Annotated in this window: 114 protein-coding genes, 2 tRNA genes and 1 other RNA gene (2 of these 117 running past the window's edge); 57 read left to right on the forward strand and 60 right to left on the reverse strand. The window is 55.3% G+C overall.

Translation table 11 applies throughout. The features are described 5' to 3' along the window. The 4 genes from IM314_RS11500 to gltB form a co-directional block, all read right to left on the reverse strand. Positions 1-49, reverse strand: partial view of a cytosine deaminase gene (locus IM314_RS11500; RefSeq protein WP_045630740.1) — the beginning only. 1232 nt of this gene lie to the left of the window's left edge; 49 of the gene's 1281 nt are visible here — the first part of the coding sequence; it begins with the start codon at positions 47-49; the stop codon falls past the left edge of the window. Next, positions 39-1289, reverse strand: a complete 1251-nt coding sequence (gene codB / locus IM314_RS11505; RefSeq protein ID WP_060572033.1) for a cytosine permease — start codon at positions 1287-1289, stop codon at positions 39-41. Before codB ends, IM314_RS11500 begins: the two co-directional genes overlap by 11 nt. Before the next feature lie 188 nt (positions 1290-1477). Next, positions 1478-2896, reverse strand: coding sequence for a glutamate synthase subunit GltD (gene gltD, locus IM314_RS11510; RefSeq protein ID WP_041907852.1), 1419 nt, complete (start codon positions 2894-2896; stop codon positions 1478-1480). Positions 2897-2905: 9 nt separating this feature from the next. Beyond that, positions 2906-7366, reverse strand: a complete 4461-nt coding sequence (gltB, locus tag IM314_RS11515) for a glutamate synthase large subunit (RefSeq protein WP_059354182.1) — start codon at positions 7364-7366, stop codon at positions 2906-2908. 687 nt (positions 7367-8053) lie between these two features. On the opposite strand from gltB, the gene IM314_RS11520 reads away from it, so the two are divergent. Further along, the gene (locus IM314_RS11520) at positions 8054-8995 is read left to right on the forward strand and encodes a TIGR01212 family radical SAM protein (protein WP_127336335.1); all 942 of its coding nucleotides are present in this window, start codon (positions 8054-8056) and stop codon (positions 8993-8995) included. Here IM314_RS11520 and IM314_RS11525 read toward each other — a convergent pair. Next, complete coding sequence (locus IM314_RS11525; protein ID WP_041907858.1) at positions 8975-10477, reverse strand: helicase HerA-like C-terminal domain-containing protein; 1503 nt, start codon at positions 10475-10477, stop codon at positions 8975-8977. The two genes, IM314_RS11520 and IM314_RS11525, sit on opposite strands and share 21 nt — an antisense overlap. Positions 10478-10614: 137 nt before the next feature. Between IM314_RS11525 and IM314_RS11530 the strand changes: the two genes are divergently transcribed. Continuing rightward, positions 10615-12252, forward strand: coding sequence for a dihydroxyacetone kinase subunit DhaK (locus IM314_RS11530; RefSeq protein ID WP_048999213.1), 1638 nt, complete (start codon positions 10615-10617; stop codon positions 12250-12252). A gap of 46 nt (positions 12253-12298) precedes the next feature. Here IM314_RS11530 and IM314_RS11535 read toward each other — a convergent pair whose 3' ends face one another. From IM314_RS11535 to pepA, 5 genes are all read right to left on the reverse strand, one after another. After that, a complete protein-coding gene (locus IM314_RS11535; RefSeq protein WP_028014580.1) occupies positions 12299-13318 on the reverse strand; it encodes an NAD(P)-dependent alcohol dehydrogenase in 1020 nt (339 codons plus the stop codon). An 83-nt stretch (positions 13319-13401) separates the two neighbouring features. Next, complete coding sequence (locus IM314_RS11540; RefSeq protein WP_059354185.1) at positions 13402-13905, reverse strand: GNAT family N-acetyltransferase; 504 nt, start codon at positions 13903-13905, stop codon at positions 13402-13404. A 123-nt stretch (positions 13906-14028) separates the two neighbouring features. After that, a complete protein-coding gene (locus IM314_RS11545) occupies positions 14029-16884 on the reverse strand; it encodes a valine--tRNA ligase (RefSeq protein ID WP_045630735.1) in 2856 nt (951 codons plus the stop codon). Beyond that, entirely contained in the window at positions 16884-17327 is a 444-nt protein-coding gene (gene holC / locus IM314_RS11550) for a DNA polymerase III subunit chi (RefSeq protein ID WP_045630734.1), read from the reverse strand. The genes IM314_RS11545 and holC overlap by 1 nt, the downstream gene beginning before the upstream one ends. A gap of 117 nt (positions 17328-17444) precedes the next feature. Further along, positions 17445-18956 (reverse strand): leucyl aminopeptidase, encoded by a 1512-nt coding sequence (gene pepA / locus IM314_RS11555; protein WP_028014577.1) that lies wholly within the window; start codon positions 18954-18956, stop codon positions 17445-17447. Between the two features lie 143 nt (positions 18957-19099). On the opposite strand from pepA, the gene IM314_RS22125 reads away from it, so the two are divergent. From IM314_RS22125 to mtgA, 6 genes are all read left to right on the forward strand, one after another. Next, on the forward strand, positions 19100-19159 hold the full coding sequence (locus IM314_RS22125; RefSeq protein ID WP_213743486.1) for a hypothetical protein: 60 nt from the start codon (positions 19100-19102) through the stop codon (positions 19157-19159). 63 nt (positions 19160-19222) lie between these two features. Next, on the forward strand, positions 19223-20323 hold the full coding sequence (gene lptF / locus IM314_RS11560; RefSeq protein WP_028014576.1) for an LPS export ABC transporter permease LptF: 1101 nt from the start codon (positions 19223-19225) through the stop codon (positions 20321-20323). Further along, the gene (gene lptG / locus IM314_RS11565; RefSeq protein ID WP_028014575.1) at positions 20323-21405 is read left to right on the forward strand and encodes an LPS export ABC transporter permease LptG; all 1083 of its coding nucleotides are present in this window, start codon (positions 20323-20325) and stop codon (positions 21403-21405) included. Before lptF ends, lptG begins: the two co-directional genes overlap by 1 nt. A 135-nt stretch (positions 21406-21540) precedes the next feature. After that, positions 21541-23874, forward strand: a complete 2334-nt coding sequence (arcB, locus tag IM314_RS11570) for an aerobic respiration two-component sensor histidine kinase ArcB (protein WP_028014574.1) — start codon at positions 21541-21543, stop codon at positions 23872-23874. A gap of 232 nt (positions 23875-24106) precedes the next feature. Further along, positions 24107-24760: an isoprenoid biosynthesis glyoxalase ElbB gene (gene elbB, locus IM314_RS11575; protein WP_193359017.1), complete on the forward strand. Its 654-nt coding sequence runs from the start codon at positions 24107-24109 to the stop codon at positions 24758-24760. Then, positions 24757-25482 carry a monofunctional biosynthetic peptidoglycan transglycosylase gene (gene mtgA, locus IM314_RS11580; RefSeq protein WP_028014572.1) on the forward strand — a complete coding sequence of 242 codons (726 nt, stop codon included), beginning with the start codon at positions 24757-24759 and terminating at the stop codon, positions 25480-25482. Before elbB ends, mtgA begins: the two co-directional genes overlap by 4 nt. Before the next feature lie 38 nt (positions 25483-25520). Here the strand turns inward: mtgA and npr are convergent, their stop codons facing one another. The 11 genes from npr to IM314_RS11635 form a co-directional block, all read right to left on the reverse strand. Beyond that, positions 25521-25793 (reverse strand): PTS phosphocarrier protein NPr, encoded by a 273-nt coding sequence (npr, locus tag IM314_RS11585; RefSeq protein WP_025756690.1) that lies wholly within the window; start codon positions 25791-25793, stop codon positions 25521-25523. Continuing rightward, positions 25790-26644 (reverse strand): RNase adapter RapZ, encoded by an 855-nt coding sequence (rapZ, locus tag IM314_RS11590; protein WP_014885397.1) that lies wholly within the window; start codon positions 26642-26644, stop codon positions 25790-25792. The genes npr and rapZ overlap by 4 nt, the downstream gene beginning before the upstream one ends. Positions 26645-26689: 45 nt before the next feature. Further along, positions 26690-27181, reverse strand: a complete 492-nt coding sequence (gene ptsN / locus IM314_RS11595; RefSeq protein WP_008501443.1) for a PTS IIA-like nitrogen regulatory protein PtsN — start codon at positions 27179-27181, stop codon at positions 26690-26692. Positions 27182-27263: 82 nt separating this feature from the next. Further along, positions 27264-27551, reverse strand: coding sequence for a ribosome hibernation promoting factor (gene hpf / locus IM314_RS11600; RefSeq protein ID WP_014171818.1), 288 nt, complete (start codon positions 27549-27551; stop codon positions 27264-27266). A 22-nt stretch (positions 27552-27573) separates the two neighbouring features. After that, a complete protein-coding gene (rpoN, locus tag IM314_RS11605) occupies positions 27574-29007 on the reverse strand; it encodes an RNA polymerase factor sigma-54 (RefSeq protein WP_028014571.1) in 1434 nt (477 codons plus the stop codon). Between the two features lie 47 nt (positions 29008-29054). Beyond that, positions 29055-29780: an LPS export ABC transporter ATP-binding protein gene (gene lptB / locus IM314_RS11610; RefSeq protein ID WP_028014570.1), complete on the reverse strand. Its 726-nt coding sequence runs from the start codon at positions 29778-29780 to the stop codon at positions 29055-29057. 6 nt (positions 29781-29786) lie between these two features. After that, positions 29787-30341 carry a lipopolysaccharide ABC transporter substrate-binding protein LptA gene (gene lptA / locus IM314_RS11615; RefSeq protein ID WP_028014569.1) on the reverse strand — a complete coding sequence of 185 codons (555 nt, stop codon included), beginning with the start codon at positions 30339-30341 and terminating at the stop codon, positions 29787-29789. Then, entirely contained in the window at positions 30310-30885 is a 576-nt protein-coding gene (gene lptC / locus IM314_RS11620) for an LPS export ABC transporter periplasmic protein LptC (RefSeq protein WP_028014568.1), read from the reverse strand. Before lptC ends, lptA begins: the two co-directional genes overlap by 32 nt. Further along, positions 30882-31448 (reverse strand): 3-deoxy-manno-octulosonate-8-phosphatase KdsC, encoded by a 567-nt coding sequence (kdsC, locus tag IM314_RS11625; protein ID WP_025756695.1) that lies wholly within the window; start codon positions 31446-31448, stop codon positions 30882-30884. The genes lptC and kdsC overlap by 4 nt, the downstream gene beginning before the upstream one ends. Before the next feature lie 14 nt (positions 31449-31462). After that, on the reverse strand, positions 31463-32449 hold the full coding sequence (kdsD, locus tag IM314_RS11630; RefSeq protein WP_028014567.1) for an arabinose-5-phosphate isomerase KdsD: 987 nt from the start codon (positions 32447-32449) through the stop codon (positions 31463-31465). A 13-nt stretch (positions 32450-32462) separates the two neighbouring features. Continuing rightward, positions 32463-33440, reverse strand: a complete 978-nt coding sequence (locus tag IM314_RS11635) for a calcium/sodium antiporter (RefSeq protein WP_028014566.1) — start codon at positions 33438-33440, stop codon at positions 32463-32465. A 226-nt stretch (positions 33441-33666) separates the two neighbouring features. On the opposite strand from IM314_RS11635, the gene mlaF reads away from it, so the two are divergent. The 7 genes from mlaF to murA all read left to right on the forward strand — a co-directional run bounded on the left by mlaF (position 33667) and on the right by murA (position 38459). Beyond that, the gene (gene mlaF, locus IM314_RS11640) at positions 33667-34479 is read left to right on the forward strand and encodes a phospholipid ABC transporter ATP-binding protein MlaF (protein ID WP_041907869.1); all 813 of its coding nucleotides are present in this window, start codon (positions 33667-33669) and stop codon (positions 34477-34479) included. A gap of 7 nt (positions 34480-34486) precedes the next feature. Then, positions 34487-35269 carry a lipid asymmetry maintenance ABC transporter permease subunit MlaE gene (gene mlaE, locus IM314_RS11645; protein ID WP_045630729.1) on the forward strand — a complete coding sequence of 261 codons (783 nt, stop codon included), beginning with the start codon at positions 34487-34489 and terminating at the stop codon, positions 35267-35269. A 4-nt stretch (positions 35270-35273) separates the two neighbouring features. After that, on the forward strand, positions 35274-35822 hold the full coding sequence (mlaD, locus tag IM314_RS11650) for an outer membrane lipid asymmetry maintenance protein MlaD (RefSeq protein ID WP_041911946.1): 549 nt from the start codon (positions 35274-35276) through the stop codon (positions 35820-35822). A 17-nt stretch (positions 35823-35839) separates the two neighbouring features. Further along, positions 35840-36475 (forward strand): phospholipid-binding protein MlaC, encoded by a 636-nt coding sequence (gene mlaC / locus IM314_RS11655; protein ID WP_028014562.1) that lies wholly within the window; start codon positions 35840-35842, stop codon positions 36473-36475. Further along, positions 36475-36768: a lipid asymmetry maintenance protein MlaB gene (gene mlaB / locus IM314_RS11660; RefSeq protein ID WP_045630728.1), complete on the forward strand. Its 294-nt coding sequence runs from the start codon at positions 36475-36477 to the stop codon at positions 36766-36768. The genes mlaC and mlaB overlap by 1 nt, the downstream gene beginning before the upstream one ends. Before the next feature lie 126 nt (positions 36769-36894). Then, on the forward strand, positions 36895-37149 hold the full coding sequence (gene ibaG, locus IM314_RS11665; protein ID WP_008501458.1) for a BolA family iron metabolism protein IbaG: 255 nt from the start codon (positions 36895-36897) through the stop codon (positions 37147-37149). A 50-nt stretch (positions 37150-37199) separates the two neighbouring features. Further along, positions 37200-38459: a UDP-N-acetylglucosamine 1-carboxyvinyltransferase gene (murA, locus tag IM314_RS11670; RefSeq protein WP_028014560.1), complete on the forward strand. Its 1260-nt coding sequence runs from the start codon at positions 37200-37202 to the stop codon at positions 38457-38459. 61 nt (positions 38460-38520) lie between these two features. On the opposite strand, the gene sfsB is transcribed toward murA, so the two are convergent. After that, a complete protein-coding gene (sfsB, locus tag IM314_RS11675) occupies positions 38521-38808 on the reverse strand; it encodes a DNA-binding transcriptional regulator SfsB (protein ID WP_028014559.1) in 288 nt (95 codons plus the stop codon). A 230-nt stretch (positions 38809-39038) separates the two neighbouring features. Further along, entirely contained in the window at positions 39039-40010 is a 972-nt protein-coding gene (ispB, locus tag IM314_RS11680; RefSeq protein ID WP_028014558.1) for an octaprenyl diphosphate synthase, read from the reverse strand. Positions 40011-40267: 257 nt separating this feature from the next. Between ispB and rplU the strand changes: the two genes are divergently transcribed. From rplU to cgtA, 4 genes are all read left to right on the forward strand, one after another. Further along, positions 40268-40579, forward strand: coding sequence for a 50S ribosomal protein L21 (gene rplU, locus IM314_RS11685; RefSeq protein WP_003025032.1), 312 nt, complete (start codon positions 40268-40270; stop codon positions 40577-40579). A gap of 19 nt (positions 40580-40598) precedes the next feature. Then, on the forward strand, positions 40599-40856 hold the full coding sequence (rpmA, locus tag IM314_RS11690; protein ID WP_004385076.1) for a 50S ribosomal protein L27: 258 nt from the start codon (positions 40599-40601) through the stop codon (positions 40854-40856). Between the two features lie 95 nt (positions 40857-40951). Then, on the forward strand, positions 40952-41917 hold the full coding sequence (locus IM314_RS11695; protein ID WP_028014557.1) for a DMT family transporter: 966 nt from the start codon (positions 40952-40954) through the stop codon (positions 41915-41917). 15 nt (positions 41918-41932) lie between these two features. Beyond that, positions 41933-43105, forward strand: a complete 1173-nt coding sequence (cgtA, locus tag IM314_RS11700) for an Obg family GTPase CgtA (RefSeq protein WP_014885381.1) — start codon at positions 41933-41935, stop codon at positions 43103-43105. A gap of 33 nt (positions 43106-43138) precedes the next feature. Here cgtA and pmrB read toward each other — a convergent pair whose 3' ends face one another. From pmrB to dacB, 3 genes are read right to left on the reverse strand one after another with little or no spacing between them, the layout of a single operon-like run. Continuing rightward, positions 43139-44182, reverse strand: coding sequence for a two-component system sensor histidine kinase PmrB (gene pmrB, locus IM314_RS11705; RefSeq protein ID WP_041907874.1), 1044 nt, complete (start codon positions 44180-44182; stop codon positions 43139-43141). Then, positions 44179-44841, reverse strand: coding sequence for a two-component system response regulator PmrA (pmrA, locus tag IM314_RS11710; RefSeq protein ID WP_028014555.1), 663 nt, complete (start codon positions 44839-44841; stop codon positions 44179-44181). The genes pmrB and pmrA overlap by 4 nt, the downstream gene beginning before the upstream one ends. Positions 44842-44843: 2 nt before the next feature. Then, the gene (gene dacB, locus IM314_RS11715) at positions 44844-46277 is read right to left on the reverse strand and encodes a serine-type D-Ala-D-Ala carboxypeptidase (protein ID WP_028014554.1); all 1434 of its coding nucleotides are present in this window, start codon (positions 46275-46277) and stop codon (positions 44844-44846) included. A gap of 228 nt (positions 46278-46505) precedes the next feature. Here dacB and greA point away from each other — a divergent pair, with 228 nt between their 5' ends. Then, positions 46506-46982, forward strand: a complete 477-nt coding sequence (greA, locus tag IM314_RS11720; protein ID WP_006812122.1) for a transcription elongation factor GreA — start codon at positions 46506-46508, stop codon at positions 46980-46982. Positions 46983-47134: 152 nt separating this feature from the next. Here the strand turns inward: greA and yhbY are convergent, their stop codons facing one another. Then, positions 47135-47428, reverse strand: a complete 294-nt coding sequence (yhbY, locus tag IM314_RS11725) for a ribosome assembly RNA-binding protein YhbY (RefSeq protein WP_003861814.1) — start codon at positions 47426-47428, stop codon at positions 47135-47137. 127 nt (positions 47429-47555) lie between these two features. On the opposite strand from yhbY, the gene rlmE reads away from it, so the two are divergent. The 6 genes from rlmE (at position 47556) to IM314_RS11755 (ending at position 53148) form a co-directional block, all read left to right on the forward strand. Further along, a complete protein-coding gene (rlmE, locus tag IM314_RS11730; protein WP_003861812.1) occupies positions 47556-48182 on the forward strand; it encodes a 23S rRNA (uridine(2552)-2'-O)-methyltransferase RlmE in 627 nt (208 codons plus the stop codon). 102 nt (positions 48183-48284) lie between these two features. Then, the gene (gene ftsH, locus IM314_RS11735) at positions 48285-50219 is read left to right on the forward strand and encodes an ATP-dependent zinc metalloprotease FtsH (protein ID WP_013098921.1); all 1935 of its coding nucleotides are present in this window, start codon (positions 48285-48287) and stop codon (positions 50217-50219) included. Between the two features lie 98 nt (positions 50220-50317). Further along, a complete protein-coding gene (folP, locus tag IM314_RS11740) occupies positions 50318-51166 on the forward strand; it encodes a dihydropteroate synthase (protein WP_045630725.1) in 849 nt (282 codons plus the stop codon). Beyond that, a complete protein-coding gene (gene glmM, locus IM314_RS11745; protein WP_041907881.1) occupies positions 51159-52496 on the forward strand; it encodes a phosphoglucosamine mutase in 1338 nt (445 codons plus the stop codon). Before folP ends, glmM begins: the two co-directional genes overlap by 8 nt. Positions 52497-52719: 223 nt before the next feature. Then, on the forward strand, positions 52720-53052 hold the full coding sequence (secG, locus tag IM314_RS11750; protein WP_003861803.1) for a preprotein translocase subunit SecG: 333 nt from the start codon (positions 52720-52722) through the stop codon (positions 53050-53052). Positions 53053-53061: 9 nt separating this feature from the next. Continuing rightward, positions 53062-53148: transfer RNA gene (locus IM314_RS11755), tRNA-Leu, on the forward strand. A gap of 179 nt (positions 53149-53327) precedes the next feature. Here IM314_RS11755 and argG read toward each other — a convergent pair. Next, the gene (argG, locus tag IM314_RS11760; protein WP_028014551.1) at positions 53328-54674 is read right to left on the reverse strand and encodes an argininosuccinate synthase; all 1347 of its coding nucleotides are present in this window, start codon (positions 54672-54674) and stop codon (positions 53328-53330) included. A gap of 287 nt (positions 54675-54961) precedes the next feature. On the opposite strand from argG, the gene IM314_RS11765 reads away from it, so the two are divergent. The 12 genes from IM314_RS11765 to mtr all read left to right on the forward strand — a co-directional run bounded on the left by IM314_RS11765 (position 54962) and on the right by mtr (position 68658). Further along, positions 54962-55038: transfer RNA gene (locus IM314_RS11765), tRNA-Met, on the forward strand. A gap of 207 nt (positions 55039-55245) precedes the next feature. Then, positions 55246-55698 (forward strand): ribosome maturation factor RimP, encoded by a 453-nt coding sequence (gene rimP, locus IM314_RS11770; RefSeq protein ID WP_014833432.1) that lies wholly within the window; start codon positions 55246-55248, stop codon positions 55696-55698. Between the two features lie 28 nt (positions 55699-55726). Beyond that, on the forward strand, positions 55727-57229 hold the full coding sequence (gene nusA / locus IM314_RS11775; protein WP_014885374.1) for a transcription termination factor NusA: 1503 nt from the start codon (positions 55727-55729) through the stop codon (positions 57227-57229). A gap of 24 nt (positions 57230-57253) precedes the next feature. Beyond that, positions 57254-59941, forward strand: a complete 2688-nt coding sequence (gene infB, locus IM314_RS11780) for a translation initiation factor IF-2 (RefSeq protein ID WP_041907885.1) — start codon at positions 57254-57256, stop codon at positions 59939-59941. A 101-nt stretch (positions 59942-60042) separates the two neighbouring features. Further along, complete coding sequence (gene rbfA / locus IM314_RS11785) at positions 60043-60447, forward strand: 30S ribosome-binding factor RbfA (RefSeq protein ID WP_041907887.1); 405 nt, start codon at positions 60043-60045, stop codon at positions 60445-60447. Further along, positions 60447-61397, forward strand: a complete 951-nt coding sequence (truB, locus tag IM314_RS11790; RefSeq protein WP_049137015.1) for a tRNA pseudouridine(55) synthase TruB — start codon at positions 60447-60449, stop codon at positions 61395-61397. Before rbfA ends, truB begins: the two co-directional genes overlap by 1 nt. A 154-nt stretch (positions 61398-61551) precedes the next feature. Next, positions 61552-61821, forward strand: a complete 270-nt coding sequence (gene rpsO, locus IM314_RS11795) for a 30S ribosomal protein S15 (protein WP_003861789.1) — start codon at positions 61552-61554, stop codon at positions 61819-61821. A 242-nt stretch (positions 61822-62063) separates the two neighbouring features. Further along, positions 62064-64202, forward strand: coding sequence for a polyribonucleotide nucleotidyltransferase (gene pnp / locus IM314_RS11800; RefSeq protein WP_059354213.1), 2139 nt, complete (start codon positions 62064-62066; stop codon positions 64200-64202). A 108-nt stretch (positions 64203-64310) separates the two neighbouring features. After that, positions 64311-65195 carry a lipoprotein NlpI gene (gene nlpI / locus IM314_RS11805; RefSeq protein WP_028014546.1) on the forward strand — a complete coding sequence of 295 codons (885 nt, stop codon included), beginning with the start codon at positions 64311-64313 and terminating at the stop codon, positions 65193-65195. Positions 65196-65302: 107 nt separating this feature from the next. Next, complete coding sequence (gene yrbN / locus IM314_RS22130; RefSeq protein WP_100122156.1) at positions 65303-65383, forward strand: protein YrbN; 81 nt, start codon at positions 65303-65305, stop codon at positions 65381-65383. Beyond that, a complete protein-coding gene (locus tag IM314_RS11815) occupies positions 65376-67271 on the forward strand; it encodes a DEAD/DEAH family ATP-dependent RNA helicase (RefSeq protein WP_041907893.1) in 1896 nt (631 codons plus the stop codon). Before yrbN ends, IM314_RS11815 begins: the two co-directional genes overlap by 8 nt. Positions 67272-67413: 142 nt before the next feature. After that, the gene (gene mtr / locus IM314_RS11820; RefSeq protein ID WP_193359016.1) at positions 67414-68658 is read left to right on the forward strand and encodes a tryptophan permease; all 1245 of its coding nucleotides are present in this window, start codon (positions 67414-67416) and stop codon (positions 68656-68658) included. Between the two features lie 84 nt (positions 68659-68742). Here mtr and IM314_RS11825 read toward each other — a convergent pair whose 3' ends face one another. From IM314_RS11825 to IM314_RS11835, 3 genes are all read right to left on the reverse strand, one after another. Then, positions 68743-69750 carry a luciferase-like monooxygenase gene (locus tag IM314_RS11825; RefSeq protein ID WP_193359015.1) on the reverse strand — a complete coding sequence of 336 codons (1008 nt, stop codon included), beginning with the start codon at positions 69748-69750 and terminating at the stop codon, positions 68743-68745. A 78-nt stretch (positions 69751-69828) separates the two neighbouring features. Continuing rightward, the gene (locus tag IM314_RS11830) at positions 69829-70707 is read right to left on the reverse strand and encodes a U32 family peptidase (protein WP_045630722.1); all 879 of its coding nucleotides are present in this window, start codon (positions 70705-70707) and stop codon (positions 69829-69831) included. A gap of 7 nt (positions 70708-70714) precedes the next feature. Beyond that, positions 70715-71710, reverse strand: coding sequence for a peptidase U32 family protein (locus IM314_RS11835; RefSeq protein WP_014885366.1), 996 nt, complete (start codon positions 71708-71710; stop codon positions 70715-70717). 211 nt (positions 71711-71921) lie between these two features. On the opposite strand from IM314_RS11835, the gene IM314_RS11840 reads away from it, so the two are divergent. Both IM314_RS11840 and IM314_RS11845 read left to right on the forward strand, forming a co-directional pair. Next, positions 71922-72446: an SCP2 domain-containing protein gene (locus tag IM314_RS11840; RefSeq protein WP_041907898.1), complete on the forward strand. Its 525-nt coding sequence runs from the start codon at positions 71922-71924 to the stop codon at positions 72444-72446. Beyond that, positions 72440-72943: a GNAT family N-acetyltransferase gene (locus IM314_RS11845; RefSeq protein ID WP_028014540.1), complete on the forward strand. Its 504-nt coding sequence runs from the start codon at positions 72440-72442 to the stop codon at positions 72941-72943. The genes IM314_RS11840 and IM314_RS11845 overlap by 7 nt, the downstream gene beginning before the upstream one ends. Here IM314_RS11845 and IM314_RS11850 read toward each other — a convergent pair. Continuing rightward, positions 72930-73259 (reverse strand): GIY-YIG nuclease family protein, encoded by a 330-nt coding sequence (locus IM314_RS11850; RefSeq protein WP_045260079.1) that lies wholly within the window; start codon positions 73257-73259, stop codon positions 72930-72932. The genes IM314_RS11845 and IM314_RS11850 overlap by 14 nt on opposite strands. A gap of 14 nt (positions 73260-73273) precedes the next feature. On the opposite strand from IM314_RS11850, the gene IM314_RS11855 reads away from it, so the two are divergent. Further along, the gene (locus IM314_RS11855; RefSeq protein ID WP_193359014.1) at positions 73274-73708 is read left to right on the forward strand and encodes a YhbP family protein; all 435 of its coding nucleotides are present in this window, start codon (positions 73274-73276) and stop codon (positions 73706-73708) included. Here IM314_RS11855 and IM314_RS11860 read toward each other — a convergent pair. Next, the gene (locus IM314_RS11860) at positions 73688-74206 is read right to left on the reverse strand and encodes a type 1 glutamine amidotransferase domain-containing protein (protein ID WP_193359013.1); all 519 of its coding nucleotides are present in this window, start codon (positions 74204-74206) and stop codon (positions 73688-73690) included. The two genes, IM314_RS11855 and IM314_RS11860, sit on opposite strands and share 21 nt — an antisense overlap. 128 nt (positions 74207-74334) lie before the next feature. Here IM314_RS11860 and IM314_RS11865 point away from each other — a divergent pair, with 128 nt between their 5' ends. Next, positions 74335-74979: an NAD(P)H-binding protein gene (locus IM314_RS11865; protein WP_193359012.1), complete on the forward strand. Its 645-nt coding sequence runs from the start codon at positions 74335-74337 to the stop codon at positions 74977-74979. 40 nt (positions 74980-75019) lie between these two features. Further along, complete coding sequence (locus tag IM314_RS11870; RefSeq protein ID WP_028014535.1) at positions 75020-76057, forward strand: permease; 1038 nt, start codon at positions 75020-75022, stop codon at positions 76055-76057. Between the two features lie 49 nt (positions 76058-76106). On the opposite strand, the gene dolP is transcribed toward IM314_RS11870, so the two are convergent. From dolP to IM314_RS11890, 4 genes are read right to left on the reverse strand one after another with little or no spacing between them, the layout of a single operon-like run. Further along, the gene (dolP, locus tag IM314_RS11875; protein WP_028014534.1) at positions 76107-76682 is read right to left on the reverse strand and encodes a division/outer membrane stress-associated lipid-binding lipoprotein; all 576 of its coding nucleotides are present in this window, start codon (positions 76680-76682) and stop codon (positions 76107-76109) included. Positions 76683-76691: 9 nt separating this feature from the next. Next, positions 76692-77282 carry a DnaA initiator-associating protein DiaA gene (diaA, locus tag IM314_RS11880; RefSeq protein ID WP_003861754.1) on the reverse strand — a complete coding sequence of 197 codons (591 nt, stop codon included), beginning with the start codon at positions 77280-77282 and terminating at the stop codon, positions 76692-76694. Between the two features lie 21 nt (positions 77283-77303). After that, positions 77304-77699 (reverse strand): YraN family protein, encoded by a 396-nt coding sequence (locus IM314_RS11885; RefSeq protein WP_028014533.1) that lies wholly within the window; start codon positions 77697-77699, stop codon positions 77304-77306. Further along, positions 77657-79804, reverse strand: a complete 2148-nt coding sequence (locus IM314_RS11890) for a penicillin-binding protein activator (RefSeq protein WP_041907908.1) — start codon at positions 79802-79804, stop codon at positions 77657-77659. Before IM314_RS11890 ends, IM314_RS11885 begins: the two co-directional genes overlap by 43 nt. Before the next feature lie 62 nt (positions 79805-79866). On the opposite strand from IM314_RS11890, the gene rsmI reads away from it, so the two are divergent. Together rsmI and IM314_RS11900 are read left to right on the forward strand one after the other, a co-directional pair. Further along, positions 79867-80730: a 16S rRNA (cytidine(1402)-2'-O)-methyltransferase gene (gene rsmI, locus IM314_RS11895; protein WP_193359011.1), complete on the forward strand. Its 864-nt coding sequence runs from the start codon at positions 79867-79869 to the stop codon at positions 80728-80730. Between the two features lie 5 nt (positions 80731-80735). Beyond that, positions 80736-81716 carry a Fic family protein gene (locus tag IM314_RS11900; RefSeq protein WP_193359010.1) on the forward strand — a complete coding sequence of 327 codons (981 nt, stop codon included), beginning with the start codon at positions 80736-80738 and terminating at the stop codon, positions 81714-81716. 13 nt (positions 81717-81729) lie between these two features. Here IM314_RS11900 and IM314_RS11905 read toward each other — a convergent pair whose 3' ends face one another. The 8 genes from IM314_RS11905 to garD form a co-directional block, all read right to left on the reverse strand. Further along, positions 81730-82503, reverse strand: a complete 774-nt coding sequence (locus IM314_RS11905) for a DeoR/GlpR family DNA-binding transcription regulator (protein ID WP_048956693.1) — start codon at positions 82501-82503, stop codon at positions 81730-81732. 110 nt (positions 82504-82613) lie between these two features. After that, positions 82614-83657 carry a galactitol-1-phosphate 5-dehydrogenase gene (gene gatD / locus IM314_RS11910; RefSeq protein WP_048956691.1) on the reverse strand — a complete coding sequence of 348 codons (1044 nt, stop codon included), beginning with the start codon at positions 83655-83657 and terminating at the stop codon, positions 82614-82616. Between the two features lie 41 nt (positions 83658-83698). Beyond that, positions 83699-85072, reverse strand: coding sequence for a galactitol-specific PTS transporter subunit IIC (locus IM314_RS11915; RefSeq protein WP_193359009.1), 1374 nt, complete (start codon positions 85070-85072; stop codon positions 83699-83701). Positions 85073-85076: 4 nt separating this feature from the next. Beyond that, the gene (gene gatB / locus IM314_RS11920) at positions 85077-85361 is read right to left on the reverse strand and encodes a PTS galactitol transporter subunit IIB (RefSeq protein ID WP_021242240.1); all 285 of its coding nucleotides are present in this window, start codon (positions 85359-85361) and stop codon (positions 85077-85079) included. Between the two features lie 30 nt (positions 85362-85391). After that, positions 85392-85859, reverse strand: coding sequence for a PTS galactitol transporter subunit IIA (gene gatA, locus IM314_RS11925; RefSeq protein WP_104950031.1), 468 nt, complete (start codon positions 85857-85859; stop codon positions 85392-85394). A 13-nt stretch (positions 85860-85872) separates the two neighbouring features. Then, on the reverse strand, positions 85873-87144 hold the full coding sequence (gatZ, locus tag IM314_RS11930; RefSeq protein WP_193359008.1) for a tagatose-bisphosphate aldolase subunit GatZ: 1272 nt from the start codon (positions 87142-87144) through the stop codon (positions 85873-85875). Positions 87145-87164: 20 nt separating this feature from the next. Next, a complete protein-coding gene (locus tag IM314_RS11935; protein ID WP_193359007.1) occupies positions 87165-88019 on the reverse strand; it encodes a tagatose bisphosphate family class II aldolase in 855 nt (284 codons plus the stop codon). A gap of 176 nt (positions 88020-88195) precedes the next feature. Further along, on the reverse strand, positions 88196-89767 hold the full coding sequence (garD, locus tag IM314_RS11940) for a galactarate dehydratase (RefSeq protein ID WP_193359006.1): 1572 nt from the start codon (positions 89765-89767) through the stop codon (positions 88196-88198). A gap of 358 nt (positions 89768-90125) precedes the next feature. On the opposite strand from garD, the gene garL reads away from it, so the two are divergent. From garL to IM314_RS11985, 9 genes are all read left to right on the forward strand, one after another. After that, on the forward strand, positions 90126-90896 hold the full coding sequence (gene garL / locus IM314_RS11945) for a 2-dehydro-3-deoxyglucarate aldolase (protein ID WP_028014520.1): 771 nt from the start codon (positions 90126-90128) through the stop codon (positions 90894-90896). Between the two features lie 21 nt (positions 90897-90917). Then, positions 90918-91808 carry a 2-hydroxy-3-oxopropionate reductase gene (gene garR / locus IM314_RS11950; protein ID WP_041907938.1) on the forward strand — a complete coding sequence of 297 codons (891 nt, stop codon included), beginning with the start codon at positions 90918-90920 and terminating at the stop codon, positions 91806-91808. Between the two features lie 59 nt (positions 91809-91867). Beyond that, positions 91868-92244, forward strand: an RNA gene (gene rnpB / locus IM314_RS11955) — RNase P RNA component class A. 688 nt (positions 92245-92932) lie between these two features. After that, the gene (gene tdcA, locus IM314_RS11960) at positions 92933-93853 is read left to right on the forward strand and encodes a transcriptional regulator TdcA (protein ID WP_045260099.1); all 921 of its coding nucleotides are present in this window, start codon (positions 92933-92935) and stop codon (positions 93851-93853) included. A 96-nt stretch (positions 93854-93949) separates the two neighbouring features. Beyond that, complete coding sequence (tdcB, locus tag IM314_RS11965) at positions 93950-94939, forward strand: bifunctional threonine ammonia-lyase/L-serine ammonia-lyase TdcB (protein WP_023326154.1); 990 nt, start codon at positions 93950-93952, stop codon at positions 94937-94939. Positions 94940-94948: 9 nt separating this feature from the next. Then, positions 94949-96280, forward strand: a complete 1332-nt coding sequence (gene tdcC, locus IM314_RS11970; RefSeq protein ID WP_047367071.1) for a threonine/serine transporter TdcC — start codon at positions 94949-94951, stop codon at positions 96278-96280. Between the two features lie 29 nt (positions 96281-96309). Further along, positions 96310-97518 (forward strand): propionate kinase, encoded by a 1209-nt coding sequence (gene tdcD, locus IM314_RS11975; protein ID WP_193359005.1) that lies wholly within the window; start codon positions 96310-96312, stop codon positions 97516-97518. 15 nt (positions 97519-97533) lie between these two features. Then, on the forward strand, positions 97534-99828 hold the full coding sequence (gene pflB / locus IM314_RS11980) for a formate C-acetyltransferase (protein WP_193359004.1): 2295 nt from the start codon (positions 97534-97536) through the stop codon (positions 99826-99828). Positions 99829-99980: 152 nt separating this feature from the next. After that, entirely contained in the window at positions 99981-100391 is a 411-nt protein-coding gene (locus IM314_RS11985; RefSeq protein ID WP_047364691.1) for a Spy/CpxP family protein refolding chaperone, read from the forward strand. Positions 100392-100466: 75 nt separating this feature from the next. Here IM314_RS11985 and IM314_RS11990 read toward each other — a convergent pair whose 3' ends face one another. From IM314_RS11990 to IM314_RS12000, 3 genes are read right to left on the reverse strand one after another with little or no spacing between them, the layout of a single operon-like run. Then, the gene (locus IM314_RS11990; protein WP_193359003.1) at positions 100467-100952 is read right to left on the reverse strand and encodes a type VI secretion system tube protein TssD; all 486 of its coding nucleotides are present in this window, start codon (positions 100950-100952) and stop codon (positions 100467-100469) included. 22 nt (positions 100953-100974) lie between these two features. Next, the gene (locus IM314_RS11995; RefSeq protein ID WP_047364687.1) at positions 100975-101292 is read right to left on the reverse strand and encodes a DUF1493 family protein; all 318 of its coding nucleotides are present in this window, start codon (positions 101290-101292) and stop codon (positions 100975-100977) included. 2 nt (positions 101293-101294) lie between these two features. Then, positions 101295-101744 carry an STM2901 family protein gene (locus tag IM314_RS12000; RefSeq protein ID WP_010435901.1) on the reverse strand — a complete coding sequence of 150 codons (450 nt, stop codon included), beginning with the start codon at positions 101742-101744 and terminating at the stop codon, positions 101295-101297. Positions 101745-102093: 349 nt separating this feature from the next. Between IM314_RS12000 and IM314_RS12005 the strand changes: the two genes are divergently transcribed. Both IM314_RS12005 and IM314_RS12010 read left to right on the forward strand, forming a co-directional pair. Further along, positions 102094-103425 (forward strand): amino acid permease, encoded by a 1332-nt coding sequence (locus IM314_RS12005; RefSeq protein WP_041907950.1) that lies wholly within the window; start codon positions 102094-102096, stop codon positions 103423-103425. Positions 103426-103445: 20 nt separating this feature from the next. After that, positions 103446-104747: a serine dehydratase subunit alpha family protein gene (locus tag IM314_RS12010; protein ID WP_193359002.1), complete on the forward strand. Its 1302-nt coding sequence runs from the start codon at positions 103446-103448 to the stop codon at positions 104745-104747. A 53-nt stretch (positions 104748-104800) separates the two neighbouring features. Here IM314_RS12010 and IM314_RS12015 read toward each other — a convergent pair whose 3' ends face one another. Beyond that, positions 104801-105502, reverse strand: a complete 702-nt coding sequence (locus IM314_RS12015; protein WP_048956675.1) for a pirin family protein — start codon at positions 105500-105502, stop codon at positions 104801-104803. A 104-nt stretch (positions 105503-105606) separates the two neighbouring features. Here IM314_RS12015 and yhaJ point away from each other — a divergent pair, with 104 nt between their 5' ends. After that, positions 105607-106509, forward strand: coding sequence for a DNA-binding transcriptional regulator YhaJ (yhaJ, locus tag IM314_RS12020; RefSeq protein WP_041907956.1), 903 nt, complete (start codon positions 105607-105609; stop codon positions 106507-106509). A 41-nt stretch (positions 106510-106550) separates the two neighbouring features. Here the strand turns inward: yhaJ and IM314_RS12025 are convergent, their stop codons facing one another. From IM314_RS12025 to IM314_RS12075, 11 genes are all read right to left on the reverse strand, one after another. Further along, positions 106551-106916, reverse strand: a complete 366-nt coding sequence (locus IM314_RS12025; RefSeq protein WP_028014511.1) for a DUF805 domain-containing protein — start codon at positions 106914-106916, stop codon at positions 106551-106553. A 105-nt stretch (positions 106917-107021) separates the two neighbouring features. Further along, complete coding sequence (locus tag IM314_RS12030) at positions 107022-108008, reverse strand: glutathione S-transferase family protein (RefSeq protein ID WP_041907958.1); 987 nt, start codon at positions 108006-108008, stop codon at positions 107022-107024. 72 nt (positions 108009-108080) lie between these two features. Further along, positions 108081-108473, reverse strand: coding sequence for a DoxX family protein (locus IM314_RS12035; RefSeq protein ID WP_014833394.1), 393 nt, complete (start codon positions 108471-108473; stop codon positions 108081-108083). A gap of 241 nt (positions 108474-108714) precedes the next feature. Further along, a complete protein-coding gene (locus tag IM314_RS12040; protein WP_014885330.1) occupies positions 108715-109011 on the reverse strand; it encodes a YqjK-like family protein in 297 nt (98 codons plus the stop codon). After that, positions 109008-109406, reverse strand: coding sequence for a phage holin family protein (locus IM314_RS12045; protein ID WP_041907961.1), 399 nt, complete (start codon positions 109404-109406; stop codon positions 109008-109010). The genes IM314_RS12040 and IM314_RS12045 overlap by 4 nt, the downstream gene beginning before the upstream one ends. Before the next feature lies 1 nt (position 109407). Continuing rightward, positions 109408-109713 (reverse strand): YqjD family protein, encoded by a 306-nt coding sequence (locus IM314_RS12050; RefSeq protein WP_008503141.1) that lies wholly within the window; start codon positions 109711-109713, stop codon positions 109408-109410. 29 nt (positions 109714-109742) lie between these two features. Continuing rightward, on the reverse strand, positions 109743-110111 hold the full coding sequence (locus IM314_RS12055; protein WP_028014508.1) for a DUF1090 domain-containing protein: 369 nt from the start codon (positions 110109-110111) through the stop codon (positions 109743-109745). Positions 110112-110254: 143 nt separating this feature from the next. Next, entirely contained in the window at positions 110255-110638 is a 384-nt protein-coding gene (gene mzrA, locus IM314_RS12060; protein WP_028014507.1) for an EnvZ/OmpR regulon moderator MzrA, read from the reverse strand. A 2-nt stretch (positions 110639-110640) separates the two neighbouring features. Then, a complete protein-coding gene (gene yqjA / locus IM314_RS12065) occupies positions 110641-111303 on the reverse strand; it encodes a DedA family general envelope maintenance protein YqjA (RefSeq protein WP_008503144.1) in 663 nt (220 codons plus the stop codon). 343 nt (positions 111304-111646) lie between these two features. Then, a complete protein-coding gene (gene exuR / locus IM314_RS12070) occupies positions 111647-112423 on the reverse strand; it encodes a transcriptional regulator ExuR (RefSeq protein ID WP_028014506.1) in 777 nt (258 codons plus the stop codon). A gap of 115 nt (positions 112424-112538) precedes the next feature. Continuing rightward, on the reverse strand, positions 112539-113073 hold the 3' end of the coding sequence (locus IM314_RS12075; protein ID WP_028014505.1) for an MFS transporter. 764 nt of this gene lie beyond the right edge of the window; only the last 535 of its 1299 coding nucleotides appear in the window; the start codon falls outside the window, past its right edge — the gene reads right to left on this strand; its stop codon occupies positions 112539-112541.

Consider the following 113073-nt stretch of genomic DNA (forward strand, 5'->3'; position numbering starts at 1 on the left):
CCTGCCCCTGCAAACGGGCCTGACGGATAGTGAGGGAATTATTCTGCATGGGAAGCCTCCGAAGGATTGGCAAGGGTACGTTTGGCGAATGGGTTTAACACCAAATAGCTGAAGACGCCACCCAATACTGCGTTAACGGGGACAATTCCCGGAATATAATGCCCGGCAGCAACGCCCAGGGCGACCGAGAAAATGGCAATCCAGTTAACGGACACAAAATTTGCGGGGGCGAAGCTGGCATAGCGGCGGCGATTTATCAGGTAGTCGGCGATAATCACCCCGCCAATCGGCGGAATCGCTGCCGACAGAAAGGTCAGCCAGCCAACGAAGTTGTTGTATAGCCACAGCGCGCACAGCGTACCGATAATGCCATTCACCACCGACAGCGTACGGCTGGAAAGGCCAGTAATATTGGCGAAACCCAGACCAGAGGCGTATAGCGCATTGTCATTGGTGGTCCAGATATTCAGGCCGAGAACGATAATCGCCGGCAGCAGCAGTCCCTGGGCGATCATCACGTCAGAAATATCGGCCTGTCCTACGGCGGCAGCGCCTGCCGCACCGAAGATAAACATCAGCGAGTTGCCGAGGAAAAATGCCACCATCGCCACCAGAACGGCACCTTTAGCATTGCGGCCAAAGCGGACGAAGTCGGCGGTCAGCGTGCCTGCGCTGATAAACGAACCTACAACCAGCGCCAGCGCGCTGGAAAAGTTGAGCGGCGTCTGCGGCACAATGGATTTGAGGTGGTCCAACCCTCCCACGCCGTCCACCGCCAGCCAGACGGAGTAGCTACCCAGGATGACGATAGCGGGTACGGCGATGATGGATAAAATCGTCAGTGCTGAGATGCCAAAAAAAATGGTCAACGTCATCAACAGGCCGGAAACCGCAATCAGGACGTTCACGTCGATGCCCGTGGCTTTACTCACCGGGATGGCAAACATCGCTACGCCGACGCCAAACCATCCTACCTGCGTACCGCCTAAAAGCATGGAGGGAAGCCAGGAACCTTTTATACCGAACGAGTAACGCGCAAGAAGATGGGTTGAGAGGCCGGTTTTTGCGCCAATGTAGCCAAGAAAAGCAGTGTAAATACCGAGGAGGAGATTGCCGAAGAGAACTGCGAGGAAGAAATCATTATAGGAAAGACCGGTACCGAGCGTGCCTCCGGTCCACATACTGGCGGAAAAAAACGTTAACCCTAACATCACAAAAGTGAGTGGAACCACGCCTTTCCGCGCCGCCAGAGGGACGGGGCCCTGGCTATAATTGTTATCTTGCGACACAACGCCTCCTTGAATTTTGGCCAAAAAATCCGCCGCATAATATCCATTTTTTTCATCAATGCAAACGTTTACGTCCGGGGTTTACACTGCATTTGTGGGGAAATGGGTATCGTTAACAGAAGGGGAGGTTACTGAAAACAGGCTCCCCGGCGTTCCGCTTTATGCTTCTGCCGGGGAGTCAGAGGGGCTTACACTTCCAGGAAGTTCATGATCCCGTCAGCCGCTTTACGCCCTTCGGCAATCGCGGTAACCACCAGGTCTGAACCGCGAACGATATCGCCACCGGCGAAGATTTTCGGGTTGCTGGTCTGGAAGGCGTTGTCGCTGCCTTCCGGCGCAATCACGCGGCCCTGTGAGTCCAGCTCTACGCTGTGCTTCGCCAGCCACTCCATGCTGTGAGGGCGGAAACCAAACGCCATCACCACGGCGTCGGCAGGGATCACGTGCTCAGAGCCAGCCACGATCTCCGCGCGACGACGGCCTTTCGCATCCGGCGCACCCATCTCCGTACGCGCCATCTTCACGCCGCTTACCTTACCGTTGGCGTTCACTTCAATGCCCAGAGGCTGGATGTTGAACTGGAACTCCACGCCCTCTTCACGCGCGTTTTTTACTTCGCGCTTAGAGCCGGGCATGTTCTCTTCGTCACGACGGTAAGCACAGATGACGTGCGCCGCGTTCTGACGAATGGACGTACGCACGCAGTCCATCGCGGTATCACCGCCGCCCAGCACGACAACGCGTTTACCTTCCATGCTGACAAACGGCTCGTCGGCAGTTTCTCCGTAGCCCATCAGCTGTTTGGTGTTAGCAATCAGGAACGGCAGCGCGTCGTAAACGCCCGGCGCGTCTTCGTTTTCCAGACCACCGCGCATGGACTGATAGGTACCCACGCCCAGGAACACGGCGTCGTAATCCTTCAGCAGATCGTCGAGCTGCACGTCGCGGCCCACTTCGGTGTTGAGTTTGAACTCAATGCCCATGCCGGTGAAGATTTCACGGCGGCGGGTCATCACCTCTTTTTCCAGCTTGAAGGCCGGGATACCGAAGGTCAGCAGACCGCCGATTTCCGGGTGACGGTCAAAAACCACCGCCTTCACGCCGTTGCGTGTCAGCACGTCGGCACAGGCGAGGCCTGCCGGACCCGCGCCGACGATTGCCACGCGCTTGTCGGTTTGCTTCACGCCGGTCATATCCGGACGCCAGCCCATCTCGAACGCTTTATCGTTGATATAGCGTTCGATGTTGCCGATGGTCACCGCACCAAACTCGTCGTTCAGCGTACAGGAGCCTTCGCACAGGCGATCCTGAGGACACACGCGACCGCACACTTCCGGCAGGGTATTGGTCTGGTGAGACAGCTCGGCGGCTTCAAAAATACGCCCTTCGTTGGCCAGCTTCAGCCAGTTCGGAATGTAGTTATGGACCGGACATTTCCATTCGCAGTAAGGGTTACCGCAGGACAGGCAGCGGTCTGCCTGTGCTTTGGCCTGGCCTTCTGAAAACGGCTCATAGATTTCAACAAATTCAATTTTACGGATCTTCAGCGGTTTCTTTGGCGGATCAACACGCTGCAGGTCGATAAACTGGTATACGTTCTGGCTCATCTGAATTCCTTACTGCGCCTGCACGCGCAGCTCTGCTGCGCTACGACTACGGTGACCCAACAGGGCTTTAACATCGCTGGACTTCGGCTTAACCAGCGCGAATTTCGCCGAGAACGCTGGCCAGTTCGCCAGGATCTCTTCGCCGCGCGAAGAACCGGTATGCTGCACGTGTTCGGTAATCAAACCGCGCAGATGTTCTTCATGAATGGCCAGCGAATCAACGTCCAGCACTTCCACCAGTTCCGGGTTCACGCGCTTGCGGAACTCACCGTCTTCATCCAGCACGTAGGCAAAACCGCCCGTCATGCCGGCGCCAAAGTTCACGCCGGTTTTACCCAGGACGCACACAATTCCGCCCGTCATGTATTCGCAGCCGTTATCGCCGATGCCTTCCACCACGGTGATGGCACCGGAGTTACGCACCGCAAAACGCTCGCCCGCACGGCCCGCGGCAAACAGACGACCGCCGGTCGCACCGTACAGACAGGTGTTGCCGATGATGCTGGCTTCATGACTGCGGAAGGCTGAACCGACCGGAGGACGCACCGCCAGCAGACCGCCCGCCATGCCTTTGCCGACGTAGTCGTTGGCATCGCCGGTCAGGTAAAGCTCAACGCCGCCGGCATTCCACACGCCGAAGCTCTGGCCCGCGGTACCGCTGAAGTGCGCGGTAATCGGATCCGACGCCAGCCCCTGGTCACCGTGCGTTTGCGCGATGTAGCCGGAGAGGGACGCGCCGACAGAACGGTCGGTGTTGCGGATATCAAACCAGAACGTTTTGCTCTGCTTGTCGTCCACATACGGCTTCGCCTGTTGCAGCAGCTGCGCGTTCAGCACGCCGTTATCGAACGGCGGGTTGTTCTCGGTGCAGTAAACCGCTTTGCCAGGATGCGGCTGCGCGGTTTCCAGCAGCTTACTCAACTCCAGCTTCTGCTGCTTAGCGGTGAAGCCTTCCAGCTCTTTCAGCAGATCGGTGCGGCCAATCAGGTCTACCAGACGCTTCACGCCCAGCTGCGCCATCAGCTCGCGGGTTTCGCGGGCGATGAACTCAAAGTAGTTGGTCACCTTGAACGGCAGGCCGTGATAGTGATTCTTACGCAGCTTCTCGTCCTGGGTTGCAACGCCGGTTGCGCAGTTGTTCAGGTGGCAAATACGCAGGTATTTACAGCCGAGCGCAACCATCGGGCCGGTACCGAAGCCGAAGCTTTCCGCACCCAGAATCGCCGCCTTGATGATGTCGAGGCCGGTTTTCAGACCGCCGTCCACCTGCAAACGGATCTTGTGACGCAGGCCGTTAGCCACCAGCGCCTGCTGGGTTTCCACCAGGCCAAGCTCCCACGGGCAGCCCGCGTATTTCACGGAGGAGAGCGGGCTTGCGCCGGTACCGCCGTCGTAGCCGGCAATGGTGATCAGATCCGCATAGGCTTTCGCCACGCCGGTGGCGATGGTGCCGACGCCCGGCTCGGAAACCAGCTTCACGGAGATCATCGCTTTCGGGTTGACCTGCTTCAGGTCGAAAATGAGCTGCGCCAGATCCTCGATAGAGTAGATATCGTGGTGCGGCGGCGGGGAAATCAGCGTCACGCCCGGCACCGAGTAGCGCAGTTTGGCGATGTACGGGGTGACTTTATCACCCGGCAGCTGACCGCCTTCGCCCGGTTTTGCACCCTGAGCGACCTTAATCTGGATCACATCGGCGTTAACCAGGTAGGCAGGGGTTACGCCAAAGCGGCCGGACGCCACCTGCTTGATGCGCGACACTTTGTTGGTGCCGTAACGGGCCGGATCTTCACCGCCCTCGCCGGAGTTGGAGTTGCCGCCGATGCTGTTCATGGCTTCCGCCAGCGCTTCGTGCGCTTCCGGGCTCAGCGCGCCGATGGACATCGCCGCGGTATCGAAGCGTTTGAACAGTTCGGATGCAGGCTCAACTTCGTCAACGCTGACCGCTTCATCGCCCGGATTGAGGGCAATAAGGTCGCGCAGCGTCGCTGCCGGACGGTTGTTCACCAGCTCGGCATACTGCTGATAATCGCTGTACTCGCCGCTCTGTACCGCCTGTTGCAGCGTGCGCACCACGTCCGGGTTGTAGGCGTGATATTCGCCGCCGTGAACGTATTTCAGCAGGCCGCCCTGTTCCAGCGGCTTACGTGCCAGCCAGGCGCGCTTCGACAGGTTCACCAGATCCTGCTGGAAGTCAGCAAAACCTGCCCCGCCGATACGGCTGACCACGCCCTGGAAGCAGAGGTTGGCGACGTCGTCGTGCAGGCCGACCGCTTCAAACAGCTTCGAGCAGCGGTAAGAGGCAATGGTCGAGATGCCCATTTTGGACATGATCTTGTACAGGCCTTTGTTGATGCCGTTACGGTAGTTCAGCATCACCGTGCGGTAATCTTTGTCGATGGCGCGGGTGTCTACCAGGCGGGCCAGCGTTTCGTAGGCCAGGTACGGGTAGATCGCCGTCGCACCAAAGCCTAACAGCACGGCAAAGTGGTGCGGATCGCGGGCGCTGGCGGTTTCCACAATGATGTTGGCATCGCAGCGCAGGCTCTTGTCGACCAGACGCGTCTGGATAGCCCCCACCGCCATTGGCGCAGGCACCGGCAGACGGTTTTTCGCAATGTTACGGTCAGACAGCACCAGCAGAACGGTGCCGTTACGCACCATCTGCTCGGCTTTGTCGCACAGCGCATTCACCGTCTCTTCGAGGCTCGTTTCGGTCACGTCGAAGGTGATATCGAGCGTGTCGGCGCGGTAGTGCTCCTCGGTCATGGTGGTGAGCTGTTTAAAATCAGAGTACAGCAGGATCGGCGATTTAAAGGTCAGACGGTGCGCCTGGCCTTCGGCTTCGCAGAAGACGTTCATCTCGCGACCGATGCTGGTGGCCAGCGACATCACGTGGGCTTCACGCAGCGGATCGATTGGCGGGTTGGTCACCTGCGCAAACTGCTGACGGAAATAGTCGTAAATAATGCGCGGCTGGCTGGAGAGCACGGCGAACGGGGTATCGTCACCCATCGAGCCGACCGCTTCCTGGCCGTTTTCGCCGAGCACGCGAATAACCGAGTCCAGCTCTTCCGCGCTGTAGTTAAACTGCTTCTGGAAGCTTGCGAGGGTATCGTCGTCCATCTCGCGGCTGCCCACTTCGTCGTCAGACAGATCTTCGAACGGCACCAGGCGACGGACGTTTTTCGCCATCCACTCTTTATACGGATGGCGGCTTTTCAGATCGTTATCGGTTTCCGCAGAGTGCAGAATACGGCCGCCGCGGGTATCGATCACCATCAGCTCGCCCGGACCGACGCGGCCTTTCTCGACCACTTCGTCAGGCTGGTAATCCCAGATCCCCACTTCAGAGGCGCAGGTGATGAGTTTATCTTTGGTGATGACGTAGCGCGCCGGACGCAGACCGTTACGGTCCAGGTTACACGCAGCGAAGCGACCGTCGGACATCACGATACCTGCCGGACCGTCCCACGGCTCCATGTGCATGGAGTTAAAGTCGAAGAACGCGCGCAGCTCGGGGTCCATATCCGGGTTGTTCTGCCAGGCCGGTGGCACAAGCAGACGCATGGCGCGCACGATGTCCATTCCGCCTGCCAGCAGCAGTTCCAGCATGTTATCCATTGAGCTGGAGTCAGAGCCGGTTTCGTTCACGAACGGCGCGGCATCGTGCAGGTCAGGGATCAGCGGCGTCTGGAACTTATAGGTACGGGCGCGGGCCCACTGGCGGTTACCGGTGATGGTGTTGATCTCGCCGTTGTGCGCCAGGTAGCGGAACGGCTGAGCCAGCGGCCAGCGTGGAACGGTATTGGTGGAGAAGCGCTGGTGGAACAGGCAAATGGCCGATTCCAGACGCAGGTCCGCCAGGTCCAGGTAGAAGCGCGGCAGGTCAGCCGGCATACACAGACCTTTATAGATGTTCACCAGGTTGGAGAGGCTACAGACGTAGAACTCTTTATCGTCCTGGAGACGTTTTTCAATGCGACGGCGGGCGATAAACAGACGGCGTTCCATATCACGCGGACGCCAGCCCGCAGGCGCATTAACGAAAATCTGTTCAATACGAGGCAGCGAGGAGAGGGCGATTTCACCGAGCACCCCTTCGTTGGTTGGCACATCGCGCCAGCCGACAATCGACAGGGTTTCGCGCTGAAGTTCTTCTTCAACGATGCGGCGTGAGGCGGCAGCCTTTTCAGGATCCTGATTCAGGAACAGCATGCCGACAGCGTAGTTTTTGGCTAAACGCCAGCCGCGCTCTTCCGCCACGATGCGGAAGAAACGATCCGGTTTTTGCAGCAGCAGGCCGCAACCGTCGCCGGTTTTACCATCGGCCAGGATGGCGCCACGGTGCTGCATACGGGCCAGTGCGTGAATAGCGGTACGCACTACCTTGTGGCTAGGTTCGCCTTCTATGTGGGCGATCAGGCCGAAACCACAGTTATCCTTCTCAAGGGATTTATCGTACAACATATCAGTGAACCTCCCCAGGCTCGTCGGGCTTCCCACTGAACTTTACCGTGGCGCACAGGCGCAGAAAGAGCATGGCGACGGGGTTAGCGTTTCATACGCGGACCTCGCATTCGCCCTCTTTTTCATCCTTTCGCGCAGGTAAACAAGTTTGAGGACTTGCTTCAGAGGGAATCTCAATTACTGCATAAATATGATGAGCAGGCCGCTCATCCAGAAAGCTTCCAGCGGATTTCCAACTTATCGGGAATTGGTACACAGGTCAAATGGCAATCTTATTTATACAAAAATGTGCTAAAGCGTAATTATCATTTTGTTTTTATTGGTTATTTGACTAATTTTACAACCACTGAAAGCGGCAGGAAGGTGCAGGGGAGTGTGATCTGACTCACTATATGAAAGCGGTATTATTGATGCAGCATGCTGAAATGCGGATTTATGGCAGAATAATAATCTGGCGCAGTCTTCGAACCCACATAAAATCACTGTTTTTCAGTCCTGGCGCTATAAATGAAAAAAACCATCAGAACATAAGGAAAAGTAATTACGTGGCGGGTGAATGAAATCTCGGTAATCGTGATTATTTATTCAAATAGATAAAGGCCGTCCAGGGCGATTGATCCAGGTCATCGCCGACAGAGGCTAAAAATGGCAGGCTTGTCCCCTTTCTTCGGGACGGTCTATCAGATTATGCAGTTACAGAAATTAGTCAATATGTTTGGTGGGGATCTTTTGCAGCGGTACGGTCAAAAGGTGCATAAGCTGACGCTGCACGGCGGCTTTAGCTGCCCGAACCGCGACGGCACCATCGGGCGCGGCGGCTGCACCTTCTGTAACGTTGCGTCGTTTGCTGACGAAGCCCAGCAGCATAAATCCATCGCGGAACAGCTCGCCCATCAGGCCAGCCTGGTGAACCGCGCGAAGCAGTATCTGGCCTATTTCCAGGCCTACACCAGCACGTGGGCGGAGGTGCAGGTGCTGCGTTCCATGTACCAGCAGGCGGTTGCTCAGGCGAACATTGTCGGGCTGTGCGTGGGTACGCGCCCGGACTGCGTACCGGAGGCGGTGCTGGATTTACTTAGCGAGTACAGAGAGAAGGGCTATGAGATCTGGCTGGAGCTGGGCCTGCAGACCGCGCACGATAAAACCCTGCACCGTATCAATCGCGGGCATGATTTCGCCTGCTACCAGCGCACCACGCGTCTCGCCCGCGAGCGTGGCCTGAAAGTCTGTTCGCATTTGATTGTCGGCTTGCCCGGAGAAGGGCAGCAGCATGGCCTGGAGACGCTGGAAAAAGTCGTGGAAACCGGCGTAGACGGCATTAAGCTGCACCCGCTGCATATCGTGAAGGGAAGCATAATGGCGAAAGCCTGGGAAGCCGGGCGGTTAAGCAGTATCGAGCTCGACGACTATACGGTGACGGCGGGAGAGATGATTCGCCACACGCCGCCGGAGATTGTCTACCACCGCATCTCCGCCAGCGCCCGCCGTCCAACGCTTCTGGCACCGCTCTGGTGCGAGAACCGGTGGACGGGGATGGTGGAAATCGACCGCTATCTTCAGGAAAACGGCGTACAGGGTTCGGCGCTGGGCCGTCCGTGGGTTCCCCGTCTACCGACGGCGGCCGCCTAGCAGACTCCCCAGCATGCCGCGCACAATCTGATTAGTAACCTGCCGCGCGGCGCTTTTCGCCATGGTCTGTACCACGCCGTCGCGCTTGCCGCCGCGCGGTCCGGTTGTGCCAAACAAAATGTCTTTTAGCCCGCCGAGAATGCCGTCATCCACTGCGACTGACTGGCCCTTAGCGGGTGGAGCATCCTGCGATTCGGTGGTTGCCTGTACCCCTTTTTGCAGCATCTCGAACGCAGACTCCCGATCCACCTCGTCTTCATACTTGCCGTACACCGGGGAGTGATTAATCAGGCTGTTACGTTCATCGTCGGTAACCGGCCCCATGCGCGAGCAGGGCGCGATCACCATTGCGCGTTCCACTACGGACGGGCTGCCCTTGGCATCAAGGAACGAAATCAGCGCTTCACCGGTGCCCAGCGCCTGAATCGCGGCTTCGGTATCAAAGGCCGGATTGGCACGCATGGTTTGCGCGGCGGCTTTCACCGCTTTCTGATCCTTCGGCGTAAAGGCGCGCAGGGCGTGCTGCACGCGGTTACCAAGCTGGCCCAGCACATTGTCAGGAATATCCGACGGGTTTTGCGACACAAACCAGACGCCGACCCCTTTGGAGCGGATCAGGCGGATAACCTGTTCAATTTTATCCAGCAGCACCTGCGGCGCGTCGTTAAACAGCAGGTGTGCTTCGTCAAAGAAGAAGACCAGTTTGGGTTTTTCCAGATCGCCCGCTTCCGGTAACTGCTCGTACAGTTCGGAGAGCATCCACAGCAGGCTGGCGGCGTAAAGCTTTGGCATCTGGTAGAGCTTCTCTGAACTCAGAATGTTGATGATGCCTTTGCCACTGCTGTCGGTGCGCATCCAGTCTTTAATATCCAGCATCGGCTCGCCGAAGAAGTGTTCGGCGCCCTGCTGCTCCAGCGTCAGTAGCCCACGCTGAATGGCACCGACAGAGGCGCTGCTGATATTGCCGTACTGGTTCTGGAAAGATTTGGCGTTATCGCCGATATACTGGGTGATGGCGCGCAGATCTTTGAAATCAAGCAGCAGCAACCCCTGATCGTCGGCGATACGGAAGATAATATTCAGCACCCCGGACTGCACGTCGTTGAGGTTGAGCAGGCGGGCCAGCAGCAGCGGGCCGAGATCGGAAACGGTGGCGCGTACCGGGTGGCCTTTCTCACCGAAGATGTCCCAGACCACCACCGGGTTGCCGTGTGGCGTCCAGTCCGTGATACCGATATTTTTCAGACGCTCGAGCAGTTTTTCTGACGCTGTACCTTCCTGAGCCACACCGGTTAAATCGCCCTTCACGTCAGCCATAAAGACCGGCACGCCAATCTCTGAAAGTGACTCCGCCAGCTTCTGGAGAGTGACTGTTTTCCCTGTGCCAGTGGCGCCGGTAATCAGACCGTGGCGGTTCGCCATCGCGGGCAGTAGATACAGCTCTTTTTCCAGCGTCCGGGCAATTAACAATGGTGTACTCATGATGCGCTTCCTCTCTTGGTCCTGGGTGGAGTATAGGCAACCTGACGGCAAAATGGTTGAGTAAATTGCTGACTTTGCGGCGCATTGTCCAGCGCGGACTATGCTTTTGCATACGGTTCATAAAATAGTGGAAAACAATGTCCAGATTCTTCTTTAACGATCGCAAACAGCTGGTCAATGACGCCATTGAAGGCATACTGCTTTCTGCGCCACATGCGAATCTCGTCAAACTTGATATCGATCCAGCTATCAGGGTTGTCGCCCGCGGCGACTGGGATAAAAGCCGCGTGGCGGTGATCTCCGGCGGTGGCTCCGGGCACGAACCGGCGCACGCCGGATTTGTCGGTAAAGGCATGCTGACGGCGGCAGTGTGTGGCGATCTGTTCGCCTCCCCGAGCGTGGATGCGGTGCTGAACGCTATTGTGGCGGTGACGGGCGATCGCGGCTGCCTGCTGATCGTCAAAAACTATACCGGTGACCGGCTTAACTTTGGCCTGGCGGCAGAAAAGGCCAAACGCTACGGCCTGAAGGTCGAGATGGTGATTGTGGCGGACGATATCGCGCTGCCCGACAACAAGCAGCCGCGCGGCATTGCCGGCACGGCGCTGGTGCACAAGATTGCGGGCTATGCAGCGGAGCAAGGAAAATCGCTGAGCGAGGTGCGGGATATTGCGCAGCAGGCCTGCGATAACCTCTGGAGCCTGGGCGTTGCGATGCAAACCTGCAACCTGCCGGGCAGCGACGATGAAGAGGGGCGCATCAAGCAGGGCCATGTCGAGCTGGGGCTGGGGATCCACGGGGAGCCGGGTGCCTCGGTGGTTGATACGCAAAACAGTAAAGCGATTATCGACACGCTGGTGTCGCCGCTCAAAGCGCAGGCGGGCGAGGGACGTTTCGCGGTGCTGATCAACAACCTCGGCGGCGTGTCCGCGCTGGAGATGGCTCTGCTCACCAAAGAGCTGGCACATTCAGCGCTGAAAGAGAATATTGCGTACCTGATTGGCCCTGCGCCGCTGGTGAGCGCGCTGGATATGAAGGGCTTTTCTCTGACGCTGCTAAAGCTCAACGATTACTTTGAAAAGGCGATTCACGCCGAGGTCGAGACGCTGGGCTGGCAGAAGCCTGTGGCGTTTGCCCCTCTGCGTACCGTTCCGCAAAGCGCTATTCACGATAGCGTGGAATATGCCGCGTCCGACAATCCGCAGGTGAAGGAGTCTGTTTCACAGGTGACGAAGACGCTCATACAGCTTGAAAACCGCCTGAATGCGCTGGATGCCAAAGTGGGCGATGGCGATACCGGCTCTACGTTTGCGCAAGGTGCACGGGATATTGCGCAGCGCCTGGAAGAAAACACTCTCCCGCTGAATGACGTACCTAAGCTGCTGTTGCTTGTGGGGGAACGACTGGCCACGGTGATGGGCGGATCGAGCGGTGTACTCATGTCGATCTTCTTCACGGCGGCGGGGCAAAAGCTTCACGATGGACAGCCGCTACCTGAAGCATTGCTGAGCGGACTGGCGCAGATGAAGCAGTATGGCGGGGCAGATCTCGGCGATCGTACGCTGATCGATGCGCTGCAACCGGCGCTGGAAGCCTTGAAGAAAAAAGATCTTCAGGCGGCAGCGCAGGCTGCGCAGCAGGGAGCGGAGGCAACGGCGAAAATGGCGAAAGCCGGAGCAGGGCGCTCATCGTATGTGAATAAAGAGAATCTGGATGGGGTAATGGACCCGGGAGCGGTCGCGGTGGCGGAAGTGTTTAATACATTGGCGCAGTAGCAAAAGTAGGCCGGGTCAGGCGAAGCCGCCACCCGGCAAACTCACATCAGAAATCCGCTTTCAGCACCACGCGGTAGCGGGCTTTGCCGTCGCGCACGTGCTGGATGGCTTCGTTAATTTTCGACATTGGATACAGCTCGGTGGTCGGCGTCACTTTGGTGCGGCCGGCAAACTTCATCAGCTTGCGCAGCTCGTATGGCGTACCGGTCGCGGAGCCTGACACGCTGCGATCCCCGCCGATCAGGGTAAAGGCCGGAACCGGCAGCGGCTTCATCACCGCACCCACGGTGTGGAAGTTACCGCCGTAGGCAAGCGCTTCAAAGTACGGCTGCCAGTTGAGATCGACGTTCACGGTGTTGATGATCAGGTCAAACTGCCCAGCCAGCGCGTTCAGCGCGTCCGGATCGCGGCTGTTCACGACTTTGTCCGCGCCCATTGCCAGCACTTCTTTCTCCTTCGCCGGGTTCGAGCTAAACGCCGTCACTTCACAGCCCATCGCGTGCAGCAGCTTGATGGCGATGTGGCCCAGACCGCCTATACCGATCACGCCCACGCGGCTGGTGGCGGTGACGTGGTGCATCAGCAGCGGTTTAAAGACGGTGATCCCGCCGCACAGCAGTGGACCAGCAGATTCAATATCAATGCTGTCCGGCAGCGGGATGACCCATTGCCAGTCGGCGCGCAGCTTATCGGCGAAACCGCCCTTGTTCAGGATGGTGGGCACTGCGCCTTCAAGGCAGTTGATCTGGTTGCCGCTGATACAGGCGTCGCAGTGGCCGCAGCTGCGTGCTGTCCAGCCAATGCCCACGCGCTGGCCAACCTTCAGCCCTTTGTCCTGCGCGGCGCTGCCGAGCGCGACGACGCGGCCAATCACTTCGTGCCCGGCAACCAGCGGATAGCTGGAGAAGCCCCATTCGTTGTCGATCATCGAGAGATCTGAGTGGCAGACCCCGCAGTAATCAACCTGTACTTCGACGTCTTCTGCTTTTAGTTCGCCCGCATCGTACTCGTACAGCTCAAGTTCCGCACCCGCCTGCGGTGCGGCGTAGCTTTTTATCTTCGACATCGTGTTTCCCCCGTTGTGGTGTGAACTGAGAGTGTAGAGCATTCAGTTTACAGCCGCTTAACAGAAGGGGGCAGGAACGAAACTTACAGACTTTTCAGCATTCTGACTTCGCAGTCAACGTGGCCCGTGCAGCCCAGCGGCGCATCGATATGCTCAAAGCCCAGATGTTCATACAGGCCGATGGCCTCTTTGAGGAAGGCGGTGGTTTCGAGGTAGCAGCGTTTAAAACCCTGATTGCGCGCGTGCTCCAGGGCGACCAGCGCCAGCTTTTTCGCCAGACCCTGTCCACGAACCGACGGCAGGAAATACATTTTCTGCAGCTCACAGATATCCGGCTCGCTGCAGCTCAGCGGTGCAACGCCGCCGCCGCCCACAACCTGGCCGTCCTGCTCAATGACCCAGTAGGCATGGCCCGGCTGGTTGTACAACTGGAACAGCTCGTCCAGATTCGGGTCGGCAACCGTGTAGCCTTTATCAGCCGTCAGGCCATATTCGGCAGAAACCGTACGGATAACGGCGGCGATAGCCGGATTGTCCTGCTCAGTGATCCGACGCATCGTCGTCGCGACGGGGGTAATCACGCTCATAGCATTACTCATTACAAAAATTGACACACAGTTGCTGTTAATAGCACCGCAGAAAAGGGAGTGCAAGCGAGGAGTTTTCAGGAAGGTTACCCCTTACGCCCTGAAGCGTAAGGGGTAAAAGCATTACAGGGCCGCGATAACGGCCTGCTGCTCGATCAGTTTGGTCTTCGCATCGGCGAAGGCAACCAGACGCTCACGCTCTTTGGCAATGACCGCTTCCGGCGCGCGGGCAACAAAGCCTTCGTTCGCCAGCTTGCTTTCGATTTTGCCAATTTCCACGTCGACCTTCGCCACTTCTTTCGCCAGACGCGCCAGCTCTGCGTCTTTGTCGACCAGGCCTGCCATCGGGATCAGCAGCTCCGCACCGTCGATGATTTTAGTCACGGAAACCGGACCCTTGTCATCGGCAGGCAGCACGGTGATGCTTTCCAGACGCGCCATGGTTTTCAGGAAGGTGTTGTTCTCGGTGACGCGACGAACGGCAGCGTCGCTGCAGCCGCGCAGCAGCAGCTCCAGTGGTTTACCCGGGGCGATGTTCATTTCGGCACGGATGTTACGTACCGCAACGATCGCCTGCTTCAGCCACTCGGTATCCGCTGACGCGGCTTCATCAACCTTAGCCGCATCGAATTCCGGGAACGGCTGCAGCATGATGGTATCGGCGTTGATGCCCGCAATGACCTTCACGCGCTGCCAGATGGTTTCGGTGATGAATGGAATAACCGGATGCGCCAGGCGCAGCAGGCCTTCCAGGACGGTAATCAGCGTGTTGCGCGTGCCGCGCAGCTCTGCTTCAGAACCGCCGTTCATGACCGGCTTCGCCAGCTCCAGATACCAGTCACAGAACTGGTTCCAGGTGAATTCATACAGAATGCCCGCCGCGATGTCGAAGCGGTAGCTGTCCAGCGCCTCGCGGAACGCCTTCACCGTCTGGTTGAATTCCGCCAGGATCCAGCGGTCCGCCAGAGACAGGGTCATCTCGCCGCCGTTGAAGCCGCAGTCCTGATCTTCGGTGTTCATCAGCACGAAGCGGCTGGCGTTCCACAGCTTGTTACAGAAGTTACGGTAACCTTCCAGACGCTTCATGTCCCAGTTGATGTCGCGGCCGGTAGAGGCCAGCGCCGCCAGGGTGAAGCGCAGGGCGTCGGTACCGTGAGATTCGATCCCGTTCGGGAACTGCTTCTCGGTACGCTTGCGGATTTTCTCAGCCAGCTGCGGCTGCATCATGTTGCCGGTACGTTTTTCCAGCAGGTCTTCCAGGGAGATCCCGTCAACCATGTCCAGCGGGTCAATCACGTTGCCCTTGGACTTGGACATCTTCTGCCCTTCGTCGTCGCGGATAAGGCCGGTCATGTAGACGGTATGGAACGGAACCTGCGGCTTGCCGTCTTCGTCTTTGATGAAGTGCATGGTCATCATGATCATGCGGGCAATCCAGAAGAAGATGATGTCGAAGCCGGACACCATTACGCTGGTAGGGTGGAACTGACGCAGCGCGTCGGTGTTTTCCGGCCAGCCGAGGGTGGAGAAGGTCCACAGCGCGGAGGAGAACCAGGTATCCAGCACGTCTTCGTCCTGACGCAGGGCAACGTCAGCGCTCAGGTTGTTTTCCTGACGCACTTCATCTTCGCTGCGGCCAACGTAGACGTTTCCTTCGTTGTCGTACCATGCCGGGATGCGGTGACCCCACCACAGCTGACGGGAGATACACCAGTCCTGAATGTCGCGCATCCAGGAGAAGTACATGTTTTCGTACTGCTTCGGCACGAACTGAATGCTGCCGTTCTCAACCGCTTCCACAGCCGGTTTTGCCAGCACGTCGGCACGGACGTACCACTGGTCGGTCAGCATTGGCTCAATAACCACGCCGCCACGGTCGCCGTACGGCACGGTCAGATCGTGAGGCTTAATCTCTTCCAGCAGGCCGAGGGCATCAACGGCGGCTACGATGGCTTTACGTGCGGCAAAGCGCTCCAGCTTCTGGAACTCCGCCGGGATCTCGCTGGAGTAAACGTCGGATTCGTTGCCTTTGGTGTCGTACACCTCTGCGCTTTCGCGGATATCGCCGTCGAAGGTCAGAATGTTGATCATCGGCAGGGCGTGACGACGACCCACTTCATAGTCGTTGAAGTCGTGCGCCGGGGTGATTTTCACGCAGCCGGTGCCTTTTTCCATGTCGGCGTGTTCGTCGCCAACAATCGGAATGCGGCGGTTCACCAGCGGCAGCACCACAAATTTGCCGATCAGATCTTTATAGCGCGGATCTTCCGGGTTAACGGCCACGCCGGTATCGCCCAGCAGGGTTTCCGGACGGGTGGTCGCCACCACCAGGTAATCTTTACCGTCTGCGGTTTTTGCGCCATCGGCCAGCGGATAGCGGATGTGCCACATGGAGCCTTTGGACTCGCGGTTTTCCACTTCCAGGTCAGAAATTGCGGTGCGCAGTTTCGGGTCCCAGTTTACCAGGCGTTTGCCGCGGTAAATCAGGTCTTCTTTGTACAGACGGACGAACACTTCTTTTACGGCGTTGGACAGGCCTTCGTCCATGGTGAAGCGCTCGCGCTCCCAGTCCACGGAGTTGCCGAGACGGCGCATCTGACGGGTAATGGTGCCGCCGGATTCTGCCTTCCACTGCCAGATTTTGTCGATGAACGCATCGCGACCGTAGTCGTGACGAGTTTTACCTTCTTCAGCGGCAATTTTACGCTCAACCACCATCTGGGTCGCGATACCCGCGTGGTCAGTCCCCGCCTGCCACAGGGTGTTTTTGCCCTGCATGCGCTGGTAGCGGATCATGGTGTCCATGATGGTCTGCTGGAAAGCATGCCCCATATGCAAACTGCCGGTGACGTTCGGCGGCGGGATCATGATGCAGAAGGACTCTTTGCTTTCGTCGCCGTTAGGCTTGAAATAGCCCTGCTGTTCCCAGTGCTCGTAAAGCGGCTGTTCGATATCGCGTGGGTTATATGTCTTTTCCATTATTTCCAGGTTGCCGTATTCAGGTTAAAACCGGCCAGGCGGTACGCTTTATAGCGTTCGCGCGCCAGTTGTTTCAAGGATTCTTCGTAAGGGACAAAGTCTACCACTTCTGTGAAAGCGGTGGCAAAATCTGCAAAGTCTGTCCGCAGGCTAATGAGAATATCGCGCGCGCTGCTGTTGCGCTTTTGCGGCCAGGCAATTTCGACCGGTGCCCCGCCGCGTGGACCTTCGCCCGACAGGTTATGCGGAACAAAACTTTCCGGCGGGCGCGCCCATAGCGCTTCATCCAGGCGAATCGCCTGCAACTCATCTTCACAGGCAATCAGTACGCGTTTACCTGCGCGCCAACGTTCTGCGGCAATTTCACACACCAGCTGTTCAACGGCGCTGAGGCCATCCTGATGGGTGTCGTTGTCCAGAAGGTAGAACGTTGCATTCTTCATATATGGGGCTTCTTGTCGTGGATTTAAATGCAAAGCCGGGTGGCGCTTCGCTTACCCGGCCTACGGTTGAGTGGCGTGTAGGCCGGGTAAGGCGAAGCCGCCACCCGGCACATTACATCACTCGTCGCCGTTAAAACCCGCACGATTAAGCAGGAACTGCGACAGCAGGGCCACCGGACGTCCGGTAGCGCCTTTGGCTTTACCGGAGCGCCATGCGGTCCCCGCGATATCCAGGTGCGCCCAGTTGTACTTGCGGGTAAAGCGCGCCAGGAAGCAGCCTGCGGTGATAGCCCCGCCAGGACGACCACCAATGTTAGCCATGTCCGCAAAGTTAGACTCCAGCTGTTCCTGATACTCGTCACCCAGCGGCAGACGCCATGCGCGGTCACCGGCCTGCTCGGACGCGCCGATAAGCTCGTGCGCCAGCGGGTTGTGGTTCGACATCAGGCCGGTGATGTGATGGCCCAGGGCAATCACGCAGGCACCGGTCAGGGTGGCCACGTCGATAACCGCTTCTGGCTCGAAGCGCTCAACGTAGGTCAACACGTCACAGAGTACCAGACGGCCTTCGGCGTCGGTATTCAGCACTTCAACGGTCTGGCCGGACATGGTGGTCAGGACGTCGCCCGGACGATACGCGCGACCGCCAGGCATGTTTTCGCAGCCTGCCAGCACGCCGATTACGTTGATGGGCAGCTGAAGCTCCGCAACCATGCGCATGACGCCGTAAACCGCCGCCGCGCCGCACATGTCGTACTTCATCTCGTCCATGCCTTCTGAAGGCTTGATGGAGATACCGCCGGAGTCAAAGGTCAGCCCTTTACCGACGAGCACGATCGGACGCGCGTCTTCAGACGGATTGCCTTTGTATTCGATGACCGACATCAGGGATTCGTTCTGCGAGCCGTTACCCACCGCCAGATAAGAGTGCATCCCCAGCTCTTTCATCTGCTGTTCGCCGATGACGCGGGTGATGACGTTTTTGCTGTAGGAGTCAGCCAGCTGGCGCGCCTGAGAGGCGAGGTAGGCGGCGTTACAGATGTTTGGCGGCATGTTGCCGAGATCTTTTGCCGCTTTAATACCGGCGGCAATCGCCAGACCATGCTGGATGGCGCGCTCGCCGCTGGTCAGTTCGCGACGGGTTGGCACGTTAAAGACCATTTTGCGCAGCGGGCGACGCGGCTCGCTTTTGTTGGTCTTAAGCTGATCGAAGCTGTAAAGGCTCTCTTTTGCCGTTTCGACGGCCTGACGCACTTTCCAGTAGGTGTTACGGCCTTTGACGTGCAGCTCGGTCAGGAAGCAGACGGCTTCCATTGAACCGGTGTCATTCAGCGTATTAATGGTTTTCTGAATAACCTGCTTATACTGACGTTCATCCAGCTCGCGCTCTTTGCCGCAGCCAATCAGCAGAATACGCTCTGACAGGACGTTCGGAACATGGTGCAGTAACAGCGTCTGCCCAGGTTTGCCTTCCAGTTCGCCACGGCGCAGCAGGGCGCTGATATAGCCGTCACTGATTTTATCGAGTTGCTCGGCGATCGGGGAGAGTCGGCGCGGTTCAAAGACGCCCACAACGATGCAGGCACTCCGCTGTTTCTCCGGGCTACCGCTTTTTACACTGAACTCCATGCACTACGCTCCTGAATCTTAAAGACAACGGCGGCTGCTACGGATAGAATTGAAACCTTTCGTAACTCATGTCCGCTGTTGTGGTGACTTCGTGTTAATCTTACGTTACTACGGTTTCGACACGTCAGAAAAAGTCCTGAAGCGTGAATCCGCCGGATGTTTTAATCTTAGCGACGATTTCGACGACTCAAGAGAATAAATGACGTTTAAGCCATGAAACAAGCGATTTTCCAGCAAAGAGACGGGTTTTTACGGGCGTATTTAAAGTGATAATCATAAGATATCTGGTGCGGGAGACGCTCAAAAGCCAACTGGCGATCCTCTTCATCCTGCTGCTGATTTTTTTCTGTCAGAAGCTGGTTAAGATCCTCGGTGCGGCCGTTGACGGCGAAATTCCAACGAATCTGGTGCTTTCCCTGCTTGGGCTGGGGATCCCGGAAATGGCGCAGCTTATTCTACCGCTGAGTCTATTCCTCGGCCTGCTGATGACCCTCGGTAAGCTGTACACCGAGAGTGAAATTACGGTGATGCATGCCTGCGGCCTGAGTAAAGCCGTACTGGTGAAAGCGGCGATGATACTGGCGCTGTTCACGGGCATTGTTGCGGCGGTGAATGTGATGTGGGCGGGCCCTATGTCTTCCCGTCATCAGGACGAAGTGCTGGCCGAGGCGAAAGCAAACCCCGGCATGGCGGCGCTCGCGCAGGGGCAGTTCCAGCAGGCGACTGACGGAAACTCCGTGCTGTTTATTGAGAGCGTTGACGGCAGTAAATTCAACGATGTATTTCTGGCGCAGCTGCGTCCTAAAGGTAACGCGCGTCCGTCCGTGGTGGTTGCCGATTCTGGCCAGCTTTCTCAGCGCAAAGACGGTTCTCAGGTCGTCACGCTGAATAAAGGCACCCGTTTCGAAGGCACCGCGATGCTGCGTGACTTCCGTATTACGGATTTCCAGAACTATCAGGCCATTATTGGTCATCAGGCGGTGGCGCTCGATCCGACGGATACCGAGCAAATGGATATGCGCACGCTGTGGAATACCGATACCGACAGAGCGCGGGCTGAGTTCCACTGGCGTATTACGCTCGTATTCACCGTGTTTATGATGGCACTGATTGTCGTGCCGCTGAGCGTGGTGAACCCGCGCCAGGGCCGCGTGCTCTCTATGCTGCCAGCGATGCTGCTTTACCTGATCTACTTCCTGCTGCAAACCTCGATTCGCTCTAACGGCGCGAAGGGTAAGCTGGATCCGATGGTCTGGACGTGGTTCGTTAACAGCCTGTACATCTTACTGGCGCTGGGATTAAACCTGTGGGATACGGTGCCTGTGCGCCGCATACGTGCCCGATTCTCGCGTAAAGGAGCCATCTAATGCAGGCGTTTGGCGTTCTTGATCGCTATATCGGTAAAACCATTTTCACCACCATCATGATGACGTTGTTCATGCTGGTGTCGCTCTCCGGCATTATCAAATTTGTCGATCAGCTGAAAAAAGCCGGGCAGGGCAGCTATGACGCGATGGGGGCGGGGATGTACACCCTGCTCAGCGTGCCAAAAGATGTGCAGATCTTCTTCCCGATGGCGGCTCTGCTGGGCGCGCTGCTGGGGCTGGGGATGCTGGCTCAGCGCAGCGAGCTGGTGGTGATGCAGGCCTCAGGCTTTACCCGTATGCAGGTTGCGCTGTCGGTAATGAAAACCGCAATCCCGCTGGTGCTGTTGACCATGGCGATTGGCGAGTGGGTGGCACCGCAGGGCGAGCAGATGGCGCGTAACTATCGTGCTCAGGCAATGTACGGTGGTTCACTGCTCTCGACTCAGCAAGGTTTATGGGCGAAAGACGGGAAAAACTTTGTCTACATCGAACGGGTAAAGGGTAATGATGAACTGGGCGGGGTGAGCATCTACGCATTCAACGACCAGCGCCGTCTGGAGTCTGTCCGACACGCCTCTTCCGCTAAGTTTGACGCTGAACATAAGCAGTGGCGTTTGTCGCAGGTTGATGAATCTGACCTGACCGATCCAAAACAGATTACCGGGTCACAGACGGTGACCGGCACCTGGAAGACCAACCTCACGCCGGATAAGCTCGGGGTTGTTGCGCTGGATCCTGACGCGCTCTCTATCAGCGGCTTGCACAACTATGTGAAGTACCTGAAGTCGAGCGGGCAGGATGCCGGACGCTATCAGCTCAATATGTGGAGCAAAATCTTCCAGCCGATGTCCGTGGCGGTGATGATGCTGATGGCGCTGTCGTTTATCTTCGGCCCGCTGCGTAGCGTGCCGATGGGCGTGCGCGTCGTGACCGGTATTAGCTTCGGCTTTGTCTTCTATGTACTCGATCAGATCTTCGGTCCGCTGACGCTGGTTTATGGCATCCCGCCGATTATCGGTGCGCTGCTGCCGAGCGCCAGCTTCTTCCTGATCAGCCTCTGGCTGCTGCTGAAACGCTCCTGATTGACCTCTCCTCGCTTCCGGTGAACCGGAGGCGAGGCTAATCTCCTGTTTCACCCCGCACTTTTTCTCACAACCTTCAACGTCCCGCCTCGAATTTGAGTATTATTGAGCGATAAAGTCGTGAAGGGATCCTCTATGAAGCAAATTCGAATGCTAGCCCAGTACTACGTCGACCTGATGATGAAGCTTGGGCTGGTGCGTTTCTCCATGCTGCTGGCGCTGGCGCTGGTCGTTCTGGCGATTGTCGTGCAGATGGCCGTTACGATGGTTCTGCATGGTCAGGTCGAGAGTATCGACGTTATCCGCTCTATCTTCTTCGGCCTGCTCATTACCCCCTGGGCGGTTTATTTCCTTTCCGTGGTGGTCGAACAGCTGGAGGAGTCCCGTCAGCGCTTATCAAAACTGGTCGATAAGCTGGAGGAGATGCGCGAGCGCGACCTGAAGCTCAACGTTCAGCTTAAAGACAACATTGCTCAGTTGAATCAGGAAATTTCAGATCGTGAGAAGGCGGAGGCAGAGCGTCAGGCCACGCTGGAACAGCTGAAAATCGAAATGAAAGAGCGCGAGGTGACGCAGATCCAGCTTGAGCAGCAATCCTCCTTCCTGCGTTCGTTCCTGGACGCTTCGCCGGATCTGGTATTCTACCGTAACGAAGATAAAGAGTTTTCCGGCTGTAACCGGGCGATGGAGCTCCTGACCGGGAAAAGCGAGAAGCAGCTGATTCACCTCAAGCCGCAGGACGTTTACTCCGAAGAGGCGGCCGCCAAGGTCATGGAGACGGACGAAAAAGTGTTCCGCCATAACGTCTCGCTGACCTACGAACAGTGGCTGGATTACCCGGACGGGCGCAAAGCCTGCTTTGAGATCCGTAAGGTGCCGTACTATGACCGCGTCGGGAAGCGTCACGGCCTGATGGGCTTCGGCCGTGATATTACCGAGCGTAAGCGCTATCAGGATGCGCTGGAGCGCGCCAGCCGCGACAAGACCACCTTCATCTCCACCATCAGCCATGAGCTTCGTACGCCGCTTAACGGCATTGTGGGGCTGAGCCGCATTCTGCTGGATACCGACCTGACCGCGGAGCAGGAAAAATACCTCAAAACGATTCACGTCTCGGCGGTCACGCTGGGTAATATCTTCAACGATATTATTGACATGGATAAGATGGAGCGCCGAAAGGTTCAGCTTGATAACCAGCCGGTTGATTTCACCAGCTTCCTTGCCGATCTGGAAAACTTGTCTGGTCTGCAGGCGCAGCAGAAGGGGCTGAATTTTGTCATGGAGCCCACCCTGCCGCTGCCGCATAAAGTGATTACCGACGGCACGCGGCTGCGTCAGATCCTGTGGAACCTCATCAGCAACGCGGTGAAATTTACCCAGAAGGGGCAGGTGGCGGTGCGTATTCGCTATGACGACGGCGACATGCTGCACTTCGAGGTGGAGGACTCCGGGATTGGTATTCCGCAGGAGGAGCAGGACAAGATTTTCGCCATGTACTACCAGGTGAAGGACAGCAACGGTGGAAAACCGGCCACTGGTACCGGAATCGGCCTGGCGGTGTCTAAGCGGCTGGCGAAGAGTATGGGCGGTGACATCACCGTTGCCAGCCAGGCGGGCAAAGGGTCAACCTTCACGCTGACGGTGCATGCGCCGGCGGTGGCGGAAGAGGTAGAGGATACCTTTGAAAATGACGATATGCCGCTGCCTGCGCTGCACGTCCTGCTTGTTGAGGATATTGAGCTTAACGTGATTGTAGCGCGCTCGGTGCTGGAAAAACTGGGCAACAGCGTGGATGTCGCGATGACCGGTAAAGCCGCGCTGGAGATGTTTACACCGGGTGAATATGACCTCGTTCTGCTGGATATCCAGTTGCCGGATATGACCGGGCTGGATATCTCGCGTGAACTGACGCGTCAGTACGCGGCTGATGAACTGCCGCCGCTGGTGGCGCTGACGGCGAACGTGCTGAAAGATAAAAAAGAGTATCTCGACGCCGGTATGGACGATGTACTCAGCAAGCCTCTGGCGGTGCCTGCTCTGACCGCCATGATCAAGAAGTTCTGGGATACCCACGATGAAGAGGAGAGCACCATGACGTCTGTTGATAGCGCAAAAGCCCAAACGATACTCGATACCGCGATGCTGGAGCAGTATATCGATCTGGTCGGCCCGAAACTGATTACCGACGGCCTGGCGGTGTTTGAAAAAATGATGCCGGGTTATCTGAGCGTGCTGGAGTCAAACCTGACGGCGCGTGACCAGAAGGGCATCGTGGAAGAAGGGCATAAAATCAAAGGCGCAGCCGGCTCGGTCGGGTTACGCCATCTGCAGCAGCTGGGTCAACAGATTCAGTCGCCTGATTTACCAGCTTGGGAAGATAACGTTGGTGATTGGGTTGAAGAGATGAAACAAGAGTGGCAGAACGATGTTGCGGTGCTTAAAGCCTGGGTGGATGCCAGAAAAAAATGACCCCGGCTAGACCGGGGTGCGCGAATACTGCGCCAACACCAGGGAAATCGTGGCTGCGCCTGTTTTTTAAAGTAATTTTCTAATGGGCGCCGCCGTAAAAATTTAGGCCGCACGCAGATAAGATAGCAAATCTTAAATGGTTTGTTACATGAATCAGTGAAATGTGTGAAGCATAGCGTTTTAATCAAAATTATTAATGTGCTTCAGCGAGTTGCAAAGAAGGATCGTCAAGATGAAAAAAATTGGTGTTGTCCTGAGCGGATGCGGTGTTTTTGATGGTTCAGAAATACATGAAGCCGTAATCACGCTGCTGGCCCTGACAAAACAGGGAGCAGAGGTAATCTGTTTTGCACCCGACAAAAATCAGTCGGATGTGATTAACCATCTGACCGGCGAGCCGATGGCCGAAACGCGTAACGTGCTGATTGAAGCCGCGCGTATTGCCCGGGGAGAGATTCATCCGCTGGCGAAGGCAGATGCCGCTGAACTGGATGCGCTCATTGTGCCGGGCGGCTTCGGCGCCGCGAAAAATCTCAGCACCTTTGCAGCCGAAGGTGCCGCATGCACGGTGGCCCCTGATCTCAAAGCGCTGACGCTGGCGATGCATGCCGCGGGCAAGCCGCTGGGCTTTATCTGTATTGCACCGGCCATGCTGCCAAATATTTTCGATTTTCCGTTACGGCTGACGATCGGAACCGATATTGATACCGCAGAGGTCGTCGAGGATATGGGGGGCGAACACGTTCCGTGCCCGGTCGATGACATTGTGGTGGATGAGGACAACAAAGTTGTCACCACGCCCGCGTATATGCTGGCGAAGAATATTGCGGAAGCCGCCGTGGGCATTGAAAAGCTGGTCGCCCGGGTGCTGGTGCTGACGGAATGAGACGTCAGTTTTCCGCAGGCGCATGGGTGAAACGCCTTCTTTTCCGCATCGTACTCGTCCTGGCGGTGTTCTGGGGAGGCGGGCTGGCCGTGTTCAGCATTTTGCCGGTACCGTTTTCAGCGGTCATGGTTGAGCGCCAGCTTAGCGCGTGGTTCTCCGGTGATTTCGGCTATGTTGCCCATTCTGACTGGGTGAGCATGGATGAAATTTCTCCGTTCATGGGGCTGGCGGTTATCGCGGCGGAAGATCAAAAATTCCCGGAGCACTGGGGGTTCGATGTGGCTGCGATTGAAAAGGCGCTGGCCCATAACGAACGTCACGAAAACCGCGTGCGCGGTGCGTCAACGCTGTCGCAGCAGACGGCTAAAAACCTGTTCCTGTGGGATGGGCGAAGCTGGGTGCGAAAAGGGCTGGAAGCGGGTCTGACCCTGGGCATGGAAACGGTCTGGAGCAAAAAGCGTATTCTGACCGTTTACCTTAATATCGCCGAGTTCGGCGACGGGGTATTTGGTGTCGAAGCTGCATCACAACGCTATTTTAATAAACCTGCCAGCAGGCTGAGCATGTCGGAGGCGGCGCTGCTCGCGGCTGTTCTGCCTAATCCTGTCCGCTTCAAGGCCAGCGCCCCGTCAGGGTACGTGCGAAGCCGTCAGGCGTGGATCATGCGCCAGATGCGCCAGCTGGGTGGGGAAGGGTTTATGGAGAGAAATGCGTTAATGTAGGGCGGGTAAGCGCAGCGCCACCCGCCAGAATAGCAGGCCTAATCTTCGTCGAACCCGGCGTTAAACAGCGCAACTACCGCTGCCAGAGCTTCCTCTTCCTGAGGACCGGTGGCTTCAACCTCAATCTGACGCCCTTTGGCGGAGTCCAGCATCAGCAGCGCAATAACGCTGTTGGCTTCCGCTTCGGTGCCTTCGTCATTACGCAGCAGCACTTCTGCATCGAAACCCTGCATCAGCTCAAACAGCTTCATCGCCGGGCGTGCATGCATGCCCAGCTTATTGGTGATCTCAACGGTTTGTTTTACGGTCATGTTTTACGTTTTTCCAGCGTGCGATGACGGGACTGAACGTTCTTACCGCGCGAGCGGAAATAGTCGGCCAGCTGTTCGGCGATGTAGACCGAACGATGTTTACCGCCGGTACAGCCAATCGCCACCGTCAGGTAGCTACGATTGTTTGTCTCCAGCATAGGTAACCATAGCTCAAGGTAGCTTCGCGTCTGGTAGATAAAATTGTGAACTTCTGTGTGTCGGTCGAGGAACGCCGCCACGGGCTTATCCAGACCGGTCATTGGACGCAGTTTGGGATCCCAGTGCGGGTTCGGCAGGAAGCGCACGTCGAAAACATAGTCCGCATCAATCGGAATACCGTGCTTAAAGCCGAAAGATTCGAACACCATCGTCAGCTCGCGCTCGCGTTTGCCCAGCAGCCGGGTTCGCAGCATTTCCGCCAGCTCGTGAACGGACATCTCTGAGGTGTCGACAATCAGATCGGCACGAGAGCGCAGCGGCTCAAGCAGATCGCTCTCTTCGTCGATGGCGCTCTCCAGCGAAAGATTCTTGCTGGAAAGCGGGTGCAGACGACGGGTGTCGCTGTAGCGGCGGATCAGGGTATTGCGGTCGGCATCAAGGAACAGCAGCTGAGGCGAGAACGCGTCAGGCAGGTTACTCATTGCCTGTTCGAAGATCTCTGGCGATTCCGGCATGTTACGAACGTCGATACTGACGGCGGCGGAGGTTTGTCTCTCCGCTAACGTGCGTGCCAGATCGGGCAATAACACGACCGGCAGGTTATCGACGCAGTAAAAACCCATGTCTTCCAGCGCGCGCAGGGCAACGGATTTCCCCGACCCTGAACGACCGCTGACAATCATCAGCACCATGTTCCGTTTCTCCTCAGGACAACAGATGTGAAGGCCATCACCTGGTTATGCGTCATCCTGATTGCCTTCTGCTTCAGTGATAATTTGATAAAGCTCTTCATCACTTTGGGCTGAGCGCAGTCGACGGCAGATGGTTTTATCCGCCAGACGTTTAGCAACCAGCGAAAGCGTATGCAGGTGGGTCTTGGTCTGGTCGGCAGGCACCAGCAGCGCGAAGAGGAGATCGACGGGCTGGTTATCAATGGCGTCAAAAGCGATTGGGGTTTCCAGCTGCACAAACACACCGACGGCACGCAGGGTGTCCTCTTCCAGCTTGCCGTGCGGGATCGCGATGCCGTTGCCGATACCGGTACTGCCCATCTTTTCACGGGTCAGAATGGCTTCGAACACCACCTGCGGCGGCAGGCCCAGCTGTTTTGCAGCTAATTCACTGATGATCTCCAGCGCACGTTTTTTGCTCTGGCAGTGAACGGCACTGCGGGTACATTCCTGGTTAAGGACATTGCTCAGTTGAAGAGCGGAATCGTTGTTCATCATAATTTCACCTAAGCGCTAACTGTACAAATGGCCCGTTGTGTTTCACAACAGGCCGTCCTGCACCCGTTAACTGCCCGGACAATTAGTGTTGTTTCAGTTTATCTTTATGTTTATTGAGCTGTCGCGCAAGCTTGTCAATCAAGCCGTCGATAGCCGCGTACATGTCTTGCCCTTCCGCACTGGCATGGAGTTCACCCCCGTTAACATGCAGGGTTGCATCCGAGATATGAGTCACTTTCTCCACTTTTAACACAACGTAGACCTGATTGATCCTTTCGAAATACTGCTCGAGTTTCGCGAACTTAGCGTTCACGAAGTCACGTAAAGCCTCAGTAATCTCGACGTTATGTCCTGTGATATTGAGCTGCATAGTGTCTTCCTTATCGGTTGTGTCAGACCAGTTGTTTACGCTGGTTAGACGGCGGAATGGATAAAGACTCTCGATACTTCGCAACAGTACGACGTGCCACCATAATACCCTGATCGGACAGCATGGTGGTCAACTTACTGTCACTTAGTGGCTTCGCGGGGTTCTCCGCGGCGATCAACTTCTTCACCAGGGCGCGAATCGCCGTTGAGGAGGCTTCGCCGCCACCCTCGGTGTTCACGTGGCTGGAGAAGAAATACTTAAGCTCAAAAATACCGCGCGGACTGTGCAGATACTTCTGCGTAGTAACGCGGGAAATAGTGGATTCATGCATCTCGACGGCCTGGGCGATATCCGCCAGCACCATCGGTTTCATATACTCTTCGCCCTGCTCAAAGAATGCCTGCTGCTGTTCGACGATGCAGCGGCTCACGCGAAGCAGGGTATCATTCCGGCTCTCCAGGCTCTTGATCAACCATCGCGCTTCCTGAAGATTGCTGCGAATATATTGATTGTCGGAGTCGTTGCGCGCGCTGGTACACATGGAGGCGTACTGCTGGTTGATTTGCAGGCGAGGGATGCTGTCAGAGTTCAGTTCAACGACCCAGCGGTCATTGTGTTTTCTGACCAGCACGTCCGGGATAACGTACTCGGGTTCGCTGGTCTGGATCGACTGACCGGGACGCGGATCGAGGGACTGGATCAGATTTACCGCCTCTTTCAGCACCTCTTCCTTCAGGCGCGTCACGCGCATCAGGGTGCGGAAATCGTGGTTAGCCAGAAGATCCAGATGATCGCTGATGATTAAGCGTGCCTCGTCGAGCCACGGCGTCTCTTTGCTGAACTGAGAAAGCTGGATCAGCAAACAGTCGCGCAGGTCTTTAGCGGCCACCCCGACCGGATCGAAGCGCTGAATGCGTTTCAGTACCGCTTCAATCTCCTCAATCTCAATCTCTTCATCGCCCATGCTTTCCAGAATGTCGTCCAGCGTGACGGTCAAATAACCGGTGTCATCAACGGCGTCGACAATCGAGGTGGCAATGGCGCGGTCGGTATCGGAGAAGGGGGTAAGCTCTACCTGCCACATCAGGTAATCCTGCAGCGACTGGGTGGTTTCGCCCTGGTAGACCGGTAGCTCGTCGTCCTGGTAGTCTGCACGCGTGCCGGAAGGGGTCCCGGCGGTATAGATTTCATCCCAGCTGGCATCCAGCGGAAGCTCGTCCGGCATCTCTTTTTGTTCGAGTGCATCCGCGGTGTCGAGCGCTTCTGTGTCCTGTGACTGCTGGGTATCTACCTCGTCATGAAGATCGGCTTGCTCCAGCAGGGGATTGCTGTCCAGCGCCTGCTGGAGCTCCTGCTGGAGTTCTAAGGTGGACAGTTGCAACAGACGAATTGCCTGCTGTAACTGCGGCGTCATCGCCAGCTGTTGGCTGAGCCTTAATTGCAAACCTTGCTTCATGTTCAGAGCATTTTTCTCCGGTTCGGCGTTACGTTACCTCTACCCTATCAGAGTCTGAAGTCTTCCCCAAGATAGACGCGCTTAACATGATCGTCTTCGAGGATCTGCTGCGGCGTACCGTGAGCGATCAGATTGCCCTGGCTCACGATATACGCGCGTTCACATACCGCCAGCGTTTCACGAACGTTGTGGTCTGTGATCAGCACGCCAAGTCCGCTGTCACGCAGATGCTCGATAATGCGTTTAATGTCGATAACGGAGATCGGGTCAACGCCCGCAAACGGTTCATCCAGAAGGATAAACTTCGGATTGGCGGCCAACGCGCGCGCAATCTCAACACGACGGCGTTCCCCCCCGGACAAGGCCTGGCCCAGGCTGTCGCGCAGGTGTTCGATATGAAACTCTTCCATCAGCTCGTTGGCGCGATCCTGACGCTGTTCGTTGGTCAGGTCGTCGCGAATTTGCAGGACTGCCATCAGGTTATCAAAGACGCTCAGACGACGGAAAATAGAGGCTTCCTGCGGCAGATAGCCGATGCCACGGCGCGCGCGCGCGTGCAGCGGCAGCAGGCTGATATCTTCATCGTCAATAATAATGTTGCCGGCATCGCGCGGCACAATACCCACCACCATGTAGAAGGTGGTGGTTTTACCCGCACCGTTCGGGCCAAGCAGGCCCACAATTTCGCCGGAGTTGACGGTCAGACTGACATCTTCTACGACACGGCGGCCCTTATAGGCCTTCGCGAGATTTTTTGCAGTTAATGTTGCCATAGCGAATTAGTTACTCTTCTTCTGTGCCGGGGCCTGGCCCTTGCCTTTGTCCTGCAGCTGCGACGGAACCAGCACGGTGGTTACGCGTTTGCCTTTCTCGCTGGAGGCCTGCATTTTTTGCTCTTTCACCAGATAGGTAATCTGGTCACCGGTAATATTGCTGTCCAGCTGTTCCAGATACGCGTTTCCGGTCAGGATGACCAGGTCCTTCGCCAGCTCATAGTGCATATGCGAGGCGTGGCCCTTCACCGGCTTGCCGTTGTCCTGCATCTGGTAGAAGGTGGCCGGGTTGCCGTAACCATCAATGATCTCTTTGCCCTGCTCGCCGCCCGGACGGGTAACGACCACTTTATCGGCGTTAATTTTGATGGTCCCCTGAGTCATGACGACGTTACCCGTGAAGGTGACGACGTTACCCTGCATATCGAGAGACTGAGTGTCGGACTCGATATGGATCGGCTGGTCGGTATCGCCCGTTACAGCAAGCGCGGGGAGACTGGCCGCCAGCATCGCGCTGGCGATAATTACTTTAAGGCTGAGTTTGTTTGTTTTGAATTTCATAGGAGGTTCTAACCTTTTCAATCAGCTCGGCGTTCTTGCTGCGTAAGTTCCCGCGCATTCTTAAACCGCTGGAATTAAATGTTGTGCCATACAGTGTGACCAGATCCTGCGACGTCACGTCCTGGGTTACCAGGTTGATCTGGGCATTATCCGTCGTAATTTTTCGCAGTTGCGAGTCAGCGGTCAGGGCGTTGACTTCAACGTGGCCATACAGATAAAGCATACGATCATTTGTCAGTTTGGCCCGATCTGACTTAATTGACCACGTCGGCACTTTGTCTTTATCGAAAGTGGTCATGACAGGTTGGGTAAACCACGAAACGCCGTCATCGGAAAAGTATTCAACGTGCTGGGCAATCAGGCGATAATTCAGCGCACCTTCCGGGCTATAGACCACGGTGTCGCTGTGATCGCTTTTATAGGTTGGATCGTTATTGTTGACGACTTCCGTTTGCGTATCGTCGCGATCGGCAAGGTTCACGCCAATCAATACCAGTGCGACAAGCGAAAGCAGAATGATAACCCAACGTCTGGTTTTACTCATATCGATTGCCCTTTGGCTTCATCAAGCTTGCCCTGCGCCAGCAGAAGCAGATCGCAGACTTCACGGACGGCACCCCGGCCACCGTTGATGTGGGTAACGTAGTCAGCGCGCGGGATCAACAGCGGATGAGCATCAGCAACCGCGATGCTGAGACCGACTTCAGCCATCACCGGCCAGTCAATCAGGTCGTCTCCAACGTAGGCCACGTTTTCCGGTGCGATAGCCAGTTTACCCAGTAAATCATTGAACGCTGCCATCTTATCGGATTGACCCTGGTAAAGATGGGTAATGCCTAAGGTTTCACAGCGGTCTTCTACCAGTTTAGCTTTTCGTCCGGTGATGATAGCAACCTCGATACCCGAGGTGAGCGCACAGCGGATACCGTAGCCGTCGCGAACGTTAAACGCTTTCAGCTCTTCACCATTATTGCCCATGTAAATCAGGCCATCGGAAAGTACGCCATCCACATCCAGAATGAGCAGACGAATATTTTCCGCCTTTGCCATCATCTGGGTACTGACCGGACCATAACAGGTTGCAAGGGATGCACCCGCATTACTCATTGTCTTATCCTTTATTACACTACGCCAGCGCGCAGCAGATCATGCATATGTACCACACCCAGCAACTGGTCGCCATCGGCAACCATAACGGAGGTGATATGGCGGGACTGCATCAGATTCAGCACATCCACGGCCAGCGTTCCCGGACGCACGCGAATGCCGCCGGGCGTCATCACATCGGCAATGCCGAGCGTGCGGACATCTACACCCATGTCGAACACGCGACGCAGGTCGCCATCGGTGAAGATCCCCTGAATTTTCATCAGATCGTCGCACACGACCGTCATACCCAAATTCTTACGGGTGATTTCCAGCAGCGCATCACGCAGGGAGGCTTCTTTGCTGACGTGAGGGATCTCATCCCCGGTGTGCATAATATCGTTTACCCGCAGCAGCAGCTTGCGCCCCAGCGCGCCGCCCGGATGGGAGAGCGCGAAATCTTCCGGCGTAAAACCGCGGGCTTCAAGCAGCGCGACGGCAAGCGCATCGCCCATGACCAGCGCGGCGGTGGTGCTGGACGTTGGTGCCAGGCCGAGCGGGCAGGCCTCTTTCGGTACTTTAACGCACAGATGAATATCGGCCGCACGCGCCATGCTACTTTCCGGACGGCTGGTCATGCAAATCAGCGGCACCTGCAGACGCTTCAGTACGGGGATCAATGCCAGAATTTCATTGGACTCACCAGAGTTGGACAGCGCGATAACGACATCCTGCGGCGTGACCATCCCCAGGTCGCCGTGCGCGGCTTCCCCCGGGTGTACAAAGAAGGACGAGGTTCCGGTGCTGGCAAACGTTGCCGCCATTTTGCGCCCAATGTGGCCGGACTTGCCCATCCCCATCACCACGACTTTCCCGGCACAGTAGAATATCTTCTCACATGCCAGACTAAAATCCTGATTAATGTACTGATCTAACTGCGCCAGACCTTCACGTTCAATCTCCAGAACCTCTTTGCCTGCTTTCTGAAAGTCAAAACCCGGCTGCAATTCTATTTGCGACATAATGCGTTTCCGTTTACCCAGAGAGAAGAGGCGAGAGCCAGTACAGCATCGCCATCCATACGATAAATCCACCCGTCAGCAGCGCGCCTGCGCCTTTGCCGATCTGGCGTTGCCGCCGCCAGCAGAGCAGGGCAAATATCACGCTGACCAGCAACATCACCCCGTAATCGCGTGAAAACGCCAGAGGATTAAACGGACCCGGCGTAATCAGAGCCGGCAGGCCCATGACAATCGCGATATTAAATATGTTGGAGCCGATGATATTACCAATGGCGATGTCATCTTCCCCTTTACGCGCCCCCGCAATGGCGGTGGCCAGCTCCGGCAGGCTGGTGCCGATAGCAATAACCGTCAGGCCAATCGTCAGTTCGCTCATGGCGAAATAGTTCGCCAGTACCGTCGCGTTATCCACGACCATGCGCGTTGCCATCGGCATGATAATCAGCGCAACGCCAAGCCAGAGGAGGGCGACCGGCAGCGTGCCTTCCCGCGGGAGTTCGGCAACCTGTTCACGCGTCAGGCTATCCTGACCCTGTTTTTCCGCCTGGCGGGCAATTTTAACACTATACAGTAACCAGATGACGGCCAACGCCAGCAGGAAAATGCCGTCGCTATAGCTCAGTACGCCATCATAAAATACGCACCCTGCCAGCAGGCTTACGACTAACATTAGCGGTAATTCACGGCGCAGAACATCAGAATGCACGCGAAATGGATGGAGCAGTGCCGCAAGGCCCAAAATCAGTAATATGTTGACGATGTTAGAGCCAATCGCGGTGCCAATTGCCAGGTCTAACTGACCATGCAGCGACGCCGAGACGGAGACGATGATTTCAGGAAGTGACGTGCCAACGCTGACCACGGTCATCCCGATGACTACAGGCGGTACACCCGTCAGGCGACACAGGATAGATGCAGCAAAGACTAAACGGTCAGCACTGTAGACCACTAACAGTAAACCAATGATTAACAGTGCTGTTGCTAAAAGCATCAAAAGTCCTTTCTTCAGGTATACTTGTCGGTCCATCGCGCGGGAATGGCTGGACTGCATACGGTCTGAGGCGTAACGAATTCCTAATTTTGACTTTATGCGCCGGAAAAGTAAAACAAATGCCAGCTTTCGCTAACCTCAACGGCTAATATTCTGTAAAAATGCGGGGTTAAGGGCTGATTCAGGCTGCACGTCTTAACGTGAGCAGGTAAGAAAGGAACTATAAATGAGCCAAACGATGGCGAATATCGTCGATGTCCGCGGTGTGAGTTTTTCTCGCGGCAATCGACTGATATTCGATGATATTTCGTTGACCGTACCGCGTGGCAAAATCACCGCCATCATGGGGCCGTCCGGGATCGGTAAAACGACCCTCCTGCGCCTAATTGGTGGTCAGATCCCACCGGATAGCGGTGAAATCCTCTTCGATGGCGAAAACGTCCCGGAGATGTCGCGCTCGCGCCTGTATACTGTCCGCAAACGTATGAGTATGCTCTTTCAGTCGGGGGCGTTGTTCACCGACATGAACGTCTTTGATAACGTGGCCTATCCGCTGCGCGAGCATACCAGCCTGACGCCTGAGCTGCTGAAAAGCACGGTGATGATGAAGCTTGAAGCTGTGGGGTTGCGGGGAGCCGCGAAGCTAATGCCTTCGGAACTGTCCGGCGGGATGGCGCGCCGCGCCGCGCTGGCGCGAGCTATTGCATTAGAGCCCGATTTAATCATGTTCGACGAACCGTTCGTCGGGCAGGATCCCATCACGATGGGCGTGCTGGTAAAGCTCATCTCTGAACTGAACAGCGCGCTCGGCGTCACCTGTATCGTGGTGTCTCACGATGTACCGGAAGTGTTGAGCATTGCCGATTACGCCTATATCGTGGCGGACAAAAAGATCGTTGCACACGGTAGCGCCCAGGCGCTGCAGGAAAATTGCGATCCACGCGTGCGGCAGTTCCTCGACGGTATTGCTGACGGACCCGTACCGTTCCGCTACCCGGCGGGCGATTATCGTGACGATTTACTGGGAATAGGGAGTTAAGCCACTCATGCTGTTAAATGCGTTGGCCGCTCTCGGACACCGTGGCATAAAAACCATCAGGACGTTCGGGCGTGCCGGATTGATGTTATTCAACGCGCTGGTCGGCAAGCCGGAGTTTAGCAAGCACGCCCCTCTGCTGGTGCGTCAGCTTTATAATGTCGGCGTGCTGTCGATGCTCATCATTATTGTTTCCGGTCTGTTTATCGGCATGGTGCTGGGGCTGCAGGGCTACCTTGTTCTGACAACCTACAGTGCGGAAACCAGCCTCGGAATGCTGGTGGCGCTTTCGCTGCTGCGCGAATTGGGTCCGGTTGTGGCGGCACTGCTGTTTGCCGGACGCGCTGGGTCGGCATTAACGGCTGAGATTGGCCTGATGCGTGCGACCGAGCAGCTCTCCAGCATGGAAATGATGGCGGTCGATCCGCTGCGTCGCGTGATCTCGCCGCGTTTCTGGGCGGGGGTGATCTCGCTCCCGCTACTTACTATTCTGTTTGTCGCCGTGGGGATCTGGGGCGGTTCGCTGGTTGGGGTCAACTGGAAAGGCATCGATGCCGGCTTCTTCTGGTCTGCGATGCAGGACGCCATCGACCTGCGAATGGATCTGGTTAACTGCCTGATTAAAAGCGTGGTGTTTGCCATTACGGTCACCTGGATTGCATTGTTCAATGGTTACGATGCCATCCCGACGTCGGCGGGCATTAGCCGTGCAACTACACGTACTGTCGTACATTCGTCGCTGGCCGTACTGGGCCTGGATTTTGTACTCACCGCACTGATGTTTGGGAATTGAGTTCATGCAAACGAGAAAAAATGAAATTTGGGTCGGCGTTTTCCTGCTGCTGGCGCTGCTGGCGGCGCTGTTTATCTGCCTGAGAGCGGCGGATATCACCTCAGTACGCACCGAGCCGACGTATCGCATCTATGCCACGTTCGATAACATCGGCGGGCTGAAGGCGCGTTCACCGGTCCGCATTGGCGGTGTGGTGATCGGCCGCGTATCTGACATTACGCTCGATGAGAAAACGTATCTGCCGCGCGTTGCGATGGATATCGAAGAACGTTACAACCACATTCCGGACACCAGCTCCCTTTCTATCCGTACTTCCGGCCTGCTGGGTGAACAATATCTGGCACTTAACGTCGGCTTTGAAGATCCCGAGCTGGGAACGACTATCCTTAAAGACGGTAGCGTTATCCAGGATACGAAGTCCGCGATGGTGCTGGAGGACATGATTGGTCAGTTCCTTTACAACAGTAAAGGGGATGATAAAAAGTCTGACGATGCCCCTGCGCAGAGTGAAGACCATACCAACGTTGCGCCGACCCCTGGTGCTGCGAATTAATTCAGGAGAAGTCATTCATGTTTAAACGACTGTTAATGGTTGCCATGCTGGTCATTGCCCCTCTCACTGCGGCACATGCTGCGGATCAGAGCAACCCGTACAAACTGATGGACGAAGCTGCGAAGAAAACCTTCGACCGGCTCAAAAACGAACAGCCAAAAATTCGCGCGAATCCTGACTATCTGCGTGACGTGGTTGACCAGGAACTGCTGCCGTATGTGCAGATCAAATATGCGGGAGCGCTGGTGCTGGGCCGCTATTACAAAGACGCCACCCCGGCGCAGCGTGAGGCCTATTTTGCCGCATTCCGTGAATACCTGAAGCAGGCATATGGTCAGGCGCTGGCGATGTACCACGGTCAGACCTATCAGATCGCCCCGGAGCAGCCGCTGGGTGATGCGACCATCGTGCCTATTCGCGTAACGATCATCGATCCTAACGGCCGTCCGCCGGTGCGCCTGGATTTCCAGTGGCGTAAAAACAGCCAGACCGGCCACTGGCAGGCGTATGACATGATCGCCGAAGGGGTGAGCATGATCACCACTAAACAAAACGAGTGGAGCGACCTGCTGCGCACCAAGGGCATTGATGGCCTGACCGCACAGCTGCAGTCCATTGCTCGTCAGAAAATTACCCTGGACGAGAAGAAGTAATGTCGCAGCAACTCCGCTGGTCGCGTGAAGGTGAGACGTTAAGGCTGTCCGGTGAGCTGGACCAGGATCTGCTGAACCCACTGTGGGATAAACGCCATGAGGCGATGCAGGGCGTGACGCTTATCGACTTAACCGACGTCACGCGGGTGGATACGGCAGGCGTTGCGCTGCTCGCCCATCTGGTTGCTGTGGGCAAAAAGCAGGGAACAAGCGTCATGCTTCATGGCGCGAGTGACAATGTCGTTACCCTTGCGCAACTCTACAATCTGCCTCAGGACGTACTGCCTCGTTAATATTTTCAGTGCGTTACTTCCGAAAGCCCTGACAGTTTCATCGTCGGGGCTTTTTGCTTGTTTAAGACGACGCCACTTTGCTCTAAGATGTTGGGCTTGTTTTCACTATCAGATGATTAAGAGCCCATGGAAAATCATGAAATCCAGACAGTGCTGATGAATGCACTCTCCCTTCAGGAAGCCCACGTCACTGGCGATGGCAGTCACTTCCAGGTTATTGCTGTGGGTGAGATGTTCGACGGTATGAGCCGTGTGAAGAAGCAGCAGGCTGTGTACGCGCCGCTGATGGAATATATTGCGGATAACCGCATCCACGCCCTGTCGATTAAAGCGTTCACCCCGCAAGAGTGGGCACGCGATCGCAAACTAAACGGTTTTTGAGCTGAGGGCGACAGGCCCGCAGCACGGTTGAATTTATAAGAGAGCACACAATGGATAAATTTCGTGTACAGGGGCCAACGCGTCTCCAGGGCGAAGTCACAATTTCTGGCGCGAAGAACGCCGCGCTGCCAATCCTCTTTGCTGCGCTGCTCGCGGAAGAGCCGGTAGAAATTCAGAACGTACCGAAGCTGAAAGATATCGACACGACCATGAAGTTGCTCACCCAGTTGGGCACTAAAGTTGAGCGCAACGGTTCCGTCTGGATCGACGCCAGCAACGTGAACAACTTCTCTGCGCCTTACGATCTGGTTAAAACCATGCGTGCATCTATCTGGGCGCTTGGCCCGCTGGTGGCACGTTTCGGTCAGGGTCAGGTTTCGCTGCCGGGCGGTTGCGCCATCGGCGCGCGTCCGGTTGACCTGCATATTTTTGGCCTGGAGAAACTGGGCGCAGAGATCAAGCTGGAAGAGGGTTACGTTAAGGCCTCCGTCAACGGTCGTCTGAAAGGCGCGCACATTGTCATGGACAAAGTGAGCGTAGGCGCTACCGTCACCATCATGTCTGCGGCAACGCTGGCAGAAGGTACCACCATCATCGAAAACGCCGCGCGCGAACCGGAGATCGTGGATACCGCCAATTTCCTCGTGGCGCTGGGCGCGAAGATTTCCGGCCAGGGTACTGACCGCATCACCATTGAAGGCGTTGAGCGTCTGGGCGGTGGTGTGTATCGCGTTCTGCCGGACCGTATCGAAACCGGCACCTTCCTGGTGGCTGCGGCGATCTCTGGCGGTAAGATTGTCTGCCGTAATGCACAGCCAGACACTCTGGATGCCGTTCTGGCGAAGCTGCGTGAAGCGGGTGCCGATGTTGAAACCGGTGAAGACTGGATCAGCCTCGACATGCACGGCAAGCGTCCTAAAGCGGTGACCGTGCGTACGGCTCCGCATCCGGCATTCCCGACCGATATGCAGGCACAGTTCACTCTGCTGAACCTGGTTGCCGAAGGAACCGGTGTGATTACCGAGACGATTTTCGAAAACCGTTTTATGCACGTACCGGAACTGATCCGTATGGGTGCACATGCTGAGATCGAAAGTAATACCGTGATTTGCCATGGCGTTGAGAAACTGTCCGGTGCTCAGGTAATGGCAACGGATCTGCGTGCGTCTGCAAGCCTGGTGCTGGCGGGCTGTATCGCGGAAGGCACAACGGTGGTGGATCGTATTTATCACATCGATCGTGGCTATGAACGTATTGAAGACAAACTGCGCGCGCTGGGTGCCAATATCGAGCGTGTGAAGGGCGAGTAATCGTTCCGGCAGCCCCCTGCCAGAAATGACCGGGGGGTTGCTATTCCTGTCAAAAAAACCGTTATCCCTGCGGTTCTGTTTTTGCTTTTCTCTGGCGCATCATGCGCGTTCTGTCGATAAATTCATGAGTAACAGGATCGTGATAACGTGAAGGCCAGATCACCCACGGGTGCGTTTCCAGCGCCGTCGCGATAATCAATTCTCCCTTTGGCCAGGGGCGGGTCAGGGCGTTGGCCAGGGTGGAAGAACTCAGACCATGGCGGCGGGACTCTGCTGCAAGTGACGTACCTCTTTTGCGCAGTGCCGCAATGATATCTGCCGTATGCCAGTCGATAAATTTCGTATCCATAACGCTGTCCTTATGTTCGGATTCACCTACGCCGTTTCTTCTGAAACGACTGGCTTACTATACTCATTTCGACTTCTTGTTCTAAAAAGTTCGCGTTACTTGAAGGGATATTCAGAATAAGACATGGCTTTATTCATGCGGGCTTTAACCCGATTCATTTACATGAATGCGGAATTTACTGGTGCGTTTTTGAACCTCCCCGCGATGGATACGGGGAGGTGGGTGCAAGATTAACGGTCGCGTTGAACAGCGATGTGGGCAAGACCAATCAGAGCATCGCGCCATGGGCTGTCTGGAATAACCTGGAGAGCTTCGATGGCTTTGTCAGCCTCTTCTTCAGCACGCTGACGCGTCCATTCCAGCGAGCCGCAGATGGCCATCGTTTCCAGTACAGGTTCCAGAAGATGGCGGCCATTTCCCTGTTCGATCGCCTCACGGATCATTTTCGCCTGATCGGCCGTTCCGTTACGCATCGCGTGAAGCAGCGGCAGGGTCGGTTTGCCTTCGTTCAGGTCATCGCCAACGTTTTTGCCAAGCGTTTCGCCGTCTGCGCTGTAGTCCAGCAAATCATCAATCAGCTGGAAGGCCGTACCCAGATAGCGTCCATAATCCTGTAGTCCTTTCTCCTGCGCCTCGGAACAGCCAGCCAGGATGCCGGAACACTGGGCGGCCGCTTCAAACAGGCGCGCTGTTTTGCTGTAGATAACGCGCATGTAGTTTTCTTCAGTGATGTCCGGGTCGTTGACGTTCATCAGCTGCAGCACTTCGCCTTCAGCGATAACGTTGACGGCTTCGGACATCACCTCGAGCACTTTCAGAGAGCCCAGGCTGGTCATCATCTGGAAGGCGCGGGTATAGATAAAGTCCCCGACCAGAACGCTGGCGGCGTTCCCGAAGGCAGCGTTTGCCGTGGCTTTGCCACGACGCATATCGGATTCATCCACAACATCGTCATGCAGAAGCGTCGCGGTGTGAATAAATTCGATCAGCGCGGCGATCGTCACGTGGGCATTTCCCTGATAGCCAACGGCTCTGGCAGCCAGAATGGCAATCATCGGGCGAATGCGTTTACCGCCGCCGCTGACAATGTAATAGCCCAACTGATTGATCAGCTGAACGTCAGAGTTGAGTTGCTCCAGGATTGCTGCATTTACACCCGCCATATCTTGCGCGGTTAACTCGTTGATTTTTTCTAAATTCATCGCAAAAGCCGGGCTTTTTATCCTGTTGATCCCATCTTCAATGGGGTAACGAAGGGTTTCGGTTTATCAATAGTAGTGCTGATTGTACTGAAAAAACGGCTCAGATAAACGTTACCGTACGTGTTGTGTTTTTTTTCTTCATGTATTGACGGTAGCACTTGTCAAAGGCTCGCGTTTTGCGTAATATTCGCGCCCTATTGTGAATATTTATAGCGCACTCTGATTCATACGAGGACGTGCGCGGAAGCGGAGTTTATATGTACGCGGTTTTCCAAAGTGGTGGTAAACAACACCGAGTAAGCGAAGGTCAGACCGTTCGCCTGGAAAAGCTGGACATCGCAACTGGCGAATCTGTTGAGTTCGCAGAAGTTCTGATGATCGCAAACGGTGAAGAAGTCAAAATCGGCGTTCCTTTCGTTGATGGCGGCGTTATCAAAGCTGAAGTTGTTGCACACGGTCGTGGCGAGAAAGTTAAAATCGTTAAGTTTCGTCGTCGTAAACACTACCGTAAGCAGCAGGGCCACCGTCAGTGGTTCACTGATGTGAAAATTACTGGCATCAGCGCCTAAGACCTGAGGAGAGATTTAAATGGCACATAAAAAGGCTGGCGGCTCCACACGTAACGGTCGCGATTCAGAAGCTAAACGCCTGGGCGTTAAGCGTTTCGGTGGCGAATCCGTTCTGGCGGGTAGCATCATCGTTCGTCAACGTGGTACCAAATTCCACGCTGGCAACAACGTAGGTTGCGGTCGTGACCACACTCTGTTTGCTAAAGCAGACGGTAAAGTGAAATTTGAAGTTAAAGGCCCGAACAACCGTAAATACATCAGCATCGTTGCTGAGTAAGGTTTTCTCGGTCCGGTAACGGATTAAAGCCCCGCAACGTGTTGCGGGGCTTTTTACATTGGAAACCCGGAAAATTTTCTGTAGGGAAAACGGGCATGAAGCAGCAGGCCGGCATTGGTATTCTTTTGGCGCTCACGACCGCAATGTGCTGGGGTGCGCTGCCAATTGCAATGAAGCAGGTACTGGAAGTGATGGAGCCGCCTACGGTGGTCTTTTATCGCTTCCTGATGGCAAGCATTGGTCTCGGGACCATCCTTGCAGTTAAAGGCAAGCTTCCACCGCTACGGCTCTTCCGCAAACCTCGATGGCTGGTGTTACTGGCCATTGCGACGGGCGGTCTGTTCGGTAACTTTATCCTGTTCAGCTCTTCCCTGCAGTATTTGAGCCCTACGGCGTCTCAGGTGATTGGTCAGCTTTCGCCTGTGGGCATGATGGTCGCGAGCGTGTTCATCCTCAAAGAGAAGATGCGCGGGACGCAGATTATCGGGGCAAGCATGCTGCTATGCGGCCTGGTGATGTTCTTCAACACCAGCCTGATCGAGATTTTTACCCGGCTTACGGACTACACCTGGGGCGTGATCTTCGGCGTGGGTGCAGCAACGGTCTGGGTGAGCTATGGCGTCGCGCAAAAGGTGTTATTGCGTCGCCTGGCCTCACAGCAGATCCTTTTTTTGCTGTACACTTTGTGTACAGTGGCATTATTGCCGTTAGCGAAGCCGGGCGTCATTACCCAGCTGAGCGACTGGCAACTGGCGTGCCTCATTTTTTGTGGGCTTAACACGCTGGTCGGTTATGGCGCGCTGGCGGAAGCGATGGCGCGCTGGCAGGCAGCACAGGTGAGCGCATTGATCACGCTTACCCCGCTGTTTACGCTGTTATTTTCAGATTTGTTATCAATGGCCTGGCCCGATGTCTTCGTCAGACCGATGCTCAACCTGTTGGGCTATCTCGGTGCGTTTGTCGTGGTTGCGGGCGCGATGTATTCCGCCATTGGTCATCGTCTTTGGGGACGTTGGCGCAAAAATGAAGCGGTCGTAGTAGTCCCCCGCTCAGGCGAATGAGTTACGGAGAGTAAAATGAAGTTTGTTGATGAAGCGACGATTCTGGTCGTGGCAGGTGATGGCGGTAACGGTTGTGTAAGCTTCCGCCGTGAAAAATATATTCCTCGTGGCGGCCCTGACGGCGGTGACGGTGGCGATGGTGGTGACGTGTGGCTGGAGGCGGATGAAAACCTCAACACGCTGATCGACTACCGCTTTGAAAAATCCTTCCGCGCAGAACGCGGACAGAACGGCCAGAGCCGTGACTGTACCGGTAAACGCGGTAAAGACGTGACCATTAAAGTTCCGGTTGGTACGCGCGTTATCGATCAGGGCACCGGTGAAACCATGGGCGATATGACCAAACACGGTCAGCGCCTGATGGTCGCAAAAGGCGGCTGGCACGGTCTGGGTAACAGCCGTTTCAAATCTTCCGTTAACCGTACCCCGCGTCAGAAAACGATGGGTACCCCGGGTGATAAGCGCGACCTGCAACTTGAACTGATGCTGCTGGCTGACGTGGGCATGCTGGGTATGCCAAACGCCGGTAAATCGACGTTCATTCGCGCCGTCTCTGCGGCCAAGCCAAAAGTAGCGGACTATCCGTTTACCACGCTGGTACCAAGCCTCGGCGTTGTCCGTATGGATAACGAGAAGAGCTTTGTGGTCGCCGATATTCCGGGCCTGATTGAAGGCGCCGCGGAAGGGGCTGGCCTGGGTATTCGCTTCCTGAAGCACCTTGAGCGTTGCCGCGTACTGTTGCACCTCATCGACATCGATCCAATCGACGGTTCCGATCCGGTTGAAAACGCCCGTATCATTATCGGTGAGCTGGAAAAATACAGCGAAAAACTGGCGAGTAAGCCACGCTGGCTGGTCTTCAACAAGATCGACCTGATGGATAAAGCAGAAGCCGAAGCGAAAGCCAAAGCGATTGCCGAAGCGATGGGCTGGGAAGATAAATACTACCTTATCTCCGCGGCAAGCCAGGTTGGCGTGAAAGATCTCTGCTGGGATGTGATGACCTTCATCATCGAGAACCCTGTCGTTCAGGCTGAAGAAGCGAAACAGCCAGAAAAAGTCGAATTCATGTGGGATGACTACCACCGCCAGCAGCTCGAAGAGCTGGAAGCGGAAGAGGAAGACGACTGGGACGATGACTGGGATGAAGACGACGAAGAAGGCGTCGAGTTCATCTACAAGCACTAATATCTGTCCAAAGCCCCCATCAGGGGGCTTTTTTCATTCCAGCGTTGAGGGCAGCCAGCAGCTTGCTATCAGGCCGCCTTCAGCACCATTCTCCAGCATCAGCTTACCGTGATGAAGCTGCAGGATGCGCTGTACGATACTCAGGCCCAGGCCGCTGCCGCCGTAACGCTGATCGAGGCGACGGAACGGCTCCGTGATCGACTGTCGATGCGCTTCGTCAATACCAGGCCCCTGATCGATAACGCTGAGCTGCGTACCGCCTTCGACCTCGGTAAGCGTCACGGTAATCGTGGTGCCTGTCGGGCTGTAGCGCCCGGCATTCTCCAGCAGGTTGCGCAGCATCAGCCTCAGCAGTACCGCGTCTCCCTGAACAGTGAGCGCGCTTTTAGCAGGCCAAATCACCGTATGCTCTTTGGCTTCATGCTCAAGACCAAGAGGCGTGATAATGGTGTCCGTCCAGTTGATGGTTTCATAGTGGCCGCTCGCCATTGCCTGTCCTGCACGGGCCAGCATCAGCAGTTGCTCAACGGTGTGCATTAGCTGGTCAATACGGCTGATGAGCGTCGTGGCCTGCGTAGAGCCTGACTGGGCCATGAGCTCCAGATGGAGCCTGATTCCGGCAAGAGGCGTTCGCAGTTCATGGGCGGCGTCAGCCGTGAAGAGACGCTCCTGCTGAATGGTACTGTCCAGCCTGGCGAGTAGCTGATTGAGCGAGGTGGTAACGGCGCCGATTTCTTCCATGTCGGAATACATAGGAAGTGGGGTTAGGTTATCCGCCGAACGGTTAGCCAGGCTCACGCGCAGTTTGTTCAGCGGTCGGGTTATCCAGGTGACCGCCCAGAACGAGAAAAATAACGTAAACCCAACCATCACCAGAGAAGGAACCAGCAGCGAGGCAATCGCTTCGCGGATCTCTTTCTCGACGTGGTTGTTACGCGATTTTGCCGACAGCGTTTCGTTCACCAGAAAGCCAATCTGCTCGCGGCTTTCGTGCCACAACCAAATGACGCTTATCAGCTGGAAAAATAACAGAATGACCGCCAGCAACACCATTAATCGCCGACGCATGCTGTTCATTTCTGGCTCTCCAGGCGGTAGCCAACGCCGCGGACGGTTTTAATCCGGTCTTTGCCGAGCTTACGACGCAGGTTGTGGATGTGGACTTCCAGGGTATTTGACCCCGGATCGTCCTGCCAGGAATAGATATCCTGCTGAAGGGTTTCTCTGTGTACCGTTTGTCCGCTGCGCATGATCAGACGCGTCAGCAAGGCGAACTCTTTTGGAGTGACTTCAACGGGCTGGGACTGGCGCAATACCTGCTGGGTTTGCAGATTCAGGGTAATGTCCCCGTCGGTTAGTAAGTTATCACTATGGCCCTGATAACGGCGTATTAACGCTCGCACCCGAGCCTGAAGTTCTGCAAGCGCAAAGGGCTTCACCAGGTAATCATCGGCGCCAGCATCAAGGCCGGTAATACGATCTTCAATGGCGTCGCGTGCCGTCAGGATTAACACCGGATTGGCGATGCCCCGGCGACGCCACTGGGTAAGCAGCGTCGCGCCGTCTTTGTCCGGCAAGCCCAGGTCAAGGATCACCAGGCTGTATTCGCCGCTCTGGATCAGGGCATCTGCTTCTGCCGCGGTGCCGGCACAGTCCAGGGCATAGCCTTCATTGGCGAGTCCCAGAGCCAGTCCTTCCTGTAATAACAGATCGTCTTCAACTATAAGTAGTTTCATCGCTAGTTATTCTGGTAGATGTCTTTATAAAGCCTGCTTTCGAAGCGAACCAGTGGAATACGGCGGTTGCGCTGGTCGGTCGGTTCGACGGCATAGCCGGAAAGATACTGCACGAATGCCATGCGCTGTCCGCTGGCGGTCGTGATGAACCCTGCCAGGTTATACACCCCCTGCAGTGAACCTGTTTTCGCGGATACTTTGCCATCCACACCTGCCGCGTGAAGCCCGGCGCGGTATTGCAGCGAACCGTCGTGTCCGGCAAGCGGCAGCATTGAGATAAAGTTTAGCTCAGTGTCATGTTGTGCAATGTACTGAAGCACCTGCATCATGGTGGCCGGGGCAATCAGGTTATGACGCGATAATCCTGAACCATCAACGGCGATAGTGTTACCCAGATCGATCCCCGCCTGCTGGCGCAGGATCTGACGAACAGCGTCTGAGCCCGCGCGCCAGGTTCCCGGCACGCCGAAACGCGCGTGGCCAATCATGCGGAACACGGTGTCGGCAATCATGTTGTCAGACTTTTTCAGCATAATTCGCAGCAAATCGTGCAGCGGTGGCGACTGTTTGCTGGCAATGACCGTTCCGGGCTGGTTGACCTGCGTCTGGCGTAGCAGCGTGCCGGAGTAGGTTATTCCCGCCTGCTTCAGCTCATCCTTGAGAATCGCACCCGCATAGCTTGCGCCATCCTGAATCGCGAAGGCCAGCGGCAGGGGATCGGCGCGCTGCGTCAGGCAGCCGGTGAGGGTGTAGCGGTTAAGATCGCCAGGCACCACGTCCAGTTCGCAGTACTGGGCATCAGGGGAGCCTTTAGCCAGCGTTCGCACCTGGCTAAACATGGTCACCGGATAGTAAGATGCCACGCGAATGAACGCTAAATCATCTGGCTTGGGCGCGCTGTAAAGGGAAATCGAAAAGCAGTTGCGGTCAACAATCGCGGCGGCTGGCGGGGCGCTAAAGCACTGCGTCATGTCGTTCCACGGCCAGCCTGGTGCTTTATCGTGGCTGGCAAAAATGGAGGTATCGATCAGCACGTTGCCATCGATTTTTGTCACGCCGGATTTTTTCAACACCGCTACCATGTTGCGGATATCCTGGCGCTTAAAGGTGGGATCGCCACCGAAACGGGCGATAAGATCGCCTTTCAGTTCGCCACCGTCGACGTTACCTTTGGTTTCAAGCGTGGTGGTAAAACGGAAGTCAGGCCCGAGTTGGAGCAGGGCGGCGAGGGCAGTGATCACCTTCTGGGTACTGGCAGGCAGCGCCATCTGTTGACTATGATAGTCAATCTCGGGAGCCTGTGCGCCAACCTTCTGCACCATCAGGGCGAGGTTCGCGCCTGCGGGGAGCTGATTAATGTACTCATCAACATTCGCGGCCTGGGCGGTGAACGTTATACTGGTAGTCAATCCGATGATAAAACTGGAAAATCGCATAATCTCGCGCTAACAACCCGAAAACAAACCGTCATACTACGGTGCATGGCACTGCAAAGTAAACGATGACCCATAGTGAACTTCGCGGTAAAATGCGTATCAAATTGAAAAATTGCTGCTGACCTGGGGCGTCGCTCCCGGGTCGGTTTTCTTTTTGCTTCTTGCCCGCTTCGGGGGGCAGGAGCAGGGAACACTGCTCCCAACAGGAATGTTTAAGAGGTATAACAAATGCAAGCTATTCCGATGACCTTACGTGGTGCCGAAAAACTGCGCGAAGAGCTGGATTTCCTGAAATCCGTGCGTCGCCCTGAAATCATCGCCGCTATCGCGGAAGCCCGTGAGCATGGCGACCTGAAAGAGAATGCTGAATACCATGCGGCGCGCGAGCAGCAGGGTTTCTGTGAAGGGCGCATTAAAGATATCGAAGCGAAACTGTCTAATGCACAGGTTATTGATATCACCAAAATGCCTAACAACGGTCGCGTGATCTTTGGTTCTACCGTCAGCGTTCTGAACCTCGACAACGATGAAGAGCAAACCTATCGCATCGTGGGCGATGATGAAGCAGACTTCAAACAGAACCTGATTTCGGTGAACTCACCCATTGCTCGCGGCCTGATTGGCAAAGAGCAGGACGATGTTGTCACCATCCGCACCCCTGGCGGTGAAGTGGAATACGAAATTATCAAGGTTGAATACCTGTAATTCGCTTCTCTACTAAGATGTTGATACATTGTAAAGAAAAGAAAAAGGCCGCATAGCGGCCTTTTATCAACTCAAGGAGCATGGCATTTTGCTGAGCCTGCTGAAAGAAATCCCTCGTTTCACACAGAAAATGTGATTGATTCAGGATATCCTTAGCGTGGCAGCGAGATTTTACGCTCTTTAGATGGGCGATAGAGCACCAGCGTTTTACCGATGACCTGTACATTACAGGCGCCGGTTTCGCGCACGATGGCTTCCACGATCAGGTTTTTAGTGTCTCTGTCTTCAGAGGCGATTTTCACCTTGATCAGCTCGTGGTGTTCCAGCGCTTGTTCAATCTCGGCAAGCACCCCTTCGGTCAAACCATTGTTGCCAAGCATGACTACAGGCTTGAGCGGATGTGCCAGACCTTTAAGGTGCTGTTTTTGTTTAGTACTCAGATTCATCGTATATTTTTGCTTACGTTGGGATTGAAAACGGTTCATTCTACCGCCATCTCCCTTATATCGCCAAATAGCTGCGTAGAAATTTACGTCACAGGCAAGCAACGATGAACCAGGACGGAAATGTTAAATGACAGGTAAAAAGCGTTCTGCCAGTTCCAGCCGCTGGCTTCAGGAACACTTTAGCGATAAATATGTTCAACAGGCACAGAAAAAGGGGTTACGTTCCCGTGCCTGGTTTAAACTTGATGAAATACAGCAAAGTGACAAACTTTTTAAGCCGGGGATGACGGTTGTCGACCTCGGTGCGGCACCTGGCGGATGGTCCCAGTATGCGGTAACGCAGATCGGCGGAACGGGCCGAATCATTGCGTGCGATCTTTTACCAATGGATCCCATCGTTGGTGTCGACTTCCTTCAGGGCGACTTTCGTGATGAATTAGTGCTGAAAGCGTTACTTGATCGTGTTGGTGACAGTAAGGTCCAGGTTGTCATGTCGGATATGGCACCAAATATGTGCGGAACACCGGCGGTGGATATCCCCCGCGCCATGTATCTGGTGGAGCTAGCGTTAGAAATGTGTCGTGATGTACTAGCGCCTGGTGGTAGTTTTGTTGTGAAGGTGTTTCAGGGCGAAGGTTTCGAGGAGTATCTTAAGGAAATTCGCTCCCTGTTTGCGAAGGTCAAAGTTCGTAAGCCGGACTCTTCCCGGGCCCGTTCCCGTGAAGTGTATATTGTAGCGACCGGGCGAAAATGATAACCGGGAGATTTCAGACGAAAGTTTGAATGAAACTGGATATAGAGTATCCTGACGCTGTTTTTAACACAGTTGTAATATGAGGTTAATCCCTTGAGTGACATGGCGAAAAACCTAATACTCTGGCTGGTCATTGCCGTTGTGCTGATGTCAGTATTCCAGAGCTTTGGGCCCAGCGAGTCGAATGGCCGCAAGGTGGATTATTCTACCTTCCTGCAAGAGGTCAATCAGGACCAGGTTCGCGAAGCGCGTATCAACGGACGTGAGATCAACGTTACCAAGAAAGATAGTAACCGTTACACGACTTACATCCCGGTGAACGATCCTAAGCTGCTTGATAACCTTCTGACCAAAAACGTCAAAGTGGTAGGCGAGCCGCCAGAAGAACCAAGCCTGCTGGCTTCTATCTTCATTTCCTGGTTCCCGATGCTACTTCTTATCGGCGTCTGGATCTTCTTTATGCGCCAGATGCAGGGCGGCGGTGGCAAAGGTGCCATGTCGTTCGGTAAGAGCAAGGCGCGTATGCTGACGGAAGACCAGATCAAGACCACGTTTGCTGACGTCGCCGGTTGTGACGAAGCAAAAGAAGAAGTGGGTGAACTGGTTGAATACCTGCGCGAGCCGAGCCGTTTCCAGAAACTGGGCGGTAAGATCCCGAAAGGCGTCCTGATGGTAGGCCCTCCGGGTACCGGTAAAACCCTGCTGGCGAAAGCCATCGCGGGTGAAGCGAAGGTGCCGTTCTTTACTATTTCAGGTTCTGACTTCGTTGAAATGTTCGTGGGTGTCGGTGCATCTCGTGTGCGTGACATGTTCGAGCAGGCCAAGAAGGCAGCACCGTGCATCATCTTTATCGATGAAATCGACGCCGTAGGCCGCCAGCGTGGCGCGGGCCTGGGCGGTGGTCACGATGAGCGTGAGCAGACCCTGAACCAAATGCTGGTTGAGATGGACGGCTTCGAAGGTAACGAAGGTATTATCGTTATCGCGGCGACTAACCGTCCGGACGTACTTGACCCTGCGCTGCTGCGTCCAGGCCGTTTCGACCGTCAGGTTGTTGTCGGTCTGCCGGATGTTCGTGGTCGTGAACAGATTCTGAAAGTGCACATGCGTCGCGTACCGCTGGCGCCAGATATCGACGCGGCAATCATTGCGCGCGGTACCCCGGGCTTCTCCGGTGCGGACCTGGCTAACCTGGTCAACGAAGCTGCACTGTTTGCCGCTCGCGGTAACAAGCGCGTGGTCTCCATGGTGGAGTTCGAGAAAGCGAAAGACAAAATCATGATGGGTGCGGAACGTCGCTCCATGGTGATGACGGAAGCGCAGAAAGAGTCCACGGCTTACCACGAAGCGGGTCACGCGATTATCGGTCGCCTGGTGCCGGAACACGATCCGGTACACAAGGTAACGATTATTCCGCGCGGCCGTGCGCTGGGTGTGACCTTCTTCCTGCCTGAGGGCGACGCGATCAGCGCCAGCCGTCAGAAGCTGGAAAGCCAGATTTCGACCCTGTACGGCGGTCGTCTGGCAGAAGAGATCATCTACGGTCCGGAACATGTTTCTACCGGTGCGTCGAACGACATTAAAGTGGCGACAAACCTGGCGCGTAACATGGTGACTCAATGGGGCTTCTCCGACAAACTCGGTCCGCTGCTGTATGCAGAGGAAGAGGGTGAAGTATTCCTGGGCCGCTCCGTGGCGAAAGCAAAACATATGTCCGATGAGACGGCACGTATCATCGACCAAGAAGTGAAAGCGCTGATTGAACGTAACTACGGTCGCGCGCGTCAGATCCTGAACGACAATATGGACATTCTGCATTCGATGAAAGATGCGCTCATGAAATATGAGACCATCGATGCACCGCAGATTGACGACCTGATGGCTCGCCGCGAAGTGCGTCCGCCAGCAGGCTGGGAAGACCCAGGCGCTTCCAACAATTCTGACAACAATGGTACCCCGCGCGCGCCTCGTCCGGTCGATGAACCGCGTACGCCAAACCCGGGCAACACCATGTCAGAGCAGTTGGGCGACAAGTAAGTCACTGCTGTTGAAGCGTTTGTCTGTACCCCAAACCCTGGAGCTTGCTCCGGGGTTTTTCTTTTCCGTTAAACCATACTAAAACCAGGGATTTAACCATGAAACTCTTCGCCCAGGACACGCATCTCGATCTTTCACATCCGCACGTGATGGGGATCCTGAATGTTACCCCTGACTCCTTCTCTGACGGCGGCACGCATAACACGCTTATCGACGCGGTTAAGCACGCAAATCTAATGATCAACGCGGGTGCCACCATCATTGATGTGGGCGGTGAATCGACGCGTCCCGGCGCGGCAGATGTTTCGGTGGAAGAAGAGCTGGCGCGCGTGGTGCCGGTGGTTGAGGCAATCGCGCAACGTTTCGAGGTGTGGATCTCCGTCGACACGTCCAAACCAGAAGTGATCCGTGAAGTGGCGAGAGTGGGCGCTCACATTATCAATGATATCCGCTCGCTGACCGAACCGGGTGCGATCGAGGCCGCTGCAGAAACCGGCCTGCCGGTATGCCTGATGCACATGCAGGGGCAACCGAAAACCATGCAGGAAGCGCCGAAGTATGATGATGTCTTTGCCGACGTGAATCGCTTCTTTATTGAGCATATTGAACGCTGTGAGCGTGCAGGTATCGCAAAAGAGAAATTGCTGCTCGACCCGGGGTTCGGTTTCGGTAAAAATCTCTCACACAATTATGCGTTGCTTGCGCGCTTATCGGAATTTCATCACTTTGGTCTGCCGCTGCTGGTGGGTATGTCGAGAAAGTCGATGATTGGTCAATTGCTGAATGTAGGACCGAGCGAGCGCCTGAGTGGCAGCCTGGCCTGCGCGGTAATTGCGGCGATGCAAGGCGCGCACATTATCCGTGTCCATGACGTCAAAGAAACAGTAGAAGCCATGCGTGTGGTGGAAGCCACACTGGCAGCGAAGGAAAACAAACGCTATGAGTAATCGTAAGTATTTTGGTACCGATGGTATCCGTGGGCGCGTAGGCGATGCTCCAATTACCCCTGATTTTGTTCTGAAGCTCGGCTGGGCTGCCGGCAAGGTGCTGGCGCGTCATGGCTCACGTAAGATCATTATTGGTAAAGATACCCGTATTTCGGGCTATATGCTGGAATCTGCGTTGGAAGCGGGTCTGGCAGCGGCAGGGCTTTCAGCCTCTTTTACTGGCCCAATGCCAACGCCTGCTGTTGCCTACCTTACGCGCACCTTCCGCGCGGAAGCGGGAATTGTGATCTCGGCGTCTCATAACCCGTTCTACGACAACGGCATCAAGTTCTTCTCCATTGACGGCACTAAGCTGCCGGACGAAGTGGAAGAGGCCATTGAAGCCGAAATGGAAAAAGAGATCACCTGTGTTGATTCCGCCGAGCTGGGTAAAGCGAACCGTATCGTCGATGCGGCGGGTCGTTATATCGAATTCTGCAAAGGCACCTTCCCGAACGAGCTGAGCCTGGCGCATCTTAAAATTGTGGTGGACTGTGCGAACGGTGCGACCTATCACATCGCGCCGAATGTCTTCCGCGAGCTGGGTGCGAAAGTGATCGCCATCGGCTGCGAGCCGGATGGTCTGAATATTAACGAAGAAGTCGGGGCGACGGACGTGCGTGCCCTGCAGGCGCGCGTGCTGGCGGAAAAAGCCGATCTGGGTATTGCCCTGGACGGCGACGGTGACCGCGTGATCATGGTTGACCACGAAGGTAATAAAGTCGACGGCGATCAGATCCTCTACATCATTGCCCGTGAAGGCCTGCGCCAGGGTCAGCTGCGCGGCGGCGCGGTTGGGACGCTGATGAGCAACATGGGTCTGGAGCTGGCGCTGAAACAGCTCGGTATTCCGTTTGTTCGCGCGAAAGTGGGCGACCGCTACGTGCTGGAAAAGCTGCAGGAGAAGGGCTGGCGCATTGGTGCTGAGAACTCCGGCCACGTGATCCTGCTCGACAAAACCACTACCGGTGACGGCATTGTTGCCGCGCTTCAGGTGGTTGCCGCGATGGCGCGCAACCATATGAGCCTGCACGATCTGTGCAGCGGGATGAAAATGTTCCCGCAGATCCTGGTGAACGTGCGTTTCACTGCGGGTAAAGGCGATCCGCTGGAAAATGACAACGTGAAAGCGGTGATGGCTGAGGTTGAAGCGGCCCTGGGCAGCCGTGGACGCGTGCTGCTGCGTAAGTCCGGTACCGAACCACTGATCCGCGTGATGGTGGAAGGCGAAGACGAAGCGCAGGTCACCGAATTTGCGCACCGTATTGCGGATGCCGTAAAAGCTGCATAATCTTGCATGCTAAATGTTTAAAAAGGCGGCGTTTGCCGCCTTTGTTTTAAGCAATTAATGGCTTTTTGCTGTTTTTTTCCGCAGTTGATACAATGCGTCGAAAATGCCCTTGCGAAGGTGATTCGCTTTGGTTAGTATTCACACCCGCTTCAGTGGGAAACAGAAATCCTGCTAATTGGTCGAAGCATTGGTATGCGGCAAATCCGCAAGGAACAGGTTGATTATGTACGAAGCTCTTTTAGTTATTTTCCTTATTGTAGCCATCGCTCTCGTAGCGCTGATTATGCTGCAGCAAGGTAAAGGCGCTGATATGGGAGCCTCCTTCGGAGCAGGCGCTTCCGGTACGCTGTTCGGTTCAAGTGGTTCTGCGAACTTCATGACCCGCACGACGGCGATTCTGGCTACGCTGTTCTTCATCATCAGTCTGGTGCTGGGCAATATCAACAGCAACAAGACCAGCAAAGGAAGCGAGTGGGAAAATCTGAGCGCGCCAGCCAAAACTGAGCAGACTCAGCCAGCTGCACCGGCTAAGCCAACCAGCGATATCCCGCAGTAAGTATTCCGTACCGAGGTGGTGGAATTGGTAGACACGCTACCTTGAGGTGGTAGTGCCCTAACGGGCTTGTGGGTTCGAGTCCCATCCTCGGTACCAATATTCCAGAAGAAAGACGTCGAAAGGCGTCTTTTTTTTCGTCTTTAGTTTTTGCCGTTCGTAGGCCCGGTAAGCGCAGCGCCACCGGGCAAAATGGCGGGTGGCGCTGCGCTTACCCGCCCTACAAAAGCCAAACAAAAAGGCGCCCATTGGGCGCCTTTTGCATGTTACATCAGCGATTACTTCTTATCGCTATTCTCCAGGTTTTCAACCTGCGGCAGGCCGTTACCGGAATTCGCGGAGAGCAGACCATTCTCAACGTAGTTGAACAGCTTCTCACGGGTATCGGTGATGTCCAGGTTACGCATGGTCAACTGACCAATACGGTCGTCCGGAGAAAACACAGACTCACCTTTTTCCATGGTCAGACGCTCGGCTTTATAGGTCAGGTTGTCCGACACGGTGTTAAGAATAGAGTAGTCGTTACCACGACGCAGTTCCAGCGTCACTTCACCGGTGATCGCGCTCGCTACCCAACGCTGCAGCGCGTCACGCAGCATCAGCGCCTGCGGATCGAACCAGCGACCCTGATACAGCAGTTTGCCCAGTTGACGACCATGAGAGTGATACTGCTCGATGGTGTCTTCGTTGTGAATACCGGTCAGCAGACGCTCGTAAGCGATGTGCAGCAGCGCCATCCCCGGAGCTTCATAGATGCCGCGGCTTTTCGCTTCGATGATACGGTTTTCAATCTGATCGCTCATGCCCAGACCGTGACGGCCGCCGATGCGGTTTGCTTCCAGCATCAGTTCAACGTCGTCAGAGAAGGTCTTACCGTTCAGGGCAACCGGATGACCACGTTCGAAACGAACGGTCACTTCTTCTGCCGGGATCTTCACGCTCTCGTCCCAGAACTTCACGCCCATGATCGGGTTAACGATCTTCACGCTGGAGTTCAGGAACTCCAGGTCCTTCGCTTCGTGCGTCGCGCCCAGCATGTTGGAGTCGGTAGAGTAGGCTTTCTCAACGGACATTTTGTAGTCAAAGCCGCAGGCAATCATAAACTCGGACATTTCATGACGACCACCCAGCTCGTCGATGAAGTCGGTGTCCAGCCACGGCTTGTAGATCTGCAGCTCCGCGTTGGTCAGCAGGCCATAACGATAGAAACGTTCGATATCGTTGCCTTTATAGGTGCTGCCGTCACCCCAGATGTTTACGCCATCTTCTTTCATGGCGGCAACCAGCATGGTGCCGGTGACGGCACGACCCAGCGGGGTGGTGTTGAAATAGGTCAGGCCGCCCGTGGTGTTATGGAACGCACCGCACTGAATAGCGGCGATACCTTCAGCAACCAGTTGCTTACGGCAGTCAATCAGTCGCGCGTTTTCTGCGCCATACTCTTTAGCGCGACGAGGAATAGCATCGTAATCGTCCTCATCCGGCTGACCCAGGTTCGCAGTATATGCATACGGAACCGCTCCCTTCTGGCGCATCCACAGCAGTGCAGCGCTGGTATCCAGGCCGCCTGAGAAAGCGATGCCAATACGTTGTCCTACCGGAAGATGCTTGAGAATCGTCGTCATAGAATAAAACCCTGCTTGATTGACTGATTAGAGACCGCTTTCGCTCTCTTGTGCATTTTTATGCAAAATAAGTGAGTATTCATTTAATCATCTTTTGTCGAAGACCGGAAGAGACTCATGCGTTTTTTGTAAAAAATTTGGTCTGTTCTCTCTGGCGGAAGCTGGGTTGACAGGTGGGGTCAACTATCAATATACTAAACGCCGATTTTACGTCCCGTCTTCGGTACCAAATCCCAGCATTATTTGCAAATTCTGTCCAAAACGCGTAGAATTTGCCACGTTTCAGGCGCGGGGTGGAGCAGCCTGGTAGCTCGTCGGGCTCATAACCCGAAGGTCGTCGGTTCAAATCCGGCCCCCGCAACCACTTTCCCATAAAGTTCTTTTTCAAATATACTGTGAAGACTTAGAGCCTTCGTAGCTGGATTTGAAAAAATTCTTTCGGAGAGTGCTCCAGGCCACAGTTGTGGCTATAGGGTTCAGTTATCTAAAGCCCCGATTTATCGGGGTTTTTTGTTATCTGACTACAGAATAACTGGGCTTTACGCCCTTTTTTTATGTCTTGGGGGTGGGCTTGTCCACATTAGAGCAAAAATTAACAGAGATGATTACTGCACCGGTCGAAGCACTGGGCTACGAACTGGTCGGCATCGAATTCGTTCGCGGCCGTACATCGACGCTGCGCATCTATATTGATAGTGAAGATGGCATCAATGTTGATGATTGTGCTGATGTCAGCCACCAGGTGAGTGCGGTTCTTGATGTTGAAGACCCGATTACCGTTGCGTACAACCTGGAAGTTTCCTCACCTGGCCTGGATCGCCCGATGTTCACGGCCGAGCACTATGTGCGCTTTACCGGTGAAGAAGTGGCTCTCGTTCTGCGTATGGCCGTACAGAACCGCCGTAAATGGCAGGGAATTATCAAAGCCGTTGATGGTGAAATGATCACGGTAACAGTCGAAGGCAAAGATGAAGTGTTCGCGCTGAGTAATATCCAGAAGGCGAACCTGGTTCCCCACTTTTAACAGTCTGGATTGAGGTGAAAAGCCCGCGATGAACAAAGAAATTTTGGCTGTTGTTGAAGCCGTCTCCAACGAGAAATCACTGCCGCGTGAGAAAATTTTCGAAGCGCTGGAAAGTGCACTGGCTACAGCAACCAAGAAAAAATACGAACAAGAGATCGATGTTCGCGTAGAAATCGATCGTAAAAGCGGTGACTTCGATACATTCCGTCGTTGGGTAATCGTTGAAGAAGTGACCCAGCCGACCAAAGAGATCACCCTGGAAGCGGCACGTTTTGAAGACGAAAGTCTGAACGTGGGTGACTACGTTGAAGATCAGATTGAATCTGTGACCTTCGACCGTATCACCACCCAGACCGCTAAGCAGGTTATCGTGCAGAAAGTGCGCGAAGCCGAGCGCGCGCTGGTTGTCGATCAGTTCCGCGATCAGGAAGGCGAAATCATCACTGGCGTGGTGAAGAAAGTGAACCGTGACAACATCTCTCTGGAAATTAAATCCGAAGGGATGCCGGGCAACGCTGAAGCCGTGATCCTGCGTGAAGACATGCTGCCGCGTGAAAACTTCCGCCCGGGCGACCGTATTCGTGGTGTTCTGTACGCCGTGCGCCCTGAAGCGCGTGGTGCACAGCTGTTCGTGACCCGTTCTAAACCAGAAATGCTGGTTGAACTGTTCCGCATCGAAGTGCCGGAAATCGGCGAAGAAGTTATTGAGATCAAAGCAGCAGCTCGCGATCCAGGCTCTCGTGCGAAAATTGCGGTGAAAACCAACGACAAGCGTATCGATCCGGTCGGTGCTTGCGTCGGTATGCGCGGCGCGCGCGTTCAGGCGGTTTCTACCGAACTGGGCGGCGAGCGTATTGATATCGTTCTGTGGGACGACAACCCGGCGCAGTTCGTGATCAACGCAATGGCTCCGGCTGATGTCGCGTCTATCGTTGTTGACGAAGACAAACACACCATGGATATCGCTGTTGAAGCGGGCAACCTGGCGCAGGCGATTGGCCGTAACGGTCAGAACGTACGCCTGGCGTCACAGCTGAGCGGCTGGGAACTCAACGTCATGACCGTTGATGACCTGCAGGCTAAGCATCAGGCTGAAGCCCATGCGGCGATCGATACCTTCACCAAATACCTCGACATTGACGAAGACTTCGCCACTGTTCTGGTCGAAGAAGGTTTCTCTACGTTGGAAGAACTGGCCTATGTGCCAATGAAAGAGCTGCTGGAAATTGACGGTCTGGATGAGCCAACCGTTGAAGCCCTGCGTGAACGCGCTAAAAACGCACTGACCACCCTGGCACTGGCTCAGGAAGAAAGCCTTGGCGATAAGAAGCCGGCTGATGACCTGCTGAATCTGGAAGGTCTTGATCGTGCGATTGCGTTCAAGCTGGCTGCCCGTGGTGTTTGTACGCTGGAAGATCTCGCTGAGCAAGGCGTTGATGACCTGGCCGATATCGAAGGTTTAACCGACGAGAAAGCCGGCGAACTCATCATGGCCGCACGTAATATTTGCTGGTTCGGCGACGAAGCGTAATAAACTGTAGCAGGAAGGAACAGCATGACTGATGTAACTGTAAAATCGCTGGCTGCTGAGATTCAGACCTCCGTGGACCGCCTGGTACAGCAATTTGCTGATGCAGGGATCCCGAAGTCCGCTGATGACTCGGTGACCGCGCAAGAAAAACAAACCTTGTTAACGCACCTGAACCGCGAACACGGTTCTACGCCTGACAAGTTAACGCTGCAGCGCAAAACGCGCAGCACGTTAAACATTCCTGGTACCGGTGGCAAAAGCAAATCGGTACAAATTGAAGTCCGCAAGACGCGCACCTTTGTAAAACGTGATCCGCAAGAGGCAGAACGCCTTGCCGCGGAAGAGCAGGCACAGCGTGAAGCGGAAGAACAAGCTCAGCGTGAGGCGGAAGCAGCCGCCAAACGTGAAGCAGAATTAAAAGCTGAACGTGAGGCCGCAGAAAAAGCGAAACGCGACGCCAGTGATAAAGTGAAGCGTGACGCTGCGGAAAAAGACAAAGTGAGCAATCAACAGACAGACGAAATGACCAAAACCGCCCAGGCTGAAAAAGCCCGCCGTGAAAATGAAGCTGCCGAGCTGAAGCGTAAAGCGGAAGAAGAAGCCCGCCGTAAGCTGGAAGAAGAAGCTCGCCGCGTCGCTGAAGAAGCGCGCCGTATGGCAGAAGAAAACGAGAAGAATGGCGTGAATACCGCTGAACCGACTGAAGACACCAGCGACTATCACGTGACCACTTCTCAGCATGCGCGTCAGGCTGAAGATGATAACGACCGTGAAGTAGAAGGCGGCCGTGGCCGTGGTCGTAATGCAAAAGCCGCGCGTCCGGCTAAGAAAGGTAACAAACACGCTGAATCTAAAGCTGACCGCGAAGAAGCTCGTGCAGCGGTTCGCGGTGGTAAAGGCGGCAAGCGTAAAGGTTCTTCTCTGCAGCAGGGCTTCCAGAAGCCAGCTCAGGCGGTTAACCGTGACGTCGTGATTGGCGAAACCATCACCGTTGGCGATCTGGCGAACAAGATGGCGGTTAAAGGCTCTCAGGTCATCAAAGCGATGATGAAGCTGGGCGCAATGGCGACCATCAACCAGGTTATCGACCAGGAAACCGCACAGCTGGTTGCCGAAGAGATGGGCCACAAAGTTATCCTGCGTCGTGAAAACGAGCTGGAAGAAGCAGTAATGAGCGACCGTGACACTGGCGCTGCGGCTGAACCGCGTGCACCGGTTGTGACCATCATGGGTCACGTTGACCACGGTAAAACCTCTCTGCTCGACTACATTCGTTCTACGAAAGTTGCCTCCGGCGAAGCGGGTGGTATTACCCAGCACATCGGTGCTTACCACGTAGAAACCGAAAACGGCATGATCACCTTCCTGGATACCCCAGGCCACGCAGCGTTCACCTCAATGCGTGCTCGTGGTGCTCAGGCTACGGATATCGTTGTACTGGTTGTTGCAGCAGACGATGGCGTTATGCCACAGACCATTGAAGCTATCCAGCACGCGAAAGCGGCGCAGGTGCCTCTGGTTGTTGCGGTCAACAAAATCGATAAGCCAGAAGCCGATCTGGACCGCGTGAAGAACGAACTGTCTCAATACGGCGTTATGCCGGAAGAGTGGGGCGGCGAAGCGCAGTTCATCCCTGTATCTGCAAAAGCGGGTACTGGTATCGACGACCTGCTGAACGCTATCCTGCTTCAGGCCGAAGTTCTGGAGCTGAAAGCCGTTCGTAAAGGTATGGCGAGCGGTGCGGTAATCGAATCCTTCCTGGATAAAGGTCGTGGTCCGGTTGCAACGGTTCTGGTTCGCGAAGGTACGCTGAACAAGGGCGACATCGTTCTGTGTGGCTTCGAATACGGTCGCGTTCGTGCGATGCGTAACGAACTGGGTCAGGAAGTGCTGGAAGCAGGTCCGTCCATTCCAGTGGAAATCCTGGGTCTGTCCGGTGTTCCGGCTGCCGGTGATGAAGTGACCGTTGTACGTGACGAGAAGAAAGCGCGTGAAGTGGCACTGTATCGTCAGGGCAAATTCCGTGAAGTTAAGCTGGCGCGTCAGCAGAAATCTAAACTTGAGAACATGTTTGCGAACATGGCTGAAGGCGAAGTTCACGAAGTGAACGTCGTTCTGAAAGCGGACGTTCAGGGTTCTGTGGAAGCGATCTCCGACTCCTTGCTGAAACTGTCTACCGACGAAGTGAAAGTGAAGATCATCGGTTCTGGCGTAGGTGGTATCACCGAAACCGACGCAACCCTGGCTGCGGCATCCAACGCTATCCTGGTTGGCTTCAACGTGCGTGCTGATGCATCTGCTCGCCGCGTGATCGAAGCGGAAAGCCTGGATCTGCGCTACTACTCCGTCATCTATAACCTGATCGACGAAGTGAAAGCCGCGATGAGCGGTATGCTGTCTCCTGAGCTGAAACAGCAGATCATCGGTCTGGCTGAAGTGCGTGACGTGTTCAAATCACCGAAATTCGGTGCGATCGCGGGCTGTATGGTTACCGAAGGTACCATCAAGCGTCACAACCCAATCCGCGTACTGCGTGACAACGTGGTTATCTACGAAGGCGAGCTGGAATCCCTGCGCCGCTTCAAAGATGACGTTAACGAAGTCCGTAACGGCATGGAATGTGGTATCGGCGTTAAGAACTACAACGACGTTCGCGTTGGCGATATGATCGAAGTGTTCGAAATCATCGAGATCCAACGCAGCATCGACTAATCCTTAGGGATAAGTCCATATGTAGGCCGGGATCGCCTCGTGCCACCCGGCAATAATTTTAAAAGGGGCTTTTAGCCCCTTTTTTGTCTGGAGAATTTATTATGGCGAAAGAATTTGGTCGCCCACAGCGCGTGGCGCAGGAGATGCAGAAAGAGATTGCGCTTATCCTGCAACGCGAAATCAAAGACCCGCGTATCGGTATGATGACCACCGTCTCTGGCGTGGAAATGTCTCGTGATCTGGCCTATGCCAAAGTGTTCGTGACCTTCCTGAACGATCAGGACGAAGCGGCGGTTAAAAACGGCATTAAAGCACTGCAGGAAGCCTCTGGTTTCATCCGCTCTCTGCTCGGCAAAGCGATGCGCCTGCGTATTGTTCCCGAGCTGACCTTCTTCTACGACAACTCGCTGGTCGAAGGTATGCGCATGTCCAACCTGGTGACCAGCGTGGTGAAACATGACGACGAACGTCGTGTTAACCCGACGGACGACAGCAAGGAGGACTGATGAGTCGTCCTCGTCGTCGCGGTCGCGACGTGCATGGCGTGCTGCTGCTGGATAAACCGCAGGGTGCATCCAGCAACGACGTGCTGCAAAAAGTGAAGCGTATTTATAACGCTAACCGTGCGGGCCACACCGGCGCGCTGGATCCGCTGGCGACCGGCATGCTGCCGATTTGCCTGGGTGAAGCAACAAAGTTTTCCCAGTACCTGCTCGATTCCGATAAACGCTACCGCGTTATCGCTAAGCTGGGCCAGCGTACGGATACCTCCGACGCGGATGGTCAGGTGGTGGAAGAGCGCCCGGTGACCTTCAGCGCCGAACAGCTTGATGCGGTGCTGGAGAGCTTCCGCGGGGACACGATGCAGGTGCCGTCGATGTATTCGGCGCTGAAATATCAGGGCAAAAAGCTTTACGAATATGCGCGCCAGGGAATTGACGTCCCGCGCGAAGCGCGTCCGATAACCGTGTATGAGCTGCTGTTCATTCGCCACGAAGGTGACGAGCTGGAGCTGGAAGTCCACTGTTCGAAGGGGACCTATATTCGCACCATCATCGACGACCTGGGTGAAAAGCTGGGCTGCGGTGCGCATGTGATTTATCTGCGTCGTCTGGCGGTCAGTAAATATCCGGTGGAACGCATGGTGACGCTTGAGCAGCTGCGCGCGCTGGCTGAGCAGGCACAAGCGCAGGGAGTGGAACCAGCAGATTTGCTGGATCCACTGCTGATGCCAATGGACAGTCCGGCAGCGGACTTCCCGATCGTTAATCTTCCTTTAACATCGTCCGTTTACTTTAAGAACGGAAACCCGGTTCGTACGACGGATGCGCCGCTGGATGGACTGGTACGCGTGACGGAAGGTGACGAAGGGAAATTCATCGGTATGGGCGAAATGGACGGTGAAGGGCGCGTTGCGCCGCGTCGTCTGGTCGTCGAATATCCGGTCGACGCGTGACGGTGATTACGCCTCACCTTGCGATAAGCAGGGGAGACGAGTAGAATATCGCCGCTTAACGCCCGGTAAATTGTTTAACAATCTGCGGGGCGTACATGGGGTCGCTGAATTAGAGATCGGCACCCTTACATTTTTTATACTTTGGAGTTTGAAAATGTCTCTAAGCGTTGAAGCTAAAGCTAAAATCGTTTCTGAGTTTGGTCGTGGTACTAACGACAGCGGTTCTACCGAAGTTCAGGTTGCACTGCTGACTGCACAGATTAACCACCTGCAGGGTCACTTTGCAGAGCACAAAAAAGATCACCACAGCCGTCGTGGTCTGCTGCGCATGGTTTCTCAGCGTCGTAAACTGCTCGACTACCTGAAGCGTAAAGATGTTGCACGCTACACCGCGCTGATCGAGCGTCTGGGTCTGCGTCGCTAAGTCTTGCGAGTTTCAGAAAAGGGGGCCTGATGGCCCCTTTTTTCAACCAGACGGCAGCAATTCAATGGAAACTATTGTATTGTTGCTATAAATGATCTTCATTGCAGAGGTTCGCGCGGCTAATGAGAGGCTTCACCCATGGGGGTGTCGGTTGTCATTAGTCGCGAGGATGCGAAGAAGGTCGGGTTAAATCGACAGCACGCCGGCGGTGTGCTGTCATACATTTAAGAAAGGATAGAATTTTGCTGAATCCGATCGTTCGTAAATTCCAGTATGGTCAACATACCGTCACGCTGGAAACCGGCATGATGGCACGCCAGGCGACTGCTGCCGTTATGGTAAGCATGGATGACACCGCGGTATTCGTGACCGTTGTGGGCCAGAAAAAAGCTAAACCAGGTCAGGACTTCTTCCCGCTGACCGTTAACTACCAGGAGCGTACCTACGCTGCCGGCAAAATCCCGGGTGGCTTCTTCCGTCGTGAAGGCCGTCCAAGCGAAGGCGAAACCCTGATCGCGCGTCTGATTGACCGCCCGGTTCGTCCGCTGTTCCCGGAAGGCTTCGTTAACGAAGTGCAGGTTATTGCGACCGTTGTTTCCGTTAACCCACAGGTTAACCCGGACATCGTTGCGATGATCGGTGCCTCCGCTGCCCTGTCACTGTCTGGTATTCCATTCAATGGCCCAATCGGTGCCGCGCGCGTCGGTTACATCAACGACCAGTACGTGCTGAACCCAACACAGGAAGAGCTGAAAGAAAGTAAGCTGGACCTGGTTGTTGCCGGTACTGAAGCGGCTGTGCTGATGGTTGAATCCGAAGCTGAACTGCTGAGCGAAGACCAGATGCTGGGCGCTGTGGTGTTCGGTCACGAGCAGCAGCAGATTGTTATCCAGAACATCAACGACCTGGTGAAAGAAGCCGGTAAGCCACGTTGGGACTGGCAGCCAGAAGCAGCAAACGACGCGCTGAACGCACGCGTTGCGGCACTGGCAGAATCTCGTCTGAGCGACGCTTACCGCATCACCGACAAACAGGAGCGTTACGCTCAGGTTGACGCGATCAAATCTGAAGTAACCGCGACCCTGGTTGCCGAAGACGAAACGCTGGACGCTAACGAAATTGGCGAAATTCTGCACGCTATCGAGAAAAACGTTGTTCGTAGCCGCGTACTGGCAGGCGAGCCGCGTATCGATGGCCGTGAAAAAGACATGATTCGTGGTCTGGACGTACGCACGGGCGTACTGCCGCGTACTCACGGTTCTGCGCTGTTCACCCGTGGTGAAACGCAGGCGCTGGTTACCGCAACCCTGGGTACCGCACGTGACGCGCAGATCATCGATGAACTGATGGGCGAGCGTACTGACAACTTCCTGTTCCACTACAACTTCCCTCCGTACTCTGTGGGCGAAACCGGTATGGTTGGCTCACCGAAGCGTCGTGAAATTGGTCACGGTCGTCTGGCGAAGCGTGGCGTGCTGGCAGTGATGCCGGAAGCTGACAAATTCCCGTACACCGTTCGTGTGGTTTCTGAAATCACCGAATCCAACGGTTCTTCTTCCATGGCTTCCGTATGTGGTGCCTCTCTGGCGCTGATGGATGCGGGCGTGCCGATCAAAGCCGCCGTTGCGGGTATCGCAATGGGTCTGGTGAAAGAAGGCGACAACTTCGTTGTTCTGTCTGACATTCTGGGTGACGAAGACCACCTGGGCGATATGGACTTCAAAGTAGCGGGTTCCCGCGACGGTATCTCTGCCCTGCAGATGGATATCAAAATTGAAGGTATCACCAAAGAGATCATGCAGGTTGCTCTGAACCAGGCTAAAGGTGCGCGTCTGCACATCCTGGGCGTGATGGAACAGGCTATCAACGCGCCACGCGGTGATATCTCTGAATTCGCTCCGCGTATTCACACCATCAAGATCAATCCAGACAAGATCAAAGATGTTATCGGTAAGGGCGGTTCTGTTATCCGCGCGCTGACCGAAGAGACCGGCACCACCATCGAAATCGAAGATGACGGTACTGTGAAGATCGCAGCAACCGACGGCGAGAAAGCGAAATTCGCTATCCGTCGCATCGAAGAAATCACTGCTGAAATCGAAGTGGGCCGTATCTATGCAGGTAAAGTGACCCGTATCGTTGACTTTGGCGCATTCGTTGCCATCGGCGGCGGTAAAGAAGGTCTGGTTCACATCTCTCAGATCGCTGACAAGCGCGTTGAGAAAGTGACCGATTACCTGCAGATGGGTCAGGAAGTGCCGGTTAAGGTTCTGGAAGTTGACCGTCAGGGCCGTATCCGTCTGAGCATTAAAGAAGCAACCGAGCAGTCTCAACCTGCTGCGGCACCGGAAGCTCCGGCTGCTGAACAGCAAGGCGAGTAAGTTGCCATTTGCCCTCCGCTTTGCGGAGGGCCTGTTATCAGGCAGGACGCCTTGTTAAGCCGCCGGGGGACAGGACGTTCATCCAATAGTTGTCTTCGGGAGTGGGAAATGAAGCCTTTTTTGCGCTGGTGTTTCGTTGCGACAGCTTTAACGCTGGCAGGATGCAGCAACTCTGCCTGGCGTAAGAGCGAAGTCCTCGCAGTGCCATTGCAACCGACTTTGCAGCAGGAAGTGATTCTGGCACGCATGGAACAAATACTTGCCAGTCGGGCTTTAACCGATGACGAACGCGCACAGCTTTTATATGAGCGCGGAGTGTTGTATGATAGTCTCGGTCTGAGGGCATTAGCGCGAAATGATTTTTCACAAGCGCTGGCTATCCGACCTGATATGCCTGAAGTATTCAATTACTTAGGCATTTATTTAACGCAGGCAGGCAATTTTGATGCTGCCTATGAAGCGTTTGATTCTGTACTTGAGCTTGATCCAACTTACAACTACGCGCACTTGAATCGCGGTATCGCATTGTATTACGGCGGTCGTGATAAGTTAGCGCAAGATGATCTGCTGGCGTTTTATCAAGACGATCCTAATGATCCTTTCCGTAGCCTGTGGCTTTACATTGTTGAGCGGAAGCTCGATGAGAAGCAGGCAAAAGAAGCACTACAACAGCGCTTCGAGAAATCGGATAAGGAACAGTGGGGATGGAACATTGTCGAGTTCTACCTGGGCAACATTAGCGAAGCAACGCTGATGGAACGCCTCAAGGCGGACGCAACGGATAACACCTCGCTCGCTGAGCATCTCAGTGAAACCAACTTCTATTTAGGTAAGTACTACCTAAGTCTGGGGGATATGGACAGCGCTACGGCACTGTTCAAATTAGCGGTTGCTAACAACGTACATAACTTCGTTGAGCACCGTTATGCATTGTTGGAATTATCGCTCTTGGGCCAGGAGCAAGACGACCTGGCAGAATCGGACCAGCAATAGCTGACGACATAAACATCAGCCCGTAATCTTTTGATTGCCATCACCTTCACTGGTGAGGGCGTTGTTGTTCGTCAATACACCTACTTTGAGCCGGTTCACACTTTTCAATGAAAATTGCTAATCATTTTCACGATGAGCTAAGTAGACTGGCCGCCATTGACATTGAGGCACTCGTACTACATGGCTGAATTCGAAACCACTTTTGCAGATCTGGGCCTGAAGGCTCCTATCCTTGAAGCCCTTAACGATCTGGGTTACGAAAAACCATCTCCGATCCAGGCAGAATGTATCCCGCATCTGCTTTCTGGTCGTGACGTGCTGGGCATGGCCCAGACTGGTAGCGGTAAAACTGCAGCGTTCTCGCTGCCGCTGCTGAACAACATCGATCCGGACCTGCGTGCACCGCAGATCCTCGTCTTGGCTCCAACTCGTGAACTGGCTGTTCAGGTTGCTGAAGCAATGACGGAATTCTCTAAACATATGCGCGGCGTAAACGTGGTAGCCCTTTACGGCGGCCAGCGTTATGACGTGCAGTTACGCGCCCTGCGCCAGGGCCCACAGATTGTCGTCGGTACGCCAGGCCGTCTGCTGGATCACCTGAAGCGCGGTACTCTGGACCTCTCTAAACTGAGCGGCCTGGTACTGGATGAAGCAGATGAAATGCTGCGTATGGGCTTCATCGAAGACGTAGAAACCATCATGGCCCAGATCCCGGAAGGTCACCAGACCGCTCTGTTCTCTGCAACCATGCCAGAAGCGATCCGTCGCATTACCCGCCGCTTCATGAAAGAGCCGCAGGAAGTGCGTATTCAGTCCAGCGTGACCACTCGCCCGGACATCAGCCAGAGCTACTGGTCCGTGTACGGCATGCGCAAAAACGAAGCGCTGGTCCGTTTCCTGGAAGCGGAAGATTTTGATGCGGCGATTATCTTCGTGCGTACCAAAAATGCGACCCTGGAAGTGGCTGAAGCGCTGGAGCGTAACGGCTACAACAGCGCAGCGCTGAACGGCGACATGAACCAGGCCCTGCGTGAGCAGACTCTGGAGCGTCTGAAAGATGGTCGCCTGGATATCCTGATTGCAACCGACGTGGCAGCACGTGGTCTGGACGTTGAGCGTATCAGCCTGGTTGTAAACTACGACATCCCAATGGACTCCGAGTCTTACGTTCACCGTATCGGTCGTACCGGTCGTGCGGGTCGTGCGGGCCGTGCGCTGCTGTTCGTTGAGAACCGCGAGCGTCGTCTGCTGCGTAACATTGAACGCACCATGAAGCTGACCATTCCAGAAGCTGACCTGCCAAACGCAGATCTGCTGGGCAAACGCCGTCTGGAAAAATTCGCCGCGAAAGTACAGCAGCAGCTGGAAAGCAGCGATCTGGATCAGTACCGTGCGCTGCTGTCGCAGATTCAGCCTGTCGCTGAAGGCGAAGAGCTGGATATGGAAACCCTGGCTGCAGCACTGCTGAAAATGGCTCAGGGCGAACGTAGCCTGATCGTGCCACCTGATGCGCCAATGCGTCCTAAGCGTGAATTCCGTGACCGTGACGATCGTTTCGAACGTCGTGGCGACCGTAACGACCGTGGTCCACGCGGCGATCGTCCAGAGCGTGGTGGTGAAGACCGCCCACGTCGTGAACGTCGTGACGCAGGCGATATGGAACTGTACCGCATTGAAGTGGGCCGTGATGATGGTGTTGAAGTTCGTCACATCGTTGGCGCGATTGCTAACGAAGGCGACATCAGCAGCCGTTACATTGGTAATATCAAGCTGTTTGCATCCCACTCTACCATCGAACTGCCAAAAGGCATGCCGGGCGAAGTACTGCAGCACTTTACTCGCACCCGCATCCTGAACAAGCCGATGAACATGCAGCTGCTGGGCGATGCACAGCCACGTCCTGACCGCGGTGGCGAACGTCGTGGCGGTGGTCGCGGTTTCGGCGGCGAGCGTCGTGAAGGCGGTCGCAGTGAAGGTCGCGGTGGTGAAGGTCGTCGTTTCTCCGGCGAGCGCCGCGAAAGCCGTGGCCCACGTCGTGAAGAAGGCACCAGCCGTCGTCGTTTCGGTGACGCGTAAGCCTTTCGCTTCTGACGTAAAGTAAAATATACAGCCCCGATACATGCTATCGGGGCTTTTTTTATTCCCTTTGTACTCTTGTACTGGTACAGTGCGTCACACTAAAATGCAGAACCGCATAATTAACTGGAGAAAAGGCTGTATGGCGACACTAACCACCACCCAAACGTCACCTTCGCTGCTTGGCGGCGTGGTGATCATCGGCGGAACCATTATAGGTGCCGGGATGTTTTCCCTGCCCGTGGTCATGTCCGGTGCGTGGTTCTTCTGGTCGCTGGCCGCGCTGGTGTTCACCTGGTTCTGCATGCTGCATTCCGGCTTGATGATCCTTGAAGCGAACCTGAACTACCGCATTGGCTCCAGCTTCGACACCATCACCAAAGATCTGCTGGGCAAAGGCTGGAACCTGGTGAACGGCCTTTCCATCGCATTTGTGCTCTACATCCTGACCTACGCGTACATCTCAGCAAGCGGCTCGATTCTGCATCACACCTTTTCGGAGATGTCGCTGAACGTTCCGGCGCGTCTGGCCGGGCTTTGCTTTGCGCTGGGCGTGGCGTTTATCGTCTGGATGAGCACCAAAGCGGTGAGCCGCATGACGGCGATTGTGCTGGGCGCGAAGGTCATCACCTTCTTCCTGACCTTCGGCAGCCTGCTGGGGCACGTTACGCCCGCCACGCTGTTTAACGTCGCGGAAGTTAGGACCTCCTACACGCCGTATCTGCTAATGACCCTGCCGTTCTGTCTGGCGTCGTTCGGCTACCACGGCAACGTGCCGAGCCTGATGAAGTACTACGGCAAAGATCCGCGCACGATCGTGAAGTGCCTGGTCTACGGCACGCTGCTGGCGCTTGGGCTGTATGTGATTTGGCTGCTGGGGACAATGGGCAACATCCCGCGCCCGGAGTTTATCGGCATTGCGCAAAAGGGCGGTAACATTGACGTGCTGGTGCAGGCGCTGAGCGGCGTGCTGAACAGCCGCAGCCTGGATCTGCTGCTGGTGATCTTCTCTAACTTCGCGGTGGCGAGCTCTTTCCTCGGTGTGACGCTGGGCCTGTTTGACTACCTGGCGGATCTGTTTGGCTTTGACGATTCTGCGATGGGGCGTTTCAAGACGGCGCTTCTGACCTTCCTGCCGCCGATTGTCGGCGGTCTGCTGTGGCCGAACGGGTTCCTCTATGCCATCGGCTATGCAGGGCTGGCGGCCACCATCTGGGCGGCGATTGTGCCAGCGCTGCTGGCACGTAAATCACGTAAACGCTTCGGCAGTCCGAAATTCCGCGTCTGGGGCGGTAAACCGATGATTGCGCTGATCCTGGTATTTGGGGTGGGTAACGCGCTGGTCCACGTGCTGTCGAGCTTTAACCTGTTGCCTGTGTACCAGTAAACACATTGCCCGGTGGCGCTACGCTTACCGGGCCTACAGGGATCGCGTAGGCCGGATAAGGCGAAGCCGCCATCCGGCAAAAAACTACCCCACCAATTCTTCTTTCACCTGCATCGCCAGGTCAAACGAATGTAAACGCGCCTGGTGATCGAAAATCTGGCCGTTGACCATAATTTCATCCGCCTGCGTTTCACGCAGCACTGCTTCCAGCCCGTGACGCACTTTTGCCTTATCACCCACCAGCGACATGCTCAACGCCTGCTGCACGCCATACTGCTCGGAGGCCGACCACAGCTGATGCATATTTTCCACCGGAGGCGGCAACTGGCCCGTCTCGCCGCGGCGCAGCTTCACAAACGCCTGCTGCATAGAGGTAAACAGGAATTCCGCGTCGCGATTGCTGTCAGCGGCAATGATGTTGATACACACCATCGCGTACGGCTTCTCCAGACGCGCGGACGGTTTGAAGTTCGTACGGTAGAGGTGCAGCGCCTGATGCAGCATATCCGGCGCGAAGTGGGAGGCGAACGCGAACGGCAGCCCCAGCTGCGCGGCGAGCTGCGCGCTATACAGGCTTGAGCCTAACAGCCACACCGGGATCTTCTCGCCATAGCCCGGCACCGGGCGCACGTGCGGGTTCGGATCGCGCGCGTCGAACCAGTCCACCAGTTCCGCCACGTCGCGCGGGAAGTTATCGATATCGCCGCTCATATGGCGGCGCAGGGCGCGCATGGTCGGCTGGTCGCTGCCCGGCGCGCGGCCAAGCCCCAGGTCAATACGGCCCGGATAGAGGGTGTTCAGTGTCCCGAACTGCTCGGCAATCACCAGCGGGGCGTGGTTCGGCAGCATCACGCCACCGGAGCCAAGGTGTAAAGCGGTGGTATTCGCTGCCAGGTAGCCAATCAGCACCGATGTAGCGGCGCTGGCAATGCCGACCATGTTGTGATGTTCTGCCAGCCAGTAGCGGTGATAGCCACGCTTTTCGGCCAGCTGAGCCAGATCGAGAGAGTGCGTGAAGGCTTCTCTTGCCGAGGAGCCTTGTGGGATCGGCGCCAGATCCAGCACCGAAAACGGAAGGGTTTTGTCAGTCATAACAGCTCACTTTGTCGACGGTCAATCTTTAATACTGCATTAAAAAATGATAACCGTTGTTAACAAAGTGAGCCTTTTTTAGGCCTGAAGTTCCAGCCCGGCCAGACGTTTCCAGTAACCGTTGCAGTCGCTGTTTGCCGCCAGCGGCAGCGGCGACGCGCCGTTTTCGTTGGCGCGGAAGGCGTCCAGCATCGCGAAAACGCGGGTATCCAGCGGCGACAGGCGCACCATGTCCACCAGTCCGTCCATCGACGCCAGCTCGTTGCCGAGGTTATAGACGTAACCGCTCATGGTCTGAATGCCGTTCAGGACAAACACCTGCTGGTTCTCCTGCGACAGCATGCTGCGCCCGTTCGGGTACTTGATGCAGCAGGTTTCACATTCATCTTTCGGGCGGTCTTCCGATCGCGCGGTGAAGCAGCGGGCAGAGTAGGCCAGCGGCAGATGACCGTAGCTCAGCACTTCCACTTCGAACTGATGGCGAATGCCCAGTTCGTCGCACTGATTCAGCAGGTTTGCCAGCCAGTCACGGGAGAGCTCCACCGGCATGCACCAGCGGGTCATTCCCTGTTTGAGCAGCAGGCGCAGGGTGACGGCGTTATAGCAGTTCAGCGCATGGCCTGCGACAAACGGCAGCCTGCGTTCGGCGCACATGTTCACTACCCCCAGGTCGCTCGCCTCCAGCAGAAACTCACCGTTTTCGACGTAGCGCTTCAGCTCGCCCAGTTCGGACGAAGCCTGCACCAGCGCGAGCGTTGACAGCACCACCTGCTTGCCGCTCCCGGCCAGGCTTTTCGCCATCTCCAGCCAGTCGCCCACTTTGGTGGCGCGGCGTTTGCTGCACACTGCTTCACCGAGGTAAATCACATCGGCGCTGCTGGTGGCGGCCTGTTGATAAAAATCTTCCAGCGTCTCTTTTGGCCAGTAGTAGAGCACCGGCCCTAATGAATATTTCATGGTTATCTCACTGCCATTTACGGTGATACGCGCCCAGCGTGGTTTGCGTGCCTTCAGACATCGATCCGAGCGTCTCCATCCACGCCGCCTGTGGGGCGTAGTTCTGCGGGTCCGCCATGCAGCGGTCGATGGCCTGACGCCACACTTTCGCCACCTGGCTCACATAGGCCGGACTGCGCTGGCGACCTTCAATTTTCACCGAGGCAATATTGGCGGCCAGCAGCTCCGGCAGCAGCTCCAGCGTATTAAGGCTGGTGGGCTCTTCCAGCGCGTGGTAGCGCTCGCCGTCGACCAGGTAGCGGCCTTTGCACAGCGTCGGATAACCCGCGTTTTCACCGTCCTGATAGCGGTCGATCAGAACTTCATTCAGACGCGACTCCAGCCCCTGTGGGGTCTGCTGCCAGCGGACGAAGCGGGCAGGGGAGCAGGCCCCGACGGTATTCGGCGATTCACCGGTTAAGTAAGAAGAAAGATAGCAACGGCCTTCGGCCATGATGCACAGACTACCAAAGGCAAAAACCTCCAGCGGCACTGGCGTGACGCGCGCGAGTTGCTTAACCTGATGAATAGAGAGCACGCGCGGCAGCACCACGCGGGCGACGTCAAAGTGTTGATGGTAAAAACGCACCGCCTCTTCGTTGGTGGCAGATGCCTGAACAGAGACGTGGCGCTCAATATGCGGATAGCGTTCTGCTGCATACTCAAGCATGGCGAGGTCGGCCAGGATTAACGCATCGGCGCCCAGCTGTGCTGCCATATCCACCGCGCGCTGCCAGCGGGCGTAACCGTCAGGATGGGCAAACGTGTTGATGGCAATATGCAGCTTGCGGCGGTGCTGATGAACGAAGTTAACGGCTTCCTGAAGCTTTTTCTCCGTAAAGTTAAGGCCAGCAAAATGGCGGGCGTTGGTGTCATCCTTCAGCCCGATATAGACCGCATCGGCCCCATTCTCGATGGCCGCCTTAAGCGCCGGAAGGTTTCCGGCAGGGCAGAGCAGCTCCATAAATTATCCTGATGTAGTCGATAGCAAAATTGTTAACGAGCTGGGATTTTAATTAACCCATACGCGACAATTTTTGATTTAAGGCAGCTAATGGCGTATTGATGGCACCAATAATGGGGTACGTCCGACGATGGTTTGTTGATTTACGCCGCTATGTTCTGGAACGGATGTGGCAAAATAGCGGGACTATAGCTATCAGGGAGTAAAGCTCGTGCTGGATAAACTGCGTTCACGTCTCGTACAATTCGGTCCATCAATGCTGAGCGTGCCGGTCAGGCTGGCGCCGTTCGCGCTTAAACGTCAGGTGCTGGAGCAGGTCCTGAGCTGGCAGTTCCGCCAGGCGCTGCAGGATGGCGAGCTGGAATTCCTGGAAGGCCGCTGGTTGAGCATTGAGGTGCGTGACATCGGGTTGCGCTGGTTTACCTCCGTTGAGAATGACCAGCTGATCGTCCGTGAAATCGCCGAGGCGGACGTGAGCTTTAGCGCCAACGCCAGCGACCTGCTGATGATTGCCGCGCGTAAGCAGGACCCGGACACACTCTTCTTCCAGCGCCGTCTGGTGATTGAGGGCGACACGGAGCTTGGCCTGTACGTTAAGAATTTAATGGATGCCATTGAGCTGGAGCAGATGCCGAAAGCGCTGCGCGTGATGTTGATGCAAATGGCAGATTTCGTTGAGGCGGGGCTGAAATCCCCGCCGGACAGTAAACACACTTCAGTAGGTGAGCCATGCTGATTCGAGTCGAAATAGGGATTGATGCACCGGGTATCGATGCGTTATTACGCCGCGCTTTTGAGAGCGATGCGGAAGCCCAACTGGTCCACGATCTCCGTGAAGACGGCCTGATCACGCTGGGGCTGGTTGCCACCGATGACGAAGGTCAGGTTGTCGGCTATGTTGCCTTCAGCCCGGTGATCGTTCAGGGTGAAGATCTTCAGTGGGTGGGCATGGCACCGCTGGCGGTAGATGAAAACTACCGCGGGCAGGGCCTGGCGCGCCAGCTGGTCTATGAAGGGCTGGACTCGCTGAATGAGTTTGGTTATGCCGCCGTGGTCACGCTGGGCGATCCGGCGTTCTATGGCCGTTTAGGCTTCGAGCAGGCCGCGCATTACGATCTTCGCTGCCGCTGGCCGGGTACCGAATCCGCCTTCCAGGTGCATCGCCTGGCGGATGATGCCCTGAACGGCGTAAATGGTCTGGTGGACTACCACGACCATTTTAATCGCTTTTAATCAGGCTCTCGCGTAGCGCCTCAAAGGAGCCGTCTCCGGTCACGAGGCGCTCCTTCTGGCGCTTCGTTAGTTGCTTAATACGGTACTCCAGCCTGAGTGCCAGCGATCTGTCCCCCACGGCGGCAGAAAAAGCCAGTTGCAGTTCGCCTTTCCCCCGCAGCGCTTTTGCCCCTTTCCCCGTTTGATGTTGTAAAAAACGCCGCGCCACATCGGTGGTGATCCCGGTGTAGAGTGCGTTATCAGCGGTTCGGACAAGATAGAGAAACCAGCACACGGTAAACAGATTCAGTATGTTAAGGTGAACGCACCATAGCATGAGAGAGAACGAAAATGGAAACACTGGCCGCCATTAACCGCTGGCTGGCAAAGCAGCACGTCGTGACCTGGTGCGTATATAGCGAGGGCGATATGTGGTGCGCCAACGCCTTTTACTACTACGATCCTGAACGCGTCGCATTTTACGTCATGAGTGAGGACAAAACGCGGCATGCCCAGATGACCGGCCAGCAGGCAAAAGTGGCGGGCACGGTCAACGGCCAGCCCAAAACCGTCGCGCTGATCCGCGGCGTGCAGTTCAAAGGCGAAATTCGTCGTCTGGAAGGTGAAGAAAGCGACGCACAGCGTAAACGCTACACGCGCCGCTTCCCGGTTGCTGCTGCGCTAAAAGCCCCGGTGTGGGAAATCCGCGTTGATGAGCTGAAATTTACCGACAACACCCTGGGCTTTGGCAAAAAGCTTCACTGGCTACGCGCCGAGCAGGCGTAGCGCTTCGCGGTTAAACGCCGGGAGATCGTCCGGGGTCCGGCTGGTGATCAGCTGGTCGTTATCGTTGACCACCTCCTGATCGTAAAACTCGGCCCCTGCGTTTTTCAGATCGATAACGATCGGTTTCACCGCCGTAAGCTTACGCCCGCGGACCACTTCAGCGCTGATCAGCAGCTGCGGGCCGTGGCAGATGGCAAAGACCGGCTTGCCGGTGCCGACGAAGTCACGGGTAAAGGTGACGAAACGCTCGTCCCCGCGCAGGGAATCCGGTGAATGGCCGCCCGGTAACAGCAGGGCGTCGAAATCTGACGGGCTGACGTTATCGATGGACTCATCTATGGTCACGCTGGCTTCGCCCTTGTGGCCCTTCACGGTTTTACCCGCTTCTTTCTCAATGGTGATGACCTCGTGGCCTGCCTTGCGGAATGCATCAGCTGGCGACGTAAATTCTGAATCTTCAAACTCGTCGGTAATCAAGACTGCGATTTTTTTACCCATGCTTCCTCCGTTGTTTTCGCTTCAGACTGTTTTTTTCCCGTTTGTGGTAAATACTTACCGGTAACAGACTTTTAAGTGTGGTAGAGCAGGTCCAGATCGCAAACGGACAATTCTGTAAAGGGGATAAGATGAGTCAGGTACTGATTACCGGCGCAACCGGGCTGGTGGGTGGACATCTGTTGCGGTTGCTGATCCAGGACCGGCATATCAACTATATTGCCGCCCCGACGCGCCGCCCGCTGTTGGATATCACCGGCGTCTATAACCCGCACGATCCCCAGCTCACCGACGCGCTGGCGCAGGTGCAGGATCCTATAGATATCGCCTTTTGCTGCCTGGGCACGACGCGGCGTGAGGCGGGCAGTAAAGAAGCGTTCGTCCATGCGGACTACACGCTGGTGGTGGATACCGCCCTGACGGCGAAAAAGATGGGGGCAAAACATTTCCTGGTGGTGAGCTCGCACGGCGCCAGCACCGGCTCACCGTTTTTTTACAATCAGGTGAAGGGCAAAATGGAAGAGGCGCTGATTGCGCAGAAGTGGGAGCGCCTGACAATCGTGCGACCTTCCATGCTGATGGGCCACCGCGACGAACGGCGTTTTAACGAATCCTTCTTCGCCCCGCTGTTTCGCATCCTGCCGGGTAACTGGAAGTCCATCGAGGCACGGGACGTCGCGCAGGCGATGCTGAAAGAGGCGCTGGCACCGTCGCAGGAGGGCGTCAATATCATCCCTTCGGCAAAACTGCGTGAAATCGCGCAGGGCGAGGCGTAAACTTCTCCGGCTTATTAAATAACACTCTCCGGGGAATGGTATGACTGGTCAGTCTTCATCTCAGGCGGCAACACCTGTCCAATGGTGGAAGCCCGCACTCTTCTTTCTCGTGGTCATCATTGGCCTCTGGTATGTGAAATGGCAGCCGTACTACGGCAAAGCTTTCACCGCCGCCGAAACGCACAGCATCGGTAAATCTATACTCGCTCAGGCTGATGCCAGCCCGCTGAAGGCGGCATGGGATTACGCCATGGTCTACTTCCTGGCGGTGTGGAAAGCTGCCGTCTTAGGGGTAATCCTGGGATCGCTGATTCAGGTACTTATTCCACGAAACTGGCTGGTGAAAACACTCGGGCAGCCGCGCTTTCAGGGCACGCTGCTGGGGACGATTTTCTCTCTGCCGGGCATGATGTGCTCCTGCTGTGCCGCACCGGTAGCGGCGGGTATGCGCCGCCAGCGCGTATCCATGGGCGGTGCGCTGGCATTCTGGATGGGGAACCCGCTGCTCAACCCGGCGACGCTGGTGTTTATGGGCTTTGTGCTCGGCTGGCATTTTGCCGCTATCCGTCTGGTTGCCGGGCTGCTGACGGTGCTGGTGGTGGCGACGCTGGTACAAAAACTGGTGAAGGATACTGCCGTCGAACCCGCAGCCGTTGAACTGGACGTCAGCGAACCGCAGGGCGGTTTCTTCACTCGCTGGGGTAAGGCGTTGTGGCAGCTTTTCTGGAGCACCATTCCGGTCTATATCCTGGCGGTACTGGTTCTGGGCGCGGCGCGCGTCTGGCTCTTCCCGCATGCGGATGGCGCAATCGACAACACGCTGATGTGGGTGATTGCGATGGCCGTTGCAGGCTGCCTGTTTGTGATCCCCACGGCGGCAGAAATTCCGATTGTCCAGACCATGATGCTGGCCGGTATGGGTACCGCACCGGCGCTGGCGCTGCTTATCACCTTGCCGGCAATCAGCCTGCCGTCGCTCATCATGCTGCGTAAGTCTTTCCCGGCGAAAGCGCTGTGGCTGACGGCGGGGCTGGTGGCGTTGAGCGGAGTGATGGTGGGGAGTATTGCATTGATGTAAAAAAAGCCCGGTGGCGCTCGCGCCTACCGGGCCTTTAGTCAGACGTGGATTACTTAATGTAGGTAAACGCGGTGGTGACGTGCTTCACGCCGCTCACCCGGCTGGCGATATCCGCCGCCGCTTTCCCTTCACGATCGGTCACCAGACCCAGCAGGAACACTTCACCGTTTTCGGTCGTTACCTTCACGTTTGAGGATTTCACCTGGTCTGAACCCAGCAGCTGGGAGCGGACTTTGGTGGTGATCCAGGTGTCAGACGACGCGGTGCCCAGACTGATTGGCTGACCCTGGCGGATTTCATTGAAGACTTCCGTGGTGCCCTCAACGCCCATTGCGATCTGCTTCGCGCGGCTGGAGAGTTCGGTATTCGGTGCCTGACCCGTCAGCAGGACTTTGCCCTGATAAGCCGTCACGTTGATACGCGCTTCTTTCTTGATTTGTTCGTCTTTCGACAGCGCACTGTTGACCCGCAGCTCCAGCGTACCGTCATCCACCTGCGTTCCCACAGAGCGCGGATCGGTCGCCGCTTTGGTGCCTACTGCGGCAGTACCCACAACGGCCGCAGCAATACATCCCTGAAGCAGTAATGCAGACATAAGGACTGCGAGGGTCGATAAAGCCTTCATAAAAACTCCTTAATCATCCTGGTGAGGGAAAAGCGTGTTATCGATCAAATCGCATAAGCAGTTCACCGTGAGCATATGCATCTCCTGGATACGTGCGCTACGGTGAGACGGAATGCGGATTTCCACATCCTGCGGCCCGAGCAGACCCGCCAGCTCACCGCCGTCATAGCCGGTTAAGGCGACGATGGTCATGTCGCGGGTAACGGCGGCTTCAACGGCTTTGACGATGTCCCGGCTGTTGCCGCGCGTGGAGATCGCCAGCAGCACATCGCCGGCATGCCCCAGGGCGCGCACCTGCTTTGCGTAAATTTCGTCATGCAGACGATCGTTAGCAATCGCTGTTAAGACCACATTATCGGTATTAAGTGCAATGGCAGGTAAACTCGGGCGTTCGGTTTCAAAACGGTTAATCATGCTGGCAGCAAAATGCTGTGCGTTGGCGGCTGAGGTTCCGTTGCCACAACAGAGGATTTTGTTGCCGTTAAGCAGGGATTGCACCAGCGTCATTGCAGCGCGAGAGATCGCGTCCGGAAGGGCTTCCGCCGCGGCAATCTGAGTCTGGATGCTTTCTGTGAAGCACACTTTAATTCTTTCGAGCACGTTATCCCTTTTAAATCTTAATTATGCGTCTTCGCCAAAAGCGTTTTTAAGCCATTCGATCTCATTTCCGGTGAAGGCTATCACATCGAAACGGCAATCCACAGTATCAAAGCTCCCATTATGGCGGGCAAGCCACAAGTGGGCAGTCTGTAATAATTTATGTTGTTTGGCGAGCGTCACGCTGGCGGCAGCACCGCCAAAACGGGAAGACTGTCGAAAGCGGACTTCTACAAACACAATCACCTGACCGTCTTTCATGATCAGATCAATTTCGCCGCCGCGCCCGCGGACGTTGGCGGCGATAAAGCGCAGTCCTTTGCCTTCGAGCCAGCGACGCGCTTTTAACTCCCACGCATCGCCGGTCTCTTTACGGCTTAACTGGCCGGGACGATTTGCCCCTGCTGGTATTTGAGCCATGATAACTTCCTGTTAATCACACAGTCCTGAGTGGCGGTCAGATCGCCGGTGTTGCCGTTAAGCTCAAAGCCCGGTACCTGACGCATCTGGGTAAAGTGGTTTGCCAGCGCCCACGCATCAACACCCATCGCATACAGACGCGCCAGAGAGTAGTCGTTACGTACGGAGCTTAGCGCCTGCTGCATCAGCGCCGGGTTGCTGCCCGCCAGCATCGGGATTTCGCTGTACTGCAGGCCGTCCATTTCCAGACGGAAATCCGGGCCTGCGGTGCCCTGTGCGCTGCGGGAGCTGGCGTAGAGCGTTGCGCCGCTCTGGCTGCCGTTACGCATCGCGATCATCGGCTTGATAAAGGCGATCTCCTGCGGCGTGGCAACGATATAGGCCGCATCCACTTTACCACCACCGCTTATCTGCGCGTCGGTTGGCGGGGCAGGGATGGTCAGGCCGCCAATGGTCACGCTCTGCTGCTGCGGCAGGCTGGCGGAAACCGGACTGCCGTTAAGCGCGATACCCGCTCCACCGTTAACGCCCGCACGCAGTTCAGAGACGGAACCGAATTTCTGCTGCAGCACGATGCCGCCGCCCAGCTTCTGCCACTCGTCGGCAAAAGCATTAGCCACGCGATCGCCCAGCGTACTGCGCGGGATCAGCAGCAGCGGGGCCTGTTTACCCTGCTCGTGGATATGACGTGCCGCATCGCGGGCTTCATCTTCCGGAGAGAGTGCGAAGTAGCAAATATTGGCCCGGTTCTGAACTTGTTCCGGCTGGTTGAGCGCCAGTACGTTCAGCGTGGTATTGCTCTTCATCAGCTCTTCCACGTTGTTTTTCAGCAGCGGGCCGACAACGATGCTTGCCCCGTCCTGCTGAACCTGCGCCAGCACCTGGTCAAGCGGCTTCGAACTGGTGTCGTAGATTTTCAGCTCAGCGCCAGGGTTCGCGCTGGCGGTCGCCACGGCCTGCGGCTGAGCGGCAGGTTGTGATGCTGGTTGTGCCGGCTGCTGTTGAGGCTGTTCTGCCGTTGCCTCTGGTGCAGGCGTCGCTTGTGCCTCAGCCGGAGCCTGTGCTGCTGGTGCTGCCGTCGCTGGAGGGGTAGTCGGTGCGGTAACCGGATTTTGCATTGTACCCTGCGCCGGGGTTTGTGCGGTGGTCAGGTCACTGGTCTCGGCGGCAGAGGGACTGACAACGTCGTTCACGTTGGCCGCCTGCGCTGCCTGCACCGGAACCGCACTGCCCGTTACCGGCGTGGTGCCGTTTTTCGCCGCTTCAAAGCCCTGTTGAATCGTACGGCCAAACACTGCCGCCTGGCCATTCAGCGGCAGAAGCAGCGCAATTTTGCTTGTCGACGCAGGCTTAAAGTTCTGCACATTCACCAGTTGGGTTGGCAGCATTTTTGCGCCCGGGTTCTGCGGGTAACGGGTCTGCCAGTCGGTAATACCGGCTTTCAGCATTTTTGGATCGCTGCGGTTGTTAAACCACATCTGCTGCAGATCAAGCCAGCCCTGAAGCACGTTTTCGTCCGCGTTAATGACCAGCGCCTTTGCCTGATCCTGGGTCATCGAGGCAAGCGCCTGCCAGGTGGCATCAATATTTTTCTGCTTGTCGGCACCGGCGAGCAGCGGCTCCTGGGCAATCAAGGCACGCAGGAGCGTCAGGGAAGGGCGTCCCTGCTCAGCGGTAATGCCCGCCTGCCAGAAGCGCGCCTGCTGGTTTTTATCCAGCGCGCTCAGGTCGATGCCCCCCAGGATCTTTTTCGCGCCATCATAATCTTTCTGCGCGACCTTCAGCTCGGCAGAGAGCAGGCTCTGCTCAAGTTGCTGAGTATCGTTAAGCTCTTTCGGCAGTTGGCCGAACAGCTCGGCAGCCTGCTGGGTTTTGCCCTCTTTCAGCAGTGCACGAATGGCGAGTAATTGCCAGTTGATCCTGGTATCATTTGTACTCTGCGACATTTGTTGCAGATAAAAGCCAGAATCAGCCTGAGCGGAGCCCTGAAGATGGGCGGTGCTCTGGTCAGGTGCCTGGGTGCCACAGCCTGCAAAAATCAGGGCTGCGAGCAGCAGCGGCACGCTGCGCGTGGCTTTTTTTCGAAGAAACGTTAACGGTACCATACTGTATCCAGTGATTTTTTTTACGCAATGCTCAATATTAAATCGGCAATACGGACGAAACAATGAAACAACACGAAACGGCAGATAATTCTCAAGGCCAGCTTTATATTGTACCTACTCCTATCGGGAATTTGTCTGATATTACCCAACGTGCGCTGAACGTATTGCAAGCTGTTGATTTAATTGCCGCTGAAGACACCCGCCACACCGGTTTACTGCTGCAACATTTCGCGATTAACGCCCGTTTGTTTGCCCTGCACGATCACAATGAGCAACAAAAAGCCGAAACGCTGGTGGCGAAGCTCAAAGAGGGGCTGAACATCGCGCTGGTCTCTGACGCCGGGACGCCGCTGATTAACGATCCTGGCTACCATCTGGTGCGCACCTGTCGCGAAGCCGGTATTCGCGTGGTACCCCTGCCGGGGCCGTGCGCCGCGATTGCTGCATTGAGCGCCGCAGGTTTGCCGTCTGACCGTTTCTGCTATGAAGGCTTCCTCCCTGCCAAATCCAAAGGCCGTCGCGATGTATTAAAGGAACTGGAAGCCGAGCCGCGTACCCTGATCTTCTACGAATCCACGCACCGCCTGCTGGAAAGCCTGGAAGATATGGTCACCGTCTGGGGCGAATCCCGCTACGTGGTGCTGGCGCGCGAGCTGACCAAAACCTGGGAAACCATTCACGGCGCGCCAGTCGGTGAACTGCTGGCGTGGGTGAAGGAAGACGAAAACCGCCGCAAAGGCGAAATGGTACTGATTGTCGAAGGGCATAGGGCGGAAGAGGATGCCCTGCCTGCTGATGCGCTGCGCACGCTGGCGCTGCTCCAGGCGGAACTGCCGCTGAAGAAAGCGGCGGCATTAGCGGCAGAGATCCACGGCGTGAAGAAAAATGCGCTGTATAAGTATGCGCTGGAGCAGCAGGGGGAGTAAGCCAGATGAGCCGCTATCAGCCTCCTTTCACCATCACACCCTTTATCCTCAATCAGGTGGTTGAGATTGGTGAGCTATTAGGACATTGGGCGGCACATTCAGGTCGAACTTCTCCGCTACTCCGTAAAGAGAACCGTATTCGAACCATTCAGGCCTCGCTAGCCATTGAACATAACTCGCTGACGACAGGGCAGGTGACGGCAATCATGGATGGCAAACGCGTACTTGCTCCTGAAAAAGATATTCAGGAAGTACGCAACGCTATCCTGGCATATGAGAAATTGCCCGAATGGAAGCCCTGGAAGCTCAACGACTTACTCAGTGCACACCGATTATTGATGAAGGGTCTGGTCGATCATCCCGGAACGCTCAGAAATGGGGACGTAGGGGTGTACCGTGGAAACCAGTTAGTCCACATGGCTCCGCCAGCCTCACAGATGAACCGTCTTATCGACGATCTTCTTGCCTGGCTTAAGCAAACCGATCTTCACCCGCTGATTGTCAGCTCGGTATTTCATTACGAGTTTGAGTTTATTCATCCCTTTTCGGATGGAAATGGCCGCATGGGGCGGCTGTGGCAAACGTTGATCTTAAGCCAGTGGCGCGCCGAACTTGCATGGCTGCCCGTTGAGACGCTCATTCACTTCCAGCAAGCGCGCTATTACCAGATTTTAGGGCAATGCGATCGGGCCAGTGATTGCACGGCATTCGTGGAATTTATGCTGCAAAATATGACCGAAGCTTTGCGGGAAGGCATAGGTATGTCGTCCATCATGTCGGAAAAAATGTCGGAAGAACTGTCGGAAAAGGAAAAGTCCATCCTTGAGCTTCTTACCGTTCAGCCGCAAATGACTGCGGTAATGTTGGCCTCTGCACTGGGCGTGGCTTCCCGCACTGCGGAACGTTATCTCCATTCTTTGCAAACAAAAGGTAAATTAAAACGCCTGGGGGCAAGGAAAGGGGGAAGCTGGCAGGTCATACGCTGACCTGCGTCGTTTGCTAAACCGTAATGATCTCGGTGCCCGTTTTACCCAACAGTTCTTTTTCGTGTTTTCCGATCCCATCATCCGTAATCACACAGTCGATTTTTTCCATCGGCAACACCTGGTTGAACCCGCGCCGGTTGAACTTGCTGGCGTCCAGCACGGCAATCACCTTATGCGCGGCGGCAGCCATAACGCTGCTAATCGAATAGCCTTCATTGAACGTTGTAATGCCGTTGGTGGCATCAATACCGTCCGCGCCGACAAACATCAGATCCGCGCTTATCCCGGTCAAAGAGCGCTCGGCGATGGTGCCATGCATAGAGTGCGTTTTATGGCGCACGGTACCGCCGCAGACCACGAGCGTAATATCTTTATTTTCCGAGAGGGCAAACGCGGCAGGCAGGCTGTTGGTAATGACGGTGATATTGGCTTTTTTGGTGAGTGCTTCGGCGATGAGCATGGTGGTGCTACCGCTATCGAGAATGATCGTCATCCCTTCTTCAATCATTGCCGCTGCAGCCTGTGCGATCCGCTTTTTCGGGTCGCTCGCCAGCTGATAACGATCCTCCAGTACCACTTCCTGATTTTCGCTTTCCGCCAGGCTGCTGCCGGGTCTTGCTGCACCACCGTGAAAACGCGTGACCAATCCTTTCTCTTCCAGCAGGCGCAGATCTGTTCGAATCGTTACTTCTGAAATGCCAAACATATTCGACAGATCCAGCACCATGACACTGCCCTGAGCGTTGACGAGGTCAACGATTTTATTACGTCGCTCAAATGAGTTCATATTGAAATGCCTGATAATTAACTGCCTCTATTCTAATCGAAGGTATGCGAAAGGTGTACGGTAATATTCGAAAGTAAATGTGAGCCAGCTCAGGTTGCTGGCTCGAAGCACTACGCGAAGCGCAGCATGATTTTGCCCTGCATTGGCGCACCGTTGAGTCCTTGCACGGCCTGAGCAAAGCTATCGCAATTGCCGGTATGAGCAATAAGGGGCTTTAGCTGTAGTTTTTTCTCTGTGAGAAGGCGCGCCGCGGTTTCCCATTCTTCACCCGGCCACGGGGCCGAATAATTCATCCAGCTTCCCAGAAGCGTCAACTCCTTACGCAGTATCTTGCCAAATGTCGCCGCAGGTAAGTTCAGGTCGTGATGCAGCGTACCCACCAGAGCGACCTGGGCGCGCGGCCCTGAGATATCAATGGCGAGCGTAACGGTTTGCGGTGTGCCAGCAGTCTCAAGAACCAACTGATCAAACGGGTTGTCGCTCAAGGCGTTGAAGATGTCCTCTGCGGCCAGAGAGCGGCTATTAAACACCTGAGTTGCCCCCAGCGCTGTTGCCAGCGCGAGCTTATCGTCGTTGATGTCAACCGCGGTAACACTGTTGGCGCCTAATGCCAGCGCACACTGCATCGCCAGCAGGCCGATCGTTCCTGCGCCGACAATGATGACGTTCTTACCCTCGCAGCCGGAAGCGAGATGAAATGCGTGTAGCCCTACGGTTATGGGCTCAATAAATGCGCCATCTTCAATTGCCATCTCTGCAGGAAGGCGGAACAGGTTTGCGCGCTTCACCACGATATATTCCGCGTTACCGCCTTCGCTACGAGATCCGACAAACTGATACTGCTTGCAGAGCGAGTAGTAGCCTTTTTCGCACGCCGGACAGGAGAAGCAGGGCAGTAATGGCACGCAGGCAACCGGATCGCCTGCCTTGAGGTCGTGCACTTCGGCACCACAGGCTTCGACATGACCGCTAAATTCATGTCCCAGGGTGATGGGATAATAATGTGCCCCTCCGGCAAAAATTCGCGGGATATCGGAGCCACATAATCCTGAGCAGGCAATACGCACCTGCACATCATCCGCAGCCTGTATGTGAGGGATTGGACGTTCTTCAACGCGCACGTTGCCCTCAGCGTGAATTACAACTGATTTCATATTCACTCCAGAAAAAGAGGGGGAGCATGGCTCCCCGGGGATCAAGACATCGTCTGGCTTTGCGGGTTAGCGGCGTTCTTTTCTGCCGCGTTAAACACATGGGCACGTCGCCAGGTGAGCAGGACGCCGGTGACGTAAATTGCACCAATCACGATGAACCCCACCAGGTTTTGCCAGGTGAAAAATTGGATGAGCAGCCAGGTGATGGGTGAACCGCCCTGGTCCATAGAGGCCACCAGCCCGCCAGCTTTTAATGCGCCAGCATTTTGCGCAAGCTGGGTGTGGAGGCCGATGGTCTGGGTCGCAATCCACAGCGTAATGCCCATAATGATGACGCCAGAGATAAGCGTGCGGAACAGGTTGCCCTGATGCACCGCGACCGCCATCGCCACAAAAAAGCCGATGGTGGCAAGGTCACCGAACGGCAACACCTGGTTGCCCGGCACCAGAACAGCAATCAGGATGGTAAGCGGGATGAAAATCAGGCTGGCGGAGACGACGGACGTATGGCCCAGCAGCAGCGCCGGATCGAGACCGATTAAGAACTCCTGCCCACCAAACTTCGCCTGCAGACGTTTACGGGCATGTTTAGCAATCGGCGTCAGGCCGTCCATAATCGGTTTGATTACGCGCGGCATCAGCAGCATCACGGCGGCGGTTTTCACGGCCAGTTGGAGAACGGATTTGGCGTCGTAGCCTGCCAGCATGCCAATCGCCAGTCCCATCACAAACCCAACCGTGACCGGTTCGCCAAACGGGCCAAAGCGTTTTTGCACATCGTCAGCGCTAAAATGAATACGCTTAAGACCTGGGATTTTATCGATAATCGTATCGACCAGAACGGCGATCGGACCGAGGTAAGCTGACGAGCCGTGAGGGATGGCAATCCCTTCCAGACCGAAGAAGTCCCGCGTGTCTTTGGCAAACCAGTCCCCCAGCTTGTAAACAAACGCGGCGTGCACCACAACGCCCAGGATCCCCAGCCAGTAAGAGCCGGTTGCCAGGTGCAGCATCGCACCGGTGAAGGTCATGTGCCAGATGTTCCAGATATCGACGTTCACCACCCGCGTCATCCGCGTCACCAGCATGACAACGTTGACGCCAATCGCAACAGGGATTGCGATAAGTGCAATCTGTGATGCCCAGGTCATTGGGGATGAACCTGGCCAGCCGACATCCACCACGTGCAGGTTAATCTGGAACTGCTCAGCCATCGCTTTGGCCGCCGGGCCGATGGAGTCAAGCATCAGGCCGATAACCAGCCCGATCCCGACGAAGCCAATGCCGATATGTAGGCCGGATTTAAAGCAATCGCCCAGCTTCATCCCCAACAGCTTAGAGAAGATGATGATGACGATTGGCAGCATTACGGTTGGCCCCAGATCGAGGATGTACCGCATGATTTCGGTAAACATGTTCTTACCCCTCGAGGATGGTCAGAATTTTTTGCTGCAGGGCTTCGATGCCGACGCCGGATACAAACGGCATGCCATGCACCACAGGGATGTCGCCAAAGGCTCTGTCAACTTTCGCCGTGGTACAAATCAGGTCTGCACCGTCCATATAGGTTTCGATTTCAGTCACCCTGCACTGGACCAGATCCAGCTCAATGTGGTGGGCTTCACACAGTTCTTTGATCTCTTCTGCTGCCATGGTTGAGGTGGCGACAGCACCGCCACAGGCAACAATAACTTTGCGTTTCATAGGGCACTCCTTTTTTTAATTATCAGTATGTTATGAAGCCTGGGCACAGACGACAGGCTCAAGGATCGTCTCCCGGAAACGATCGGCCAGGCGCTCTGCGGGCGCAGCCAGCAGCATGTCCAGCGTATCCGGGTTTTGTAGCTCACTGAAAAGGCGGCGCAGCAATTTCATTTGCGCCGCAGGGTTTTCAACGATTAACGCGATGATGAGTGAGACGGCGACCTCGCCATCATCATCGGCCTGCTGAAAATGCACCGGTTTGTCCGGACGAATCAGGTAAATCGCGGGGTGTTTCGCATGTACGGCTTCGCAGTGCGGAATAGCGACCGCATGGCGTTCAAGGGCAATGCCGGTGGGGTAGTTCATCTCCCTTTCCAGAAGGGCGGCAGGGTAGGTGGCGTGTACAACACCGTTAGCCAGCATCTCCTCGCCAATATGCGCCAGCGCCTGCTGGCAGGTTTCAAACACAATTCCGGTACGGACAAAAACGTGACTCATACACTCTCCGGCATCAGACGGGTTCAGGGGTGCAGCCAAATCGATAGGCGCGTAATACATCCTGTATTTTGTCGATGATGAGATTTTGCGGTGTTGCGGCGATCTCATTCATCGACAATCGTTCGAACTGGACGGGCATAAACTGGCTGATCAGCCCCAGAGGCAAGGAGGTTGCGCTCAGATTAGCGATTAACTTCTCAACGCTCTGGCGAATGCGCGGGTGCGGCCAGTAGTAGCGAATGCGATCGGACAGGCTAAAGTGAATATCCACCATTGCCTGGCTCCAGGTAGGGCGGTAGTACTTTTTCCAGTAATCCGGCTCGTTCAGCATGACTTCGTCGATCACGTCAAGCACATGGCTGCGTTGCTCAGGGGCGATGAGGGCCTTCTCCATTTGTGCGAGGGCAAAAATGGCTTCTCGCAGGGCAAAGGTAAGCGCCGGGCCGACTTTCAGGATCGCGAAGTGATCGCGAACCAAAGCGCGATAGGCCTGACGAGTCTGATAGTCCGTTGAATGCGCCTCATAGACCATGGGTGTCTGGCGGATCCAGCCGGAAAGCGCCTCTGCCGCGTGCGGCTGATAGTGAATAATTTGCGTATGGTCGAATTCCACGCCGGGTTGCACAACTAACGCAATCACACGCGTCATCGCCTCGTTCAGACCGAGCGCGGCAAAGGCCTCACGATGCGTTTCCAGCGTCTGCGCGGCATCTTCGACACGGGTAACATGAACGCTGTTAATACTGCTGGCTTCACCGCCGGGAACGGGAACCTCAGTACCAATCACGTAGGTTAGCGCCGTTTTTTGTTCTTCAGTGGCTGTCTCTTCTGCGGCTTTGCACAGTCGGGCAGCACGCTGTGCCACCCTCCCTGGCGGGAGTGGGACAGGATCGTCAGTACAGGACATCGAGGCGTCCAGGTGGATCTTGCTAAATCCTGCCGCGACATAGGCTTTGATCAATGCGATAGATTTCTCCATCGCCGCGTCTGCCGGTTCGTTTTGCCAGCAGTTTGGCCCCAGATGATCGCCACCCAGGATCAAACGTTCATGCGGAAAGCCCACCTCGTTGGCGATCTTCAGAACAAAATCACGGAAATCAGCGGGTTTCATACCGGTGTAACCGCCGAACTGGTTCACCTGATTTGAAGTAGCTTCAATTAGTACCTTGTTGTCGGTATGCAGATCGAACCGTAATGCGGCTTCGATAACCAGCGGGTGCGCTGAACAGACAGAACAAATACCGAGATGCTCTCCCGCCTTATGGCGGGCAATAATATCTTTCACATTTCCTCCGGGTCAGGACTTTAGAGTTTTCCTTCACAACCACAATCGTTAATGACTTTGCGCACCACCTCTTTCATGGCACGTTTGGCGGGCACCATGTAATGTCGCGGGTCACTGGTTTCGGGATGTGAAGCGAGATAGGTTTTCAGCGCATTCGAGAAGGCGATTTTGAGTTCTGTGGCAACGTTGACCTTGCAAATACCGAGGCGAATGGCCTGACGGATATCGGCCGTAGATAAACCTGAAGCGCCGTGCAGCACCAGCGGGATATCGACCTGATTGCGGATCTCTGCCAGACGTTCAAAATCAAGTTTCGGCGTGGCAGTGTAGAGGCCGTGCGCGGTACCGATGGCGACGGCCAATGAGTCGATATCCGTTAATTCAACAAATTCGCGTGCCTGTTGCGGGTTGGTGTAAAGCGCGTCTTTGCTGTCGACGACCAGGTCATCCTCCTGACCGCCAAGACGGCCAAGTTCAGCCTCCACGCTAACGTCGTAACGGTGGCAGTAGTCTGTCACTTTCTTCACCAGCGCGACGTTTTCAGCGAATGGATAATGCGATCCGTCGATCATCGCCGAGCGGATCCCGCTCTGGATTTTCTGCGCAATATCGTCGAAATCTTCGTGATGATCGAGGTGGATCGCCAGTGGCTGGTTGTACGTTTTGGCCAGATCGCTGGCGATGGCGACCACGTTCCCGGTTCCGGCATAGCTAAACGTACCGGGTGTACCCGCGACGATCAGGGGGGAGCGCATTTCAGAGGCCGTTTCAACGACCACCTGCAGCGTTTCGAGATTATGAATATTGAATGCCGGTACGGCGTACCCTTCGCGCTGTGCTTTTAACAGCATCGCTTTCGACGATATGATGAACATCTTTCCTCCGAAACCTTTCGTTTTGTTTATGCGAAAGACAATATAGGGTTTCGGAATGTTGTTTTGTGATTGCCATCTTAAAAATGAAAGAATCGAAATGAAAGGCAAGGATGTGAAAGAAATGAAAGCAAAAAAAAGCATGGCCGAAGCCATGCTAAGCGAGGTTTACAGCAAACTCACGTCACCGGCGCCGGGTTAAACACCGCCAGCTGGTTATGCAATCCCCACTGGTCCGAGAAAGTTTTCTTCCTCCCGCTCGCTACGTCCAGAATAAAATGGAACAGCTTCCAGCCCACGTCCTCAATACTCTCTTCCCCGGTGGCGATGGTGCCCGCGTTGATATCCATTAAGTCATACCAGCGGTTTGCCAGCTCGGTGCGCGTCGCCATCTTGATCACCGGGACCGCCATCAGCCCGTACGGCGTGCCGCGCCCGGTGGTAAAGACCTGCACTGTAATACCGGAGGCCACCTGCTGGGTGCCGCACACAAAATCGCTGGCAGGTGTTGCCGCATAAATAAGGCCGCGCCTGGTTGGCCGTTGGCCCGGAGAGAGCACTTCCACAATCGCGCTCTGGCCGGATTTGGCAATCGAACCGAGGGCTTTTTCCACCACGTTCGCCAGGCCGCCTTTCTTGTTGCCCGGCGAAGGGTTGGCGCTGCGGTCCGTTTTGCCCATATCAAGATAATTATCGTACCAGGCCATCTCCTCCAGCAGGCGTTTGCCCACCTCTTCGTTGACTGCGCGCGGCGTCAGCAGATGGATGGCGTCACGCACTTCGGTTACCTCGGAGAACATCACCGTGGCGCCGCAGCGAACCAGCAGATCGGACGCATAGCCCACTGCCGGGTTGGCCGTCACGCCGGAAAACGCATCGCTGCCGCCGCATTGTGTTCCCACCACCAGTTCCGACGCCGGACACGTTTCGCGCTGGCGGCGGTTGAGTTTGTCCAGATGATGCTCTGCTACCTGCAAAATATCGTCGACCATTGAACGAAAACCAACGTGGCGCTCGTCCTGCAGGCGCACGATGCTGGCGCCGTCAGCCGGGATGGCTTTGACATCTTCGGTGCCCTGCAGCAGGCGCTCTGGCTGCAATTTTTCACAGCCGAGGCCAATAACCATCACCTCGCCGCCAAAGTTCGGATTCAGGGCGATATTGTGGATAGTACGGATCGGCACGACCGCCGCGGGCGCATTGATCGCTACGCCGCAGCCGTACAGGTGGTTAAGACCCACTACGCCGTCGACATTCGGGTACTTTGGCAGCAGATTGCGTTCTATGATTTTCACCACGTAATCCACCACGCCCGCCACGCAGTGCACGCTGGTGGTAATGCCGAGCAGGTTTTTGGTGCCGACGCTACCGTCCGCATTGCGGTAGCCTTCAAAGGTATAGCCCTCCAGCGGCGGCAAAGCTTCAGGAACGCGGGTCGCCAGCGGAAGCGTATTCAGCGGCGGTGCTTCTGGCAGCGCCACCAGCGACTCCTCAATCCAGCTACCCTGCGGGATAGCGCTTACCGCATAGCCGATGACTTCGCCGTAGCGTACGATTTCACCGTGGGCAGGAATATCGACCAACGCGACCTTGTGCCCCTGCGGAATATGCTCAATCAGCTCCAGCCCGTCCGGGAAGCGGGTGCCTGCTTTTAAGCCATTGTCGTTGACAATAATCGCCACGTTATCCGTATCGTGAACCTTAATATAAAACGCCGTCGGGGGTGCCTCTCTAATTGCAATATCGGTCATTATTCACTCTTCTCCGGCAAAGTTTCAGCTATGAAAAATAACTCGTTGGATAATCGTTTTCTTAACGTAGAAATAAAGCATGTCAGGAGAAGAAAAGTGAAAATGTGATCGCGATCGTTTCAGGCGGACTAATCCTTGATTCTGTGCATTAGCGCCCACTGCTTTGTGCATATGCTCAAAATAGCATTGAGATGTAACGCAATACTTGAGCATCAAAACAATGTGCTGACGTGTAGAGCCGATTATACTGAATGACGATTTTATAACGCCACCATTCAGTCAGAGAAATAAATATAAAGAATCTGTTCTGGAATAAATATTACTGGCGAAAACTGCGGAATTAAAAAAGGGTTAAGTGATGAATAACGATATTTTCCCGAATAAGTTTAAAGCTGCCCTCGCGGCGCACCAGATTCAGATTGGCTGTTGGTCCGCGCTGGCAAACCCTATCAGCACCGAAGTGTTAGGTCTGGCCGGATTCGACTGGCTGGTGCTGGACGGCGAACACGCGCCGAACGATATCAGCACCTTTATTCCGCAGCTGATGGCGCTGAAAGGTAGCCCCAGCACTCCGGTGGTGCGCGTGCCAACTAACGAGCCGGTGATTATCAAGCGTCTGCTGGATATCGGTTTCTACAATTTCCTGATCCCGTTTGTGGAAACGGAAGAACAGGCGGCGCTGGCCGTGGCCTCAACGCGCTATCCGCCGGAAGGGATCCGCGGCGTCTCGGTATCGCACCGCGCCAACATGTTTGGCACCGTGCCGGACTATTTCGCCCAGTCCAATAGCAACATCACTATTCTGGTTCAGATTGAAAGCCAGCAGGGCGTTGATAACGTCGATGCGATTGCAGCCACAGACGGCGTGGACGGTATCTTCGTCGGTCCAAGCGATCTGGCTGCGGCGTTTGGGCATCTGGGCAACGCCAGCCACCCGGACGTACAGCGCGCAATACAGCACATCTTTGCCCGCGCCAAAGCGCACGGCAAACCGTGCGGCATTCTGGCGCCGGTTGAAGCCGATGCTCGCCGCTATCTGGAGTGGGGAGCCACGTTCGTTGCCGTCGGCAGCGACCTCGGCGTGTTCCGCTCAGCGACGCAGAAATTAGCGGACGCTTTTAAAAAATAACCATCATTGAGGAAACAGATTATGACGCTGAAAGTGGGTTTTATTGGTCTTGGGATCATGGGTAAACCAATGAGTAAGAACCTGATTAAAGCGGGTTACTCACTGGTGGTATCCGATCACAATCCACAGTCTGTGGCTGAGGTGATGGCGGCGGGCGCGGAAACAGCTACTACCCCTAAAGCCATTGCTGAGCAGTGCGATGTCATCATCACCATGCTGCCAAATTCCCCTCACGTCAAAGAGGTCGCGCTTGGGGAGAACGGCATCATCGAGGGTGCGAAGCCGGGCCTGGTGCTGATTGATATGAGCTCTATTGCCCCGCTCGCGAGCCGTGAAATCAGCGAGGCGTTAAAAGCGAAGGGCGTAGAGATGCTGGATGCGCCCGTCAGCGGCGGCGAGCCGAAAGCCATCGACGGTACCCTGTCGGTGATGGTGGGCGGCGATAAGGCCGTGTTCGACAAATACTATGACCTGATGAAAGCGATGGCAGGCTCCGTAGTGCATACCGGAGACATTGGCGCGGGCAACGTTACCAAGCTCGCGAACCAGGTGATTGTGGCGCTGAACATTGCCGCCATGTCTGAAGCGCTGACGCTGGCAACGAAGGCGGGCGTCAATCCGGACCTGGTTTATCAGGCAATCCGTGGCGGTCTGGCGGGCAGTACGGTGCTGGATGCCAAAGCGCCGATGGTGATGGATCGTAATTTCAAACCCGGTTTCCGCATTGATCTGCACATCAAAGATCTGGCGAACGCGCTGGATACGTCTCACGGCGTGGGTGCACAGCTACCGCTGACCGCTGCGGTTATGGAGATGATGCAGGCGCTGCGTGCGGATGGCCTGGGTACGGCCGATCACAGCGCGATTGCGTGCTACTACGAAAAACTGGCGAAGGTGGAAGTGGCGCGTTAATAGCATCTTGCCCGCACCTGAGGGTGACAGCGGCGCGCAAACCCTCTATACTGCGCGCCGAAGCTGACCAGACAGTCGCCGCTTCGTCGTCGTCCCTTTCGGGGGAGACGGGCGGAGGGGAGGAAAGTCCGGGCTCCATAGGGCAGGGTGCCAGGTAACGCCTGGGGGGGAAACCCACGACCAGTGCAACAGAGAGCAAACCGCCGATGGCCCGCGCAAGCGGGATCAGGTAAGGGTGAAAGGGTGCGGTAAGAGCGCACCGCGCGGCTGGTAACAGTCCGTGGCACGGTAAACTCCACCCGGAGCAAGGCCAAATAGGGGTTCACATGGTACGGCCCGTACTGAACCCGGGTAGGCTGCTTGAGCCAGTGAGCGATTGCTGGCCTAGATGAATGACTGTCCACGACAGAACCCGGCTTATCGGTCAGCTTCAACTTCTTACAGAACCCCGCTTCGGCGGGGTTTTTGCTTTTAGAGTTTTGTAGCCCAGGTATGCGCATCGCCACCCGGCAACTCGCACAAACGACATCAATTCTCATATTTGCGACATTAAGCACATTTGACTGCATGACCCTTTCGGGCATCGCTATGCCTACCGCAAACGATCGTTATCACAAAATTTCACCCTAAAAAATGGTGAATTTACAGTATTGTTAATTTGTTGCGAATGTTAACTGAACGATCGCAAATATTTTCTTATTTGATACAAACATATTGAAATTAAAAACATTCAGGCTATGAATGTGTGACGTATTCCACTGTTTATAAAAAGCTGTCCAAAAATCCTCTGCAAAATTTGATAATTTGAAAGAATGTTTAAAAGGAATAACGGTTATTTATTGGCCTTTAATTGTCTGAAAGTTAGTCTTTATTGATTTATTTAACGCAGAGAAATTTATCAAGGTTATCGCCATAAAATAAATTTATTACTGCTGATTTTATTGATCGATATCAGCGTAATGGTGTGCTTTTAATTTTTTATGATATTGATTGTAAAGTGTTTTTTAGGTTCTTGTTGTGCCCGTAAAATGCGCGGGGAAGCAAATTGTGAGTAACAGCACATACCCCCTGAAACATTATTGGGTAGAATCCGCTGCGTCATAGGGAAATAAGCGCAGAATATTATGAATACTATTATTCTACCGAAAACTCAGCACCTCGTGGTATTTCAGGAAGTCATTAAAAGTGGCTCCATAGGTTCTGCCGCAAGACAACTAGGCCTGACGCAACCCGCCGTCAGCAAAATCATCAGCGACATCGAATCCTACTTCGGGGTGGAAGTGATGGTGCGTAAAAACACCGGCGTAAAACTCACTGCCGCTGGTCAGGTGCTGCTGTCATACGCTGAGTCGATCACCCGCGAAATGAAAAACATGGTGAGCGAAATCAACAGCCTCAGTTTTAGTACCGTCATGGACGTCTCCTTTGGCTATCCGTCGCTGATTGGCTTCACCTTCCTGTCTGAGATGATCAAAAAATTCAGGGAAGTGTTCCCGAAAGCGCGCGTCTCCATGTATGAAGCGCAGCTCTCTTCATTCCTGCCCGCCATTCGCGACGGTCGGCTGGATTTTGCCATCGGCACGCTGAGCGACGGAATGTTGCTTCAGGACCTTCACGTTGAGCCACTGTTTGAATCCGAGTTTGTGCTGGTGGCGAGTAAATCACGAACGTGCACCGGCCCGACCAGACTGGCATCACTTACGCATGAGCAGTGGGTGATGCCGCAAACCGATATGGGCTACTACAACGAACTCCTGACCACCCTGCAAGACAACCGCATCAGCATTGAAAACATCGTCCAGACCGATTCCGTCGTCACTATCTATAACCTTGTCCTTAATGCCGATTACCTGACGGTGATCCCCCGTGACATGATTGCGCCGTTCGGTTCGGACCAGTTTATCGTCCTGCCGGTGGAAGATGAATTACCCGTGGCGCGCTATGCCGCCGTGTGGTCGAAAAATTACAGTATTAAAAAATCGGCGTCAGTATTAGTTGAACTGGCAAAACAATATTCGTCGATGGATATCGATAAACGACGATAGAAATAATTAAGTTTTAAAACACCCGGAGCGACGCTTTTGAACGCTCTGATACCCTGACTTTGCCTGAAAACAATGTATTATTATAACGAGGATATTATGCACATTACTTACGATCTCCCGGTAACGATTGAAGATATTCAGGACGCCAGAAAACGCCTGGCGGGAAAAATTTATAAAACCGGCATGCCGCGCTCAAATTATCTCAGCGAACGCTGTAAGGGTGAGATATTCCTGAAATTTGAAAATATGCAGCGTACCGGTTCTTTTAAAATACGCGGGGCGTTTAATAAGTTAAGTTCATTGACGGACGCAGAAAAACGCAAAGGGGTTGTGGCCTGCTCCGCAGGAAACCACGCTCAGGGGGTGTCGCTCTCCTGCGCCATGCTCGGTATCGACGGCAAAGTGGTGATGCCGATGGGCGCGCCAAAATCCAAGGTCGCCGCTACCCGCGACTATTCGGCGGAAGTGGTGCTGCACGGCGAGAACTTTAACGACACCATCGCTAAGGTGAGCGAAATCGTCGAGATGGAGGGGCGCATATTTATTCCGCCTTATGACGATGCGAAAGTCATTGCCGGGCAGGGCACCATCGGCCTCGAAATTCTTGAAGATCTTTACGACGTGGATAACGTGATTGTCCCTATCGGCGGCGGCGGCTTAATTGCCGGTATTGCGACAGCAATTAAATCCATCAACCCGACAATCAATATTATCGGCGTACAGTCTGAAAATGTTCACGGCATGGCGGCTTCCTGGCAGGCCGGAGAAATAACCAACCATCGCGTTACCGGCACATTAGCCGACGGCTGCGACGTGTCTCGTCCGGGTAAATTAACCTTCGAAATTGTTCGTGAACTGGTCGATGACATTGTGCTGGTGAGCGAAGACGATATTCGCAACAGCATGATTGCCCTTATTCAGCGAAATAAAGTGGTGACGGAAGGTGCGGGCGCGCTGGCCTGCGCGGCGTTATTAAGCGGCAAGCTTGACCACTATATTCAGGGCCGTAAAACCGTCTGCATTATTTCCGGCGGCAATATCGATCTCTCCCGTGTTTCCCAAATTACCGGCTTCGTTGACGCATAAAGGTGACCTATGAGCAACACAGAAAGCATTATCGTTGGCCAGACAAAAACGTCCTCCTGGCGTAAGTCTGACACCACATGGACGCTCGGCCTGTTTGGTACCGCCATTGGCGCAGGCGTGCTGTTCTTCCCCATTCGCGCAGGCTTTGGCGGACTGATCCCCATCCTGCTGATGCTGGTTCTCGCCTTCCCGATTGCGTTTTACTGCCACCGCGCGCTGGCGCGCCTCTGTTTATCCGGCAGCAACGTCTCCGGCAACATCACCGAAACGGTGGAAGAGCACTTCGGGAAAACCGGTGGGGTGGTGATCACTTTCCTCTACTTCTTCGCCATTTGCCCGCTGCTGTGGATTTACGGCGTCACCATTACTAACACCTTTATGACCTTCTGGGAAAACCAGCTCCAGATGCCTGCGCTGAACCGCGGCGTGGTGGCGCTGTTCCTGCTGCTGCTGATGGCCTTTGTGATCTGGTTCGGGAAAGACCTGATGGTGAAGGTGATGAGCTACCTGGTGTTCCCGTTCATTGCCAGCCTGGTGCTGATTTCCCTGTCGCTGATCCCGTACTGGAACTCGGCGGTAATCGACCAGGTCAACCTGAGCGATATCGCTTTTACCGGTCATGACGGCATTCTGGTCACGGTGTGGCTGGGGATCTCCATCATGGTCTTCTCCTTTAACTTCTCGCCCATCGTCTCCTCGTTCGTGGTCTCCAAGCGCGAAGAGTACGAGCCGGAGTTCGGGAAAGCATTCACCGAGCAGAAATGTTCCAAAATCATCGGTCGCGCCAGCCTGCTGATGGTGGCGGTGGTGATGTTCTTCGCCTTTAGCTGCCTGTTTACGCTCTCTCCGCAGAACATGGCGGATGCCAAAGCGCAGAACATTCCGGTGCTCTCTTACCTGGCGAACCACTTTGCCTCGATGTCGGGCAGTAAATCCACGTTCGCCACGGTGCTGGAATACGGCGCCTCCATCATCGCGCTGGTCGCTATCTTTAAATCCTTCTTCGGCCACTACCTGGGCACGCTGGAGGGGCTGAACGGCCTGATCCTCAAGTTCGGCTACAAGGGCGATAAGAAGAACGTCTCCGTCGGCAAGTTGAACACCATCAGCATGATTTTCATCATGGGCTCCACCTGGATTGTGGCCTACGCCAACCCGAACATTCTCGACCTTATTGAAGCCATGGGGGCGCCAATTATCGCCTCTCTGCTGTGTCTGCTGCCGATGTACGCCATTCGTAAAGCGCCCGCGCTGGCGAAATACAAAGGCCGGACCGAGAACATCTTCGTGACCGTGGTCGGCCTGCTGACCATTCTGAATATCGTTTACAAACTGTTCTAACCCAAAGCTCAGGAAGAGCGGAGTAACACATGACTGAATTTCCGGTAGTACTGGTTATTAACTGCGGATCGTCCTCCGTTAAGTTTTCGGTGCTGGACGCAGCAGGCTGCGATGCCCTGCTGACGGGCATTGCGGACGGCATCAACACTGAAAAAGCCTTTATTTCCGTGAACGGGGGTGAGCCAGTCAGACTGGCTCACCAGGACTACGAAGGGGCGCTGGCCGCCATCGCCCTCGAGCTGGAGAAACGCGACCTGATGAGCAGCGTGGCCCTGATTGGCCACCGCATCGCTCACGGCGGCGATCTCTTCAGCGAGTCGACCCTGATCACGGAAGAGGTCATTGAGCAGATCCGCCTGGTTTCCCCGCTGGCGCCGCTGCATAACTACGCCAACCTGAGCGGCGTGGAAGCCGCAGAGCGCCTGTTCCCCGGAGTGCAGCAGGTGGCGGTATTTGACACCAGTTTCCATCAGACCATGGCGCCGCAGGCGTATCTGTACGGTCTGCCGTACCGCTATTTTGAAGAGCTGGGCGTGCGCCGCTACGGTTTCCACGGCACCTCTCACCGCTACGTGTCCGGTCAGGCGCACGCGCTCCTCGGGCTGTCCCCCGAGGACAGCGGCCTGGTGATTGCCCATCTCGGCAACGGGGCGTCCATCTGCGCGGTGCGCAACGGTGAAAGCGTCGATACCTCAATGGGGATGACGCCGCTGGAAGGGCTGGTGATGGGCACGCGCTGCGGCGACGTGGACTTCGGCGCAATGGCGTGGATTGCCCAGCAGACCGGCCAGTCGTTCGAGGATCTGGAGCGCGTGGTCAACAAAGAGTCCGGGTTGCTTGGCATCTCCGGTATCTCCTCCGATTTACGCGCGCTGGAGAAAGCCTGGCATGACGGCAATGACCGGGCGCAGCTGGCGATAAAGACCTTTGTCCACCGCATAGCGCGGCATATCGCCGGTCACGCTGCGTCTCTGCACCGTCTGGATGGCGTGATCTTCACTGGCGGCATCGGTGAAAACTCCACGCTGATCCGCGCGCTGGTGGCGGAACATCTGAAGGTGTTTGGCATCGCGCTCGACGAGGCGAAAAACGCTCTGCCGGGCAGCGCGGGTGAGCGCGTCATCTCCACCGAGTCGTCCCGCGTGACCTGCGCGGTTATCCCTACCAACGAAGAAAAAATGATCGCGCTGGACGCCCTCCGTCTTGGGAAGGTCACCCCGGCTGCGGCTTACGCCTGATAAAGCGAGAATCTGATGAAAGTAACAATCGATACGGGCGTCGCACCCTACAGCGACGCATGGGCCGGGTTTCGCGGTGAAGAATGGAAAAACGCCGTTAACGTCCGCGATTTTATTCAGCATAACTACACCCCTTATGAAGGCGATGAAGCTTTCCTCGCGCAGGCGACGCCAGCAACGACGGCGCTGTGGCAGAAGGTGATGGTCGGCATTCGCCAGGAGAATGCCACCCACGCTCCGGTGGATTTCGACACCAACATTGCCACCACCATTACCGCCCACGGACCGGGCTATATCGACCAGGATCTTGAGACGATCGTCGGCCTGCAAACCGACAAGCCGCTCAAGCGTGCCCTGCATCCGTACGGCGGGATCAACATGATCCGCAGCTCTTTCGAAGCCTACGGCCGCGAGATGGATCCGCAGTTCGAATACCTGTTTACCGACCTGCGTAAAACCCACAACCAGGGCGTGTTTGACGTTTACTCCCCGGAGATGATGCGCTGCCGTAAATCTGGCGTGCTGACCGGTCTGCCGGACGGCTACGGGCGCGGGCGCATTATCGGCGATTACCGCCGTGTGGCGCTGTACGGCATCAGCTATCTGGTGCGCGAGCGTGAACTGCAGTTTGCCGATCTGCAGGGGAGGCTGGAGCGCGGCGAAGATCTGGAGGCGACGATCCGCCTGCGCGAGGAACTGGCGGAGCATAAGCGTGCGTTGCTGCAGATCCAGCAGATGGCGGCGAACTATGGCTTTGATATTTCACGTCCGGCGATGAACGCGCAGGAAGCGGTGCAGTGGGTCTACTTTGCCTACCTTGCCGCAGTGAAATCCCAGAACGGCGGGGCGATGTCGCTGGGGCGTACGGCCTCGTTCCTTGATATCTACATTGAGCGCGACATGCAGGCAGGAAGGCTGAACGAGGTGCAGGCCCAGGAGTTGGTCGACCACTTCATCATGAAGATCCGCATGGTGCGCTTCCTGCGCACGCCGGAGTTCGACACGCTCTTCTCCGGCGATCCGATCTGGGCCACGGAAGTGATCGGCGGCATGGGGCTGGATGGCCGTACGCTGGTGACAAAAAACAGCTTCCGCTACCTGCATACCCTGCACACCATGGGGCCCGCGCCGGAGCCGAACCTGACTATCCTCTGGTCTGAACAGCTGCCGATCGCGTTTAAGAAATACGCCGCGCAGGTGTCGATCGTCACCTCGTCGCTGCAGTATGAGAACGACGATCTTATGCGCGCCGACTTCAACAGCGACGACTACGCCATTGCCTGCTGCGTCAGCCCGATGGTGATCGGCAAGCAGATGCAGTTCTTTGGCGCACGCGCCAACCTTGCTAAAACGCTGCTGTACGCGATCAACGGCGGGGTGGACGAGAAGCTGAAGATCCAGGTCGGCCCGAAAACCGAGCCGCTGCTGGATGAGGTGCTGGATTACGACACCGTGATGGCGAGCCTCGATCACTTTATGGACTGGCTGGCGGTGCAGTACATCAGCGCGCTGAATCTCATTCACTACATGCATGATAAGTACAGCTACGAAGCCTCGCTGATGGCGCTTCACGACCGGGACGTCTATCGCACCATGGCCTGCGGCATTGCCGGGCTGTCGGTGGCGGCGGATTCCCTGTCGGCGATTAAGTACGCCACGGTGAAACCAGTGCGCGACCACAACGGCCTGGCGGTGGACTTCGTCATCGAAGGGGACTATCCGCAGTACGGCAATAATGACGATCGCGTGGACAGCATCGCCTGCGACCTGGTGGAGCGATTTATGAAGAAGATCCAGGCGCTGCCGACGTATCGCAACGCGGTGCCGACTCAGTCGATCCTGACTATTACCTCCAACGTGGTCTACGGCCAGAAAACGGGCAACACGCCAGACGGACGCCGCGGCGGCACGCCGTTTGCGCCTGGCGCCAACCCGATGCACGGTCGCGACAGGAAAGGGGCGGTGGCTTCGCTAACGTCGGTCGCCAAGCTGCCGTTTACCTACGCGAAAGACGGGATCTCCTATACCTTCTCCATTGTGCCGCAGGCGCTGGGCAAGGATGAACTGGTGCGCAAAACCAACCTGGTGGGGCTACTGGATGGGTACTTCCATCACGAAGCGTCTATTGAGGGCGGGCAGCACCTGAACGTCAACGTCATGAACCGGGAGATGCTGCTGGATGCCATTGCCCATCCGGAGAGCTACCCGAACCTGACAATTCGCGTATCCGGCTATGCGGTACGGTTTAACGCTCTGACGCGCGAGCAGCAGCAGGACGTGATTTCGCGTACGTTTACGCAATCCATCTGATGAAATTCATATCCAGCGCTCCCTCTCCATAGGGGGCATTTTTTTGCCGGCTAAACATACAAAATTGTTTATATAATTACTCACACATATTCATCCGCTCTTGAAAAACAATGCTCCTGCTTTTTCCTATAACAGAATGTAAGGACAGTAAGATGATGAAAATGACCCGTATTGCGCTGGTTGCCGCCTCGCTGGCAGTATGCAGTTTTACGGCACAAGCCGCGACCGTTGAGGCTGCCCCGTCTCCATCGCAGGATCCGCTAGTACAGCACCTGAAGCTTAGTAATGACCAGGTTAAGAAGATTGAAGATCTGCATAAGCAGCTGGAACAAAATGTCAGCAAGATCCCGATGACGGGGGTGAAGGACGGCGCGCTGATCGACATGTTCCAGGCGGGGAAATGGGACGAAAGCATGGTGAAAAGCCAGCTTAGCGCATTCAGCAAAATTGAAGAGCAGACCCGCTATTACCGCGTGAAATATTACTTCGATGTCAGCCAGGTATTGACGCCGGAACAGCGTAAGCAGATCAGAACTGATATGGCTAACGCGCTGGCTGAGTGAGCCTGGAATCAATCATTTAAAATGAAACCTCACAGAATCGCTTCAATTGGATTCTGTGAGAATGAATTCTAAACATCATGCCGACGCACGTTCATTCCATGCATCAGCAAACTGAATATTCCCGTCGCAATAGGTCCAGGTCGCTTTTTCGTAGCGCAATTGAACAGATTCAAGGTGGCCGGTACCAGGACAGTTGCGAGTATCGTTAACAATAGGCGAGATAGAGACAACTTTCACACCTTCCAGTTCAGTTCTAAAGTATTCAACCTCCCAACCTGCGTTATTAATTCGGTAATATCTAATCTCAACTTTCTTAAGGTTTTGCCCTGTCGCTACCGCCTTATAAAGGTAGGGAGATGAACTATCAATTTCCTTCTCGAACAAAAAAGGTGCGTGTTTCCTCGTTCCGGTTAATCTTCCGGAGAGTGGATCGGTTGGAATACTTAAGTTGTGGGTTAAACCTCTAATTTCAACACTCCCTTCACGATCCTGAACATCACATGAACCTTTAATGAGTGAGCCACCGTCGTCATAGAACCAAATGTGAACAGGTACGGCCATGATAAAAAACTCCTTCTATAAATCAATCGTGTATCCACTTTCCTGCTTTTACCGCTTCGGCAAACATTCTTACTGTCAATGGCTTTGATATTTGCTTAACCGGTTCTTTAGTAAACCATTTCCTGAAAAACCAGGTTTGAGTCCAGGGGAAATAATTTTCAGTGTTAACTTCGATAAGATACTCTTTTTCGAATCTCTCAATGGCATATACGATATCATCCAGATCGGTGTAATCCTGTAAAACATCATCTATTTCAAGCGGGATTCTCTTGCCCGTAAATGTGCCTTGTTCTGGTAAATTGTCCCTGAAGAATTTTAAAACATCAGCTTCACTGTTCATCTTCACCAAATCCGGTCTTTTGGGTGAGCAATCGTATTATATCTTGAAAGCGTTTTGTAACTTATCATTGCAACATCTGCAGCAAGTATGGTAATCCCAAGTGCAGGTATCCATCGGCCAATGAACGCACCTAAGTTTTTGGTATACATTGGTTTTCTGTATTTAAAGCTTGCAAGTGTAATTGTAGGTAGTCGGTGTGGTAGCTGTACATTCAGAAGATCTCGCAGGTATTTAGATGCCACAGATGTGCCTATTGTAGCCGTTTCTGGCTTTGTTCTGGTTTCAAGTATAGGTAAACCAAGAATCATAGTGGCCATCATTACTGCATCCTTTAATCCGCCGAACTGTTCATCAGTGGCATCCAGAAAAATCCAAAAAAATAACTCGGATGCGGAGATGTTACATACACCTTTATAAAAGTATGTCCCATTGAGTTCTTCAACGGTGTCCATAGTATAACCATAATCATCAGTTGGTTTGTTGAGATGTCATCCTATAAAAAAGAAAGGGCTGAGAGTAGGGCATTCATCTTTATAAATTCCGAAATATTCTCGTTTTAAATATGATATGATTTTTTGAGCTATATCACCTTTAGAAAATATTATCTGCATTTTAGCGTTTCATAGAATTTTTTACTCGCAACGTAGAAAGTCCTTATAAAAATTGTGACTTTTTTCTCCCTCTCTCCGGATATGATCTTCCCACACCAACAACACACACCTGCACTCTCTGAATCGCAATCGCTGGCGATCGGAACCTAATAAAAACAATTGTTTACCCTACAAAATAAGCGAGTGCCCAATGAATATGGCAACAAACAGCAGTGTGATTGTGAGTGATTCCCCTGCGGCAAGGCGGGCGGGAATGAGCGAAAGCGAATGGCGAGAGGCGATCAAATTCGACAGCACCGACACGGGCTGGGTCATCATGAGTATCGGGATGGCTATTGGCGCGGGGATTGTTTTTCTTCCGGTGCAGGTAGGATTAATGGGCCTGTGGGTCTTTTTGCTCTCGTCAATTATTGGTTATCCGGCCATGTACCTGTTCCAGCGCCTGTTTATTAATACGCTGGCGGAATCGCCGGAGTGCAAAGACTACCCGAGCGTGATTAGCGGTTATTTAGGTAAAAACTGGGGCATCTTATTAGGTGCGCTCTATTTCGTGATGCTGGTCATCTGGATGTTTGTCTATTCCACGGCTATCACCAACGACAGCGCATCCTATTTGCACACCTTCGGTGTCACCGAGGGGTTGCTGTCGGAAAATCCGTTCTACGGTTTATTCCTGATCTGTATTCTGGTCGCCATCTCTTCGCGCGGTGAAAAGCTGCTGTTTAAAGTCTCCAGTCTGATGGTGCTGACCAAATTATTTGTGGTGGCGGCGCTGGGGCTTTCGATGATCGGCCTCTGGCATTTAGCCAACGTGGGCATGCTGCCGCCGATGGGGTTGCTGATAAAAAATGCCATTATTACGCTGCCCTTTACCTTAACCTCCATTCTGTTTATCCAGACATTAAGCCCGATGGTGATTTCCTATCGTTCACGGGAAAAATCCGTTGAGGTGGCGCGTCATAAGGCGCTGCGGGCGATGAATATCGCCTTTGGCATACTGTTTGTCACGGTCTTCTTCTACGCCGTCTCTTTCACCCTGGCGATGGGACACGACGAAGCGGTGAAAGCCTACGAGCAGAACATTTCCGCCCTGGCGATTGCGGCGCAGTTTATCAGCGGTGACGGCGCGGGCTGGGTCAAAATCGTCAGCGTGATCCTCAATATTTTTGCCGTGATGACCGCCTTCTTCGGCGTCTATCTCGGCTTCCGCGAAGCCACGCAGGGGATCGTGATGAATATCCTGCGCCGTAAAATGCCGGCTGAACGTATTAATGAAAGCATCGTCCAGCGCGGGATCATGCTGTTCGCTATCCTGCTGGCCTGGAGCGCGATCGTGTTAAACGCGCCGGTACTGAGCTTCACCTCTATCTGTAGCCCCATCTTCGGCATGGTGGGCTGCCTGATCCCTGCGTGGCTGGTCTACAAGGTACCGGCGCTGCATAAATATAAGGGCGTATCGCTGGTGATTATCGTCATCACCGGACTGCTGCTTTGTGTTTCTCCTTTCCTCGCGTTCTCCTGAGGGCAAATAAGGTCGTAACGATGTCTGAGCAAACTCAAACTTTATGGAACCAATTTATTCGCGCGGTGCAGGAAGAAGTGAAACCTGCACTTGGGTGTACCGAACCTATTTCTCTGGCGCTGGCCTGTGCGATTGCCGCAGAAAATCTGCCGGGGGAGGTCACGCAGATTGAAGCGTGGGTATCGCCGAACCTGATGAAAAACGGGTTAGGCGTAACGGTGCCGGGCACCGGCATGGTCGGGTTGCCCATTGCGGCGGCGCTGGGTGCCATCGGTGGCAATGCGCAGGCGGGGCTGGAGGTGCTGAAAGATGTCACCGCCGATGCGCTGGCGCGGGCCAAAGCAATGCTTAACGCCGGTCTGGTGCAGGTGAAATTGCAGGAGCCGTGCGATGAGATCCTCTATTCACGTGCCTGCGTCTACGCCGGTGAGGCCTCGGCCATGGTGACCATTGCGGGCGGACATACCCGCGTGGTGGAGGTGGTTTGTCACGGCGAAACGCGCTTCAGTCTTGACGAGCGGCAGGCCGAGGTAAGTAACGATCCGCTGGCGGTACTGTCAAATACCACGCTCTCGCAGATCCTGGAGTTTGTCGAACAGGTACCGTTCGAGGCGATCCGCTTTATCCTGGAAGCAGGGCAACTGAACGACGCGCTCTCTCGTGAAGGGCTTAGCGGGAAGTGGGGGCTACACATTGGCGCCACCCTCAATAAGCAGCGCGCACGCGGATGGATGGCGCAGGATCTGGGTTCAGACATCGTTATCCGCACCAGTGCGGCCTCGGATGCCCGCATGGGCGGTGCGACGCTGCCGGCGATGAGCAACTCGGGCTCCGGGAATCAGGGAATTACAGCCACCATGCCGGTTGTCGTGGTCGCTGAACATGTTCAGGCCGATGACGAACGGCTGGCGCGGGCGCTGATGCTCTCGCACCTGTCGGCTATCTACATCCATTACCAGCTTCCGCGTTTGTCCGCGCTGTGTGCGGCGACAACGGCCGGTATGGGGGCCGCCGCAGGGATGGCGTGGCTGATGGGCGGAAGCTATCAGACGATTGCAATGGCCATCGGCAGTATGATCGGTGACGTCAGCGGGATGATCTGCGACGGGGCGTCTAACAGCTGCGCCATGAAAGTCTCGACCAGCGTCACCAGCGCCTGGAAAGCCGTGATGATGGCGCTGGATGAGTCGGGCGTGACGGGCAACGAGGGGATTGTAGCGCACGACGTGGAGCAGTCGATCGCGAACCTGTGCGCGCTGGCGTGCCGCTCAATGCAGGCAACGGACCGGCAGATTATTGAGATTATGGCGAGTAAGGTGTAGCGATTGGCATTCGTCCCTCTTCCCAAAGGGGAGAGGGACCGATCGAGCAACTCTTACACCGGCAAATCAATCAGCAGCGCGCGCAGCGGCGTATCTGCCACCAGGGTGATATTCGCTTCGTCACGAATAAACGCCCCGTCGCCGCAGGTGAGCGCTTCTTTCTCTTCCGCGTGCGTTACCGCATGCACCGTACCGTGAATGGACTGCAAATAGGCGCGCGGGCCGTGCAGCTGGAAGCTTGCCTGTTCACCTTTTTTCAGTTCGATATGGTGCAGCCATACCTGCTGTCGCAGCTGCAAGCTGTCCTTGCTGCCGTCAGGCGAGGCAATCAGCTGCTGTTTATCGCCCTTCAGATCTATTTTCTGCACCAGCGGGTTTTCTCGCTCAGGGCAGGCGTCGAGCCACAGCTGCATGCGCGTCAGCGTTTTGTCTTTGCTGAGGTTATGCTCGCTGTAGCTGATGCCCGGCTGCGTGGAAATTAACAACGCTTCGCCAGCCTTTGCCTGGATATGATTGCCCTCGCTATCGCGGTATTCTGCCTCGCCTTCCAGGATCAGGTTCAGGATATCGACTTTCGGATACGTACGCGGCTGGAAGGAGGCGCCTGGGGCGAGCACTTCCTGGTTCAACACGCGCAGTGAAGCGTAACCGAGGAGTTTAGGGTCAAAGTAGTGTCCAAAGGAAAAGGTGTAGCGGGCCTGCAGCCAACCGAAATCGGCTTGTCCGCACTGTTTCGCTGTTCTTGTCGTAATCATAAACTTGACCTCTCTTTACACTAAAACAATGGTAAAGGTATGGACGCTGCATTGTTAGCCAGATATTCTGCCTGGTATGTTCAAATTTCCTGAATGAGAACGAGATGGCTAAAGAGAGAGCATTGACGCTTGAGGCGCTTCGCGTCATGGACGCGATTGACCGGCGCGGCAGCTTTGCCGCGGCGGCAGATGAGCTGGGGCGCGTTCCGTCTGCGTTAAGCTACACCATGCAAAAACTGGAGGAAGAGCTGGACGTCGTGCTCTTCGATCGCTCCGGTCATCGAACAAAATTCACCAACGTGGGGCGGATGCTGCTGGAGCGAGGTCGCGTGCTGCTGGAAGCGGCGGACAAGCTCACCACGGACGCCGAAGCGCTGGCGCGAGGCTGGGAAACCCACCTGACGTTAGTCACCGAAGCGCTGGTGCCGACCGAAGCGCTGTTCCCGCTGGTGGACCGCCTGGCGGCGAAGGCCAATACGCAGCTGTCGATCATCACCGAGGTGCTGGCCGGGGCGTGGGAGCGTCTGGAGACGGGCAGGGCGGATATCGTCATTGCGCCTGACATGCATTTCCGCTCATCGTCAGAAATCAACTCGCGCAAGCTCTACAGCGTCATGAACGTTTACGTCGCCGCGCCGGATCACCCGATTCACCAGGAGCCGGAGCCGCTCTCTGAAGTGACGCGCGTGAAGTACCGCGGCGTGGCGGTGGCGGATACCGCGCGCGAGCGTCCGGTGCTGACGGTTCAGCTGCTGGATAAACAGCCGCGTCTGACGGTCACGTCACTGGAAAACAAGCGGCAGGCGCTGCTGGCCGGTTTGGGCGTGGCGACGATGCCCTACCCGTTTGTCGAAAAAGATATTGCGGAAGGGCGACTGAGGGTGGTGAGCCCGGAGTATACCAGCGAAGTGGACATTATTATGGCGTGGCGCCGCGACAGCATGGGCGAAGCCAAATCGTGGTGCCTGCGCGAAATTCCAAAGCTGTTTGCGCATCACAACAAATAAGCGAGCAGGCCCGGTAAGCGTAAGCGCCACCGGGCAGTAATTTACGCGCCGATCTTAGGATCCGGACCAAAGCGGTTTTCGCCCGGCGTCCCGCTCTGGCAGTTGAAAATTAAAATCACGATCCAGCCGACAAGCGGGATCAACAGCAACAGCAGCCACCACGCCGAACGATCGGTGTCGTGGAGACGACGAAACAGCACGGCCCATGAAGGCAGCAAAACCAGCAAGCCATAAATCGTAGTGAGTACACCTTCACCGCCGGCGCGCTCCCAGCCGAGGATTTTATCCACGATGCCCAGCACCATAATCAGGACGAAGTTCACCAGAACGAACATCCAGTACTCTTTGCGGCGGGCGCGGCCACCAAATCCAACGTAGTTGCGCAGTACTTTTAAATACCAGTCCATTTTCCTTGCCTCTTAATCAGTCAATCACTTGTTTTCTAAGCGATCGAGGTAAGGATAGATGTATGCTGTGAATTAAAAAAGGGAATCAATTGATTCCCTAAATAATTATCCGAAACGCACGTCGCGCCCGTGCGGTTCATCCATATCCTGCCACGGGCCAATGGAGATAATACCCGTCGGGTTGATGGTCTTGTGGCTGCGGAAATAGTGGGTGCGAATATGGTCGAAGTCGACCGTCTCCGCGATGCCCGGCATCTGGTAGATGTCGCGCAGGAAACCATACAGGTTCAGGTAGTCGCTGATGCGGTGTTTATCGCACTTAAAGTGGGTGACATAGACCGGGTCAAAGCGAACCAGCGTGGTCCACAGGCGAATGTCCGCTTCCGTCAGGCGATCGCCCGTCAGGTAGCGATGCTGGCCCAGGATCTGCTCCAGGCGCTCCAGCGATTCAAACACCTTTCCGACCGCTTCGTCATAGGCTTCCTGGCTGGTGGCGAAACCGGCCTTATAGACACCGTTGTTGACGTTGTCGTAAATCCAGCTGTTCAGCTCGTCAATCTTATCGCGCAGTTCAACCGGGTAGTAATCCCCGGCGCGGGCGCCGTGCGCGTCAAATGCGGTATTGAACATGCGGATGATTTCCGCGGACTCATTGCTGACTATCGTCTGGTTTTTCTTGTCCCACAGCACCGGTACGGTAACGCGTCCGGTGTAGTGCGGATCGGCGCGCAGGTAGAGCTGGTAGAGGAAATCGTGGTGATACAGGTCATCACCGGTCGCGGCGGGGAAATCACTGTCGAACGTCCAGCCGTTTTCCAGCATTAACGGGTTGACGACTGAAACCGGAATGAAGGATTCGAGGCCTTTTAGCTTGCGCACAATCAGCGTGCGGTGCGCCCACGGGCAGGCGAGGGAAACATAAAGATGATAACGATCTTTCTCAGCCGCGAAGCCCCCTTCGCCACTCGGGCCGGGGGCACCGTCGGCGGTCAGCCAGTTACGGAAGGCCGAAACAGAGCGCTTAAAGCGTCCACCGGTGGATTTGGTGTCATACCAGACATCCTGCCAGACGCCGTCTACGAGTTGTCCCATTTTTTACTCCTCCGTCAGATAGCAAAAGCGAGGAGATGTCTCCTCGCTTTGTGTTTATTCAGTATAGCGTGCTTACCATTTCTTATTCAGAACGCGGTCGATGCTGTATGCGCCCGGGCCGGTGATCGCCAGCAGCAGGAAGCCACCCGCGATGGTCAGGTTTTTCATAAACATCAGTGAGTTCACGCCTTCCGCAAAGTTGCTGTGGAAGATGAACGCGGTCAGCAAGGTGAAGCCTGCGGTAAACAGCGCGGTGGTGCGGGTCAGGAAGCCGAACAGGACTGCCAGACCGCCGCCGAACTCAAGAAGAATGGTCAGTGGCAACAGGAACCCCGGAACGCCCATGGCTTCCATATACTGCTGGGTACCCGCATAACCGGTGATTTTGCCCCAGCCTGCCACGATAAACAGAATTGGCATCAGAATACGTGCTACCAGTACACCAACATCTTCTAATTTTTTCATTTTACTCTCCAGGAAACCACATAAGCGGCTAAACATTATTTGTCTGCAATTCCGGGTAGATACCGCGGCTCTGCTGTCGATGGAGAGGAGTGTAAACGGGGCGGGTAGCAATTGTTAGCAAGGAAAACTGTCAATCTTCTTCAAAGATATTGAGTAAGGGCAAGTGCGCGCTGATGCCCTCGGCCCACGGGGAGAAGGGCAAAAACAAAAAACGGTAACCTGAGTTACCGTTTTGCGTTTATCACCGCAGCTGTTGTTGCCGCAACGTTGCTTTGACCAGACGCCAGGCGCTCCAGGCACCAAAACCGCGTCGGGCCCAGCGGATGAGCATATTCGGATGACGAACCGTCCAGATAGCCATCACGCTGCTGCCGACCAGCGCCCACGAACGCAGGCTCAGGAAGGTATTCCAGCCTCGGTCAAACCGTCGCGTCGCGTCGATCCAGTCACGGCGGCTGGCAGACAGATCCAGCCGCTGCTGCTGGATCTGACTTAACAGGTACGCTTTTCGCTTCTGACGTTCCGCTTTATCGCTCACGGCTTGTCATCCTCCAGCAGGGCGCGATCGTTAGCCAGTTCCTGGCGCGTGTGGCGCAGGAAAGTGGACCTGCGCGCTTTACGCATCGTCCATATGCCGCCAATCAGCGCCGCGACCAGCAGAACGACGGTCGTGGCAATCATCGCGTTAAGTCGATACTGCGGGTCAATGGCCCAGATGATTAACACCATCAGGCTCATCAGACCAAACGCGGCGAAGAGCATGGTCAGCCCGAGCATCAGCAGCATCTGGAAGAGGTTCGCTTTCTCCTCTTCCAGTTCGACCACTGCCAGCCGGACGCGCGTTTCGGCAATCCCAACCAGCGTCGTTAAAATACGCTGGCCGATGCCGAGGACGTTATTAGCAGGCCCTTGTGCGTGACGAGGATCTTCCATATCAACGACGCGTCAGCAGGACACCCAGCACCACACCCACTGCGGCACCAATACCAACTCCCGTCCATGGATTGTCGCGCACATATTCATCTGCACGCGCAGCCGCTTCACGGGTCTGTTTCGCCAGTGCATCACCGGTTTCACCCAGGCGGTAGCGGCTCTCTTTCAGCGCCTGCTCCGCTTTACTGCGCAGCTTGCTTACTTCTTCTTTCGACTTATCGGCAGAGGAGTTCAGCACCTCTTCAAGGGTATCGGCCAGGGATTTCAGTTCAGCGCGCAGATGTTCAGACGTCGTATCTTTTGACATGATTCTCTCCTGTTGAGATTTCCGTTAACTCAATAATCGCGAGCTTCCAGCGCTTTCAGGTCGTCCTGCGCCTCTTTCAACTTCTTCTCGCGCTTAGCAATTTTTTCCGCATCCCCTTTCTCTTTCGCTTCCTGCAGGTCTTGACGGCGCTCGGCTATCTCGTCCTTCTGTTCAGCGATTTTCTTTTGGTGATCGGCACGCAGCTTGCTGTCTGAACAGTTCGCTTTCACTTCGCTCAGCGCTTTTTTGAGACCATCAACACGGTGCTGATTGTTATGCTTTTCGGCATAACCGATCTCACGCTGAATATCCTGTTCTTTCTCCTGACAGAGAGAGTTTGCGAAGGTCGTTGTGCTTAAAGAAAAAAGGGCCAGAGCCAGGGTCATGCGGAATTTCATTATCGAAACCTTCCATTGTGCTGCGGGGTTAGCCGCTATCCAAAATGATGCGGAGTACATTTGAGGGGTGCTCCGCGTACTTAAGCATAGTAAGTAAACGGGGGATTCACCAAAGTGAGTGAAAAGATTCGGAATCCAGGAAGTTATCCAAACCGATGCGACGTATCGCGAATCAATGATAACCACGCAGCTGGCGGGTTGTCATCTTCCTGCTGGGCAATGATATAGCCGTGCGGCAGCGTACGGTCAAGCACCGCTTTCGCGGCAGCGCTCTGCGCACGGGAATCAAACTTAATCAGTAAAACATCGTCCTGCGGGGTGATGCTTTTAAAGCGGATGCCGTTTGCATCCAGATGATGCCAGACAGAAAAACCGTCAGGCACACCGCCCCCCTGGTTTACCGGGCGAATGGCCAGCGTAGCGTCCTGATGTGAAAGCGTGTTCCAGGCCAGCAGTACGGCGCTGAGCATCACCAGTGCAATAAAGGCACAGGCAAAGCGGCGCATGGCGAGCGGTGAGATAACCATCGTTAACCTCGCGCTCCGTATTTTTTCTTCCACAGGACAACCAGCGAGCCGATCAGGCCGAAGACCAGCAGAACAACAGGCAGCAGCATCAGGCAGGACATCAGCTGATCTTCATATTTCATGAAGACCGGCGTCTTACCCAGCGCATAGCCCAGCGTCGTCAGGATCAGAACCCATAACAGGCCGCTCATCCAGTTGAAGAACTGGAAGCGTGCGCTGCTCAACCCGGACAGCCCGGCAATGGTGGGCAGCAGGGTGCGCACAAAGGCGATAAAGCGGCCAATCAGCAGCGCGGAAAGCCCATGCTTATGGAACAGGTGGTGTGCCCGCTGGTGATAGTGCGCAGGCAGATGGGAAAGCCAGTTCTGTACTATTCGGGTATTGCCCAGCCATCTTCCCTGGATATAGCTCACCCAGCAGCCAAGGCTGGCCGCGACGGTCAGTAATAAAATGGTTTGCGGGAACGCCATTGCGCCTTTGGCACACAGCACGCCGACAAGCACCAGCAAACTGTCACCCGGCAAGAAGGCTGCAGGCAGCAAACCATTCTCAAGGAACAGAATCATAAACAAGACAAAATAGAGCATGCCAATCATGGAAGGGTTGGCCAGCGTTTCAAAATCCTGCGCCCAAAGGGCATGCAGCAGTTGGGTCAAAAGTTCCATTCAGTGTTCCTGGAAATCGGTTAACGTCTCGCCTGTTATCCGGGACAAACAGCACGGCGACATTGTTGTGATTTCATTATGGTCGCTCGCGGACACATTGCGGTGTGGCCAACACTGTTCCCTGTTAATTGGCTGGTTAGCAAGCACTAACTTTCAAAATAACGAAGTGAATCCAATTGTAACAAAGCCCAACGTTCTGCGTCACAGAATTTGCAGGGTGAGGTGATTTTGGCGTAAGCCCTGAAAGTGAGCGAGGGATTTTACAAAGGCTGACACTATATATGTTTTGCTTACCCATTCAGGCGGGGAGGCGCAGCGAAGCGCCTGCCGGTAGAAAGGTCGCCTATTTTGCGCCGCTCGGGGCCGTATCGAGATGAACGACAGGATTATCGGCAAAAAGATAACGGTCAGCGTTAAATTCGAAGTCGTCGCTGGTTTCATTGAAGAGCATCTGCTTGGTGTTCTCCAGGTGCTGCCACATGGCGAGCTTCGCGGCGTGGGGATCTTTACGAATCAGCGCCTTAAGAATTTGATCGTGGTCGTCACACCAGTTGTCCACGGTACGCGAATCAATATGATCGTGCAGTTTTTTCCAGTACGGGTTGTGAACGCGCTGAGTCCACATTTTCTCAACGATTGCCGCCAGCGCTGTATTTTGGGTTGCCAGGGCGACCTGAACGTGAAACTGCAGGTCCCACTCGGAATCACGGAAACATTTTTCCTTGCGAGCGTTCTCCTGAATCTCCATCAGCTTCATGATGTCCTGCTTGGTCACCTGCGTGGCGGCAAATTCGGCAATATTGCTTTCGATCAGCTGGCGAGCCTGGAGCAGCTCAAACGGACCGTAGCTGGCGAATTCAAGACTTTCATCCGCCACCGGAGAGTGTTTAGGCTGATTAGAAATAACGTGAATGCCGGAACCTTTGCGTACCTCAACGTAGCCTTCCACTTCCAGCATGATAATCGCTTCGCGCACCACGGTTCGGCTTACGCTTTTTTCATCCGCGATAAAGCGCTCGGCGGGAAGTTTATCACCGACAAGATAGACCCCTTGCTCGATGCGATCTTTCAGCTCGGCAGCAAGTTGTTGATATAAACGACGTGGTTCGGTGATTTCCATATGCGCTCCAGGCAGGGTACGGCAGATGATTTGTTATACCACTTTCACGGAATACTCTCCAGATTTTGCCATTAAAAAAGCCGCCCGGGGGCGGCTTCGGTGAAACGCATTTTCGCTAACTCTGCGTAGCCGGTCGCCCGAGAGACTCTTTCGCCAGCTCCTCTGCGGATTTGCTTTTCAGCACCGTCCAGATAACCACCGCGCCCATCAGGTCGAAGATTGCCAGCACCGCGAACAGCGGGCTGAAGCCGATGGTATCCGCCAGCGCGCCGACGACCAGCGCAAACATCGTACTCGCGGTCCACGCGGCCATCCCGGTCAGGCCGTTGGCGGTGGCCACTTCGTTGCGACCGAAGACGTCAGACGAGAGCGTAATCAGCGCGCCGGACAGGGACTGGTGCGCAAACCCACCGATGCACAGCAGGGCGATAGCCACATACGGACTGGTGAACAGGCCGATCATGCCCGGGCCAATCATCAGCAGGGCGCCCATGGTCACCACCATCTTACGGGAAACAATCAGGTTCACCCCAAACCAGCGCTGGAACAGCGGCGGCAGGTAGCCGCCTACAATACAGCCCAGGTCAGCGAACAGCATCGGCATCCAGGCGAACATCGCGATCTCTTTCAGGTTAAAGCCGTAGACTTTA

The sequence above is a fragment of the Enterobacter cloacae complex sp. P42RS genome, assembly GCF_014930595.1.
Lineage (GTDB): Bacteria > Pseudomonadota > Gammaproteobacteria > Enterobacterales > Enterobacteriaceae > Enterobacter > Enterobacter bugandensis.

Bases quoted from the DNA above. Each gene is read 5' to 3' on its own strand.
- gltD (WP_041907852.1), bottom strand. From the start codon at position 2,896: ATGAGCCAGAACGTATACCAGTTTATCGACCTGCAGCGTGTTGATCCG.
- gltB (WP_059354182.1), bottom strand. From the start codon at position 7,366: ATGTTGTACGATAAATCCCTTGAGAAGGATAACTGTGGTTTCGGCCTG.
- IM314_RS11520 (WP_127336335.1), top strand. From the start codon at position 8,054: ATGCAGTTACAGAAATTAGTCAATATGTTTGGTGGGGATCTTTTGCAG.
- IM314_RS11525 (WP_041907858.1), bottom strand. From the start codon at position 10,477: ATGAGTACACCATTGTTAATTGCCCGGACGCTGGAAAAAGAGCTGTAT.
- IM314_RS11530 (WP_048999213.1), top strand. From the start codon at position 10,615: ATGTCCAGATTCTTCTTTAACGATCGCAAACAGCTGGTCAATGACGCC.
- IM314_RS11535 (WP_028014580.1), bottom strand. From the start codon at position 13,318: ATGTCGAAGATAAAAAGCTACGCCGCACCGCAGGCGGGTGCGGAACTT.
- IM314_RS11540 (WP_059354185.1), bottom strand. From the start codon at position 13,905: ATGAGCGTGATTACCCCCGTCGCGACGACGATGCGTCGGATCACTGAG.
- IM314_RS11545 (WP_045630735.1), bottom strand. From the start codon at position 16,884: ATGGAAAAGACATATAACCCACGCGATATCGAACAGCCGCTTTACGAG.
- holC (WP_045630734.1), bottom strand. From the start codon at position 17,327: ATGAAGAATGCAACGTTCTACCTTCTGGACAACGACACCCATCAGGAT.
- pepA (WP_028014577.1), bottom strand. From the start codon at position 18,956: ATGGAGTTCAGTGTAAAAAGCGGTAGCCCGGAGAAACAGCGGAGTGCC.
- lptG (WP_028014575.1), top strand. From the start codon at position 20,323: ATGCAGGCGTTTGGCGTTCTTGATCGCTATATCGGTAAAACCATTTTC.
- arcB (WP_028014574.1), top strand. From the start codon at position 21,541: ATGAAGCAAATTCGAATGCTAGCCCAGTACTACGTCGACCTGATGATG.
- elbB (WP_193359017.1), top strand. From the start codon at position 24,107: ATGAAAAAAATTGGTGTTGTCCTGAGCGGATGCGGTGTTTTTGATGGT.
- mtgA (WP_028014572.1), top strand. From the start codon at position 24,757: ATGAGACGTCAGTTTTCCGCAGGCGCATGGGTGAAACGCCTTCTTTTC.
- npr (WP_025756690.1), bottom strand. From the start codon at position 25,793: ATGACCGTAAAACAAACCGTTGAGATCACCAATAAGCTGGGCATGCAT.
- rapZ (WP_014885397.1), bottom strand. From the start codon at position 26,644: ATGGTGCTGATGATTGTCAGCGGTCGTTCAGGGTCGGGGAAATCCGTT.
- ptsN (WP_008501443.1), bottom strand. From the start codon at position 27,181: ATGATGAACAACGATTCCGCTCTTCAACTGAGCAATGTCCTTAACCAG.
- hpf (WP_014171818.1), bottom strand. From the start codon at position 27,551: ATGCAGCTCAATATCACAGGACATAACGTCGAGATTACTGAGGCTTTA.
- rpoN (WP_028014571.1), bottom strand. From the start codon at position 29,007: ATGAAGCAAGGTTTGCAATTAAGGCTCAGCCAACAGCTGGCGATGACG.
- lptB (WP_028014570.1), bottom strand. From the start codon at position 29,780: ATGGCAACATTAACTGCAAAAAATCTCGCGAAGGCCTATAAGGGCCGC.
- lptA (WP_028014569.1), bottom strand. From the start codon at position 30,341: ATGAAATTCAAAACAAACAAACTCAGCCTTAAAGTAATTATCGCCAGC.
- lptC (WP_028014568.1), bottom strand. From the start codon at position 30,885: ATGAGTAAAACCAGACGTTGGGTTATCATTCTGCTTTCGCTTGTCGCA.
- kdsC (WP_025756695.1), bottom strand. From the start codon at position 31,448: ATGAGTAATGCGGGTGCATCCCTTGCAACCTGTTATGGTCCGGTCAGT.
- kdsD (WP_028014567.1), bottom strand. From the start codon at position 32,449: ATGTCGCAAATAGAATTGCAGCCGGGTTTTGACTTTCAGAAAGCAGGC.
- IM314_RS11635 (WP_028014566.1), bottom strand. From the start codon at position 33,440: ATGCTTTTAGCAACAGCACTGTTAATCATTGGTTTACTGTTAGTGGTC.
- mlaF (WP_041907869.1), top strand. From the start codon at position 33,667: ATGAGCCAAACGATGGCGAATATCGTCGATGTCCGCGGTGTGAGTTTT.
- mlaE (WP_045630729.1), top strand. From the start codon at position 34,487: ATGCTGTTAAATGCGTTGGCCGCTCTCGGACACCGTGGCATAAAAACC.
- mlaD (WP_041911946.1), top strand. From the start codon at position 35,274: ATGCAAACGAGAAAAAATGAAATTTGGGTCGGCGTTTTCCTGCTGCTG.
- mlaC (WP_028014562.1), top strand. From the start codon at position 35,840: ATGTTTAAACGACTGTTAATGGTTGCCATGCTGGTCATTGCCCCTCTC.
- mlaB (WP_045630728.1), top strand. From the start codon at position 36,475: ATGTCGCAGCAACTCCGCTGGTCGCGTGAAGGTGAGACGTTAAGGCTG.
- ibaG (WP_008501458.1), top strand. From the start codon at position 36,895: ATGGAAAATCATGAAATCCAGACAGTGCTGATGAATGCACTCTCCCTT.
- murA (WP_028014560.1), top strand. From the start codon at position 37,200: ATGGATAAATTTCGTGTACAGGGGCCAACGCGTCTCCAGGGCGAAGTC.
- sfsB (WP_028014559.1), bottom strand. From the start codon at position 38,808: ATGGATACGAAATTTATCGACTGGCATACGGCAGATATCATTGCGGCA.
- ispB (WP_028014558.1), bottom strand. From the start codon at position 40,010: ATGAATTTAGAAAAAATCAACGAGTTAACCGCGCAAGATATGGCGGGT.
- rplU (WP_003025032.1), top strand. From the start codon at position 40,268: ATGTACGCGGTTTTCCAAAGTGGTGGTAAACAACACCGAGTAAGCGAA.
- rpmA (WP_004385076.1), top strand. From the start codon at position 40,599: ATGGCACATAAAAAGGCTGGCGGCTCCACACGTAACGGTCGCGATTCA.
- IM314_RS11695 (WP_028014557.1), top strand. From the start codon at position 40,952: ATGAAGCAGCAGGCCGGCATTGGTATTCTTTTGGCGCTCACGACCGCA.
- cgtA (WP_014885381.1), top strand. From the start codon at position 41,933: ATGAAGTTTGTTGATGAAGCGACGATTCTGGTCGTGGCAGGTGATGGC.
- pmrB (WP_041907874.1), bottom strand. From the start codon at position 44,182: ATGAACAGCATGCGTCGGCGATTAATGGTGTTGCTGGCGGTCATTCTG.
- pmrA (WP_028014555.1), bottom strand. From the start codon at position 44,841: ATGAAACTACTTATAGTTGAAGACGATCTGTTATTACAGGAAGGACTG.
- dacB (WP_028014554.1), bottom strand. From the start codon at position 46,277: ATGCGATTTTCCAGTTTTATCATCGGATTGACTACCAGTATAACGTTC.
- greA (WP_006812122.1), top strand. From the start codon at position 46,506: ATGCAAGCTATTCCGATGACCTTACGTGGTGCCGAAAAACTGCGCGAA.
- yhbY (WP_003861814.1), bottom strand. From the start codon at position 47,428: ATGAATCTGAGTACTAAACAAAAACAGCACCTTAAAGGTCTGGCACAT.
- rlmE (WP_003861812.1), top strand. From the start codon at position 47,556: ATGACAGGTAAAAAGCGTTCTGCCAGTTCCAGCCGCTGGCTTCAGGAA.
- ftsH (WP_013098921.1), top strand. From the start codon at position 48,285: ATGGCGAAAAACCTAATACTCTGGCTGGTCATTGCCGTTGTGCTGATG.
- folP (WP_045630725.1), top strand. From the start codon at position 50,318: ATGAAACTCTTCGCCCAGGACACGCATCTCGATCTTTCACATCCGCAC.
- glmM (WP_041907881.1), top strand. From the start codon at position 51,159: ATGAGTAATCGTAAGTATTTTGGTACCGATGGTATCCGTGGGCGCGTA.
- secG (WP_003861803.1), top strand. From the start codon at position 52,720: ATGTACGAAGCTCTTTTAGTTATTTTCCTTATTGTAGCCATCGCTCTC.
- argG (WP_028014551.1), bottom strand. From the start codon at position 54,674: ATGACGACGATTCTCAAGCATCTTCCGGTAGGACAACGTATTGGCATC.
- nusA (WP_014885374.1), top strand. From the start codon at position 55,727: ATGAACAAAGAAATTTTGGCTGTTGTTGAAGCCGTCTCCAACGAGAAA.
- infB (WP_041907885.1), top strand. From the start codon at position 57,254: ATGACTGATGTAACTGTAAAATCGCTGGCTGCTGAGATTCAGACCTCC.
- rbfA (WP_041907887.1), top strand. From the start codon at position 60,043: ATGGCGAAAGAATTTGGTCGCCCACAGCGCGTGGCGCAGGAGATGCAG.
- truB (WP_049137015.1), top strand. From the start codon at position 60,447: ATGAGTCGTCCTCGTCGTCGCGGTCGCGACGTGCATGGCGTGCTGCTG.
- rpsO (WP_003861789.1), top strand. From the start codon at position 61,552: ATGTCTCTAAGCGTTGAAGCTAAAGCTAAAATCGTTTCTGAGTTTGGT.
- nlpI (WP_028014546.1), top strand. From the start codon at position 64,311: ATGAAGCCTTTTTTGCGCTGGTGTTTCGTTGCGACAGCTTTAACGCTG.
- yrbN (WP_100122156.1), top strand. From the start codon at position 65,303: ATGAAAATTGCTAATCATTTTCACGATGAGCTAAGTAGACTGGCCGCC.
- IM314_RS11815 (WP_041907893.1), top strand. From the start codon at position 65,376: ATGGCTGAATTCGAAACCACTTTTGCAGATCTGGGCCTGAAGGCTCCT.
- mtr (WP_193359016.1), top strand. From the start codon at position 67,414: ATGGCGACACTAACCACCACCCAAACGTCACCTTCGCTGCTTGGCGGC.
- IM314_RS11825 (WP_193359015.1), bottom strand. From the start codon at position 69,750: ATGACTGACAAAACCCTTCCGTTTTCGGTGCTGGATCTGGCGCCGATC.
- IM314_RS11830 (WP_045630722.1), bottom strand. From the start codon at position 70,707: ATGAAATATTCATTAGGGCCGGTGCTCTACTACTGGCCAAAAGAGACG.
- IM314_RS11835 (WP_014885366.1), bottom strand. From the start codon at position 71,710: ATGGAGCTGCTCTGCCCTGCCGGAAACCTTCCGGCGCTTAAGGCGGCC.
- IM314_RS11845 (WP_028014540.1), top strand. From the start codon at position 72,440: ATGCTGATTCGAGTCGAAATAGGGATTGATGCACCGGGTATCGATGCG.
- IM314_RS11850 (WP_045260079.1), bottom strand. From the start codon at position 73,259: ATGCTATGGTGCGTTCACCTTAACATACTGAATCTGTTTACCGTGTGC.
- IM314_RS11855 (WP_193359014.1), top strand. From the start codon at position 73,274: ATGGAAACACTGGCCGCCATTAACCGCTGGCTGGCAAAGCAGCACGTC.
- IM314_RS11860 (WP_193359013.1), bottom strand. From the start codon at position 74,206: ATGGGTAAAAAAATCGCAGTCTTGATTACCGACGAGTTTGAAGATTCA.
- IM314_RS11865 (WP_193359012.1), top strand. From the start codon at position 74,335: ATGAGTCAGGTACTGATTACCGGCGCAACCGGGCTGGTGGGTGGACAT.
- IM314_RS11870 (WP_028014535.1), top strand. From the start codon at position 75,020: ATGACTGGTCAGTCTTCATCTCAGGCGGCAACACCTGTCCAATGGTGG.
- dolP (WP_028014534.1), bottom strand. From the start codon at position 76,682: ATGAAGGCTTTATCGACCCTCGCAGTCCTTATGTCTGCATTACTGCTT.
- IM314_RS11885 (WP_028014533.1), bottom strand. From the start codon at position 77,699: ATGGCTCAAATACCAGCAGGGGCAAATCGTCCCGGCCAGTTAAGCCGT.
- IM314_RS11890 (WP_041907908.1), bottom strand. From the start codon at position 79,804: ATGGTACCGTTAACGTTTCTTCGAAAAAAAGCCACGCGCAGCGTGCCG.
- rsmI (WP_193359011.1), top strand. From the start codon at position 79,867: ATGAAACAACACGAAACGGCAGATAATTCTCAAGGCCAGCTTTATATT.
- IM314_RS11900 (WP_193359010.1), top strand. From the start codon at position 80,736: ATGAGCCGCTATCAGCCTCCTTTCACCATCACACCCTTTATCCTCAAT.
- IM314_RS11905 (WP_048956693.1), bottom strand. From the start codon at position 82,503: ATGAACTCATTTGAGCGACGTAATAAAATCGTTGACCTCGTCAACGCT.
- gatD (WP_048956691.1), bottom strand. From the start codon at position 83,657: ATGAAATCAGTTGTAATTCACGCTGAGGGCAACGTGCGCGTTGAAGAA.
- IM314_RS11915 (WP_193359009.1), bottom strand. From the start codon at position 85,072: ATGTTTACCGAAATCATGCGGTACATCCTCGATCTGGGGCCAACCGTA.
- gatB (WP_021242240.1), bottom strand. From the start codon at position 85,361: ATGAAACGCAAAGTTATTGTTGCCTGTGGCGGTGCTGTCGCCACCTCA.
- gatA (WP_104950031.1), bottom strand. From the start codon at position 85,859: ATGAGTCACGTTTTTGTCCGTACCGGAATTGTGTTTGAAACCTGCCAG.
- IM314_RS11935 (WP_193359007.1), bottom strand. From the start codon at position 88,019: ATGTTCATCATATCGTCGAAAGCGATGCTGTTAAAAGCACAGCGCGAA.
- garD (WP_193359006.1), bottom strand. From the start codon at position 89,767: ATGACCGATATTGCAATTAGAGAGGCACCCCCGACGGCGTTTTATATT.
- garL (WP_028014520.1), top strand. From the start codon at position 90,126: ATGAATAACGATATTTTCCCGAATAAGTTTAAAGCTGCCCTCGCGGCG.
- garR (WP_041907938.1), top strand. From the start codon at position 90,918: ATGACGCTGAAAGTGGGTTTTATTGGTCTTGGGATCATGGGTAAACCA.
- tdcA (WP_045260099.1), top strand. From the start codon at position 92,933: ATGAATACTATTATTCTACCGAAAACTCAGCACCTCGTGGTATTTCAG.
- tdcB (WP_023326154.1), top strand. From the start codon at position 93,950: ATGCACATTACTTACGATCTCCCGGTAACGATTGAAGATATTCAGGAC.
- tdcC (WP_047367071.1), top strand. From the start codon at position 94,949: ATGAGCAACACAGAAAGCATTATCGTTGGCCAGACAAAAACGTCCTCC.
- tdcD (WP_193359005.1), top strand. From the start codon at position 96,310: ATGACTGAATTTCCGGTAGTACTGGTTATTAACTGCGGATCGTCCTCC.
- pflB (WP_193359004.1), top strand. From the start codon at position 97,534: ATGAAAGTAACAATCGATACGGGCGTCGCACCCTACAGCGACGCATGG.
- IM314_RS11985 (WP_047364691.1), top strand. From the start codon at position 99,981: ATGATGAAAATGACCCGTATTGCGCTGGTTGCCGCCTCGCTGGCAGTA.
- IM314_RS11990 (WP_193359003.1), bottom strand. From the start codon at position 100,952: ATGGCCGTACCTGTTCACATTTGGTTCTATGACGACGGTGGCTCACTC.
- IM314_RS11995 (WP_047364687.1), bottom strand. From the start codon at position 101,292: ATGAACAGTGAAGCTGATGTTTTAAAATTCTTCAGGGACAATTTACCA.
- IM314_RS12000 (WP_010435901.1), bottom strand. From the start codon at position 101,744: ATGGACACCGTTGAAGAACTCAATGGGACATACTTTTATAAAGGTGTA.
- IM314_RS12005 (WP_041907950.1), top strand. From the start codon at position 102,094: ATGAATATGGCAACAAACAGCAGTGTGATTGTGAGTGATTCCCCTGCG.
- IM314_RS12010 (WP_193359002.1), top strand. From the start codon at position 103,446: ATGTCTGAGCAAACTCAAACTTTATGGAACCAATTTATTCGCGCGGTG.
- IM314_RS12015 (WP_048956675.1), bottom strand. From the start codon at position 105,502: ATGATTACGACAAGAACAGCGAAACAGTGCGGACAAGCCGATTTCGGT.
- yhaJ (WP_041907956.1), top strand. From the start codon at position 105,607: ATGGCTAAAGAGAGAGCATTGACGCTTGAGGCGCTTCGCGTCATGGAC.
- IM314_RS12025 (WP_028014511.1), bottom strand. From the start codon at position 106,916: ATGGACTGGTATTTAAAAGTACTGCGCAACTACGTTGGATTTGGTGGC.
- IM314_RS12030 (WP_041907958.1), bottom strand. From the start codon at position 108,008: ATGGGACAACTCGTAGACGGCGTCTGGCAGGATGTCTGGTATGACACC.
- IM314_RS12035 (WP_014833394.1), bottom strand. From the start codon at position 108,473: ATGAAAAAATTAGAAGATGTTGGTGTACTGGTAGCACGTATTCTGATG.
- IM314_RS12045 (WP_041907961.1), bottom strand. From the start codon at position 109,406: ATGGAAGATCCTCGTCACGCACAAGGGCCTGCTAATAACGTCCTCGGC.
- IM314_RS12050 (WP_008503141.1), bottom strand. From the start codon at position 109,713: ATGTCAAAAGATACGACGTCTGAACATCTGCGCGCTGAACTGAAATCC.
- IM314_RS12055 (WP_028014508.1), bottom strand. From the start codon at position 110,111: ATGAAATTCCGCATGACCCTGGCTCTGGCCCTTTTTTCTTTAAGCACA.
- mzrA (WP_028014507.1), bottom strand. From the start codon at position 110,638: ATGGTTATCTCACCGCTCGCCATGCGCCGCTTTGCCTGTGCCTTTATT.
- yqjA (WP_008503144.1), bottom strand. From the start codon at position 111,303: ATGGAACTTTTGACCCAACTGCTGCATGCCCTTTGGGCGCAGGATTTT.
- exuR (WP_028014506.1), bottom strand. From the start codon at position 112,423: ATGGAAATCACCGAACCACGTCGTTTATATCAACAACTTGCTGCCGAG.